Below are 111,520 nucleotides of genomic sequence, written 5' to 3' on the forward strand. Positions count from 1 at the left end.
GTATGGCCTGCCGCTTGATCTGACGGCCCTGGTCATTACCGGCTACATGCTGTTTGGTGCGGCCGGGATGGTGGTGGGGGGCTTCCTGGTCTCGCGTGTCGAGCGTCTGGAGCGCACCATCGCCGTCGCCATGTGCGCCGGTGCAGTGTTGCTGGCGCTGGTGGGCACGGGCTGGTTGCCGGGCGTGGCGGCGCTGTGGGTGGCCGCCATCGCGGGCGCCGGCACGGGCGTTGCCGGGCCGTCGCGCGACATGTTGATCAAGCGCGCTGCGCCGCCGGGTGCCACGGGGCGTGTCTACGGCACGGTGTACTCCGGCCTGGATTTGGGTTTTTCCGTGGCGGCGCCGGTCTTCGGCGCGCTGCTCGACCGGGGCATGACCAGCGCTGTGTTCTATGGCGCGGCGCTCGCGCTGGTGCTGGGCGTGTCGTCTGCAGGCATGGTGGGGGTGGGGGTGGCGGCGCGCTCGGCGCGCAGGCCTGTGGCCGCGTGAGGCGGTCCGATTTCCCGTCCTAAGTTTGTGAGCACGTTCTAAACCGCTATACCGGGTGTGCTGCGCGCCAGGTGCGGGTCCACTCGGGCACGGCAGATGCAGGCATGGGCCGGGCAATGCCATAGCCTTGGGCCAGTTCGCAACCCAGCGACAGGAGCACGTCGCCGTGCTCCATGGTTTCCACGCCCTCGGCGATCACCTCACGGCGGAAGGCTTTGGCCAGACCGATGACGCCTTGCACGATGTAGATGTCGTCAGCATCTCCCAGGATGCCGCGCACGAAGCTCTGGTCGATCTTGATGACCTGCGCGGGCAGGCGGCGCATGTAGGTGAGCGAGGAAAACCCGGTGCCGAAGTCGTCGAGCGCAAAGCGCACACCCATGGCCTGGCAGCGGCGCATCAAGTGGGATATTTTCGCCATATCGGCCAGGGCGCTGCTTTCCAGGATTTCAAGCTCCAGGCACTCGGGCGCCACATCGGGCTGGGTGTGCAGCAATTGCTCCAGCCGTTCTGCGAAGCCATCTCCCAGCAACTGGTAGGCGCCGACGTTGACGCTCACCTTGAGCCTCAATCCCTCTGCATGCCAGCGTGACATTTGCGCCAGGGCCGTCGCAATCACCCATTCGCCCACGAAGGTGTCCAGTATGTGGTTTTCAATAGCGGGCAGAAAAAGCGCGGGAGCAAGAAGACCGCGTTCCGGGTGTTGCCAGCGTATCAGCGCCTCGGCGCCCACCACTTCACCTGTACGCAGGTTGACCTTCGGCTGGTAATGCAGCTCGAATTCGTTGCGTTCCAGGGCGGTGCGGATGTCCTGCAGGTTCTGGCGCTGGCTTGCCTGGGCGGCATCGTGGGCCACGTCGAAAATGGCCAGACGGTTCTTGCCCGCCTGTTTCGCCTGGTACATGGCGTGGTCGGCGTGGCGCAGCAGTTGTTCGGCGTCCACCGCATCGCGTGGGTACAGCGTGACACCAATGCTGGCCGAGACCTGCAAGGTGTCGCGGCCCAGCGGCACGGGCTCGCTGGCGGCGTGCAGCAGGCGCTCCACCACCGGGCTGAAATCTTGTGGCTGCTCGAGATCGGCCATCACCACGACGAATTCGTCGCCGCCAATGCGCGCCAGGGTATCGCCTTCGCGCAGGGCTTCCGCCATGCGGCGGGCCAGGGCGATGAGCAGCTGGTCGCCGGTTGCATGGCCATACCGGTCGTTGATGGCCTTGAAGCCGTCGAGATCGAGAAGCGCCACGGCCAGGTACGACGAGCGGCGCTGGCACCGCGCCATGCATTGGCGCAAGCGGTCAAACATGAGCACGCGGTTGGGCAGCTCCGTGAGCACGTCAAAATGGGCAAGGCCTTCGAGCCGCTGCTCGGTCTCGCGCGCCTGCGTGACATCGCTGAACACGGCGACGTAATGCTGCAGCCGTTTGTTGTCATCGCGCACGGCACTGATGGTCACGACCTCCAGGAACAGCGAACCGTCCTTGCGCCGGTTCCACATCTCCCCTGACCAGTGGCCTTGCTGGGTGATGGCTTTCCACATGGCGGCGTAAAACTCGGGCGATTGCCGGCCCGACTGAAGGATGCGCGGGTTCTGGCCGATGATCTCTTCGCGCGGGTAGCCCGTAATGCGGGTGAACGCGTGGTTCACGTCAATGATCGTGCCCTTGGGGTCGGTGATGCTGATGCCCTCGCGCGCATGCGTGAACACGGTGGCCGCCACCTGCAAATTTTCGCGACGGTGCAGGCTTGAGCAGCATTCCTGGTACGAACCCACCAGCCGCTGCGCCAGACCTTGGGGGGAGCGTCCCTGCACTGTGGCGCGAAAGGCGCACTCGAGCCAACTGCCATCCCGCCGCTGCAGGCGGTGCTCGATTTCATAGCGCTCACGCCCGCCGCGCAGGCATTGGTCCCACAGGTCGTGTTGGCGGGTTGCGTCGTCTGGGTGCACCAGCGCCTGCCAGCCGGACACCGGCAGGCAGAGGCTGTCATCCTGGCTGGCGCCGAGGAGCTCCAGAAACAGGCGGTCGAACAGGACCTCGCCGCGCTCGAAATCCACCATCCATGCCCCGAGCCGTGCCGATCGCAGCACGTCACCCAGGCGTTCGGTGAGTGCTCGCAGCTCGGACATTTCTGAGGGAGTGGGGGTGGACATGGCGGCTGAATGCGAACTACTCCATAGTTACATACCTTCACATGCCTGTAAAGCGCACCCTCAGTCATGCGTCAGCCCACGCAGCATGCAAACAGCGCCAGGCGCCAAAGGCAAAGCCATCCGCAGAAAGCGGGGAACGGGAAGATTCGGGCCTGTTGTCCTTTGTCGGGCCGCGCGCGGCCTGGCGCTGTAGGGACTGGCGGGGAAATGCGGCACACTCATGCCAGACCGAATTCTTGCAGGAGCCGATTCGTGAAAACAACTACCGCAAGCACTGCAGGGAGCGTGGCATGGATCTGAAACCGCTGGTCACGCTGCTGGCCATTGTGAACCCGCTGGCCATCGTGCCCTTCTTCATTCACTACACGCAGGGCTTTTCCGAGGCCCAGCGCAAACGCACCATCCGCACTGCGGCGTTTAGCGCCTTTTGCGTGATTGCCGCCTGTGCCCTGCTGGGCTTGCAGATTCTGGAGTTCTTCAACATCTCGCTGCCAAGCTTTCAGGTCGGCGGCGGCATGCTGCTGCTCATCAGCTCCATGAACATGCTCAACGCCCAGCCGGCCGAGGCCAAGCCGGCGACCAATGAGCTGGAAGAGGGCGCCGAGAAGGCGGCCGCGGGCGCCAGCATCGCCGTGGTTCCGTTGACCATTCCGCTGCTCACCGGGCCGGCCTCCATGTCTACAGTGGTGATTTATGCCAACAACGCGCAGACGTTCTGGCAGCAAGTGGCGCTGGTGGGGTACGGCCTGGTGATTGGTCTTGCCACCTGGGTTTGCTTTTCGCTGGCGGACCCCATTGCGCGTGTGCTGGGTAAAACCGGCATCAACGTCATGACGCGGCTGATGGGGCTGATATTGGCGGCGCTGGCCGTCGAGGTGATGGCTGGCGGTTTGGCGAAGATTTTCCCGGTGCTGCTGGGCCACTGATTCCCTATGGTGGCGCGCGTACTGCTGCTGGAAGACGATCCGGCCATCGCCAGGACCGTCGCCTACGCGCTGGAGCGGGCCGGCCTGCAAGTGGCGCACAGCCTGCTGCTGCACGACGCGCGCAGCCTGTGGAGCGCTGGCGGCTTTGACTTGCTGGTGCTCGACGTCGGCCTGCCCGACGGCAGCGGCCTGGACCTGTGCCGCGAAGTGCGCGCCGCCGGCCATACCCCGGTGCTGATGCTGAGCGCGCAGGGCGAGGAGCTCGACCGCGTGCTCGGGCTGGAGTTGGGTGCCGACGACTACCTGGCCAAACCCTTCAGTCCGCGCGAACTCGCAGCGCGCGCCCGCGCCTTGCTGCGCCGAGCGGCCGCGCCCCCTGCCGCGCCGTTCTCGGCGTCCCAGCCTCCTGCGCCAAGCGCGCCATTGCACGACGACGCCCAGGGCCAGCGCGTGCAGCTGCATGGCCAACCGCTGGCGCTCACGCGGCGCGAGTACCGATTGCTGTCTTGCCTGCTGGCAGGCGCAGGCCGTATCCACAGCCGCGCGGCGCTGCTCAACGCCGCCTGGGGCGACGACAGCGAGAGCACCGACCGCACGGTGGACACCCACATCAAGACGCTGCGCGCCAAGCTGCGCGAGGCCGACCCAGGGCGCGAATACATCAGCACGCACCGGGGCATGGGCTACAGTCTTGATCTCTAGTTTTTTGAAGAAAATAGGCCTCTAGGGCATATGAATAAAGCGCTTACAGCTATATTTTTAATAGTTTTTGTCCCACGCCGCTGACCCATGCGCTTAGGCATCCGCCTGCTGTTTGCCTTCTTCCTCATCAACGGCATTGCTGCGTTCTTCGTGCTGCGCGTCTTTGTGGCCGAAATCAAGCCCAGCGTGCGCGAGGTGATGGAAGACATGATGGTGGACACGGCCCACATCCTGGCCGAGCTGGCCAGCGACGACTTGGCTGCTGGGCGCCTGCAGGCCGGGGACAGCGCCTTCGCCCGGCACGTGCAGCACTACGCCAGCCGGCCGGTTGATGCCGCCATCTGGGGCTTTTCCAAGCAGTCGCTGGATTACCGCGTGTACGTCACGGGTGCCACCGGCCGGGTGCTGTTTGACTCGCAATCGGAGGCGGTTGGTCAGGATTTCTCGCAGTGGCGCGACGTGGCGCTCACCCTGCGCGGCGAGTACGGCGCCCGCATGAGCCGTGACACCCCAGGCGACGCCACCAGCGGCGTGATGCACGTGTCTGCGCCTATCTTCGTGGACGGCCGCATCGCCGGGGTGCTCACCGTGGCCAAGCCCACGCGCACCGTGCAGCGCTTCATCGACCGGGCCGAGCACAAAGTGCTGATGGGCGGCCTGCTGTTGCTGGCGCTGTCGGCCGCCGTCGGCGTGGCCGTGACGCTGTGGATGGTATGGAACGTGCGGCGCCTGCGCGACTATGCCCTGAGCGTGCAGGGCCCCGAGGCTGGCGCGCCTGCCACTGCGGCCACCCCGGCGCTGGCGGTGCCGCAAGTGCCGGGGGAGTTGGGCGATCTCGCGCGCGCCATGGAGCGCATGCGCCTGCGGCTGGAGGGGCATGGCTATATCGAAGCGTACGTACGTGCGCTGACGCACGAGCTCAAAAGCCCGGTGGCGGCCATTCGCGGCGCAGGCGAGTTGCTGCAGGAGGACCTGCCGGCCAGCGACCGCGCGGCATTTGCCGGCCAGGTGGTGCAGCAGAGCGAGCGCCTGCAGCGCCTTATCGACCGGCTGCTGGAGCTGAGCAAATTGGAGCAGCGCCAGCAGGTAGACGCGCAAGGCTGGGTGGCGCTGCACGACTGTGCGCGCGCCGCCATCGCCCACACCCAGGCGCGTGCTGGCCAGCGCGGTGTGGCGCTCACGCTCGCAGGCGATGGCGCGAGCGGTCCGTGGGAGGCCGAGCTCATCGCCCTGGCCATCGGCAACCTGCTGGACAACGCCATCGATTTTTCGCCGGCCGGCAGCACCGTGGCGGTGGAACTGCAGGGCAGCACCATCGCCGTGCAAGACAGCGGCCCCGGCGTGCCCGACTACGCCTTGCACCGCCTCGGTGAGCGCTTCTTCACCACCGCCCGCCCCAACGGCGAGCGCAGCGGCTCGGGCCTGGGGCTGGCCATCGTGCAGCGGGTGGTGGCGCTCCATGGTGGGCGCATGGCGGTGCGCAATGCCGCGTCCGGCCTGCGGGTGGAGTTGATCTTGCCTGCTTGACCCTTGCGCTTTGCGCTTTGTGGGCGGACTTCACACCGCCCTCACACACTTCATCCTGCCCTCACGGCGGCGTTTCAGACTGCCTTCACATTGACTGTGAAGGACTCCCTTGAAACACCCCTGGTTCACCAAACTGGCCGCATTGGCCGCCGTGGTTCTGTTGCTGCTTTTCGGCCTGGGCCAGATTGAAGACGTGGTGCAGGGCCGCCAGCACTACCGCAGCGCGGCCGCGCAAAGCGTGGCCAGCAGCCTGGCCGGACCGCAGACCTTGGTAGGCCCCCTCATCCACAGCGCCTGTGTGGAAAGCTGGGACATCGAAACGGGTACGGGTGATGCGCGCCACAGCGAAGAGCGGCGCCGAGAGTTCCTGCTGACCGCCATGCCCGACCAGCTTGATGTGCGGTCGGGCGCGGCCATGGAAGAGCGTGCGCGCGGCCTGCACAAGGTCAATGCCTATACGCTCAAGACGCACCTGCAAGCGCACTGGGCCTCGCTGGCCAGCTTGCAGCCGCAGACGACGGTGCGCGGCTCGCGCATGCAGTGCGGGGCGCCCATCTTGATGCTGGGCGTGGGGGATGCGCGCGGCATCCGCACCGCGCAGCTTGCGCTGGACGGCGGCGCAGCGCTGGCATTGAAGCCGGGCACCTTCCATCCCGTCTACAGCCGGGGATTGCACGCGCTGCTGCCGCCAGCAGTGCTGGGCCAGGCGGCGGGCTTTTCCGCCGTGCTGGACCTGGAGCTCGTGGGCACCGAGCGCCTGTCCATCGTGCCGCTGGGCAACCACACCGCGGTGATGCTGGACAGCGGCTGGCCGCACCCGTCGTTTGGCGGTCGCTTTTTGCCGTCCGAGCGTGAAGTGCGCAGCGATGGTTTTAGCGCGCGCTGGCGCTTGTCGTCGCTCGCCACCACGGCGCAGCAGGACGTCGCGGCGGGCAAGCCAGTGTGCACGGCCGCCGCCGCCGACGACGAGGGCCCGCAAGTGGTCCCGGCAGGCAGCAAAGGCTGTGCCGACAGCTTCAGCGTGGCCTTCATCGACCCGGTGAACCCGTATTCGCTTGCCGACCGCGCCACCAAGTACGGGCTGCTGTTCATCGCCCTCACGTTTGTCGCCGTGGGCTTGTTCGAACTGATGGGCAATACCCTCCAAGCCCCACCGCGCAGCGGGTCGCTCCCCTCCGAGGGGGCCGCTTTTCTATTTTGGGGCGGCCAGGCGATGGAAACCCTGCGCGTGCATCCGGTGCAGTACCTGCTGGTGGGCAGCGCGCTGAGCAGCTTCTTCCTGCTGCTGCTCAGCCTGTCGGAGCACCTGCCCTTTGGCGCCGCCTACGCGCTGGCAGCCAGTGCCTGCGTGCTGCTGCTCGGCTACTACGCCTGCCACATGCTGGGCAGCGTGCGCCGGGGCCTGCCGTTTGGTGCAGGCATGGGGCTGCTCTACGCCCTGCTGTACGTGCTGCTGCAACTGGAACAAACGGCGCTGGTCGTGGGCTCGGTGGCGCTGTTCGCCGTGCTCGCCCTGGTGATGGTGCTGACGCGCCGGGTGAACTGGTACGGCCTGGCATCGGGCCGCGCCCTGCCACCGCTGCCACCCGTGCCGGACAGGTCATGAGCGCGCAAGACATGTTCTTGGCGCCTGTGAGCGCCTGGGCGCAGCACCTGATGGCCCCGGTGGTGGCCGAGCAGAGGCAATTGCCTCCCGGGGAGGCGCAACGCGTGCAGCGCCTGCACGACCAGTTGCTTGCCGCCCTTCAGGCGCGCGACCGGAGGGCCTTGCGCAGCGCGCGCCAAGCTGTGCTGGAAGCGGCGCTCGTGCAGCCTGGCAGCCCGGCGGAGCGCTCTGCGCTGCGGGCCCTTGCATGGCGCATGGCGGCCTTGCTGCCGGCAGCCATCCGCAGAGGCCAGAATGGGTAGCCAGATTGGCTCAGCCGCGGCGTTGGCAGGGGGCGCCTGCACCCCGGCATAGCGGGCCTGAGTACCGCCGAAAATAGGAATGAAATTGGCTGCTTGCGCTTGCTGCATAAGCGCAAGCAGCTTCTTTATTGATAGCGTCAGTGTGTGTGCGTGGCCCTGCCGCCCAGGCGCTGCACCAGCGCCGCATCGATGCCAGCAAAGGCCCGCACCTCGCCACCGCGCTGCGCGGCAAAGGCACGCGCCGCCTGCTCGGAAGCAAACGCGGGCAGGTTGCCCGCGCGCATCGGCCCGTGGGCAGAGGAGCCGACGACGTAGAACGCGTTGGTGGCGTTGAGCATCTGCAGGCTGCCAAAATCGGTCACGTAGCGCGCCACGATGTCGTCCGCGCTGCGTCCTGGGGTGTAGCGGCCAACGTTGTTCAGGTACATGAACAGGCTCAGAGGCGAATCAAAAAACTGCGCATCGCCGTTGGCAAAGATGATCTGCGCCGCCCAATTGGGCGCGCGTGCGGGGTACATGCCGCAGACCGGGCAGCGCACGCCTGCGGGCACCGGCCGGGCGGCGGCCAGGGGCAAACCCGAGGCCGGGTCATAGGGCGTGGGCGGCGCCACCAGACAGACATCGCTCTCCGGCACGGGCACGGCCTTGCCGGTGATCCAGCGGCTGGCGCCTGGCAAGAACGCCAGCGCCGGCCCTGCCAGCAACACGGCGGCCAGGGCGCGCCGCGTCGGGCGCGCGAGCGGCAAGATGTGCGAGGCGTGCATGGTGGGGGTGCCTACATGCGGGAGTCGTGTTGCGCGCCGCCGCTCAGGTCCACCATGTCTGGCTTGATGGCGGCGAACGCCAGCACTTTGCCGCCGTTTTCAGCAGCAAAGTGCTGCGCATCGGCCTCCAGCGCAAAACTTCCTACCGTGGGTCCCATGGAGCCTGTGCGCTTGCTGCCGAACACATAGAAAGCGCTGCGTGCATCGATCCAGTGGCCCTCTGGGTGGTCCCAGTCGGCCTTGGCCATGTCTTGCACGAAGACTGCCCGGACCGCCCGGACCTGCTCGCCTGCGAGCAGGGTGCTCAGCACTTCCATGGTGTCGCAGAAGAAGGCGGGCTTTTCCTGGTCGGCATAGAAGATCTGCGCCTTGGGGCCAGGGTAGTCGGACAGCAGCATGCCATCGAGATCGCAGCTCGTGCTGCGGTCAATCTCTACCGGCACAATGCTCGCGCTGTCGGTGGCCTTGTGGCAGCCGGCCAAGCCGAGCGTGGCGCCCAGGACGGCTACGGCGAGCAGCGAGCGAAGGGAAAAAGCAAAGTCGGGTTTGAGGTTCATCGAAATCTCCAGCGTGCCACCAGAAGCGGCAGAACAATCCATAGCACCATGACGCCGCCGAGCAGCCCCTGGCTGCCCAGCGAGGCCGGCACGATGGTCGAGAGGCCATAGAGCGTGCGCACGTCGTCAAGCGAAAACACATTCAGGATGCGAAACACGTCGGCCGGGTTGAGCAGCAGCAGCCAGGCAAAGACGTCACCGCCAAAGTGCCCCCCCGTGGCCACCAGCACGCCGAGCAGCAGCAGGTCAAACACCAGCACGAAGAAGAACCACAAGGCAATCGCCATGCCCGATGCACGCGTGCGTTCGCGCGCCACCACCGACAGCAGCACGGCCAGGCTCAGGAACGCCAGCCCCAGCAGCACGGAACTGATCATGAAGCCGAAGTAGTGGTACAGCCCGGCCCAGCTCAACTGTTGGTAGAGCAGCACCGCCACCAGGCCAAAGCCTGCCAGTGTCGAGAGCGTCAGCGCCGCAGCCAGGCCCAGGTACTTGCCCAGCAAGAGTTCCAGCCGCGTAATGGGCAGCGCCAGCAGCAGATCGAGCGAGCCCCGCTCGCGCTCACCGACGATGGCGTCAAACCCCAGGAGCAGTGCGATCAGCGGGATCAAATAAATGACCAGGCTGACCAGGCTGGCGATCGTGACTTCGATGGAGCGAAAGCCGACCGCGCCCTGCTGCGCACCGCCGAAATAGGCAATGACCAGCGAGAACACGGTGAACACCAGCGCCACGGCCAGCACCCAGCGGTTGCGCATGCGGTCGCGGAATTCCTTCGCGGCCAGGGTGAAGATTTGCGTCAATTCCATGCGGGTCAATCTGAAAAACCGAAGAACAGGTCTTCAAGCGAGGGTTCGCGCAGCGCCAGGTCCCGCACCTGGGTGCCAAAAGGGGCGAGGGCTGCCAGTACCGCCATCTTGTGCTCGCGTGGGCAGGCCAGGCGCAGGCCGCCCGTGATGGGGTCGGCGGCGGCGCCCGTTGCGCCGTGCAGGGCGGTGCCCACCGCTTGCACGCAACCGGGTTCGAGTGCCAGGTCGAACACCAGCGGCATCTGTGTCTGGTCGCGCAGTGCTTGCACACTGCCCAGCGCCTGAATGCGGCCATTGGCCATGATGGCAAGCCGGTCCACGCGCTCTTGCAATTCGGCCAGGATGTGCGAGGTGATGACGACAGTCACGCCGCCGGTCTGCAGCGTGCGCAGCGTGGCGTAGAAATCGCGTATCGCCTGCGGGTCGAGACCATTGGTCGGCTCGTCGAGAAACAGCACCTGCGGGGCGCCCAACAGGGCCTGTGCAAAGCCCAGGCGCTGGCGCATGCCCTTGGAATACTCGCGCACTGGCCGTTTAAGCGCGTGTGCCAGGCCCACGCGTTCCAGCAGACCAGGACATTGGTCCAGCGGCGCATGCTTGAGGCGGGCGAAGAAGTGCAGCGTTTCCAGGCCGCTCAGGTTGTCGTAGAGCACGACGTTTTCGGGCAGGTAGCCGATGTGTCTCCGTGCGGCGCGAAAGCCCCGGCCGCGTACCGGTGCGCCGCCGAGCACGATGCTGCCGCTGCTTGCCGCTTCCAGCCCGAGCATCATTTTGAACAGGGTGCTCTTGCCAGCGCCGTTGTGGCCAATGAGGCCAAAAATCTCGCCGCGCGCGATGTCGAGGTCTACGCCATCGACCGCGTGCACCGCACCGTAATATTTGGTGACGCCGCGCAGCGAAACCGCCGCTTGTGCGTCAACCGGGGAAGTACTTGCCACGCCAGAGGCTCCAGTTCGTGTGTTCAGGGTGCATGCGCGGGTGCGCGTCGACGATCGAGGGGACGCGCAGCACAGGAAATTGTTGGCCAACAAGTCGCAGCGCCTGCACTGCGGGGCTGGCCAGCAGCAGCTTCATGCCCGGGTAGCGCCAAGTCAGGCGGTCCACCATATCGTTGGCTGTGTAGGGGACGTCGCCAATGCCATTGCCGTCGCGGTCCCAGCCAATGTAGTTGCTCCAGTAGTTGCCTATTTTTCCGCCCCAGGCTTCGTCTTTGGTGCCGATGTAGCGGATCTGCTGGCGGTTGTCGATGAAGTCGTTTTTCTCGACGACGTTGTTCTTCACGCCGGCCGAGAGATGGGCGCCGACGAAGTTGTCGACGATGAGGTTGTGGCGCAGGGTCACGTACTCGACGTCGTAGATGAAAAAGCCACGCTGGTTGCCGGCGACGATGTTGTTTTCAACCACCGAGTCCTGTACCGAGCGCAGCATGATGCCGTGGTCGGCATTGCCCCAGGCGCGGTTGCCGCGCACGGTCTGATTGTGCACTTCCATCAGCGCCAGGCCGCCGCGGTTGTAGTAGCTATCGTTGTCTTCCCACAGGTTGTAGTAGGACGACATGTAGTGCGCGCCGTAGCGGCTGTGGTGCAGTTTGTTGCCCCGGAACACCGCGTGGTGCGAGACATCGACATACAGTGCATCGCGCACAAAGCTGATGTTGTTGCCGATGATCTGGGCGCGCTGGGAATTGTAGAGCTCGATACCGTTGCCGCGCCGCCCCGAGTCGTAGTCGCGCTTGCCAGTGATGGTGTTGCCTTCGATCCGCACGTCGTTCGCCTTCTCGATCCACAGCCCGAACAGGTTGTAGGTGAGGTCGCAGTGCTGCACCACGGCACGGTCTGAACCGGGGTAGAGGTAAATACCGGCGTTCTGGCCTTGCAGGCTGCTGCCCGAGTCGCGCACGATCAGGCCTTCGATCGTGACATCGGTCGCGGTGACGCGGATGGTGTCGCCCTGGTTGCCGCCGCTGATGGTGGGGCGGTCGATGCCGCGCAGGATCAAAGGCTTGTTGATCAGCAGGTTGGCGCGGTACTGGCCGCGCGCCACTTCCACGGTGTCGCCCGGCGCCGCAGCGCGCACGGCGGCGGCCAGGTCCTGGCCCGGCTGCACCTGCAGGGTGGCCGCATGCGCGGCCCCCGCCAGCAGCAGCGCCGTGCACAGGGCCGGAAGCAGACGCAGGTTCATGGGATCAGCAAACCGAAGGACTTGAGCGCCAGGAAGAGCGCTGCGCCGATCAGCAGGTTCTTGAAGCCCACGTAGCTGAGCATGTCCATGACGCCCGCCACACGGTAGTGGTCGCGCCACCATGGGCCGTCCTTGACGTAGCGCCGGCCCGAGAGGCGGATCAGCACTTCGTACACGCTCCAGCCAAACCACCAGCCAATGATGGCGCCCGACGACAAGGTGCCCATGGCCGTCATGATCCAGGCGACGGTGGCAGCAATGGCCAGCGAGAAGCCTGCCACCTGCAGCGCGCGCTGGCTGTGCCAGCCTTCGCTGCTCCAGGGCCAGAGGTGGTCGCGCAGTTCCAGCCACAACCATTCGAGCTTGCCGATGTCCACCTTGTGGGCGGGCAGTGTTGGATCGGTCGGCATACGCGGATCGGGACCGCCTACCGCCTTGGCGCTGATCTGTTCAGTGAAACTGGTGGCCGGGTAGATCGGGAAGAAGTAGCCATTGTCGCCAATCGGGGTCATCTCCAGACCGTCCTTCTCCCGGCGCTTGCGCTCTTTGGCCAGCGGTGGGCAGCCCTTGGTGTCGGTGTAGAGAATCATGCAATCCAGGCAGTGCAGGCACTCACGGTGGTCGATGCGGCCATCGGCGTCAATCGCCTGCGCGCCGCAGCCCACGGCGCAGGCTTTGCAACTGTTGCAGTCCTGCTTGCGCTTGAGGCCGAACCAGCGGAAGGTGCTGGGCATGGCAAGCGACGCGCCCAGCGGGCAAATGTACTTGCAGTACGGCCGCTCAATGAAGATCGACACGCCCAGAATAGCTGCCACAAACAGGCCGTAGGGCCAGGCACGGTTCATCACGCCGACCAGAAAAGTGGTTTTGAAAGGCTCGACCTCGGAGAGTTTTTCCGCCAGGCCCATGGAGAACATGGACACGGTCAGCAGGAAGAAGAAGATGGCGTACTTGAGCCACTTCAGGCGGTCGTGCCATTTTTGCGGCAGCTTGGTCTGAAAGCGTCCCAGGCCGACGAAACGGGCGATCTTGTAGAGGGCCTCTTGCAGCGAGCCAAACGGACACATCCAACCGCAGAACAGGCCGCGTCCAAACAGGAACACGGTGGCGATGATGAAGATCCAGAACAGGAAAATGAACGGGTCGGAGAGGAACAGCGACCAGGTCCACTGGAACAGCAGCGCGTGGAACCAGGTCAGCACCTGGGTGATGGAGGGCTGCGCCATGGCACCAAAGCCGACGAAACCAATGGACAGTGCCCATGCCGTGTATTTGAAGGCATTCACCGGCCACTTGTTCTTGTGCGTGGACAGGCGTGTCAGCCGCTCGCGCAGCGCATAGACCACGGTCACGGCCACCAGCAGCACGACAAAAAGAATGATTTCAACGCCACGTGCCTTCCAGATGCGCACCCAAGGCGCCTGAGGCACATCCACCTTGGGGCGGCCGCCTTCGAGCATGGAGGCGGGCAGCCAGTAGGGCGAGTCGAAGCTGGTGAAGCTCTTGGCGCCGGTAGCACGATCAACGCGGTTGCCCAGAAGGCTCAGCTTCCAGGGATAGGCATCCGAAAACGCCTTCGAGCGGATGATGAAAATGGCCGATTCGTTGAACCGGGGTGCGCCCGCGGCTTCCACACCATACAGGTTGAGGTAATCGAGGTCGCGGAAGGTAAACGAATCGGCGTCCTGCTTGACCTGCACGCGGTCGTACAGCCCGCCGCGCACGAAACCCGAGCCTTTGAACGATTCGCGCCCCGCAGTGCGGATGATGAAGATGGCGTGCTCGCCTTCCTTGAGCTGGAGTTTTAAGCTGTCCCAACTGGTGGCGCCCAGCACGCTCTTGCCGATATCGGGCTGGCTCAGATCGCCAAACCACAGTTCGATGAAAGGGTCGGCGCTGCGGTCCAGGCCCAGTTGCTCGGGCATGACACGCAGATGCTGAACCGCACCGCGCCCCACCAGCTCGTCCCAGGTGAGGGCCTCGCCCGTCACCTTGTAATGTGCCGGCTCGCGTACCGTTGGCGCAATGATGCCGACCTCGCGCGCCACGGTCGACCCCGAGGTCATCATGACCTGGTTTTGCGCGATCACCGTCACCGTGGCGCCAGAAATGGCGTCCAGGCCCACGACGCCTTCGTCGGGGCGGGACTGGCCGATTTCAAGTTTTTCGGCAACCGATTTGCCGATGTACTGGTTGTTGAAATTGATCAGGGCAGATTCTGGAATGCCCAGCAACAAGATGGGCTCTGAGTGCTTGAGCACCTTCACACCAACGAAGTGGCCTATCTTGTCCATCCCGATCAGCGTGACCACGGGCTTGCCTGAATAGGCGGGTGTGTCGGTGATGTCGGTCGAGAGCATCACATAGCCGAGCAGCTTCCCGTCTTTGCCGGCCTTGTCGTAGGCCTCGACATAGGGCGGCTGGCCCTTGCGCTCAGAAAAATAGGTGGCGCCCGGGAATACGTCCTTGCAAGGCAGCAGGGCGCACATATCTTTCGCGGTGGCAAGTCCAGCGGGCAATTCGGCCTCGTAGGTCCCTGATGCCGCCCGCGCGCCTGGTGCAAATGCACTCAGCAGCAGGGCCAGCGCGAGCCAAAGGGTCGCCATGAAACGGGGTTTGGGCAGAAGCATCAGGAGTCCAGAGAAAAAAAAGGGGCAGCGCATTCCAGGGACCGCGCTGCCCCCTACGGGGCCGGTCAGGCCTCAACCATCATGCGCGAACGCATTTCGAGGTGCAGTGCGTGGCAGAAGTTGGTGCAATAGCACCAGTACACGCCTGGCTTGTCCGCAATGAAGGTGACCGATTTGGTCTCTTGCGGATTGACGATGAAGTTGATGTCGTACTTCGGAATAGCGAAACCGTGCGTCAAATCTTCCACCTTGTCGAGGTTGGTCAGGATGATGGTCACCTCATCGCCGCGCTTGACGGTCCACTCGCGCAGACCGAAGGTGGGTGCCTGGGACGTCAGGTACACGGTGACCTTCTTGCCCTTGCGTTCCACGCGGCAGTCCTTCGCATCCTTGGTGGCGTTCGGGAACTCGTTGATGTCATACACCTGGCGCGTGCGGATCAGGTTGCGCGGGATGATGATGGAGTCGTGCGGCTCGGAATACACCGAGTGGTCGGCCACCAGCTTCATCTTGTCGCCACTGATATCGATCAATTGCGCCGTCTCGGGGTGCAGCGGGCCCACGGGCAGGAAGCGGTCCTTGGAGAACTTGTTGTCCGACAGGAAGTACTTGCCGTCGGCGTCCTTGGTTTCCCCCATGGAGGTGAAACCGTGGCCAGGCTGGTACTGCACGTCCAGGCGGTCGACCACCGGTTTGGCCGACTTGTCGCCAGCGTAGGATTTGATGGCGGCCTCCACGTTCCACTTGACGATCTGGCTGTCCAGGAACAGCGTGGTGTAGGCATTGCCGCGACCGTCAAAGCCGGTGTGCAGTGGGCCCAGGCCGATTTCAGGCTCGGCCACCACGGTCTCGCGCTCGGTCTTGAGTTCGCCATCGAACCACTTGAGCACACGCTCGTGCTCGATCAGCGTGGCGGTGGGCGAGAGCTTGCCCGAGCAGGCGTAGTACTTGCCGTCGGGGCTGGCGTTCACGCCGTGCGGGTTCTTGGGCACGGGCACATAGCAGGTCAGCGCCGTCTTGGGGTCGGCATTGCTGGCCTTGCTGCCATCGACCACCGGCACCTTGGAGCCGCCGTAGGTCTTGAACTTGCCGGCCTTGATGGCAGCTTCGATGCGGGCAATGTTGAAAAAGAGGCACGCATCCATTTCGGCGGACATCATGTCTTCGTAGTGCACGCCGTTCTCAGTGTTGTACTGGTTCGTGCAGGCCAGCTTGCCGTCGTAGGACGTGGCCACGAGGTCGCAGTTGCCGTCGACCACCACTTGCCAGCGCACTTCCATGGATTCGGAATCCACGCAGGTGAAAACCGAGCGGTAGGTGTCGATGGCATCCATGTGCTTGCCGTTGTTCTCCAGGGGAATGCCGAATTCGCCGCCACAGAACACGCGCGTCGTGTGGTTGATGGCTGGGTCGACCGGGTCGCGCTTGTCGGGGAAGGTGCCGTGGAAACCCTGCACCAGCGGCAGTTCGGTGATCTTGTCGGTTTCCATCGTATCCATGCGGATGCGCGCCAGGCGGCCGTGAATCTTGTCGTTGACGAAGAGGTACTTGCCGTCGTAGGTGCCATCCTTGTACGAGGGGTGCACGTGGTGCGTGTCGCCCGTGTGGTACTTCAGGCTGCCATCGGGCTTGGTGCCGATGATTTTCTTCGACTCATTGGTGATGCCCCAGCCCACCAGGCAATCGACGTTGAAGACGGGAATGCGCTTGAACAGGCGGCCGGACGGCAAGCCGTAGATGCGGCACTCACCCGAGTGACCGCCAGAGGAAAAAGAGTAGTACTCATCAAGCTGGCCGGGGGCCACTTCGTACTTGCCCACCTCGGACGCAGCGTGTGCGGCAGGTGCCGCAGGTGCCGCGGTTGGGGCTGCTGGTGCTGCAGCACCGGTGGCAGGCTTGTCATTGCAGGCGGCTACGCCTGCTGTTAAGCCGGCCAGAGCGGCTGTATTGAGGAACTTGCGCCGGCCGATGCCTGCAATTTCGGGTTGGGTCACTTTTTTGTCGGTCATGATTCAGCTTTCTTTCAGGGTTGCCTCGGTAAAAAAAGGAGGGCCGCGACCGGGTGGGGGCGCGGCGGATTGGGTGATCGCGCTTCTCGGGCGCGGTGCGGCTGGCTGTTCGCTCACCAGGGTGGGCGTCGGTAGAGAGGCGATGGATGCGGGAGCAGGGCCGGCGGCGGGCAGGCACAAAGGGCAGTGGAGTGACGCCGCCGTAACGGGAAGGCCGTCGTCGCCCAGCACCAACAGCGTGACCCCGCCAGTGCCAGTACACACCAACTGCGTGCGGGTGGGATGAATGAGCGGGGCGGCCGTGGCTGCGCCCAGGGCGCAGAAGAAGCTGGCGAGCAGAACCTGGCGCAGCCAAGTCAGTGCCCTTAATGTTTTCATGGGTAAAAAGTTTAGGCGTTTACCCTGGGTATCTATTGATTGATGTCAAGAGAATGCCGGAGTACTCTGGATTGTCACGTCTTGAGAGCGTTAAAGTCGGGGCTCTAGGAGAGCTTCGCGGCGCACGACGCCGGACGCGAACGGTATCCCGTATCAGGTATCAGTACTGGGGATTCCGAAATGGCTTAAAAGAAGCCTCCGTCGTTTTCACACAAGGACCCCCCCATGAATTCCGCCTCCCGCTTTGCCGCTGTCGCCCTCTTATCCGTTTTCCTTGCCGCGTGCGGCGACAAGAAGCCTGAAGCCCCGGCCGCCGAGCCAGCCCCTGCGGCGGCACCGGCTCCTGCTCCCGCGGCAGAACCTGCACCCGCCGCAGCACCGGCGCCTGCCGCCGCCGCTGCACCTGACGCCGCCGCCGCTCCCGTGGCCGATGCGGCTCTGGGCAAGAGTGTTTTCAACAAGACTTGCTCCCTGTGCCATGCTTCAGGTGCCGGTGGCGCGCCCATCCCTGGCAAAAAGGATGAATGGGGCCCACGCGTTGCCCAAGGCAAGGACACGCTCTACAAACACGCCATGGAAGGCTTTACCGGCGCCAAGGGCACGATGCCTCCGCGCGGTGGCAATCCCAAGCTGACGGACGACGAAATCAAGGCCGCCGTCAATTACATGGCCGACCAGTCGGTCTGAGGCTGCTGGCCATGGACGACGCGCGCAAACCCGTGACCATGACGCGGCGGCGCGTCGTTATGGCCTTGCCTTTGCTTGGCGCCGCACAACTGGCGGGAGCCGGGGTGCTCCCGACTGCTGCACCGGCACTGCAGCGCAGCGCACGCGCCCTGATGGGCACACGCGTGGACATGGCGGTGGCATCTGCGGGCGCAGGCTCGCAGGATATTGACCGCGCCATGGATGCCGCCTGGGTCGAAATGGAGCGTCTGTCGCGCATGATGACGCGCTACGACGAGACCAGTGTGGTGAGCGCCATTACCCGCGCGGCGGGCAAGCATGCGGTTGCGGTACCGCCCGAAATGATGGCGATATTGCGCGATGCGCAGGCGCTGTCGGTTGATACGCACGGTGCCTTCGACATCACCGTGGGCGCCTTGCGCGCCTGGAAGTTTGGTGAGCAGGCACAGTTGCCTGATCCTGCGCTTATCGAAGCCGAGCGCCGGTTGGTCGGATACCGGGGCCTGAGCCTGGACGCCAGGGCTGGTACCGCGCAGCTGGCGCGCGCTGGCATGGCGCTCGATCTGGGAGGCATTGCCAAACTGCCCATTCTTTCCGCCGGCATGCAAGTGCTGCACGCGCACGGCGTGGACAACGCGCTGATCAATGGGGGCGGCGACGTACTGCTTGCGGGCACGCACCATGGCAAACCCTGGCGTGTCGGCTTGCGTGATCCGCTCGCGCCCGAACGCATGCTGGGCGTGCTGGCGCTGCAAGGCCAAACCATCGTCGCATCCTCGGGTGACTACGAACGCTTCTTCATGGCCCAGGGCGAACGCCAGCACCACATTCTCGACCCGGCAACCGGGCGGCCTACCCACGGGCCCCATGGCATCAGCCTTCTGGCGCGCGATGTCTCCAGCGTCAACGGCCTGGGTGCTGCCATGATGGTGCTGGGCGGTGAACGTGCGCAGGCCTTGATTCAGCAGCGTCCGTTGGTGCAGGCCCTGATCATGCGCCACGACGGCTCGGTCTGGCGCACGCCAGGCATGGCGACTGCATTGCAAGCGGCCTGAGTGGCGCCGCTAGCGACCCTGGCGCTTCGTGCGGTGCCAGGTGTCTGAACTCGTGGACACGTCTCAGACTTGCTGCACCAGAGCGACGTATTCCTGAACAGGGACTTCTTCGGCCCGGCGCTGCACGTCAAAGCTGCCGGAAAAGCCGCGTGCATCGAGCCAGCGGCCCAAGGTGTGGCGCAGCAGTTTGCGCCGCTGGCTGAACGCAACTTGCACGCATTCTTCGAACACATCCAGAGGGAGTGCTGCCACGTCCTGCCGCGGCAGCATGCGCACCACGGCGCTGTTGACGCGCGGTGGCGGATCAAAGCTCTCCGGCGGAACGAACAGCACATCCTCCATGGCATAACGCCATTGCAACACCACCGACAGACGGCCATAGGCACTGGTGGCCGGTGCCGCCACCATGCGGTCGATGACCTCCTTTTGCAGCATGAAGTGCTGGTCGGCAATGACGTCCACGTACTTGAGCAGGTGGAACAAAATGGGCGTGGAAATGTTGTAGGGCAGGTTGCCGACGACTCTCAATTTCGTAGCGTTAAGCGCTTGCGTCACCTGCGAAAAGTCCACTTTTAATACATCAGATTCAATGACCTGCAACTGGCCGTGCTGGCGCAGCCGCGCCGCCAGGTCGCGGTCCAGTTCGATGACAGTGAGCCGTCCGAGGCGCTCGACCAGCGGCTGCGTCAAGGCCGCCAGGCCTGGCCCGATCTCGACCATCGGGTCGCCTGGATGTGGGGCGATGGCCGCGACGATGGCGTCGATGATTCCGCCGTCGGTCAGAAAGTGCTGGCCAAAGCGTTTGCGGGGGAGGTGCTTCACTGGGGCACGTCGCGGTATTCAACGTAGGCGCGTGCACGTTGCTCGCGCGCCCAGGTCGCATAGGCCTCTTCCATCTTCTTTTGGCGCACCGCCTCGCGTGCCGCTTCGCGCTGTTCGCGCGGTGTCAGCCGTTCTTCGCGGCGCTCGACCAGCTCAATCAGGTGCACGCCAAAGCGCGAGACCACCGGTTGGCTGATTTCGCCTGGCTTAAGGGCGTCGAGCGCGGCTTCAAACTCGGGCACATAGCGCCCAGGGGTGGACCAGCCAAGGTCGCCGCCCTGCTGCGCACTGCCATCCTGCGAATGCTCGCGTGCCAGCGACTCGAAGGTGGCGAGGCCAGCGACGATGCGCTTGCGGTAATCCGCCAGCTGTGCGGCGGCGGCGGCTTCGCTCAGTTGCGGGCCGGTACGCAACAGGATATGGCGTGCGTGGTTTTGCACCACGGTGGCTGTGGCGCTGGCACGGGTCTTCTCGATCACCTTGAGGATGTGAAATCCGGCGCCTGAGCGCACCGGGCCTGCAATGCCGCCGACGGGAAGTGCTGCTGCGGCTTTCAGGAACAGTTCGGGGTAGCGCTCGGCAGGGCGCAGGCCCATTTGCCCGCCTTGCGCCGCTTCCGGGGCGGCGGAGAACTCTTTGGCAAGAGCGGAAAAATCGTCCCCCTTGCGTGCGCGTTCGGCCACGCTGCGGGCACGCTCTTCGCGCTCGCTCACCACGGCGGAGCTGGCCCCCTCGGGAACGGCGATCAGGATGTTGGCGAGGTTGAGCTCCAGCCCGGCGGTCCCATTCTTGGGCTGCTGCTCGCGCAGGTACTGGTCGATGTCGAATTCACTTACCTTGATGCCTGAATTCACCTCACGCTCGCGCAGGCGCTGCAGCACCAGCTGGGTGCGCAGTTCGCTGCGAAATTGTGCCGGTGAAATGCCGTCGCCAGCGAGCTGGCGGTACATGGCATCTTTGGAGACATCGTTTTGCCGTGCCACGCTGGCTTCGGCCTGGTTGACGGCGAGATCGTCCACCGTAATGCCCGCCTCGCGTGCCAGTTGCAGTTGCACTTTCTCGAAGATCAGGCGTTCGAGCACTTCACGGTTCATGACACCGGCTGCTGGCACAGATGCGCCTTCGCTGATCAGCTGCTTGCGCAGGCGCTCGGTGCGATTGGCAAGCTCGTTGCGGGTGATCGGCTCGGAGTTGACCACGGCCACGATGTAGTCTGCCGCCTGCGGCTCATTGGCCTGGCGGTTGGCGGGAGGCGCTGTCGTGGCTGCTTGCGGCTTGGGAATGCGCACGCCCTGGGCGATGGCGGGTACGGCGAGCGCGGTGGCAAGGAGGGCCAGACCGGCAACGAGGACACGAGGATGCATGGGGCGGGCCTTAAACACGGGCTTAGTCGTAATTGCTGAAGCGGCTGGGCACCGTCGGGGTATCGCCCAAGGTGCGGTAGCCGGGGATATTCTGGCGCAGACTGGTAAGTGGGTTGGAGCCCAGGCTCAGGCGCGAGAAGCCGACGAACTCTATCTGGAACAGCAAGCGGGTGTTGGACGTGACCAGGCTGTTTTGCAGGCGTTCAAGCACCACACGACCGATCCAGCAGCAGCTGTCGTACTCCAAGCCGACCACCGTATCGACCAGCTTGCGGTCGTGCAGGCTGTAGTTGAGTCGGCCCACACCATACCAGCGTCCTTCACGTAACGCCCCCGCGTGGGTCTCTGATGGCGGTTGCGTCTGCGCTGCCAGGCCCCACAGGTCAGCGAGCGGCCATTGCCAGCCGATGTCCACCTGCTCGCTGCTGTCGCGCTGGAACCGGTACGCGGCGCTGACGACGTGGAAGGGGGCAGGCTGGTAGCGCGCGCCTACCGTAGAGCGGATGGAGCGGCGCGTCTTGGGATTGAACTGCACCGTGGAGTTGAAGCCCCACTGCGGCGTCCAGTTCAGCGCGGCGCCCACCATCAGATCTGACAGGCGGTCCTGCACCACAGGTTCGCCCGGAAGCGTCACGTCCTGGTTGGAAAAGCGCACCCGCTGCGCCACGCCAAAACGCGCTGCCTCGGCGCCGGTATCAGGGTCGAGAAGACGTGTCGTCAGGCCCAGCGTCAGCAGGTTGTTGTCGGCGATGCGGTCCTGGCCGCCGTAGGCGTTCTCGGTGTAGATGGTTGCGAAATTAAAGTCGTTCGCCGCCGTGTCGTACACCGGCAGCAGGTGCTGATCGCGGTAGGGCGTATAGGTGTAGAAGGCACGTGGCTCAAGCGTCTGTACGAAATCGCGGCTGAAGAAGCGGGCGTCGCGCTCGAACACCAGACCACTGTCGATGCTGAAAGTCGGCAGCGCCCGGCTGGCCGAGCGCGCGCCGTTGGCAATGGGGGTATCGAACTGGTAGTCGGTGGCGTGCAATTGCAGGCGCGGTGTGACGAAACCCGCGGGCCACAGGAAGGGGCGGCTGATTTGCGCCAGTGCGTAGCTGCGCTGGGCGTTGGGCTGCAGCGTGAGGCTGCGGTCGCTGTGAAAGTGCGTGGTATCGAGTTCGACACTGGCGTCCAACCCCAGACCCAGCTGGCTCGGTACGTAGCGGTATTGCAACTGGGGCAGCCGGTCGTAGGGCGGCACGATGGGGGCCAGAGGGTCTTGCAGCGTCTGCCACTTGAGTGTGCGCAGCATTACATGCTGGTCGCCGCTACCCCAGGTGACCAGGGCATCGGCTGGCAGCAGGCGCTGGGTGTCGCTTTGCGTGCCGCGGCCCAGGTCGCGCCAGTAGTTGTCGTCGCTGACGCGGCGGATGTTCAGGCCGATACCGATGCCCCCCAGGGGGCTGTCAAAATTCGTGTTGTGCTCCAGCGTGTAGCTCCAGCGGGTGCGATCGCGCAGCCGGTCGGATGGCAGGACGTCGCCCAGGATACGGCCTCGGTACGTCGGCTCCAGGTAGCGAAACTCCCCCCCCGCGCGTACGCCGCGCTTGGCGATCAGCGCCGCCTCCAGCGTCGCGTCGCGGTTGGGGGCAATGTTCCAGTAATACGGCTGCGAGTACTCGAAACCGTTGACGCTGTCGAGCCCAACGGTGGGGGGCAGCAGGCCTGACTTGCGCTTGTCCGAGAGCGGGAAGCTGATGTAGGGCACCGGCAGGATGGGCACGCCCTTGAACTCCAGCACGCCGTTGTGCGCAGTGCCGACCTCCTCGACCTGGTCGATGTCGATGCGTTCGGCACGGATGATCCAGTCAGGCTGCCAGCCCGCGAAGTCCTCGCGCGTGCACGTGGTGTAAGTCGCATCGTGCACCACCGCGCGGTCTCGGTCGAGGAAGTCCACGCGCGTGGCTTCGCCATGTGCGCCGTTGGCCAGGAACTGGTAGCGCGCGTCGTTGAAGAAGCCGTCGAAGGCGTCCACGTGCAGCTGCAACTCGCTGCCTTCGTACACATTGCCTGCGCGGTTGATGCGTACCTGGCCCGTGGCATGGGCCAGATCGTCGGGAGCGGTGTATTCCAGCCGATCGGCGTGGATCACGGTGTCGCCACGGCGCAATTGGGCGGCACCCTCGACCACCGTGCGCTCGTCCGTTTCCCCCCACATGTGCTCGCCAGAAACGAAGATCGGCAAGTGCGCGCGTGCCGCGGCCGGAATCGTTTCGCTCAGTTGTGGGCTGGCGCGCAGTGGCACCGGTGTGCTGGGTGCCTCCTGTGCCCAGGCGGCCAACGGCGCGCCATACAGCGCCAGCGCCACTACGCGCGACCAGGCTGCCGTCGCGCGCAGGCGCGAACGCGGCATCGGGCGGGAAAGGGTGAATCGCGGGTAGAACGGCAAAAGCTTTGGGTCCATCGGGGTGCGGCTGCCTTGCAGCCGCAGCACTGGCAAAGGCCCGCGCTGCGCGGGCCGGGTTTGTAGAATCGGATTATCCATGAGCCACTCCACCAACACGCCGGGCGCGGGCGCCGTTACCTGGCCTGACATCCTTCGCCAGGCGCAATTCACCCAGTGGCTCGCCCCGCTGGTCGAGCGCCACGGCCTGCGCCCCGAGACGCTGCGCCCGGCCTCGGCCGACGCCAGCTTTCGCCGCTACCTGCGCCTGGACACCCGCGTCCCCGGCGAGAGCCGCATTGTCATGGACGCGCCGCCCGATCGGGAAGACTGCGCGCCCTTCGTCCACGTGCAGGGCTTGATGCAGCGCGCCGGCTTGAACGTGCCGGACATCCTGGAATGGGACAAAGCACATGGTTTCCTGCTGCTCTCCGACCTGGGCCAGCACACCGTCATCGAACGCCTCGATGCTGCCGACCCGCAAGCGGCAAACGCCTGGTACCGGCAGGCGACGGACGTGCTGCTGCAGTGGCAATTGGCTTCGCGCCCTGGCGTGCTGCCGCCTTACGACGCGGCCTTGCTGCGCCGCGAGCTGGCGCTGTTTCCCGATTGGTACGTGGCGCAGCACCGCCAGGTGGCGCTCAGCGAGGCGCAGCAGCAAGTGTTGTCCACTGCGTTTGACCGCATCGTGGCGGAAAACCTGAGCGTGCCCAGCGTGTACGTCCACCGCGACTTCATGATGCGGAACCTGATGGCCCCTGTGGGTGAGGGCGGCCCGTTGGGCGTGCTTGATTTTCAGGATGCGGTCTATGGCCCCATCACCTACGACATTGCCAGCCTGCTGCGCGACGCCTTCATCAGTTGGGACGAAGAGTTCGTGCTCGACATCACCGTGCGCTACTGGGAGCTGGCCCGCAAGGCGGGCCTTTTGGGCCGCGCCAGCGCCAGCGGCTGGGGCGACGATTTTGGCGCGTTCTACCGCAGCGTTGAGTGGATGGGCCTGCAGCGCCACCTGAAAGTAGCTGGCATCTTTGCCCGCCTGACCCTGCGCGACGGCAAGCCCAAATACTTGGCGGATGCGCCGCGCTTCATCGGTTACCTCCGTGCCACGGCCCGCCGCTACCGGGAGCTGGGGCCTTTGGCGCGGCTACTGGACCAGATCGAAGGCGATGCGGCCCCGGTCGGTTACGCCTACGGGCGGATGTAGATTTCATACAAAATAGGCCTCTAGCGCTTATCCAGTAAGCGCTAGCAGCTATTTATTTAGAAGCAATGCCCCGTTTTTATTGCCCAGTCGACATGGTCAGCGGCGCTGAACTGGAGCTGCCTGCAGGCGCCGCGCGCCACGTACAAGTGCTGCGCCTGCAGCCGGGTGATGCCATCACGCTGTTTCACGGTGGCCTGGAGGCGGCTGGCCCAAGGGGCGAGTTCGAGGCGCGCATCACCCACATGGGTCGCAGCAGCGTGCGCGCCGAAGTGGGCGCCCACCAAGCGATTGAGCGCGAGGCGGCGTGGGAGGTGCATCTGGTGGCCGGTATCACGGCGAACGAGCGCATGGACTGGCTGGTGGAAAAGGCCGCCGAGCTGGGCGCCGCCAGCATCACCCCGCTGCTGGCCGAGCGCAGCGTGCTCAAGCTCAAGGGTGAGCGCGCCGACAAAAAGCGTGCCCACTGGCAGGCCATCGCCATCGCCGCCTGTGAACAGTGCGGGCGCAACCGCGTGCCGCTGGTCGCGCAGGCGCTGGATTTGAGCGACTGGCTGGCGGGACCTGCCGGGGCTGCACCCGCGCAGCGCCTGCTGCTGTCGCTGCGCGCAGGCAGTGTGCCTTTGAAAACCCGCCTTGCAGAGGCGGGCCCTGCGGTGTTCCTGTCAGGTCCGGAAGGCGGGCTAAGCCCCTTTGAAGAAGAGGCTGCGCTGGCGCAGGGCTTTGTTCCCGTCGGTCTTGGCCCGCGCGTGCTGCGCGCCGAGACGGCGGCGCTGGCGGCGTTGGCGCTGATGGCCTGAGCTGCCCCTGCCGGTACGGCCGGGGCGCGCCGCGCCCCATACCTTGCAAGTGTCAGAGGTTGGTCGCGGCCAGCACTTCGCTGATATCGGTCAGGCCTTGCAGCACCTTGTCGATGCCGTCCTGGCGCAGCGTGCGCATGCCGGCGACCAGCGCCGAATGGCGGATTTCGCTGGCCGACGCACGGTGGCGGATGTGCTGGCGGATGGTGTCGTCGCTCAGCATGAGTTCGTGAATTCCCAGGCGGCCGTGGTAACCACTCTGTTCGCACTTGTCGCAGCCGACGCAGCGCCACAGGGAAATGCTGCCGTCCGCCTTGCCGTAGGCTGAACGCCAGCGCGCGATTTGCGTGGCGCGTGCCTCGGGGCCACTGTCGGAGGTGCTGGCAAGGTACTGCTCGGCAAGCTCGTCCAGCCTCGCCATGTCCGCCGGTACGGCCTGGCGACAGGCGGTGCACAGGCGCCGCACCAGGCGCTGGGCCAGGATGGCGAGCAGCGAATCGGAAAAATTGAACGGATCGATCCCGATTTCCAGCAAGCGCGCGATGCTCTCGGGCGCCGAGTTGGTGTGCAGGGTGGAGAGCACCAGGTGCCCGGTGAGCGAGGCCTCGACGGCGATGCGCGCGGTTTCCTCGTCGCGCATTTCGCCAATCATGATGACGTCGGGGTCGGCGCGCAGAAAGGTGCGCATGGCCGCGGCAAAGGTCCAGCCGATGCGCGGGTTCATTTGCACCTGGCGCAGCCCGCTCTGGGTGATCTCAATCGGGTCTTCGGCGGTCCAGATCTTGCGACCGGCGGTGTTGATGTCGCTGATCACCGAATGCAAGGTCGTTGTCTTGCCGCAGCCCGTGGGGCCGCACACCAGCACCAGGCCATAGCTTTTCTGCACCATGCGGCGCAGGGCCGTCAGGTTGGCAGGGCTCAGGCCGATGCCGTCGATCGGCAGCGGCTTGGCGCCGGCCAGCAGGCGCAGCACCACGTCTTCGAGGCCGCGCGAAGTTGGCACGGTGACCACGCGCAGTTCTACCGGTGGGCCGCCAAAGCGCGAGAAATCGATTTTCCCGTCCTGCGGCTTCCGGTGCTCGGAGATGTCCATGCTGGCCATGATCTTGAGGCGCGCCACCATGGCGAACCGATAGCGCGCGGGCAGTTCGAGATAAGGCCGCAGCTCGCCGTCCACACGCAGGCGTATGCGCAGGGGCCGGGGTGGCATTTCGGTTTCGATGTGGATGTCGGAGGCGCGCTGGGCAATGGCCTCGGTGATCAGCGAATTGATCAAGCGCACCAGGGTGTTGTCCGATTCGTTCACCACGTCGGCGGCTTCGCCTGCGCTGTCGGGCGTCGCGCTATCCAGGGTGCTGGCCAGGTCCCGTGCGCTGGCGCGGGCAGCGTTGTTGGCTGCCGCACTGTCGGGGCGCGGCGCGATTTTTGGGTTGTCTCCTGGGTGAATGGCATACGCCTTGGCAATGGCGGGCGCCAGCGTGCCTGGCGCCGCGCGCAGGGCGATCAGGCGGCGCTGCGTCAAAAATCGAAGCTCGTCGAGCAGCACGCGGTCCAGCGGGTCCACCACCAGCACCACCAGTGCATCGTCCCGCGCCAGCAGCGGCAGCACCGATTCGCGTTCAGCTACCGGGCGCGGCACCAGTGCCAACGCGGCCGTATCGGGATGGAGCTGCCCAGGGTTGACCACGTAGTCACCCAGCCAGGCGGCAATGACCTGGCGCAACTGGTCTTGTGTGAGTTCGCCGCCGCCGATGAGAATTTGCCCGATCAGGCGGTGAACACCCTGCGCGCGCTCCTGGCGCTGCAACTGCAAGGCCTCGGCCAGCGCCGCCGCGCGCACCATGCCGGCATTGACCAAAGCCTCGCCCAGATGCTTGGCCGTGCCCACCACCGGATGCGGGGAGTTGATCAGCTGCCAAAGCGCGTCGGAATCGTGCGGCTCGAAATGCGGGCTGGGCGGCAGCGTTTCGTGCTGAGTCGCGGCAGACAGAGAATCCATGGCAGTGCTTTTCATCCAGGGCAGTGGGCCGCATCACAGCGGCTTCGGTTACAGGGCCAACGCGTAGTCGATGGTGAGCGGTGCGTGGTCGGAAAAGCGCTGCGTTTTGTAGATGCTGGCCGAACGTGCCAGCTGGGCCATTGCGGGGCTCGCCAGATGGTAGTCGAGCCGCCAGCCCACGTTGTTGGCCCAGGCCTGGCCGCGATTGCTCCACCAGGTGTAGGCCTCGTCCGTCGTTTCGGGGTGCAGCAGGCGGTAGACATCCACCAGGCCTTCGCTTGGGTCAGTTGTGTGCAACAGTTTTGTCATCCAGGCGCGTTCTTCGGGCAGAAAACCGCTGTTCTTCTGGTTGCTGCGCCAGTTTTTGAGATCGATTTGCTGGTGCGCGATGTTGATGTCGCCGCACAAAATGAACTCACGCTCGCCCCGGCATTGCACCAGGTGCGGGTGGAACTGTTCCAGAAAGCGGAACTTGGCCTGCTGGCGCTCTTCGCCTGACGATCCGCTGGGAAAGTAGGCGCTGATGATGGAGAGCTTGCGCGCAGGGGTGTCGAAGCGCAGCTCGACATAGCGCCCCTCGGCGTCGAATTCTTCCGAACCGTAGCCGGTGCGCACGTCGCTGGGTTCGTGGCGGGTGTAGACGCCGACGCCGGAGTAGCCCTTTTTCTGCGCGAAGTGAAAATGCCCGTCCAGACCCGCAAGTTGCTCGAAGCGGCCTGCCACGTCAGATTGTTGTGCCTTGACCTCTTGTACACAAATACAATCCGGTCGCAGCGTGTGCAGCCACTGTTCAAGCCCCTTGGTAGTGGCTGAGCGGATGCCGTTAAGGTTGAGGCTGGTGAGCTTGAACAAGGAGTTTCCCATGTCGGATGTGGATGCAGCGCAGGCACCTGCCTGTGCGATGGCGCAAGAATTTGTGCGCTTTGCCGTCGAGGCCGGCGTGCTTGGATTCGGCGAATTCAAGACCAAGGCGGGCCGCATGAGCCCGTATTTTTTCAACGCCGGCCTGTTCAACGACGGCGCCACGCTGGGGCGCCTTGCCCAATTCTATGCAAATGCCCTGATCGCCAGCGGCATCGAGTTCGACATGGTGTTCGGCCCGGCGTACAAGGGCATTCCCCTGGCGGCCACGTTGGCTGTCGAGTTGGCGCGGCGCGGGCGCAACGTCCCCTTTGCCTACAACCGCAAGGAAGCCAAGGACCACGGCGAAGGCGGAACCCTGGTGGGGGCGCCGCTCGCCGGGCGCGTGCTGATCGTGGACGATGTGATGTCCGCAGGCACCGCGGCGCGCGAGTCGATCAAACTGATCGTGAAGGCGGGCGCCACCCCGCACGCCATGGTGGTCGCACTTGACCGCCAGGAAAAGGCAACCGAGGACGGCCGCGACGTGGACTACAGCGCGGTGCAGTACGTACGCCGTGCGTTGGGACTTGAAGTCTGTGCCATTGCCTGCCTGGCAGACTTATTGCTGTATCTTTCGGAAACGCGGGGTACTGACATGTTGCAGCACCGCGAGCGGGTGCTGGCGTACCGCCAGCGGTACGGAGTTGCTGAAGGGTGACGCATTGAACGCATTGGTCTGGAGCGCAGGAATCGCAATCGCCTTGCTGGTGCAGGCGGGCGCGCACGCGGAAGAGGCTTCCACGGGCGGCATCTACACCTGCGTCGATGCCAGCGGCCGACGCATCACGTCAGATCGGCCCATTGCCGCCTGCATCGACCGTGAGCAGCGCGAACTGGGGCCGACCGGCACCGTGCGGCGCGTGATTGGCCCCAGTCTCACGGAACATGAAAAAGCTGTCCAGGCCGCGCAGTTGCGCAAGCAACAAGACGAAGCCAACCGGGTTGCCGATGAGAAGCGCCGCGAACGTGTGCTGGTGGCGCGCTACCCGAACCGTGCCGCCCATGATGCAGAGCGGGCCGCGGCGCTTGAAACCGTTGATTCCGTCACGGCAGTGGCCGTGAAGCGGATTCAAGCGCTGAAAGAGGCCCGCAAGGCAATCGATGCCGAAATGGAGTTCTACAAGAAGGACCCCGCCAAAGCCCCCATGAAGCTGCAGCGCGAGGTGGCCGCCAACGATGCGGAAATCCAGGAGCAGCAGCGGTTCATTCTCAGCCAGGGGCAGGAGAAGCAGCGCGTCAACAAGCGGTTTGACGTCGAACTGGCGCAGCTGCGCCAGTTGTGGGGGACTCGGGCCACCGAGCCGTCCGTGCCTGCGGGGACGGCGGCGCAGTAGTTTCGCCCGCAGGCGGCGGCGTTCAGGCGAGGCGTTGGCGCAGCAAATCGTTGACCTGCTGCGGGTTGGCCTTGCCTTTGCTGGCCTTCATCACTTGGCCCACCAGCGCGTTGAAGGCCTTGTCCTTGCCGGCGCGGAACTGTGCCACGTTGTCGGCGTTGGCGGCAATGACGTCGTCGATGATTTTTTCTAGCGCGCCGCTGTCGTTCATCTGGCGCAGGCCGAGAGAATCGATGAGCGCGTCCACCTCGCTGCCCGCGCCGCTCCACAGCGCTTCAAACACCTGGCGGGCGGCGTTGTTGGAGATGGTGGCATCGACGATGCGCTTGATCAGTTGCGCCAGTTGCTGTGCGCTCACGGGCGACTGGTGGATGTCCTGCTCTTGGGCATTGAGGCGCCGGGCCAGTTCGCCCATCACCCAATTGCTGGCAAGTTTGGGCTGCTCGCTGGCCTTGGCAGCCTCCTCGAAATACGCCGCCATGGCCTTGCTTTGCGTCAGGATGGCTGCGTCGTACTCGGGCAGGCCATAGCCACCAACGAAGCGCGCCGCCATGGCCCGCGGCAACTCGCCCATGGTGGTGCGGGTGGCCTCTATCCACTCCGGCGCAATCACCAGCGGCGGCAGATCGGGGTCGGGGAAGTAGCGGTAGTCCGCCGAATCTTCCTTGCTGCGCATGGCGCGCGTCTCGCCGGTGTCAGGGTTGAACAGCACGGTGGCCTGCTCGATGGCGCGGCCGTCTTCCAGCTCTTCGATCTGCCAGCGAATCTCATAGTCCATCGCCTGCTGCATGTTGCGAAAGCTGTTGAGATTCTTGATCTCGCGCCGCGTACCCAGGGGCGCACCGGGCTTGCGCACGGACACGTTGGCATCGCAGCGGAACGACCCTTCCTGCATGTTGCCGTCGCAAATGCCGATCCAGGTGACGAGCTTGTGCAGCTCGCGCGCATAGGCCACCGCTTCGGCGGATGAACGCATATCGGGCTCGGTGACGATCTCCAAGAGCGGCGTGCCGGCGCGGTTCAGGTCGATGCCCGACTGGCCAATGAAGTCTTCGTGCAGCGATTTGCCGGCGTCTTCTTCCAGGTGCGCGCGCACCAGGCGGACGGTTTTCTGCTCATCGCCAAGCAGGAAGGACACCTCGCCGCCCTGCACAACGGGAATCTCGAACTGGCTGATCTGGTAGCCCTTGGGCAAGTCCGGGTAGAAGTAGTTTTTTCTGGCAAAAATGCTCTCTAGGGCAATGTGGGAGCCAAGAGCAAGTCCTAATTTAATAGCGCACTGCACCGCTTCGCGGTTCATCACCGGCAGCGTACCGGGAAGGGCCAGGTCGACCGCGCAGGCCTGCGTGTTGGGTTCGGCGCCGAAAGCGGTCGAGGCGCGGCTGAAGATTTTGCTGCGCGTGGCCAGTTGCGTGTGCGTTTCGAAGCCGATGACGACCTCGTAGCCGTGAATCAAGGGGGCGCTCATGTCAGAAGCCTGTGGGGGTGCGCAGGTGGAAATCGGTGGCTTGCTGCAAACGGTGTGCGGCGTTCAGCAACAGCGCTTCCTGGAAGTAATTGCCAATGAGCTGCAGGCCGACCGGCATGCCGTGCTCGCCAAACCCAGCCGGCACGCTCACGCCGGGGAGCCCCGCGAGCGAGGCGGGCAGGGTGAAGATGTCGGCCAGGTAGTCGGCCAGCGGGTCGCTGCCGTGTTCGCCAATTTTCCAGGCCACGCTGGGGGCCACGGGCCCGGCAATCACGTCGCATGCCTTGAAGGCCTGCTGGAAGTCGTCGGCAATCATGCGGCGAATCTTTTGCGCCTGCAGATAGTAGGCGTCGTAGTAGCCGTGTGAGAGCACGTAGGTGCCGATCATGATCCGGCGCTTGACCTCGTCGCCAAAGCCCTCGGCGCGCGTCTTCTTGTACATGTCCATCAGGTCGGTGTAGTTCTTGGCGCGGTGGCCGAACTTCACGCCGTCGAAACGGCTGAGGTTGGAGCTCGCCTCGGCCGGGGCAATGATGTAGTACACCGGGATGGCCAGCTCGGTGCGCGGCAGCGAGATGGGGACCAGGTGGGCGCCCAGTTTCTCGTATTCCTTGAGCGCAGCGTCGAGGGCGGCGCGCACGCCTGGCGCAACGCCGTCGGCAAAGAACTCCTTCGGCATACCGATGCGCAGGCCGTCGAGCGAGTCGTTCAGTTGGCGACTGAAGTCTTCGGCAGGGCGGTCGAGCGAGGTCGAATCCCGGTCCGGGTCCGGCCCGCACATGGCGGACAGCAGCAGCGCACAATCTTCTGCCGTGCGCGCCAGAGGCCCCGCCTGGTCCAGGCTGGAGGCAAAGGCCACCATGCCGTAGCGCGATGCCCGGCCATAAGTGGGTTTGATGCCCGTGATGCCGCAAAACCCTGCCGGCTGGCGGATCGAGCCGCCGGTATCGGTGCCCGTGGTGGCTGGTACCAACCGTGCTGCCACCGCTACGGCACTGCCGCCGGACGAGCCACCGGGAATGCGCGTGCTGTCCCAGGGGTTGCGCACTGGCTGCGCGCTGTCAAAACCCACGGGAACAGCGGCAGAGTTCTCGTTGGCCGAGCCCATGGCGAATTCGTCGCAGTTGAGCTTGCCCAGCGTGACAGCGCCGGCTTCAGCGAGCTTGCGCACCACGGTGGCGTCGAACGGCGAGCGGTACCCGGCCAGCATGCGCGAGCCGGCGGTGGTCGGGAAATCGCGCGTGACAAAGATGTCCTTGTGCGCCAGCGGCACGCCTTCCAACGCTGCCGTGCTGCCTGCGGCCAGCCGCTCGTCGGCCAGGCGGGCCTGGGCGCGGCTGGCGTCTTCGTCCACGGCGAGAAACGCGCCCAGGCTCTGGTGCTGGCGCATGCGCGCGAGGAAATGCTCGGTGGCTTCCAGCGCGCTGACCTGGCGTGAGCGCAGGGCCTGCGCCAGCGTGGACAGCGGCATCTCGTGGAGGGCAAGTCCGTGGGAACTCATGGCGGCGCTCATTCGATCACCCGCGGCACGAGGAACAGGCCGCGCTCGACTGCAGGGGCGTTTTGTTGGTTGGCGGTGCGCTGATCGGGCTCACTGGCGATGTCGTCCCGCAAGCGCAGGACCACCGGCGCAATGGCCGCCACCGGGTGGGTCAGCGGCGCGATGCCGGAAGTGTCTACCGCGCGAATCTGCTCGACGATGTCGAAAAAACCGTTCAATTGGGTGAGCATGTGCCCACTCTCATCGTCGCTGAGTTCAAGTCGGGCCAGATGGGCGATGCGGCCGATCTCCTGGTGGGTGAGTGCCATGGGAATGAGGGGTTCGAAACCGGATGTAAAGCTCCTGCGAAGGGCGCGCAGGGAAGAGTTATTCACAGGGGATGCGGTATTATCCCGCCTTTGTCGAAAAGCCCTGGAAACTGACGCTACTTGTGCGCAAAGTCCCACTAAAACTTTTGCTTATGGGTTCCTCCGGCGTCAGGATGGCACCTTCTTGTCGGCATTTCAGGCACGATTTTTACCCATGTAACACGGCGATGGCAGGCCGACGCGCGTGCCGTGCCCGAGAGGATTCTTGAATGTTTGGAGTTTTTCGTCGGTATTTTTCTACCGACCTCGCGATTGACCTCGGCACCGCGAACACCCTGATTTTTGCCCGCGACAAGGGCATCGTGCTGGATGAGCCTTCGGTCGTCGCCATCCGCCATGAAAGTGGGCCGCACGGCAAGAAGGTGATTCAGGCGGTCGGCCGCGAAGCCAAGGCCATGCTCGGGAAGGTGCCCGGCAACATCGAAGCCATTCGTCCGATGAAGGATGGCGTGATTGCCGATTTCGTCATCACCGAGCAGATGATCAAGCAGTTCATCAAGATGGTGCACCCGCGCACCTTGCTCACGCCCAGCCCGCGCATCATCATCTGCGTGCCCTGTGGCTCCACGCAGGTCGAGCGCCGCGCCATCAAGGACGCGGCAGAGGCGGCGGGTGCCACGTCGGTCTACCTCATTGAAGAGCCCATGGCTGCGGGCATCGGCGCCGGCCTGCCGGTGTCCGAGGCCTCGGGCTCCATGGTGGTGGACATTGGCGGCGGCACCACGGAGGTGGGCGTGATCTCGCTCGGCGGCATGGTTTACAAAGGCAGTGTGCGCGTCGGCGGCGACAAGTTCGACGAAGCCATCATCAGCTACATCCGGCGCAACTACGGCATGCTCATCGGGGAGCCGACGGCGGAAGCGATCAAGAAGAAAATCGGTTCGGCCTTTCCCGGCTCGGAAGTGCGCGAGATGGAAGTGCGGGGTCGCAACCTCAGCGAGGGTGTGCCGCGCAGCTTCACCATTTCCAGCAACGAGGTGCTGGAAGCCCTGACCGAACCCCTCAACCAGATTGTTTCGGCGGTGAAGAATGCGCTGGAGCAAACTCCGCCCGAACTCGGTGCCGACATTGCCGAGCGCGGCATGATGCTGACCGGGGGTGGCGCGCTCTTGCGCGACCTGGACCGCCTGCTGGCCGAAGAAACCGGCCTGCCGGTGCTGGTGGCGGAAGACCCGCTGACCTGTGTGGTACGCGGCTGCGGTATAGCCTTAGAGCGCATGGACCGTGCAGGAAGTATCTTTACCAGTGAATGAGCCCTGCGCACGGCGGTTCGTCGCTGTGAAAGGGAGGCGCCATGCCGCACGGTACCCTTGAACGGAGCGCCCCATCCTTCATGCGCCCGGGACCAACGCCTCGGGCGCAATTGATTCTCTACAGCGCCTTGGCGCTGTTTTTGATGGTGGCAGATGCCCGCCTTCATGTGACGGAGCCACTGCGCAATGTGGTGGCCACCGTGCTCTATCCTGTGCAGTGGCTGATGCTGCAGCCGGCGAACCTTCTGGGGCGCAGCAGCACTTATATGGAGTCGCTGGAGACGGCGCAGGCCGAGGCCAGGGAGGCGCGTCAGAAATGGCTCGCGTCGTCGCTGCGCGCCAACCAACTGGACCAGCTGGAACTGGAGAATGAGCGCTTGCGCCAGTTGCTCGATCTGCGTACCCGCACCAAGGTTTCGGCGCGGGCGGCGCAAATTCTCTACGACACCGCCGATCCCTACAGCCGCCGCGTGGTGGTGGACGCAGGCCAGACGTCAGGCGTGGAGCCAGGCTCTCCCGTGGTGGATGCGCTCGGTGTACTGGGCCAGATCACGCGCGTGCATCCTTTCTACAGCGAAGCGACCCTGCTCATCGACAAGGATCAGGCCATTCCCGTGCTCAACGTGCGCACCGGACAACGCGGTGTGGCCTATGGTGACCCGGTGCTCAGTCACGGTGGAGGCATGGAGCTGCGCTTCATGCAGGCCAATGCCGATATTCAGGAAGGGGACCTGCTGACCACCAGCGGCATGGACCGTGTATACCCACCAGGCCTGCCGGTCGCCCGCGTGGTGCGTGTGGAGCGTCGGGCGGACCTTGCCTTTGCGCGCGTGTACTGCGCGCCGCTTGCGCGCGTGCAAGGTGCCCAGCATGTGCTGCTGCTCTCGCCTGCGACGAATGACCTGCCGCAAGCGCTGCCGTCGCCCGAGGCTCCTGCATCAACACCAAAGAAGAAGCCACGCAAATGATGGTTCAGTGCATCGATGTGCGTGATGGGGTGTGCCCAGCGCTGCAAGGAGGTGCCGCATGATCATGCCGCGCGGACAGTTGCTGCTGATGCCGGTCAGGCCGGCTTTTATCGTGGTCAGCTTGTTGGCTGCGCTGGCGCTCAACATGCTGCCGCTGGGGCCAATGCCCTGGATGCCTGATGCACTCATCTTGCTGCTGGCATTCTGGGGCATGCACCAGCCCCTGCGCGTCGGTATGGGGGTGGCGTTTGCCTTGGGCCTGTGCATGGATGTGCAGCAGTCTTCTTTGCTCGGCCAGCACGCGTTGGCCTATGCGGTGTTGATGTACGGGGTGGCGCTCGCACACCGCCGGCTGTTGTGGTATTCGGCGGTTTCTCAAGCACCCCAAATGGCGGGGTTTTTTGCTTTGGCGCATGCCGTCTTGGTGGTCGTTGGCCTATTGGCAGGGGGCGGCCTGCCTAGCTGGGGCGTTGCGCTCGCACCCGTGCTCGAAGCCTTGCTCTGGGCCCCCGCAAGCTGGCTGTTGCTCGCACCCCAGCGGCGGGCACCGGATCGCGACGAGAAGCGCCATCCATGACGGAGTTGCGCAATGTCGAGGCCGACGCCTCGCGTTTTCGCACGCGGATCTGGATTGTCGGCGCCGTGGTGCTGCTGGCGTTTTGCTTGCTGGTGGCACGGCTGGTCTTTTTGCAGGTGGTGCGGCACGAAGATTTGGCCGAGCAGGCCGAGAGCAACCGCACCGCCATCGTCCCCATCGTGCCCAATCGTGGGCTTATCAAGGATCGGAACGGGGTCGTGCTCGCCAGCAACTATGCTGCGTACACGCTCGAAATCACGCCTTCCAAGGCGGGGGTTCTGGAGGACACGATCAACAGTCTGGCGCAGATTGTCGAGATCACGCCGCGCGACCGCCGGCGCTTCAAGCGCTTGATGGAAGAGTCGCGCAACTTTGAGTCGCTTCCCCTGCGCACCCGGCTCACCGACGCCGAGGTGGCACGTTTTGCTGCGCAAAACTACCGGTTTCCAGGCGTGGAGGTGAAGGCCAGGCTGTTTCGCAACTACCCGTTTGGCGAAACTGCGAGCCACGCCATTGGGTACATCGGGCGCATCAATGAAGCCGAGAAGGCACGCATCCAGGACTCTGACGACGAAGCCAACTACCGTGGTACCGACTACATTGGCAAGCTGGGCGTTGAGCAGAGCTTTGAGTCGCAGCTCCATGGCGAAACTGGGGTAGAGCAAATGGAGACCTCTGCCGGCGGCCGGGCGGTGCGCAAACTGCAGAGCTTTCCCGCCACGCCCGGCAACACCGTGACGCTGACGCTGGACATCAAGTTGCAGCGCATGATCGAAGACCTGTTTGGCGACCGACGTGGTGCCCTGGTGGCGATTGATCCGCGCAACGGTGAAGTGCTGGCCATGGTCAGCAAGCCCACCTTCGATCCGAACCTGTTTGTCGAAGGGATTGACTTCGAGAACTGGACGGCGCTCAACGAGTCGCTCGACAAGCCCCTGCTCAACCGCGCGCTGCGTGGCACCTACCCAGTCGGCTCGACCTACAAACCCTTCATGGGACTGGCAGCGCTGGAGACGGGGAAGCGAACTCCCGGAGCCATTACACAGGACAATGCCTCCTGGACCTTTGGTGGGCACACCTTCCGCAGTCATGGCGACCATGCTCTGGGGCCGGTGGATATGTACCGTGCCATCATGCTATCGAGCAACGTGTACTTCTACCAGGTGGCCAATGACATGGGCGTGGACGCGATCCATGATTTCATGGCGCCATTGGGGTTTGGCCAGATTACGGGGATCGACCTGCCGGGCGAAGTGCGTGGCGTGCTGCCCAGCCAGGCCTGGAAGCGCAGTGCCTACAAGCGACCCGAGCAGCGGCGCTGGTACGCTGGCGAGACGATTTCGCTTGGTATCGGGCAGGGCTACAACAACTTCACCATTTTGCAACTGGCGCATGCAACAGCCACGCTGGCCAATGGCGGCATTGCCTATACCCCCCACCTGGGGATGTTTACCACCGACGTGATGACACGTGAAAAGCACCCTGTGGAGCGCCCAGAGCCTGTCAATCTGGGGTTTAAAAAGGCCAATGTGGATGTGATCAAGCGCGCCATGGTCGGCGTCACGCAGGGTGGCACCGGGAGCCATGTATTTGCGGGTGCGAGCTACGTTTCAGGAGGCAAGACGGGGACGGCGCAGGCCGTCACCATCGGGCAGAAAGACAAGTACAACGCCAAGAAGCTCGAAGAGCACCAACGCGACCACGCGCTCTATATCGCATTTGCCCCGGCCGAAGAGCCGCGCATCGCCCTGGCCGTCATTGTCGAGAACGCGGGCTGGGGCGCTGGTGTTGCGGCCCCCATCGCACGGCGGGTGTTTGACTACTGGCTTAACGGCCAATACCCCAGCGTGGAAGACATCGCTGCAGTGCGCAAGGGCCTGGCGACGGCGCCTATCGGTACGCCGCGCCGGGTGGAAGATATTCCACTCTTGCCCTGAAGGGTGTTGGAGCGCTAGGCACCAGGGCTTGACGGTGTGGGCTGCCACTGGCTCCATACCAGTGCCAGCACGACCAGGGCTGCTCCCGTGAGTGCCACCAGTCCCATGTGTTCGCCTATCAAGGCCCAGGCCGTGAGGGCCGCAAATACCGGTTCCAGTCCGAAAATGATGGCGCTGCGCAGCGCATCGACCCGCTGCTGCCCCCAGGCCTGCAGCGTGACGACGATCACACTGGCAAGCAGGCCTAGGTAGATCAGCGCCGCCCAGGCAGGGGCAGTGAGTACCTGCATGCCTGTGCTCCATTCGCTGCCGTGGCGCCCTAATAGCAGTGCGAACGCGGCGATGCACATGACAGTGGCCTGTGCGGCCGCCATGCGCGTCGCGCGAAGTGGCGCTCCCGTGTGCCGCCGTGCGGATTCTTCAAGCATGAGGATGTAGACGGCATAGAAGAACGTGCTGCAAAGGGTGAGCGTATCGCCGAGGTTCCAGGGCGCATCTTCGTGAAACATCAGCGCCATGCCAGCGCACGCCAGCGCACACGCGGCCCACAGACGCCAGCCGTAGCGCCGTCCGAGGGTGAGCATGGCCAGGAGGGGCACCACCAGCACGTTGAGACCGGTAACGAAGGCGTTGCGGTTGCTGCTGGTGCGCACCAGCCCCTCGATCTGCAGCCAGAACGCGCAAAACAGCAGCGCACCCAGAAGCAGGCCCCAGCGCCGCTCGCTGGCCCGCATACCGCGCCAGAGCGGTGCCAGAACCACAAGGGCAATGGCAAAACGCAGCCAGATGATCTGCAGGGCATCCAGCTGGCCAGAGAGCAACTTCATGGCCGGAAACGTCGTGCCCCATACGGCAGTGACCAGCAGGAGGGCGGCTAGTCCACGTTTTTCTGATTGCATAAAAAAAGCCGGCCACTTGCGCGGCCAGCTTCTGTGAAATGTAAGAACAGATCAGTTGAAGATGTAGCGAGCCTGCAGGTTCAGGCGGCTCAGACTGCCGGTATCCCCGCCGTACGTCGTGCGGCGGCCACCAATCAATTCAGTGCCCAGCTCCACATTCTTGATGGGCAGGTAATAGAAGCCCAGATGCCACTGCGTCAGGCGTTCGTTCCCGTCCAGGCCGTAGGCGTTTACGTACGCATCGCCGACATTTCGCGTGGAGCGCACCGTGCCTACCGACACCGTGGCACGCAGGTGCTCGCTGAATGTGTTGGTCAGCCCGAGCACCACACCACGCGCGCGATCCAGGCGGAGGGTCCCGCCGTCGAGCACTGGGTAGTTGGCACCGACCAGATAGGCGCCGTCGCCGTCGCCGTCCACCTGGGTGTACTGTGCCATCAGCGTGGCCGTTCCGGTCAGCTTGTAGCTGCCGCCCAGGCCGAAGCCGAAGCCCCGCTTGCTGGCGTTGCCCACCCGCTGCTCGTGCGAGAGGATGCGGGCATTGAGTGTGCCCCAATCAAAGCCCTTGTCCACGCGCGCCACCAGGTTGGGCGAATGCGCGCCGTCGCTGGGTTCCTCCAGTGCAAATTGGAACTTGGCCAGATTGGGGTTGTTCCAGGTGTAGCGCGCCTGCACCGGGCGGCGGAAGGTGGCGCCGGGCGGGCCGTTGAAGTCCACGGTTTCCGGCATGTCGTCCAGGTCCATGAATGTGGACCAGGTCTGGCCGATCAGCCAACCGGCGTACTCGCCGTAGGCATGGCGCAGGCGCAGGCGATTGCGGTTGCATTCGTTGCCGCAGTAGCCATAAAAATCAGCCTCAATCTTGGTGTTGAACGCGCCGTTCGACATGGGCGTAGAAGTCTCAAAGCCAAAGCGGGAGGTCTGGCCGGTGAGCACGGTTTTGCCGGTTGCCGGGTGGCCTGAGTTGAGTGGCTGTTCGGCGAGGTTGGTGAAATTGTCGCCAGGCGCGGTGCTCTTGAAGTCCTTGATGGCGTTGGCTTCGGCAAAACCATAGACGCGGATCGAGGTTTCGCTGCCGGGCAAACGGAAGCTGCCCGGGATGTCGCCCAGCACGACAGCGTCTTTCTGGCGCAGCTCGACGTTGTCGAGGCGGTCGTTCCAGTTCGACGCGCTGGCGGCGGGCGCCACGGGCGCCTGTGCTTGTTGCGCCTTGAGCTGGTTGATCTCGGTGCGCAAGGCTTTGATCTCGGCGCGCAGGTCGTTGAAGTCCTGCGCAGATTGCGCAAAGACCTGGGGCGAGAGGCTGCACAGGCCGGCGGCCATCAAGGCAAGAAAAAGAGAACTGCGTTTCATGGTGACTCCGGGGGTAGAAAGGGTGGAGGATTCAGGCGCCCATGCGGCCTATGAATGCACGGATGCGGTCGTTGGCGGGGTTACCAAAGAAGGCGTCCGGCGGTGCGTCGTGCGCGATGCGGCCTTGGTCGAAAAACAGCACGCGGTCGGCCACTTCGCGTGCAAAGCCCATTTCGTGCGTGACCACGATCATGGTCATGCCACCGCGAGCGAGCTCGCGCATCACGTCCAGCACCTCCTGCACCATTTCAGGGTCCAGCGCCGAGGTGGGTTCGTCAAACAGCATGACCTTGGGGTTCATGGCCAGAGCGCGGGCAATGGCCACGCGCTGCTGCTGGCCGCCCGAGAGCTGCCACGGATACTTGTGCGCATGCTCATGCAGGCCGACGCGGCGCAGCAGCACCATGGCCTCGGCGTTGGCCTGCGCGCGGGCCGTGTGGCGCACGCGCCGTGGTGCCAGGGTGATGTTGTCCAGCACCGAGAGGTGGCCAAACAGGTTGAACTGCTGGAACACCATGCCGACATCGCAGCGCTGCTTTTGCAGCGTCGCGATGTCGTCCGAGACCGGCACGCCCTCGATGGTGATGGAGCCGCTGTCGTGCGGCTCCAGCCGGTTGATGGCGCGCAGCAGGGTGCTCTTGCCAGAACCCGAGGCGCCAATGATGACCGTCACCTCGCCGGTATTGAAGTGGGTGGAGACGTCGCACAGCACCTGGTGCGCCCCAAAGGATTTGCACACGTGGTCTGCCACGATGAAGGCTTGTGGCGTGCTCATTTGACACGTCCCTCGACGTCAAAGCGGTACTCGATGGCGTTCGAGATCTGCGTCACCAGGGTGGTCAGCAGCAGGTAGGTCACGGCCACGGTCGAAAGGGTTGCAATCGGCTGGAACGTGGCCGACTGGATGCGGTTGCCCACGTTGGTGAGTTCGACTACGCCAATCGCATACGCCAGGGACGAATCCTTGAGCAGCGCAACGAAATTGCTCACCAAGGGTGGCAGTGCAATCTTGAAGGCTTGCGGAAACACCACGTCAAAAAATACGTGCAAGCGGCCCAGGCCCAGCGCACGCGCCGCTTCCGTCTGACCGCGTGGAACGGCCAGCAGGCCCGCGCGCACGGACTCCGAGTTGTAGGCGCCCACGTTGAGCGACAAAGCCACCACCGCTGCAGCGAAATCAGGCAGGTTCAGGCCGGGCACCAGCGCCGGCAGGGCAAAGTAGACGAACAGTATCTGCACCAGCAGCGGCGTACCCCGAATGGCCCAGATATAGAAACTGGCCACCCAGCGCAGTGCGCGCCAGCGGGCGGTGCGCGCCAACGCGGCGCAGGTGCCCAGCAGCAGACCCAGGGTGCCGCTCACCAGGGTGAGCCACAGCGTGGTGCGCGCGCCGGCGGCAAACGCCTGCGCGTTAGAGCCAATCGGCTCGGGCAGAAAAGAAAGCAACTGGCCGAGCACGGACAGCGCCAGCACCATCAGCACCAAGGCGCTGACGAGCGTGGCGTTGCTGCGCTGCTGGCGGCTCCAGCGCTCTGGCCAAAGGGCAACGAGCATGCGGGGGAAGACCTGGCGGGGCGCCTGCTCTGCCTTAGTGGCAGCGCACGTCTTCGTTGAAGTATTTCTTGGACAGTGCCGTGTAGCTGCCGTCGGCCATGATCTCGGACAGTCCCTTGGACCAGGCGTCGGCCAGCGGCTGGTTGCCCTTGGCCACGGCCGCGGCGATGCGCTCGATGAACAGCATGTCACCTAGTTTGAAGCCGGCATTCGGGTTCTTGTCCACCACGGCCTTGGCGACGAAGCGGTCGGTCACCCAGGCGTCCACGCGGCGTGAGTTGAGGGCGCTGCGGGCATCGACGTCGGTGGGAAAGTTTTTCATTTCCTTGATGGAAGCGACCTTTTGCACGTTCTCCAGGTAGCTGGTGCCGGTCTGCACCGCCACGACCTTGCCGGCCAGATCCTTGGCGGTGCGGATGGCTGGGTCCATGGCAATGATCATGCCGCCCGAGCAGTAGTGCGGCGCCGTGAAGGTGACGGCCTTGGCGCGTTCGTCGGTGATGCCGTGCGAGGCGATGACCAGGTCCCAGCGGTCCTGGCGCAGGCCGGTGAGCAGCGCGTCAAAGCCCAGCGTCTTCCACTGAATTTTCAACCCCATTTTCTTGGCCACCAGCTCGGCCAATTCCACTTCGAAACCGGTCAGGGTGGTGCCATTGAAATAGTTGAAGGGGGCGAACTGGCCTTCGGTGGCAACGATCAGTGTGCCGCTCTTCTTGACCTCGTCAAGGGGCCTGGCGTGAGCGGAAAAGACGGTGAACAAGGCCAGTGCAGTGCAGGCCAGTGTTTTGAGCAACTTCATCTTGTGTCCTGTCTGGGGTGATTTCAGGTACAAAAAATCCGGCCTGCGGTAGCGAAGCCGGAGCTTGGTAAATCGCCTGACCGATCGCTGCGTCTCACAGGCCTCGGTGCGAACAAGGGCGCGATTATAGGTTCCTGAAATGCATCTTTAGCTCAGGTCTTTCCCTCAGCGCAGATAGGCGTCGTGGCCGGTTTTGAGGATCAGGATGCCCACGACGAAGATGAAGATCGCGCGCACGAAGCCGGTACCGTGCTTGAGCGCCATGTGCGTGCCCAGCACACTGCCGGCCACATTGGCGACTGCCAGCGGCAGGGCGAAGTGCCACCAGACATGGCCTTTGGCAGTAAAGAGAATCAGCGCGGCAATGTTGGTTGAGACGTTCAGCAGCTTGGCCGAGGCCGAGGCATTGAGGAAGTCGTAGCCCAGCCAGCGCACGAACAGAAAGACAAAAAAACTGCCGGTTCCGGGCCCAAAAAATCCGTCATAGAAACCAATCGACAGGCCAATGGCGCTTGCCGCCAGCCATTCGGCGCGGCCCGAGAAACGTGGACGGTGGTGCTTGCCCAGCTCCTTTTTGGCAATCGTGTACAGCAGCACGGCGAAAAGCACCCAAGGGAGCATGCGGCGCAGGAAGTCGGGCGAGAGCACCGTCACGGCCCAGGCGCCGGCAAACGCACCGACGAAACCTGCCAGCGCGGCCGGCATCAGCGCACGCCAGCGCACTTGCACGCGCCGGCTGTACTGCCAGGTTGCCATGGCAGTGCCCCAGATGGACGCGCTCTTGTTGGTGCCGAGCAAGGTAGCCGGCGGTGCGTTGGGGAAAGTGGCAAACAGGGCCGGAAGCAGCACCAAGCCGCCGCCGCCCACGATTGCGTCGATAAAACCGGCCAGCAACGAGGCCAGCGTCACGATGAACCATTCCATCATGGAATTGTCTCAGGCCAGATGAAAGCTTGCCGGAGAGCGTCGCAGGCAAAAAAAACGCCGGCATGGCCGGCGTCTGAAAAAGAGTGACGTCTCGCTGGACGCTATTCAATCGTTGGTGTTTTGCAGTGTTGTCTCCTCTGGCCCCCCCGTGTTGGCGGCCTGAGCACGCCATCGAGTGGGTGCAAATGTAGGGCAGGATCAGGTGACTGGGTATAGGGAATTTCCCGTGGAAGACGGCGCGGTCTCAGCGGCTGTTGTCCTGCGCAATCCATTGCGCCGCCTTCTCGGCCATCATCAAGGTGGGCGAATTGGTGTTCCCGCTGGTGATGGTGGGCATGGCACCGGCGTCCACCACGCGCAGGCCTTGGACGCCGCGCACGCGCAGGCGTGGGTCCAGCACCGCCTGGGGGTCGTCGGCACGGCCCATGGCGGTGGTGCCCACGGGGTGGAAGATGGTGCTGGCGATGTCGCCGGCCAAACGGGCGAGTTCCTCATCGCTCTGGTACTGCACGCCGGGCTTGAATTCCTCGGGCTGGTAGCGTGCCAGCGCCGGCTGGGCGACGATGCGCCGCGTCAGGCGCAGGCTGTCGGCGGCGACCTGGCGGTCCTCCGGCGTGCTGAGGTAGTGCGGGGCGATGGCGGGTGCGTCTTGAAAGCGCGGGCTCCTGATCTGCACGCTGCCGCGGCTGGTCGGGTTGAGGTTGCAGACACTGGCAGTGAACGCCGGGAAGGCATGCAAGGGGTCGCCAAAGGCATCGAGCGAGAGCGGCTGCACGTGAAACTCCAGATTCGCGTGCGCCTGCTCGGGTGAGCTGCGCGTGAAGGCGCCCAGCTGCGAGGGCGACATGCTCATGGGGCCGCTGCGCAGCGCCGCGTATTCGAGCGCGATGCGCGCCTTGCCCAGCAACGAGCTGGCCAGCGTATTGAGCGTGGTCACGCCCTGCACCTTGAAGACCGAACGGATCTGCAGGTGGTCCTGCAAGTTGGCCCCCACACCCGGCAGGTCGCGTACGACCGGAATGCCGTGTGCCGCCAGCAGCGCCGCCGGGCCGATGCCCGAGAGCTGCAGCAACTGCGGCGAGTTGATGGAGCCGGCCGCCAGCACGACCTCGCAGCGGGCGTGCACCTGCACCATCTGTTGGCCCGTCCACACCTCCACGCCCGTGCAGCGCTGCGTGCCGTCGGGCAACTGGGTGAGCAGCAAGCGAGCGGCCTGGGCGCCCGTCCAGAGCTCGAAGTTCGGCCGCTGCATGCAGGCCGGTCGCAAGAAGGCCTTGGCGGTGTTCCAGCGCCAGCCTTTTTTCTGGTTGACCTCGAAGTAGCCCACGCCTTCGTTGTTGCCGCCGTTGAAATCCTGGGTGGCGGGGATGCCGGCCTGCTGCGCAGCCAGGGAGAACGCGTCGAGCACGTCCCAGCGCAAGCGCTGCTTTTCCACCCGCCACTCGCCGCTGCCGCCCTGGCTGGCATTGCCGTGGAGCTGCGCAAAGGCAGCGTCGTCCGCGCCGGGCTGATCGAGCCGCCAGTGGCTCTCATGCCGGCGAAAGTCTGGCAGCACATTGTCCCAGCGCCATGCGTCTTCGCCCGTGATCGCCGCCCACTGGTTGTAGTCGCGCGCCTGACCGCGGATATAGAGCATGCCGTTGATGCTGCTGCAGCCGCCCAGCGTCTTGCCGCGCGGGTAGCGCAGGCGCCGGCCGTTGAGCCCCGGGTCAGGCTCGGTCTGGTAGAGCCAGTCGGTGCGTGGGTTGCCGATGCAGTACAAGTAGCCGACCGGGATGTGAATCCAGTGGTAGTTGTCCTTGCCGCCTGCTTCGAGCAGCAGCACGCGGCGCTTGGGGTCGGCGCTGAGCCGATTGGCCAGCAGGGCGCCCGCAGTGCCTGCGCCAATGACGATGTAGTCGTAGGAGGTGTCGCTCATGAGATTCAGCCGTTCGCCCAATGGCCTTTGCATTCAAGGGTGGTGAGCTATGAAAAAGATAGCATAAAGCGCAAATATAACAAGCGCCGACCAGCATTTTGATACCAATTCCCGCGCCGCGTAGCTGCGGGTTCCCGTTGGCGCACGCTGCCGCTACCATGCAGCATCCTGCGACTGCCTTGCCGCATGCTCTGATTTGCCTTGTTCTTTTGATGCCCGATTCCGCTCCCCGACTGTCCCGCGACGACACGCCCCAAGGGCCGTGGATGCGCTTGCATGGGCGCTGGGGTGCGGCCGACATCGGTGCGCGCAGGCGCTGGCGAGCGCTGGCCGCCGCGCTGGTTGCGGCACCGCCTGAGACGCAGCTTGGCTGGGACCTGAGCGGTATGGCCTGGCTCGACCACGTCGGCGCACAGCTCTTGTGGAACCACTGGGGCCGCGCCTGGCCCGAGCATCTGGTGCTGGATGACACGCAGCGCTCGTTGCTGGAGCGCGTGGCCTCGCTGTCCACTGCGCCGCCACCGCCCGAGCGCTGGTCGTTGGCCAAGCAGGTAGACGGCCTCGGTGTGCTGGTGCTGCACGCCGTCGACCATGGCAAGCGCTTGCTGATGCTGATCGGCCAGTTGCTGCTCGACAGCCTGCGTGTGCTGCGTGCGCCGCTGCGCGCGCCTTGGCGTGACGTATCGGGGCATCTGTACCGCATGGGCGCGACGGCGCTGCCCATTACCGCACTGGTCGGTTTTTTGATTGGCGTCGTGCTGGCCTACCTGATGAGTTTGCAGCTGCGCCAATTCGGCGCCGAGGCCTTCATCGTCAACATCCTGGGGATCTCGCTGATCCGCGAGCTCGGGCCCATGCTGGCGGCCATTCTCGTCGCCGGGCGCTCCGGCTCGGCCATCACCGCGCAGATTGGCGTCATGCGCGTGACCGAGGAGCTCGACGCGATGCGTGTCATGGGCATCCCGCAAGGCTTTCGCCTGGTGCTGCCGCGTGCGCTGGCGCTGGCGATTGCCATGCCGTTGCTGAGCGTGTGGACGACGCTGGCGGCACTTGCCGGCGGCATGCTGGCGGCAGACGCGGCCATGGATGTCTCGCCCGCGTACTTCTTCCAGGCGCTGCCCAATGCGGTCGGCAGCGGTAACCTGACGCTGGCCTTGTCGAAATCGGTGGTCTTTGGCATCTTGATCGCGTTGGTGGGCTGCCACTGGGGCTTACGGGTCAAGCCCAACACGCAGAGTCTGGGTGAGGGGACGACGGCCTCGGTGGTCTCGTCGATTACCGTTGTCATCATCGTGGACGCCCTGTTTGCCGTGGCGTTCAAGAACGTGGGGTTTTAGGTGGCATCCCCCTGTGCGGCTACGCCGCTTCCCCCTTCTCTCGCATCACTGCGTGCTGCGGGAAGGGGGACGACGCCGGCGCGGCGGGGCGGCCCTTGCGCGGCGTCCGCTGGTCTGGAGCGCGCCGGTTGCAGAGCGTGCAGGAAGACGTCCGCGGAGTCCCGGTTGCGGCGGGTATGCGGCGCGAAGGATGGATATGTCTGAGCCAACACCCGTTTCGCCCGCCGCCGCTTCCGCCGAGCCGGTGGTGCGCATCGAAGGCCTGGAAACCACCTTTGGCAAGGGGAGCGAGGCCTACACGGTGCACCGGAACCTCTCGCTTGACGTGCGGCGTGGCGAAATCCTTGCGCTGGTGGGCGGCTCGGGGACGGGCAAGACGGTGCTTTTGCGCCAGATGCTGGGGCTTTTGCAACCCACTGCGGGTCGGGTCACGGTGCTGGGCCGGCCAGCGTCCGAAATGGGCGGCGAGGGTGCGGCGAGCCGTGTCGGCATGCTGTTCCAGCACGGCGCGCTGTTCTCGGCCTTCAATGTGCTCGACAACGTGGCCTTTGCGCTGCGCGAGCAGGGTGCATTGCCAGCCGCGCTGGTGCGCGACGCGGCGCTGGTCAAACTGCAGATGGTGGGGCTGGAGCCCGAGCACGCCACGCGCATGCCAGCCGACCTGTCGGGCGGCATGATCAAGCGCGTGGCGCTGGCGCGCGCGCTCATCATGGACCCGCCGCTGTTGCTGCTCGACGAGCCCACCGCCGGGCTGGACCCGAATGGGGCCGACGAATTCTGCGCGCTGGTGCGTGAATTGCACGCCGCGTTGGGGACCACCATGGTGATGGTCACGCACGATCTCGACACGCTGTTTGCGCTCGCCACGCGCGTGGCCGTGCTGGCCGACCGCAAGGTCATCGTGACCGGAGCGCCGGCCGAGGTGGCGCGATTTCCGCACCCCTTCGTCGAGCATTATTTTTTGGGTGAGCGCGGGCGCCGCGCCATGGCGCCGGTGCAAGCCGGCAAGGAGACCTGATGGAAAACAAGTCCCACGCACTCGCTGCCGGGCTGTTCGTGCTGGTGGTCAGCGCCCTGGTGGTGGCTCTGGCCATGTGGCTCACGCGCGACAACGGCAACTACAAACTCTACGAGCTCACCACCCGCGACGGCGTCAGCGGCCTGCAGCCCCAAGCCGCCGTGCGCTACAAGGGCGTGGCGGTGGGCAAGGTCATGCACATCGGCTTTGACCCGCAGGTCAGCGGCAATGTGCTGGTCCGCATCGCCGTGGACGACGACGCGCCCATCACCCCCACGACCTTTGCTACCCTGGGCTACCAGGGCGTTACGGGGCTGTCGTACATCCTGCTCGACGACGCCGGCAAGGCCCATCCGCCCCTTCCCCCTGGCCCGAGCGGCCTGCCGCGCCTGCCGCTGCATTCATCGCCCTTTGCACAGCTTTCCGAGCAAGGCCCGGTCATCCTGGGCCAGGTGCAGGAGATGACCCAGCGCGTCAACCAATTGCTGTCCGACGACAACCAGAAGCGCTTCTCCGATGCCCTGATCCACATTGGCGCGGCGGCGGCCAGTGTCGATGCGCTCACACGCCGGATCGACCGCAGCGTGACCGAGGGCCTCGACCCCGCCCTGGCCGCGCTGCCCACGCTGGCCAAGGACGCCAGCGGCGCCGTGCAGTCGCTGAAAAAGGCCGGCGATCAGGTTTCGGTGATGGCCGGTGCGTTCGGCCAGACCGCGCAGCGCCTCAATGCCCCCGGCGGCCCCATCGAGCAGGCCTCGCGCGGGGTGGAAACTTTCTCGCAAGCGGCCGACCGGCTCAAGACCAGTACGCTGCCCAGCCTGGAGCGTGCTGCCGACGATACCGGCCGCGCGGCGCGCCAGGTGGCGCGCACGGCCGCAGACGTCAGCGCCAACCCCCAGGCCTTTATTTACGGTTCCGGGCCGGCCAGTCCGGGGCCGGGGGAACCGGGTTTTGTCGCCCCTGCCCACAACCCGCAGTGAGTGTGCCATGAATACTATTAAATCGATAGCTGTCAGCGCAGTACGTATAAGCGCTGGAGCCATTTTTTTCTTGAATTTCCTGGCCGCTTGCTCGGCCTTGCCGGCGCCGCCCGTGCATCCCGTGGTGTACGACTTCGGCCCGGGCGCCAGCCGGGTGGCGGCGCAGGGTGCGGCACTGGCACCCCAGCGCGCGCCGCTGGTGCTGGCCGATGTGGAGAGCCCCGGTCTGCCAGAGGGCAGCACCGCCCTGAACTACCGCCTGGGCTATGACGATGCCCAGCAACTGCGCGCCTACCAGCGTGCCCGCTGGAGCCAGCCGCCGGGCCAGCTGGTGCAGCAAAGTGTGGCCGTCGAACTGAGCGCCGAGCGCGCCGTGCTTGGGTACCGTGCGGCGCGCGAAGCCGCGCGCGAAGGCAACGGCGGCCTGCTGGTGCTGCGGCTGGAGCTGGAAGAATTCAGCCAGGTCTTCAGCTCCGCCAGCCAAAGCGAGGGCGTGCTGCGCCTGCGTGCCACGCTCGCCGAGCCCACACCCCAGGGCGAGCGCCTGCGGGCCCAGCGCGTCTTCGAAGCGCGCCAGCCGGCCCCCAGCGCCGACGCGGCGGGCGGCAGCGCTGCCTTGGCGCAGGCGGCGCGCCAGGTGGCGCGCGACGTGCGTGCCTGGGTGAATCAGACAGCGCCCTGAGCCTGGTGCAGGGCGCGGATCACGGCAACCCTTTTTTTCGCCGACGGTCCGGTGCGCCTTCGTCTGACAGTGCCAACCGCCACCCGACTACCGCCAGCGCGGCGCGGTGTTTCTACAGTGACCCCATCGAGTCAGGCATTGGTTTTCGCTGTTTCGGCGAAAGGCCTGATCCGTGACACGAAGAGGATCACCCAATGAACGAAGACCGCATCAAGGGCAACTGGAAACAATTCACCGGCAAGGTGAAAGAGCAGTGGGGCAAGCTCACCAACGACGATCTGGACGTGATTGATGGCAAGCGCGAGCAGTTCATCGGCAAGCTCCAGGAGCGCGAAGGCGTGGTGCGTGAAGTGGCCGAGAAGCAGCTCAAGGAGTGGCACACCCGCAACCCCGATTTCCGCTTCAACGACTGACCCCCCCACAGCCTTCCCAAGGACACACCATGAACTTCACCCGCAATCTCATCGCTCTGGCGCTCACCGGCCTGGTCGCCACCACCGGCATGGCCATGGACAAGGCCGAGCACGCCACTGCCAAGGACCGCATTTCGGCCGACTACAAAATGGCCAAGCAACACTGCGACACGCTCAAGGCCAATGCCAAGGACGTGTGCATGAAGGAAGCCAAGGGCAACGAAAACATTGCCAAGGCCGAACTCGAAGCCCAGTACAAACCCAACGACAAGTCGGCCTACAAGGTGGCCAAGGCACGCGCCGATGCCAACTACGCAGTCGCCAAGGAAAAGTGCGACGACGCCACCGGCAACGCCAAGGACGTCTGCAAGAAAGACGCCAAGGCCGCCCACGTAAGGGCGCTTGAAAACGCCAAGGTGGCCCGCGCCGAAGCCAAGCCCGCCGACAACATGAGCGAGAAGCGCGCCGACGTGGCCGAAGCCAAGCAGGACGCTGCGCACCAAAAGAGCGAAGCCGACTACCAAGCCGCCAAGGAACGCTGCGACGCCCTCAAGGGCGCTGAACAGGACACCTGCGTGGCCGATGCCAAGCGCAAGTACGGCATGTAAACTGCCTGAACGAAGGAATCCCTCCCCTGGGACTGCGCCGGGGCCGTACCGCCGGCCCGCCAGTCCCCTTTACACCCCGCCGTGGTTCGTCCGCTGCGGGGTTTTTTTGTGGGGTTAGCGAGAAGCTGCCTCCTGCATCAGCGCCTCAATCGCCTCGGCCTGCACCGGCACGCCGCGCGTCAGCAGTTCGCAGCCGCCTTGCGTCACCACGGCGTCGTCCTCGATGCGGATGCCCAGGTGGTGGAAGGCCTCGGGCACGCCAGGGGCGGGCCGGATGTACAGGCCGGGCTCCACGGTCAGCGCCATGCCGGCGCGCAAGATGCGGCTGGGCCTGTCGACGAGGGTCTCGCCGGAGAGCGCGTCGCGCCGCTCGCGGGTCTGGCCTTGCTCGGCGGGCTCCCCATAGCCGCCGCAGTCGTGCACGTCCATGCCGATCCAGTGGCCGGTGCGGTGCATGTAGAAGGGGAAGTAGGCACGCGTCGCCACCACGTCCTGCGCGCTGGCGTGCTTGGTTTTGTCGAGCAGGCCCAGGTCGAGCAGGCCTTGCGCCAGCACCGCCACCGCGGCGTCGTGCGGGTCGGTAAAGCGCGCGCCGGGGCGGGTGGCGGCAATGGCCGCTTCCTGGCTGGCCAGCACCACGTCGTAGAGCGCGCGCTGCGGGCCGGTGAACTTGCCGTTGGCGGGGAAGGTGCGCGTGATGTCGCTCGCATAGCCGTGCAGTTCGCAGGCCGCGTCGATCAGCACCAGGTCGCCGCTTTTCACCGGCGCGCGGTCGGCGCGGTAGTGCAGCACGCAGGCGTTGGCGCCGGCGGCGACGATGGAGCCGTAGGCGGGCGACTCGGCGCCGCTTTGGCGGAACTCGTGCAGCAGTTCGGCTTCGAGGTGGAATTCGCGCAGGTCTTCGCCAGCGGCCAGCATGCGCGCCGAGCGCTGCATGGCGCGGACGTGGGCGCGCGCGCTGATGGCACCGGCGTCCCGCATCAGGCCAATTTCGTGCGCGTCTTTCACCAGGCGCATTTCGTCGAGCAGCAGGCACAGGTCGCCCTGCTGTTGCGGGCACAGCGCGCCGTAGCGCACGCGCTCGCGCACCTTGGCCAGCCAGCCTTCGACGCGCGCGGCCAGGCCGTCGTGCGTGGCGAACGGGAACCACACGCGCTCGCGGTTTTCCAGCAAACGGGGCAGGCGCGCATCAAGCTCGCCCACGGGCAGCGCTGCATCCACCCCCAGGGCGGCCACGGCAGCGTCGGGGCCCAGGCGGTAGCCGTCCCAGATTTCGCGTTCCAGGTCTTTGGGCTGGCAGAACAGGGTGCTCTGGCCCTCGGCGGTCAGCACCAGCCAGGCATGGGGTTCGGTAAAGCCCGTGAGGTAATAAAAGTAGCTGTCGTGCCGGTAGGGGAAGTCGCTGTCGCGGTTGCGCTGGCGCTCGGGCGCGGTGGGCACGATGGCCACGCCGCCAGGGCCGAGCTGGGCCGCCAGGCGCGCGCGGCGCTCGGCATACAAAGAGGGGGGCGGGGTGAGGGTCATGGTGAAAAGGTTTCGGCGTTGAGGTCGGCCAGGCGCTGCGGTGTGCCTACATCGACCCAGCGGCCAGTGTGAAGTTCAGCCTGTACCCGGCCATTGTCCATAGCCCGGCGCAGCAGTGGCGCCAGCGCTGCGCGCACCCCTTGCGGGTTGCCGGGCGCGATGTCGCACCACGGCGGGGCCAACAGATCGCGGTGCAGCAAGGCGACGGTGCTGTAGGTGTAGCGGGGCTGCGGGTTGCCGTCCGGCAGGCTCAAAGCCAAGCCGGTGTCCGACAGACCAAAATCGCCGCGCGGATTGTGCGCCGGGTTGGGTACCAGCCACAGGCGCGCCAGTGCGCCGCTGGTGCGAAAGGTGCGCACGGCCGCGGCGTCGAAGCGGAACCCGGGCATGAACACATCGCCCGCCGCCAGCCAGAACACGTCGGCGTCCAGCAGCGGCAGGGCGCGCGCAATGCCGCCTGCGGTTTCCAGCGCACCGCCGAAATCACGGCCTTCCTCGGAATATAAAATTGATAGCTGCTTGCGCTTATCTGCATTGCCTTGGCGGCCGAAAACACTTCCAAATTGCTGCGCAATCTTCTCGCCCAGCCAGGCGGTGTTGATGACCACGCGCGGCACCCCGGCACGCGCCAGCGCCTGCAGGTGCCAGGCCAGCAGCGGCTGGCCGTGGACCGGCAGCAGGGGCTTGGGTGTGGTGTCGGTCAGCGGGCGCATGCGCTCGCCGCGGCCGGCCGCCAGCAGCAGGGCAGGGGCTTGTTCGGCACCGTGGCCGCGTGCCGCCGCCGCGCCTGCGGACGAAGGAAATGAGGGGGGCAAGAGGAGGGTCACGCCTGGCACTCTAGTGCATCGCGCGGCAGTGCAGAGGCCGCTGTGGGGAGCCCATTCAAGGCGGGCCGTTAAAATCTGGGGTTTCCCCTCATGACCGTCCTGACCGGACCCGCCCCGATGGCCAATTCTGAACAAATGGCGAATGCGATCCGCGCACTCGCAATGGATGCTGTGCAACAAGCCAATTCCGGCCACCCCGGCGCGCCCATGGGCATGGCCGATATGGCGGTTGCGTTGTGGGGCCGGCACCTGCGCCACAACCCGCAAGACCCGCACTGGGCCGACCGGGACCGCTTCGTGCTCTCGAACGGCCACGGGTCCATGCTGCTCTATGCGCTGTTGCACCTCACAGGCTACGACCTGCCGATCCAGGAGCTCAAGAACTTCCGCCAGTTGCACAGCAAAACGGCAGGCCACCCCGAAGTCGGCGTGACGCCGGGCGTGGAAACGACCACCGGCCCACTGGGCCAGGGCCTGACCAACGCCGTGGGCATGGCGCTGGCCGAAAAGCTCCTGGCAGCCGAATTCAACCAGGCCGGCCACACCGTCGTCGACCACCACACCTACGTGATGCTGGGCGACGGCTGCCTGATGGAAGGCATCAGCCACGAGGCCGTGGCACTGGCCGGCGCCTGGCGCTTGTCCAAGCTGGTGGCGCTGTACGACGACAACGGCATTTCGATTGATGGCCAGGTGGCGCCCTGGTTCATCGACAACACGCCCAAGCGTTTCGAGGCCTGTGGCTGGAACGTGATTGGCCCGGTCGATGGCCACGACGCCGACGCCGTGGACAAAGCGATTGCCAAGGCCCGTGCGCAAAGCGCCAAACCCACGCTCATCGTCTGCAAGACGCACATCGGCAAGGGCTCGCCCAACCGCGCCAACACGTCCAAGGCACACGGCGAGCCATTGGGTGCCGAAGAAATTGCCCTCACCCGCGCCGCGCTCAACTGGCCCTATGCGCCGTTCGAGGTCCCTGCCGAGGTTTATGCCGACTGGAACGCCAAGGAGGCCGGCGCCCAGGCGCAGGCCGAATGGAACCAGCGCTTTGCCGCCTACCGCGCCGCCTTCCCCGAGCTGGCGGCCGAGTTCGAGCGCCGCATGGCCGGCGACCTGCCCAAGCACTTCGCGCAAACCGCCGTCGATGCGGTGGTCGAGGCCCACACCAAGGGCGACACCGTCGCCAGCCGCAAGGCCAGCCAGATCGCGCTCGAAGCCTTCACCGCCAAGCTGCCCGAGCTGCTGGGCGGCAGCGCCGACCTGACAGGCTCCAACCTGACCAACACCAAATCCACGCCAGCGCTGCGTATGGACGCCAAGGGTGCTGTCGCCAAGACCGAAGACGGCCAGATCGGTCGCCACATCAACTATGGCGTGCGCGAATTCGGCATGGCGGCGGTGATGAACGGCATTGCGCTGCATGGCGGTTTTATCCCCTACGGCGGCACCTTCCTCACCTTCAGCGACTACAGCCGCAACGCCATCCGCATGGCGGCGCTGATGAAGCAGCGCGTGATCCACGTGTTCACGCACGATTCCATCGGCCTGGGCGAGGATGGGCCCACGCACCAGTCCATCGAGCACGCTGCCAGCCTGCGGCTGATTCCCAACCTCGACGTGTGGCGCCCGGCCGATACCGCAGAAACCACCGTGGCCTGGAGCGTGGCGCTGTCCAACCGCGACAAGCCGACGGCGCTGCTGCTCTCCCGCCAGAACCTGCAACACCTTTCCGCTTTGGCGCCCAAGCGCAACCTGGGCGACATCTCGCGCGGCGCCTATGTGCTCTCCGAGCCGGCCGACGTGGGCCTGAAGAAAAAGGCCAAGGCGGTCATCATTGCCACCGGCTCCGAAGTGCAGCTCGCGCTCAAGGCGCAGCGCCTGCTGGCTGCCAAGAAGATCCCGGTGCGCGTGGTCTCCATGCCCAGCACCACCGCCTTCGACCGCGAAGACGTGAAGTACAAGAAAGCCGTGTTGCCCACGGGCGTGCCGCGCATCGCGGTGGAAATGGGCGTCACCAGCGGCTGGTGGAAGTACGGCTGCGCAGCAGTGATCGGCATCGACACCTATGGTGAATCGGCTCCCGCCCCGGTGCTGTTCAAGCACTTCGGTTTCACCGAAGAGAACGTCGCCGCGACGGTGCTGGCGGCCCTCAAACGCAAATAATTTTTGGCAATCCAACCCTGGAGAGACTGAGCTATGGCGATCAAGATTGGTATCAATGGTTTCGGCCGCATCGGCCGCATGGTGTTCCGCGCTGCGGTGCAGAATTTTTCCGACATCGAAGTGGTGGGCATCAACGACCTGCTGGAGCCTGACTACCTCGCCTACATGCTCAAGTACGACAGCGTGCACGGCCCCTTCAAGGGCGAGGTGTCGGTGGAAGGCAAGCACCTCGTCGTCAACGGCAAGACGATCCGCCTGACGCAGGAGCGCGACCCGGCCAACCTGAAGTGGAACGAAGTTGGCGCCGACGTCGTCATCGAAGCCACCGGCCTGTTCCTGACCAAGGAAGCCGCGCAGAAGCACCTGGATGCAGGCGCCAAAAAGGTCATGATGTCGGCACCCTCCAAGGACGACACGCCCATGTTCGTGTTCGGCGTGAACCATGGCACTTACGCGGGCCAGACCATCGTCTCCAACGCCTCGTGCACCACCAACTGCCTGGCCCCCGTGGCCAAGGTGCTGCACGACAAGTGGGGCATCAAGCGCGGTTTGATGACGACGGTACATGCTGCCACCGCCACGCAGAAAACCGTGGACGGCCCGAGCAACAAGGACTGGCGCGGCGGCCGCGGCATTCTGGAAAACATCATCCCCAGCAGCACCGGCGCGGCCAAGGCGGTGGGCGTGGTGATTCCCGCGCTCAACAAGAAGCTCACCGGCATGTCGTTCCGCGTGCCCACCTCGGATGTGTCGGTGGTGGACCTGACCGTGGAGCTGGAAAAGCCCGCCACGTACAAGGAAATCTGCGCCGAGATGAAGGCCCAGGCCGAAGGCCCCTTGAAGGGCATCCTGCGCTACACCGAAGACAAGGTGGTCGCCACCGACTTCCGCGGTGAATCGTGCACCAGCGTGTTCGACGCCGACGCCGGCATTGCGCTGGACGACACCTTCCTCAAAGTGGTCGCCTGGTACGACAACGAATGGGGCTATTCGAACAAGTGCCTGGACATGGTCCGCGTGGTGGCCGCCAAATAAGCGCTCGTCCCGTTGCACCACAAACCCGCCTTCGCGCGGGTTTTTTTGCGGTGCACCCGGCAGGGCGGACCCACTCGATCCTGGTACGCGTGCTGCCCAAGGGGGCTTGTCGGCTGCGTTACAGAAGAATCGGCAGGGACGCAATAGCATGGCAGGTTCCAATCCCCGTTTCTCTTCCTGCAAGCGGCCCCTACCATGCTCAATTTCAACTTCTACAACCCCACCCGCATCCTTTTTGGTGCCGGAAAGATTGCCGAAATCGGCCCATTCGTCCCCCAGGACGCGCGCGTGCTGGTGCTCTACGGCGGCGGCAGCGCGCGCAGCACCGGAACGCTCGCTGAAGTGCTGGCGGCGCTGGGCGAGCGCACGGTGTTCGAGTTTGGCGGCATCGAGCCCAACCCCAGCTACGAGACGCTCTCGCGCGCCGTGGACCTGGCCCGTGCCGAGCGCATCGATTTCCTGCTTGCCGTGGGCGGCGGCTCGGTGCTCGACGGCAGCAAGTTCGTTGCCGCCGCCGTGCCGTTCGAGGGCGACACGTGGAGCATCCTGGAAAAGCGCGGCAGCAACATTGCCCGCGCGCTGCCCATGGGCGCGGTGCTCACGCTGCCCGCCACCGGATCGGAAATGAACAACGGCGGCGTGGTGACGCGTAAGGCGACGCATGCCAAGCTCTCGTTTTCGAGCCCGCATTGCTTTCCACGGTTCTCGGTGCTCGACCCGACCAAGACCTACACCCTGCCCGTGCGGCAGATCGCCAATGGACTGGTGGACGCCTTTGTGCACACCATGGAGCAGTACCTCACCTACCCCGTGAACGCCCCGGCGCAGGACCGCTTTGCCGAGGGCCTGCTGCAGACCCTGGTCGAGCTGGCGCCGCGCGCCATGCAGGAAGGCGAGCCCGACTACGACAACCGCGCCAACCTGATGTGGACGGCCACGCTGGCCCTCAACGGCCTGATCGGCGCCGGTGTGCCGCAGGACTGGGCCACCCACATGATCGGCCACGAGCTGACCGCGCTCTACGGCATCGACCACGCGCGCACGCTGGCCATCGTGCTGCCGCAGGTGATGCAGGCACGGCGTGAGGCCAAGCGCGAGAAGCTGCTGCAGTACGCCGCGCGCGTCTGGCAGATCACCGAGGGCAGCGACGACGAGCGCATCGACGCGGCCATTGCCCGCACGGCGCAGTTCTTTGAAAGCGTGGGCATTCCTACCCGGCTATCGGCCTACCAATTGGGCGGTGAGGCGGTGGATGCGGTAGTGAAGGCCCTGACCGAGCACGGCATGGTCAAGCTGGGCGAGCAGCGCGCCATCACGCCAGAAATCAGCCGGGCGATTCTCGAAGCCGCACTCTGAAACGGGTGGGCCACCCAGGGCGGCGGGGCGCGCGCCGCTCGATGGCTACCCTTGCTCCGGGTGTCGGTAGCTGCCCGGTGGTACGCCGGTCCATCCCTTGAACGCGCGCTGGAAGGCGGCGCTGTCGGAAAACCCCAGTTCGCCTGCCAGCACCGCCAATGGAACCTGGCTGCTGTTGAGCCGCGCAATGGCCATGTCGCGCCGCAGGCTGTCCTTGACGGCGCGAAACGAGGTGTGCTCTTCGGCCAGGCGGCGCTGCAAGGTGGAGACGGCCATGTTCAATGCCGCAGCGCACGATGCGAGGCTGGACCAATGGGGCTGCTCCCGCAGCAGGTGGGCGCGCACCCGTGCGGGCAGGGAGCCTTCACCGCGGCGGGGAATGATGATCTGGGTCTGGGCTTCGGCCAGGAAGCTTCGCAGCGCCGCCTCGTCGCGCCGCACGGGCGTTTGCAGGCGTCGGCTGTCGAACCAGAATGCGCAGCAGGGTTGGTCGAACACCACGTTCCCTGGAAACAGCTGCGCGTAACTGCTGGCGTGGGGCGGGCGCGGGAAGGCGAAGTCAAAGCGATGCACCGGCAGGCGTCCACCGGCCAGCCAGGCCAGCAGGCGCCAGAACACGCGCAGCATCAGTTCGTGCAAAAAGACCGGGTAGGCCGCTGTGGGGTTGGCAGGACGCAGCGCTACCGCGCTCAGGCTCCCTTCGTGCAGGAGGTCCATGCACAGGTCATCCTGCACCAGTCCAAAGGCGCGCACCAGTCGCCGCAGCGCCACGCCCAGGGTGCCCGCGCCCAGCGTGCTGCGAGCCAGCAAGGCCAGTGTGCCCGGCCGCAGAGGACGGGAAAGAAACCCCAGGGCTTCATCCCCCGATCGTTCCATCAGCACCTGCAGCAGGCGCGCGTACTGATCGGCCGTGACGCGGGCAGACGGGTGGTCCAGCAAAGCCGGCGCAATGCCAGCCGCAGCCAGCCACTCCTGCGTCGGCTGCTTCGCCGCTGCCAAGCCGGCCAGCATGCTGTGCACGAAAACGATGGGAATGCTCGATGGAGGAGAAAGCATGCACGGACACTCGCCTACCGAGGGGATTGTGAGGTGTTCTGCCATCAGAACGGTGCCTGTTGCCATCGCCCGAAAGGCACCTGGTTTGTACCATGGGCCGAGAAGAAAAGCGTTGCTGATGCCCTTCCACTTTAGGAGACAAACCCCATGTACCTGACCCAAAGCCTGCACCGCTCGGTGCAACAGCACCCCCACCGCATCGCTGTGCGCTGGGGCGAGCAGACACGCACTTTTGGCGAGTTTGCCGATCGTGTGGCGCGTTTTGCCGGAGCGCTGCAAAAGCTCGGCGTGCAGAGCGGCGACCGCGTGGCCATGCTGTCGCTCAACTCCGAGCGCTACCTGGAATACCAGATGGCCGTGCCCTGGGCGGGGGCGGTACTCAATCCTTGCAACATCCGCTGGTCGCCCGCAGAAATCCTGTATTCACTGGAAGATTCGGGCTCGACCGTTCTGCTGGTGGATGAAACCTTCAAGGGCATGGTGGCACAGTTCCGGCGTGAATCGACCACGCTGCGCGAGTTCATCTACTGTGGCGATGGCGAAACGCCCGAGGGCATGCACGGCTACGAAGCATTGGTGGCGCAGACTGCACCAGTGGCTGACGCGCTGCGCCGGGGGAATGACCTGGCGGGCATTTTTTATACCGGCGGCACCACGGGCTTCCCCAAGGGCGTGATGCTGAGCCACAACAACCTGTGCAGCTCGGGCCTGGCGGTGCGGGCCGAAGGCCTGGCGCGCCCGGGGGGCACCTACCTGCACGCTGCGCCCATGTTCCACCTGGCCGACATGGGCCTGGCGTTCCCGCACTGGGTGGAAGGCAATACGCATTCCATCATCCCGGCGTTTGACCCGGCCAAGGTGCTCGACACCATCGAGCAGCACCGCGTGACCAACCTGTGCCTGGTGCCCACCATGATCCAGATGATGCTGGACCATCCCAGCATGGGCCCGCACCGCGACCTGAGCTCCCTGCGCACCGTGTTCTACGGCGCCTCGGCGCTGCCCGATGCCTTGCTGCTGCGTGCTCAAAAAGCGATTCCCCAGGCCGAGGTGTTCCAGGGCTTCGGCATGACCGAGCTCTCGCCTGTGGGCACCATCTTGCCGTCGACTTACCTGGCAGAAGAAAACCGGCACCTGGGCAAGCTGGGTTGCTCTGGCCGCGCCACGTTTTGCACCGAAGCCAAGATCGTCGATGGCGAAGGAAACGAAGTGCCGCGCGGCACGGTGGGCGAGATCATCGTGCGCGGCCCCAACGTGATGATGGGCTACTGGAATCAGCCTGAACTCACGGCTGCTGCGCTGCGCGACGGCTGGATGCACACCGGCGACGGAGGTCGCATGGACGAGGACGGTTTCGTCACCGTGGTCGATCGCATCAAGGACATGATCAAGACCGGTGGCGAGAACGTCTTCTCGGCCGAGGTCGAAAACGCCCTGGCCAAACACCCGGCGGTGGTGATGAGCGCGGTGATTGCCATTCCCGAACCGCAGTGGGGCGAGGCCGTGCATGCGGTGGTGGTGCTCGCGCCTGGGCAGCAGGTGACCGCCGAAGAAATCATTGCGCACTGCAAGATCTTGATCGCTGGTTACAAGAGCCCGCGCAGCGTTGCGTTCGTGGATGCGCTGCCGATGACGGGAGCCGGAAAAATTCTCAAAACCAAACTGCGCGAGCCCTTCTGGAAAGGCCGCGAGCGCGGTGTCGCATAACCACTTTCCCTTGTGATCCAGGAGACTTTCATGAGCCGTGATGTATTCGTATGCGGGGTCGGCATGATCCCATGCACCAAGCCGGGCGCCAACGAGCCCTACCCCCAGATGGCGGCGCATGCCACCCGCGCGGCCCTGCAAGATGCAGGGGTCCGCTACGACCAAGTGCAGCAGGCCTATGTCGGCTATGTGTATGGCGACTCCACCTCCGGCCAGCGCGCGCTGTACGAGGTGGGCATGACCGGCATTCCCGTGGTCAACGTCAACAACAACTGTTCTACCGGTTCGACCGCGTTGTTCCTGGCGCGCCAGGCCGTGGCCAGTGGCGCCGCCGACTGCGTGCTGGCGCTGGGTTTCGAACACATGAACCCGGGGGCCCTGGGCGCCGTGTTCAATGACCGCCCCAGCCCGTTCGAGCGGTTCGACGCTGCCACCGACGAACTCGTGCAGTCCGATCTGCCACTGGCACTGCGCTACTTTGCTGGCGCAGGAAAAGCGCACATGGACGAGTTCGGTACGCCGCTTTCCACCTTTGCCAAGATCCGCGCCAAAGCCAGCCGCCACGCCGCCAACAACCCGCTGGCGGTGTTTCGCACCGTGGTCACCGAGCAGGAGGTGATGGACGCCAAGATGCTGTGGCCCGGCGTGCTGACCCGCCTGATGGCCTGCCCGCCCACCTGCGGCGCAGCCGCTGCCATCGTGTGCTCGGCCGCCTTCGCCCAGAAGCATGGCCTGGACCAGCGCGTACGTATCAAGGCGCAGGCGATGACGACCGACAAGCCCGTCACCTTCGAAGCCCGCGACATGCGCGAAGTGGTCGGTTTCAGCATGGCCCGCGACGCCGTCCAGCAGGTATACGAGGCGGCAGGCATCGGCCCGCAGGACATCGACGTGGTCGAGCTGCACGACTGCTTTGCGCAGAACGAACTGCTCAGCTACGAGGCCCTGGGCCTGTGCCCCGTGGGCGGTGCTGAAAAGTTTGTCCACGACGGCGACAACACCTACGGCGGCAAGGTCGTCACCAACCCTTCGGGCGGCTTGCTGAGCAAAGGCCACCCACTGGGCGCCACGGGTCTGGCGCAGTGCTTTGAGCTCACGCACCAGCTGCGCGGCACAGCCGAGCAACGCCAGGTGGATGGTGCGCGCCTGGCGCTGCAGCACAACCTGGGTCTGGGCGGCGCCTGCGTCGTCACCCTGTATGAAAGAGTTTGAAGCGGAGCGCTGACATGATTGACAAGAAATGGATTGGCCATGCACTGCCACCGTCCGAAATGGCGCTGGACCGCAGCCGCCTGCGCTTTTTTGCCAAGGCCATTGGCGAAACCGCGCCCGAGTACACCGACGTGCAGGCCGCGCAATCGGCGGGCTACGCCGACCTGCCGGCTCCGCCCACCTTCCTCTTTGGCGCGGAACTCGATTCGGGGGCCACCGACACGCTGTTGACCCTGCTGGACGTGCCCATCGCCAAACTGCTGCACGGTGAACAGAGCTTCACCTACCACCGCAGCGCCTGCGCGGGCGACACCATCACGGTGCGCTCCGAAATCGGCGATATCTATGACAAGAAAAATGGCGCCCTGGAATTTGTCGTCAAGACCTCCCGCGCCACCAATCAGAAGAACGAACTCGTGGCCGAGATGCGCACGGTGCTCGTGGTTCGCCACTGACAGGAGAACGCCATGACATTCAAGACACCTACGTTCGCGCAGATCCAGGTCGGCGACACCCTGCCCGACCTGCAACCGCCACCGGTCGACCGCACCACGCTGGCGCTGTTTGCCGGGGCGTCGGGCGACCACAACCCCATGCACATCGATATCGATGTCGCCCGCCGCGCCGGCATGCCCGATGTGTTTGCCCAAGGCATGTTGGGCATGGCCTGGCTGGGCCGCGTGGTCACCGCGTGGGCGCCGCAAAGCCAGTTGCGCACATTCAATGCACGTTTTCAGGGCATCACGCACCTGGGCAACGCCATGCGCTGCAGCGGCCGCATCGTCGAGAAGCTCGAGCACAACGGCGAGCACTGCGTGCGCATTGAACTCACCAGTGCCAACCAGTTTGGCCAAACCAAAATCGTCGGCGAGGCCCTCGTGGCGCTGGCCTGAACCCACACAAGGAACCCCATGACAAAGAAACTCGAAGGCAAGGTCGCCCTCATCACCGGCTCGGGCCGCGGCATCGGCCGCTCCATCGCGCTCAAGCTCGCCAGCGAAGGCGCGCATGTCGTCGTCAATGACCTCGACGAAGCCCCCGCGCAAGAAGTCGTCGCGGCCATCCGCGCTGCCGGTGGGCAGGCCGTGGCCTGCATTGGCAGCGTGACCGCGCCCGATTTTGCCGAGCGCTTCATCGGCACGGCGGTGAGCGCATTCAAGGGCCTGGACATCATCGTCAACAACGCGGGCTACACCTGGGACAACGTGGTGCAGAAGATGACCGACGAGCAGTGGTACGCCATGCTCGATGTGCACCTGACGGCGCCGTTTCGCATCCTGCGCGCCGCGCAGCCCGTCATCCGTGCGCTCTCCAAGCAGGAAAAGGAAGCCGGTAAGAGCGTGGTGCGCAAGGTGGTCAACATCTCGTCGGTGGCCGGCCTGTTCGGCAACGCCGGCCAGACCAACTACTCCACGGCCAAGGCCGGCATTGTCGGCATGACGCAGACGCTGGCCAAGGAATGGGGCCGCATGAACGTGACCGTCAACTGCGTGGCCTACGGCTTCATCAAGACGCGCTTGACGGTGAGCGCGGACAGCGACGCCACCGAGAACATCGATGGCCGCGAGATCAAGGTGGGCGTCAATCCCGACCTGATGGCGGCCATGGAACGCTCGATTCCGCTGGGCCGTGGCGGCACGCCCGACGAGGCAGCGGGGGCCGTGTACCTGCTGTGCATCCCCGAATCCGACTATGTGAGCGGCCAGACGCTGATGTGCAGCGGTGGCCTGACGGGGATTTGATGCCATGAGCCTGCTGCCCCAACTGCATCGCCACGCCTGGATGGATGAAGACATCGAGGCGTTCAGAGAACAGGCCAGGCGTTTCATCGCCAACGAGCTGGTGCCGCACCTGGACGGCTGGCGCCGCCAGGGCTTCATCCCGCGCGAGGTCTGGCGCCCGTTTGGCGAGCTGGGTTTTCTGCTGCCCGAGATGCCCGAGGCGTATGGCGGCGCAGGCGCCAACCTGGCCTACCAGCTGGTGGTGCAGGACGAACTGGCCCGCGCCGAAGTGCCCGCCAACACGGCCGTGCACACCATTGCCGCGCATTACATCCTGGACTACGGCACCGAGGAACAAAAGCAGCGCTGGCTGCCGCGCCTGGCCAGCGGAGAGATGCTCGCGGGTATCGCACTGACCGAGCCCGGCTGTGGCTCCGATCTGAAAGCGCTGCGCACCAAGGCCAGCAAAGACGGTGGCCACTATGTGATCGACGGTGCCAAAACCTTCATCACCAACGGCTTCACTGCCAACTTGCTGGTGGTCGCCGTGCGCACCGGCGGGCCGGGCAGCAGCGGTGTCTCGCTGGTGGTGCTGGAGACCGAAAACCTGCCCGGCTTTCGTGTCGGCAGGCGGCTGGAGAAGCTGGGCCAGCATGCGTCGGACACCGCCGAGCTGTTCTTTGACGGCGTGCGCCTGAAAGCGGACCAGTTGCTCGGCGGGCAGGAAGGCCAAGGCTTTCGCCAGCTGATGAGCCAGCTGCCCTACGAGCGCCTGCTGCTGGCCGTGCCCGCTGCGGCGGTGATCGAGCGGGCCGTCGAATTGACGGTGGAGTACACCAAGGGCCGCAAAGCCTTTGGACAGAGCGTGTTCGACTTCCAGAACACCCGCTTCAAGCTGGCCGAATGCGCCACCCTGGCCCATGTGGTGCGCAGTTTCGTGAACGACTGCATCCAGCGCCTGCTCGACGGCACGTTGGACGACGAAGCCGCCTACATGGCCAAGTGGTGGTGCACCGAGCAGCAGGGCAAGGTGACCGACGAATGCCTTCAGCTCTTCGGCGGCTATGGCTACATGGCCGAGTACCCGATTGCCCGCCTGTATGCTGATGCCCGCATTCAACGCATTTATGGAGGCACGACGGAAATCATGAAAGACTTGATTGCAAGGAGACTGGGCACATGAGCGGGCCGCTGGCTTCCCCCCTCGCCGGCATCCGCATCGTCGAATTCGAAGGCATTGGCCCCGGCCCGCTGGCCGGGCGCATGCTGGCCGACATGGGCGCCGAGGTCACGGTGATTGCCCGCCCGCAACAGGGCGCCGTGGCGGCGCAGCTCGGCGGCAGTGGCGACAACCCCCTGCGGCGCGGCAAAACCGTGGTGCTGCTCGACCTCAAGCAGGGCGCCGCCCGCGCCGAGGCCCTGGCCCTGGTGGCCCAGGCCGATGCGCTGATCGAAGGCAACCGCCCCGGCGTGATGGAGCGCCTGGGCCTGGGCCCGGCGGACTGCGCCAAGGCCAACCCGCGTATCGTCTACGGCCGCATGACCGGCTGGGGCCAGAGCGGCCCGCTGGCGCAGGCGGCCGGGCACGACCTGAACTACGTGGCGCTGACCGGCATGCTCTCGCTCTCGGCGCACCGCGGCGAGCGGCCCATCGTGCCGCCCACGGTGGTGGGCGACGCGGGCGGAGCGCTGGGCCTGGCGTTTGGCATGGTCTGCGCCATCCTGGAAGCCAGGACCAGTGGCCAGGGCCGCGTGGTGGATGCCGCCATTGTCGACATCGTGGCCATGCTGGGCGGCATTGCGCAATGGATTCGCGGCAGCGGCCAATTGGACGGCCCGCAACCGAGCCCGTTCCACGATTCGCCCTTCTACGACGTGTACCGCTGCGCCGACGGCGGCTGCATCACGCTGGGCGCGCTGGAGCCGCAGTTCTACGCACTGCTCCTGCAAAAGCTCGGGCTCGATGATGTGGACCGGGGGCGCCAGTTCGACCCGCGCACCTGGCCTGCCCTCAAAGACCGCCTGACGGCCCTCTTTGCCAGCCAGCCGCGCGCGCACTGGGATGCCTTGCTGGAAGGCACGGACGTGTGCTTTGCGCCGGTACTGAGCGTGGCGCAGGCGGCCGAGCACCCGCACAACGTGGCCCGGGGGACCTATGTGCATACGGCGGGCGCGGGCCTGGACGTAGCGCCCGCGCCGCGCTTTCTGCCGCTCCAGGACACTAGAGCGCCTTGAAAATCGCACTGCACATCGCTTTGTCCATGATCGCTAGACTATCCGCATGATGGCCGCCTTACTTGTCTTTCCTTGCCTGCTGCGCTGTGTGAAAGGGGCTCTGCCATGAAAATCGCCGTGATGGGTGCAGGTGCCGTCGGCTGCTACTACGGCGGCATGCTCGCGCGCGCCGGACATGAGGTGGTGCTGGTGGCGCGCGCGGCCCATGTGCAGGCGGTGCGCGAGCACGGCCTGTGGCTGGATACCCTGCATTTTCAGGAGCACGTGCGGCTGCAGGCCGACACCGAGGCCGCTGCGGTGCGCGGCGCCCAGTGCGTGCTGTTCTGCGTCAAGTCCACCGACACCGAAAGCGCGGGCCGGGCCATGGCGCCCTATCTGGCGGGTGGCGCCACCGTGCTGAGCCTGCAAAACGGCGTGGACAACGCCGAGCGCTTGCAGGCGACGCTGCAGCGCCCGGTGCTGCCTGCGGTGGTCTATGTGGCGGCCGCGATGGCGGGGCCTGGGCATGTGCAGCACTTTGGCCGTGGTGAACTGGTGTTGGCGGCTTCGCCGACCAGCGAGCAACTGGCGACTACTTTTGCTGCCGCGGGCATTCCGGTCCAGATGTCGGACAACGTGGCCGGTGCCCTCTGGGCCAAGCTGGTGCTGAACTGCGTTTACAACCCGCTGTCCGCCATCACCGGCCAGCCTTACGGTCAGATCGTCAACCGTCCCGACCTGGATGTGCCCCGGATGATGGACGACATCGTGCAGGAGTGCCTGGCCGTGGCACATGCCAGCGGCATCGTTCTGCCCGAGGGAACGGCCGAGGCAGTGCTGCCGCTTGCCGCGTCCATGCCAGGCCAGGTATCGTCCACCGCGCAGGACCTGGCGCGGGGTCGGCACACCGAGATCGACCACATCAATGGATTCATCGTGCGCCGGGGCGAGGCCCTGGGCATCGCCACGCCCGCCAATCGCCTGCTGCACATCCTGGTGCACCTGCTGGAGAAGCGCCCGCCCGCACCGGGCGATTCCTGTTAATTTTCGACTTGCGCGCTCTCCACAAACACCAGTTCGCAGGAGCCCGCTCCGGAGTCCGAGCGCGTGAGCGAGCTGGTCCAGCGCCAGCCGCCAGCGTTGGTGGCCTGGACCAGGAACCCCGTGAGACGGACGGAGGCCCCCTCGCGCGCTTTGCCGAGCGTCTTCTCGACGGCGGCGTTGGCCGGAATCAGGTGCATGTTGGCCGAGGATTCGACGATTTCCTGCACCGGAATCGGCGGTGCGCCCTGCCAGCGGTAGAAGTACCAGCGCCGCCCCTGGCTGATGTCGAGCTGGCGGTATACCGCCGGGTCGGCCATGCGTTTCCAGCCCAGTGCCAGGTCTATTGGCGCAAGCTCGGCCTCCCGGTCCAGGTAATAGTCTTCGCGCGAGAGCACCTTGGCGTCGATGGCAAAGCGCGCCAGTGGCTTGATCTGAAAGCCCTTGAAGGCAAATGCCGGCTTGTCGGTGGGGCCCTGCGCCGGGACTTCCAGGGCCACCTGCGTTGCCAGCGCCGGAGCGCTGGCGTGCTGGGGCGAATAGCTGGTGCGGATGGACTCGATGGCGAAGAACGCCACCAGCATCACCACGCCGGCTGTGAAGACCGTCTTGAGCTGCATAGCGGCGCTCAGTGTTCAGTGCAACGCCGGGTGGCTGTCCAAGCGGAGCGCGCGCTCAATGGTGGTGGCCGTGGTCGCCGTGGACGTGGCGGTGCTGGATCTCCTCGGCGCTCGCAGCGCGCACGCCGGTCACCTTGCAGCCAAACCGCAGCGCCTGGCCGGCCAGCGGGTGGTTGCCATCGAGATGCACCTCGGGGCCCTTGATCTTGACCACGTTGAACATCTGCGGCTGGCCGTCGGGGCCTGGGCCTTGCAGCTGGCCGCCGACCTTCACGCCGGGCGGGAATTCGGATTTCGGAATGCTGCGCACCAGCGATTCGTCGCGCGCGCCAAAGGCGTCTTCCACCGCCAGATCAAGCGTTGTCGCAAACCCCACGGCCTGGCCGTCCAGCGCGGCTTCCACCTTGGGGAAGATGTTTTCATAGCCACCGTGCAGGTACGACAGGTTGCCCTTGTCGAGCGGCTTGCCCGCGGGCGTGGTGAGCTGGTAGCTGAGGGTGACGGCGGTGTCCTTGGCGATGTTCATGGGGTCTCTTGCGGAGGGAGATGGAAAAAGGGAAAAAAGCGCGCGCCGTACAGCGCGCGCGGTGGTGCGGACCAGGATTGTCCCTGAACCCCACGGCAGGGTTGTGCCGCGCCTTCAGGCAGCAGCCGGCGCCTCGGGCCGATCGTCCGGCAGCTCGTCCTGCGCCGCACCCGGGTAGCGCGCAAAGCGCCTGGCCTCGCTGCCGTGCACAGGGTCACTCGACTCCCAGGGCCAGCCGCCGAACTGGGTGCGGCGGTAGTCCTGCATGGCCTGCATGATTTCCTGCTGCGTGTTCATCACAAACGGGCCGTACTGCGCCACGGGCTCGCCAATCGGCCGGCCTTGCAGCAGCAGGCATTCCACGGTGTCGGCACCGGTGTTCTCCAGCAGCCAGTCCTGACCGGCCACGACTTCCAGCGCGGCGTGGCTGCGCTGCTCTGCTTCGCCGATGCGCAGGCTGGCGCCGGCAAAGAAGTACAGCATGCGCCGCGTGCCAGCGCCGGCTGCGGCGGGCAGTGTCCAGCGCGCGCCGGGTTCCAGCTTGAGCGTCCAGATGGCCACGTCGCCATTCGCTTGTGCTGCCCAGGATTCGGGCGGTGGCGGCAGGGGGGCGCCCGCACCGGGGAGCGCTCCGGCCACGACGGTCACGGTCGTTGCGCGGCCGGCGTCGTCGCGGTGCACCAGGCGCGGGATCGATTCGCGCCACAGCATGGTGAAGTGCGGCGCCACCATCTTGCTCTGCGCGGGCAGGTTCAGCCAGATCTGGAACAGTTCCAGCGGGTTGGGCTGGGTGGTGTCCAGCAGCGGGAACATCTCGGAATGCTGGATGCCGCGCCCGGCGGTCACCCACTGCACGTCGCCGCCGCCAAAGCGCGCTGCCGCGCCCAGCGAATCGGCGTGGTCGATCAGGCCCTTGCGCACCAGGGTCACGGTCTCGAAGCCCCGGTGCGGGTGGCCGGGGAAGCCCGGCACCACGTCGCCGTGGTACATGCTCCAGCCGTCCTTGCGGCTGAAGTCGCTGCCAATTTGGCGGCCTTCGAGCGGCACCGCCGGACCGCGCTCGGCGTTGCCGGCAGGGTAAGCGTCGTCGTGGTGGGCGCAGAACAGGAACGGGTCCAGCGTGGGCCACAGCGGACCGAGCGGCTGGCTTTGCAGGATGGGGGAGGCGGTGACAGGGGCAGTAGGGGAAGACATGGCGAACTCCTGGTTGGGCGCCACCCATGCGCAGGTGGCCACGCTGCGCAGATGGGGTGCCTTGCGTGCAAGAAAAGGCGCAGTGTGTGGAACGCTGCAGTGCGCGGGCCAGGACAGCACGGCGCAGCGCAGGACGCTGCAGGCAGCGAAATTTTATAGAAAATAAGACGATAGCGCTTTATACATAAGCGCATACAGCTATATAAACAATAGCAAAATAATTCAATGGGCCAGCGGCGCGCCGCCCAGCGTGGCCGGGGGCGCGGCTGCTGGCCGCAGTGCAAAGCTTCCCAGTGCCGCAGCCACCAGTGCTGCGCATGCCGCTGCGGCAAAGGCCAGCCGGTAACCGCCATGCAGTGCGTCCGCGAGGGTGCGGCCGCTGGCGAGCAAGGCACCGGTGCGTGCGTCGGCAAGGCTCGCGAGCACGGCCAGCCCCAGCGCCCCGCCCATCATGAAGGCGGTATTGACCACACCCGAGGCAAGCCCGGAATCTTCCGGGTTCACCTCGCCCATCGCGGCGAGCAGCAACGGGTTGAGGGCGATGCCCGCGCCCACCCCCAGCAGCAGCATGCCCGGCAGCACATGCGGGATGAACTGTCCTTGCACGGGTGCCAGGGCGAACCAGGCGAGGCCGAGTGCCGCCATCAACAGGCCGGCCCCCAAGGTCGGGCGTATGCCAAAGCGCAGCACCACCCAGGCCGACAGCCCGAGCGAGCACGTCGCCATGATGAGGTTCGCAGGCAGGAAAGCGAGTCCGACCTGCATGGGGCTGTAACCGAGCACCCGCTGCAGGTACAAAGCCGACAGAAAGAACCACGCGAACATGGCGGCCGCCCAGAGCACGCCAATGGCGCTTGAAAGCGACAAGTTGCGCAGACGCAGGAGCGCCAGAGGCACCAGCGGCGCGGGCACCCGCGCCTGCAGCCACACAAAGAGGGCCAACAGCGCGGCGGCACTGGCCAGCAGCACCAGCGAGCGCGCGGAGGTCCAGCCGGCCTGGTTGCCGTTGACGATGGCGTACACCGCGAGCATCAGCGCCATGGTGACCGTGGCGGCCCCGGCGACATCCAGCGCTTGCCCGTGGGCTTGGCCGGGGGTATCGGGCAGCATCGCGCGGCAGGCGAGGTAAATGGCGGCGCCGACCGGAAGGTTCACCAGAAATACCCAATGCCAGCTGAGTAGGCTCGTCAGCACACCTCCCAGGAGCACCCCCACACTGCCGCCGCCCGCGCAGACAAAGCCATACACGCCCATGGCGCGTGCGCGCTCCGCCGGTTCGGAAAATAACGTCATGATGAGCGACAGCGCCACGGCCGACACCACCGCGCCGCCCACGCCCTGGAGCGCACGCGCGGCCACCAGTAGCGCCTGCGTTTGCGCCAGCCCGCAGGCCAGCGACGCCAACGTAAACCCCGCGATGCCAAGCAGGAACAGCCTGCGCTGGCCGTACAAATCGCCCAGGCGCCCCCCCAGCAAGAGAAAGCCGCCGAAAGTCAGCATGTAGGCGTTGACCACCCAGACAAGCGAGGTCTCGGTAAAGCCCAAATCTGCGCGAATGCTGGGCAAGGCGACGTTGACGATGGTGGTGTCGAGCACGATCATCAACTCGCCCAGGCACAGCAGAATGAGGGCGCTCCAGCGCTGGCGCGGGGTGAGTGGGATAGGGATGGAGGTCATGCGGCGGGCGAATGCTATGGGAAATCGTTGCGGCGTACCTGCTGCCAACGCCCCAATGGGGCCGCCCCCTGCGCGGGACGACCTGCAATCTCCATCAAAGCTCCGCCCTTTTGCAGCGCTTTGTCATGTGCGTGGGCTGCAGTCACGCACGCACATAGCGCAGGTGGGTCGCCTCTGGAGTGCTGAGTACCCTGTCGATTTGAAACAGCGGTCCCGGGTCGCGCAGGTTCTCGAAGAGACGCCGCCCCCCGCCGAAGAACACGGGGGCCAGGGCGATTTCCAACTCGTCGACGAGACCTAGATTGAGGTACTGCTGGATGACGTCTGCACCACCCGAGATGCGAATATCGCGATCGCCTGCAGATTGTTGGGCCTGCTCCAGAGCCCGCTCCGGGCCATCGTGAACGAAGTAGAACGTCGTTCCCCCCGGCCGGGCCCACGGTTCGCGTCTTTCGTGGGTGAGCACGTAGACCGGCGTATGAAAAGGAGCCTCCTCAGGCCATGCCACTTCACCTTGCTCGAACATTTTCTTGCCCATGATATTGGCGCCAGTGCGCTCCATGGTGTGGCGAACCATGTCATTCACCGGACCAGTCTCTCCGCCTGATCCGAATTGCAGGGTCTCTCGGAAGTACTGCTGCTTGAGAAGCCAAGCCATCATCGCACCCCACTTTGCGCCCCAGTTCTTGTAATCAGGCTGGTCCATGGTCATCCCTTCGGGCGCCATGTAGCCATCGAGGCTAAGTCCAATGTTGACAAATATTTTGCTCATGATTTCCTATGCAAATATCCGCATGGCGGTCTGATTGGCGGCGTTTCTCAGCGCGCCTTCGACTTCGAACGATGCCGCGCCGCAGGCCGGGGCAAGGGGTGCGTAATGCCGGGCCCCATCACCTGCCGGGCATCCGATTGCGGCACCAGCAAAGGGATCATGGCCGCGCGCCTTTCTGGCGTTTCGCTTATTGCGGCACCATCACCATCCAGTGCACGCCAAAGCGGTCGTGCACCATGCCAAAAGCGGGCGAGAAAAACGTTTTCGCCATGGGCATGGTCACTTGCCCGCCCTCGGCCAGTGCGTCGAACCAGCGCCGCGCCTGTGACTCGTCGGCAGTGGTGAGCGAGAGCGCGATGCCGGCAAACGAGGGCTGGCCCGACGCCATGCCGTCGGAAGCCATCAGCTGCGTGCTGCCCACGGTGAAGTCGGCGTGCATGACCTTGTCGCCCGCCGGAGCGGCACAGCCGGGCGGCGGCGTTTGCGGGTCGGGGTTGTCGCTGTAGCGCATCAGCATGCCGCGTTTGGCGCCCAGCGCCTTCTCGTAAAAAGCCAGGGCCTCCTCGCAGCGGCCTTCGAAGAACAGATAGGGTTGCACCTGGATGGTCATGGAAAAACTCCTCATCAATAGGGGGACATGCGCCACAGCCACCATTTGTGGACGGCGTACACAAATGGTGGCAGAGAAAATGGACGCTGTCTACAATCAAGCGTCCCCATGAGTGAAAAAATGCGTAACCCGGCTCCCCGCAGCACCTACCGCCATGGCGATTTGCGCCGTGCGCTGCTGGAAGCCGGCGTCGCCCTGGCGCGGGGTGGCGGCCCCACAGCGGTGGTGCTGCGCGAAGCCACGCGGCGCGCCGGAGTGGCGCCCAACGCCGCCTACCGGCACTTCGCCAACCGGGAGGATTTGCTCGGCGCGGTGCGCGCGGAAGCGGTGGCCGCCGTCGGCCGCGCGATGGAGGCCGAATACCGCGCCGTGCCTGCCGAAGGCAGTGCGGCAGTGCAAGCCCATGCGCGGGTGCGCGCCGTAGGCCGGGGCTACCTGCGTTTCGCATTCGCCGAAACCGGATTGTTCCGTACCGCATTCGGCGGCCCGTTCACGGTGGCGCCCGATGCCGCCGCGTCGGGCGCCAGCGGCCACAACCCTTTTGGGCATCTGAACGCCGCGCTGGATGCCTTGGTGGCTGCCGGTGCGATGCCGCCAGAGCGCCGCCCAGGCGCGGAATTCTTGGCGTGGTCCACCGTGCACGGGCTGGCCCTGCTGGCGCTCGACGGCCCGCTGCAAGGCATGCCACCGCAGGCGCTCGATGCGCTGAGCGAGCGTCTGCTCGACATGGTGGAGCGTGGCTTGTAGAGGTGTAGCGCCCGTTCGTGCATCCAGCGCGCGATGGCGCCTTTAGCTTTCAGCGTCTGCGCACCAGCAAGGCCACGCCGGCAGCCGTCATCGCCGTGCCGACCACGGTGGCCGTGGTGATGCTTTCGCCAAAGAGCAGCCAGGCCATCAGCGCAGTGCAGGGCGGCACCAGGTACATCAGGCTGGTGACGGCGGTGGCCGCGCCGCGCTGGATCAGCAGATACAAGAGCGAGCTGCCTCCCAGCGTCAGCACCAGCACCGACCAGGCCAGCGCGCCGACCAACTCGGCGTTCCAGCGCACGGTCTCAACCTCCAGCAGCGCCAAGGGCAAGGTGGCGAGCAGCGCAGCCGCAAGCTGCACCGTGCTCGCGGTGCGCACGTCGCACGGCGCCACATGGCGCTTCTGGTACAGCGTGCCGCAGGTGATGGAGGCGAGCGCCAGAATACCCAGCGCCAGGCTCCCCAGCGACGCTTCATGGCCCGTTTCCAGCTTGTGCGACACCACCAGCACCAGCCCACCCAGGCCCAGCGCGAGCCCGACCCACTGCAGCCGGGTCACATAGCCGCCTCGCGCCGAGATCCAGGTGGCGGTGAGCAGCGGCTGCAGGCCGACGACGAGCGCAATCAGCCCCGCACCCATGCCCCCCTTCACGGCCGCCCAGACACCCCCGAGGTAGCCGCCCTGCATCAGCAGGCCCGTGACGGTCAGGTGCGCGAACGCCAGGCGCCCCTTCGGCCACGGCACGCGTGCCAGCACAATCCATGGCAAAAAACAGGCGATGGAGAGCGCATAGCGCATTGCCAGAAACGTCATTGGCGGCGCATGGGGCATGCCATAGCGCGCGACGATGAAGCCGGTGCTCCACACGGCCACGAACACTGCCGGCATGGCGCGCACCCACGCGCTGGAGCCGTGCTTCATTTCACCGGTTCAGGCGCGCGTCGCACGAAGGCAATGGCGAGCCCTTGTTCGGTCACCGTGATGGGGCCCGGCTGCAGGCCGAGGCCGTCGAGCAGCGCCAGATCCTTGGGCTCCAGACGGTGCAGCACCACTTCGCCCAGTGCGCGCCGCGCCAGCCGCGGTGCCCAGGCGTGCAACAGGGCGGCGACGGCAGGGTCCAGGCCTTCGATCTCCAGGCTTTGCAGGGCGATGTCGTGGGCGCGCAGCGTGTGGTCGCGCGGCTCGTAGCGCAGGCCGAATTCGACTTCCAGCATGCCCTGGCCGGGCGTGTCCACTGCGGGACCGCTGAGCACGGCGGGCACCCGTGCGCGCAGGCGGTTGGCTTCAGGCCGCAGCACCAACAGGGGCGCCTGCAGTTCCAGCGTCGCGAGCCCGGCGAGCGGAAAGCGACGCGGAAAGCGCTCGCTGAGCATCGCCTGCAACGCGACCAGCGGCACCGTGTAGCTCGAAATCCCCATGCCGGCACAGGCAGGGCGCAGCCCGGTCAGTACCAGCACAGCCGCAGCTCCTGCCTGGATGAGCCAGCGCCGCCGGCTCGGGCCGGTGGGCCCGCAGAGGGCGTGGCGCATTGTGGCCTTCAGCGCCCCACCACGGCCCAGCCGGCGCGCTGGTCGCGCTTGTCGTTGGTGTATTCCCAGGCGGTGCCGCAGCGCTCGCAGACATGGCGCGTCACGGTCACCACGTGGCCGCCGTGCTCCTCGCGGCGGTGGCCGCCTTGCACCAGCTCGGCGTGACCGGGCGCGCGGCGCCAGTTGCGCTGGATGCCGGCGCAGGCTTCGCACAGCTCCATTTTCTTGAGTTCGCTCTCGCGGGCGGGGTCTTTGCCGGGCGTCATAGGGGTCTTTCTCTGGGTGGGCGGGAGCAGGGTGGCGGGATGGCACTGTACGCCAGAGCGCGGCAGGCGGCAGGAATATGAATGAAAATGCTGCCTGGCGCTTATCCAATAAGCGCGTGCAGCTATATTTTAAGGAGCATTATGGCAACGCCGGACCCCCTGGAGCCTGCCGACATCGACTTCGGCGCTGATTCAAGCGAGGTCGCGCGGCGGCTGATTGGCGTGACGCTGCTGGTCGATGGCGTCGGTGGCCGCATTGTCGAAACTGAAGCCTATGACCAGCAAGACCCGGCCTCGCACACCTACACCGGCCCCTCGGCGCGCAACGCCGCCATGTTTGGGCCGCCTGGGCATGTCTATGTGTACCGCTCCTACGGCCTGCACTGGTGCATGAACCTGGTCTGCCGTGAGGCCGGCCATGGCGCGGGGGTGCTGCTGCGTGCCTTGGAGCCTACGCAGGGGCTGGAGGTGATGCGTGCGCGCCGCGGCCTGCAAGACCCGCGCCTGCTCTGCGCCGGCCCAGGGCGCCTGGCGCAGGCCCTGGGCGTGGACCACAGCTGGAACCATCGCCCCGTGCAGCCGCCCACCTTCGCCTTGCGGTGGGATGGGCAGCCTGCGGACGTGCTGGCCGGGCCGCGCATCGGCATCAGCAAGGCGGTGGAGACGCCCTGGCGCTTTGGCGAGCGCGGCTCGCGCTACCTGAGCCGGGGGTTTGGGCGCGGTGCGTAGGAGGCGCGCCCCGACGCCTATGTCGCCTGGTCAGCCGCGCACAGCGCCTGCAAGCGCAGGTGCGGCTCGCAGGCAGCATCCACCGGCAACTGGTGTTTGGCCTGCAGGTAGTGGTGGGTGAACACCTCCAGCCAAGCCTCCAGCACCGCGCCGGCCTGTTCGTCGCCCGCCAGCGCCAGGCACAGCGCGGCGACTTCGGCGGTGCAGAAATGGTCGGCCCGGGTAGAGCGGCGCAACTGGTAGCGGGAGAGCTGATCGGGTTGCAGGCTGAGCACTGGCAGCGCGTCGAGGTACGGGCTCTTGCGGAACATCTTGCGCGCCTCGGGCCAGGTGGCGTCGAGCAGGACGAAGAGTGGGCGCCGTGCAAGCGTACCGCCGCCCGCTTGCGGTGCTTGCCGTACCTGCGTCACCACCCGCTCAGGCGCCACGAACTCGCCGGGGAACACCACAAAAGGCTGCCACTGCGGGTCGGCCAGCAGCGCCAGCAAGGCCGGGTCCACCTCGGTGCGCGTCCAGCCGAAGGCAAAGGTGTCGGCCACCACGTCGGCGATCAGCCAGCCGGTGTTGCTGGGTTTGAGGGGCTCGATGTCCGCCATCAGCAGGCAGACGCCGGCGCGCGTCGGCGTCTGCGGGCGCAGCGCGCACAGGCAGTGGCTGGGCACCAGGCGGCAGCCGGGGCAGCGCTCGCCCTTGGGGCCGCCGCGCGCCAGAAACGGCTTGGCGCTGCGCGCCAGGCGGGCGGTTCTCAGCCTAGAAACGGCGTGCGGCACGGCAGGTGTGCTTGGCGCGCTCGTGCCTTCAGCCACTGCTCAGGCTCTCCAGCGCAAACAGCGGCACCTCGGCCTCGCGGCTCAGCCAAAGGCCGCCGCCCAAGGCGGTATAGCCGCTCTCCAGCCCGCGCCGGTAGAGCGCGGCGCGGTGGCGGAACATGCGCGGGTCGGTCAGGTCCTCGTCCAGAATGCCCTGCTCCCAGTCCTCGCGCGCGACGGCTTCGAGGTACAGCGCGCCGTGCGAGAGCTGGCCCAGGGTGTGCAGGGCGCGCTTCAAATCGGGTGCGTCCAGATAGGGCAGCACGCCCTGGCAGACCACCAGGTCGTACGGCGCGCTGGCGCGGTAGTCGACCACCGAGCCGCGCTCCCAGCCAAAGCGCTCGCACAGGTAGGGGCTGAATTCGACGCCGTGGTATGCCGCGTGCGGAAAGTGCCGCGCCACCACGTCACGCCACAGGCCAATGCCGCAGCCCATGTCCAGCACCCGGTGCACCGGCACGCGCAGGTACTGCAGGTAGCTGCAGACGAAAGCACCCAGGCGCTCGACGTGGCCGGGGTCGACGACGCTGGTTTTCTTGTCGAAATAGAAGCGCTGGTAATACGCTTCGTCGAACACCCCGGCTTGGGCAGATTTCACGTGCGCGCGGCGCCGGCGCCGGCTTCGGGTTTGGGCGGGCGGTGCAGCGCGCAGAGCTTGTTGCCGTCGGGGTCCCGCAGGTAGGCCAGATACATCTGCCCTACCGCGCCATTGCGCATCCCTGGCGGGTCTTCGCAGGTGGTGCCGCCGTTGGCCAGGCCGGCCGCATGAAAGGCATCGGCCTGCTCGGGCGACGCCATGGTAAAGCCGATGGTGCTGCCGTTGCCATGGCATGCGGGTTCGCCGTTGATGGGCGTGGTGATGCCAAAGCTGCCGGTGGGGCTGCGGTAGAAGTAGCGGCCCACGACCCCGTTGTGGTTGTAAATGCCGGGCCCAATGCCGATGGCGCCCAACACCGCGTCGTAGAACCGCTTGGACGCTTCGAGATCGCTCACACCCACCATCACATGACTGAACATCGTTGTCTCCGATTGCCCCCGCACAGGGGGGTTGATTAAAAAACGCCGTTGCCGACACCAGCCATGGCTGGCTTGCGGCGCGCCCGGGGATCGTAAACAGGTTCGCGGCAGCGTGCAGGGCGGCGTATTTATTATTGAAATAGGCCGTTAGCGCAGGTGCAGATTACGGAGCCAGCTATCAATACAGAAGCAAGAGCCGAGAACTGCTTTACCCCGCCGCCGTCGCCATGCGCAGCCGGCGTGCCGCGTATTCGTCCCGGGCGTCGTCGATCTCGCGCAGCACGGCCTGCATGTCCACATTGGCGTGGCTGCGCTCGTAGCGGCCGGTCAGGGGCGTCTCGTTGCCGAGCATGCCGCTTTGGTACAGGCCCCAGATTTCAGCGCCGTACTCGGTTGCCAGCAGCGCCGGCGCGAACTGGCCAAAGAAGTTGCGCAGGTTGGCCACATCGCGCAGCAGCATGCGCTGGGCGTGGTGGTTGCCGGCGGCGTCCACCGCCTGCGGCAGGTCGATGATGACGGGGAAGTCCACGCCCTCAGCGGTACCTTCCACTGCCCCATGGGCCAGCAGGATGTTGAACTCCGACAAGTCCCCATGCACCACCCCCGCGCACAGCATGCGCACCACCTCGGCAATCAGCGCGCTATGGTGCTGCAAGGCCTGCTCGGGGGTGAACGACACATCGTTCAGGCGCGGCGCGGCGTCGCCGTGGGCGTCGGTCACCAGCTCCATCAGCAGCACGCCATCGTGAAAGTTGTAGGGCTGCGGCACGCGCACGCCCGCCGCAGCCAGGCGGTACAGCGCGTCGACCTCGGCGTTTTGCCAGGCGGCCTCTTGCTCTTGCCGGCCAAACTTGCTGCCTTTTGCCATCGCGCGGCCAGTGCGCGAGTTCTTGGTTCTGCGGTTCTCGGTGTAGTCCACTGCTTGGCGAAAGCTCCGGTGGGTGGCCTCTTTGTAGATCTTGGCGCAGAGGGTTTGCTCGCCATGGCGCACCACAAACACCATGGCCTCCTTGCCGCTCATGAGCTGGCGCACCACGGTGTCGATCAGGCCTTCGTCGATGAGGGATTGGAGTCGGGGGGGTGCTTTCATTCGGGCCATTGTGCGCGATACAAGCGCATGGGGCTTGCAGGCGGGTGGGGGCAGGCACCGATGGGATCGGACGCCAAGAGGTGTGGATGTTGCCGTGGAGGCAGAGAAGAAAAACTACCAAAACCATAGCTGCTAACGCTTTATGGATAAGCGCTAGCACCTGTTTTGGTCACAATTTTCTGCTCTGCGCGGCTCAGCCCTCCAGCATCTCCGCCCGCAGCGCCACCACCGGGCCTGCCACGGCGGGGTGGGCCGCCAGTGCCTGCACGGCGAGGTCCACCGTAGCCTGGGCCGCCGCCCCGGTCAGCACCAGCACCTGGGGGGGCGTTCCGGGTGGCAAGGCTTGGTCGCGGGCCAGTTGCACCTGCAACACCGGCACCTGCTGCGTGGCCAGCCAGGCGCCTACGGCGTCGATCTGCTGGGCGCTGTGCACGGGCACACGCAGGTAATGGCGGGTGTGCACGGCGGCGCGTGGCAGCACCGCCAGGGCGCTGTCCACCGCGTGGGCATGAAAGCCCAAATGCGGCACGCGCTGGGCCGCAGGGGTGCCGCCCAGCCGCGCCACGTCCACCAGGTCGGCAATCACAGCCGATGCGGTGGGCTCGGAGCCCGCGCCCGCGCCGTAGTACATCGTCACGCCCGAGGCGTCGCCCTTGACCATGATGCCGTTCATCGAGCCGTTGACCTGCGCCATCAGGTGCGTGGCGGGCACCAGCGCGGGCTGCACGCGCAGCTCGATACCCGGCACGCCGTGGTCCTCGCGGCGCCTGGCCACGCCCAGCAGCTTGATGCGAAAGCCCAGTTGCTCGGCGCAGGCCACATCCAGCCCCTGCAGGCGGGTGATGCCCTCCACCTGCGCATCGGCAAAACGCACCGGCATGCCAAACGCATTGGCCGCCAGCAGCGCCATCTTGTGCGCGGCGTCCACGCCCTCGATGTCGAAGGTGGGGTCGGCTTCGGCGTAGCCCAGCGCCTGCGCCTGCTGCAGCGCCTCTGCAAAACCCAGGCCCTCATCACGCATCTTGCTCAGGATGAAATTGGTGGTGCCGTTGACGATGCCCGCCACCCATTCGATGCGGTTGGCCGTGAGGCCCTCGCGCAGCGCCTTGACGATGGGGATGCTCACCGCCACCGCGCCCTCGTAGGCCACGGCCACGCCGTGTTGGCGGGCGGCGGCAAAGATCTCGCTGCCGTGCACCGCCAGCAGCGCCTTGTTGGCTGTGACCACATGTTTGCCCGCCGCGATGGCCGCCAGCACCCATCCGCGCGCGGGGCCCGTGCCACCGGCCACTTCCACCACCACCTCCACGTCGGGGTGCGTGGCCACCTGCATCGGGTCGTTCGTCAGCGCCACATCGGTGCCCACAACCCCCACGGCGCGCGCCAGATTGCGCGCGGCCACCACCACCACTTCAATGCCGCGCCCGGCGCGCCCGGCAATCAGCGCCTGGTTGCGCGCCAGCACCCGGAAGGTGCCTGCGCCCACGGTGCCCATGCCAATCATGCCCACGCGCAGGGGGCGCATGGCGCCGACGGAAGGACGGGGCTGGGGCTCTAGGGACTGGACGGGATCGCGGAACATGGGTATCTCCTGGCAACTAACGAACAAACAAAAAAACCCAGCTGCCAGAGCTGGGTTTCATTCATTCGTCTTGGGGAGAAGAGAGCGATCACCAGGTGGCTGCCGAAACGGCCACCTGCGCGTGCTCAGGTGGCCGCGGGGGTAATGGTGGTAATCATTCGTGCACCCATCGCCCGCGAGAATGCGGGCAGCATCATGCACATGCCATGGCTGGCAGCGGCAGGTGCGGTGAAGTGGTGGAAGGTGTACGGCATGAGGAGGGGCAGTGTACCTGCGGCCCCTGGGGCGCCGTCAAGCCTTTGCCTGGGCGAGCGTTGCGCGCGCGCCATGGATGGCGCGTGGCGGGGCGCGCTCTTTGGCGCCGTTGATGAAGTACACGAACACCTCGCGCGACCGCTTGCCGCTCGTCCAGGCGCGCACGCCCTGGGCCCACGCGGCAATGGCCTCGGGGCTGTAGCACGTGTGCGGTGCTTGCCATGGCGGTCCCTGGGTTGCATCCACGGGAAATCACGGGGCCCGCCATCGCCACGCCTGGCGTGCGTCAGTACGCGCCCAGAAAATCGCGCTTGCCAATCGGCAAACCGTTGTGGCGCAGGATGTCGTAGGCCGTCGTCACATGAAAGAAGAACTGCGGCAAACCATAGTTCACGAGATACGCCTGCCCAGTGAGCTTTTTCTCTTTCGGCGTGCCGGGGCGCAGGACGATCTCGGCGCCTTCCTTGCCCTCGAACTGCGCGGCCTGAACGCTGTCCAAAAAGGCCAGGGTCCGCGTCAGCAGCGCATCCAGATCGGCAAAGCTCTTCTCTTGCCCTTCAAACTTCGGCACCTCCACCCCCGCCAGCCGCGCCGAAATACCGCGCGAAAAATCGGCGGCAATCTGCACCTGCTTGAGCAGCGGAAACATGTCGGGTGCCAGCCGCGCCTGCAAGAACGCATCGGGCTCGATCGACTTGGCCGCCGCGTATTCGCTCGCCTGCGCAAGAATGGCTTTCAAAGCCGTCAGCATCTGCTTGAAAACGGGAACCGAGTGGGTGTACATGGCAGTGGTCATGGGGTGTTCCATTGGGTGTTGTGAGGAGGGAGTTCGGCAAGGCGCCGTTAGAGGAATCTTTCATCTGCCTCTAGGCAGGAACTACGCCTCAGATTGTGATCCGTATCTTTGGAATGCCGCGTGGCGACTTCAAAGCCATGCTCGGCATGAGCGAGCGCCACGGGGCGCACGGGTCACGCGCGGCCTGCCCAAGTCCGACTCGCCACAAGGCAAGGCGCGCTTTGGCTTGCCGCAGCACGCGCTGCCCTTCATGTTTGCGCCGCTGTGGCCCGAGGCGGAAACTGATTCAGCCAATGTTTGAGGTCAAATTGGCCTCTAGCGCAATAAAAATAAGCGCTGGAAGCTATCAAAAGTGCAGCAAAATGGGTTTACGCATCCGCATTTGCGCCGTTTTGCGGCGCTATTCACCGCACAAAATGCGGTGAATACTCCGCATAATCGCCGCATGCGCCACCACCGCCCCACCCGCACGCCCCGCTACATCTGGCAGCTGCCCGATTGGCCGCACCTGACTTTTGACGCCGCCGCCCTGGCCGCGCCACTGGCGCAGGTGCACCGCGCACAGGGCATGCTGGCGGGGCGCATGGCAGAGCTGGGGCTGGCGCAGCGCGACCAGGCCACCCTGCAAGTGTTAACGCAAGAAGTCATCACCACCAGCGCCATTGAGGGCGAGCGGCTGGACCTGGACGCCGTGCGCTCTTCCGTGGCCCGCAAGCTGGGCCTCGACATTGGGGCCCTGGCACCCAGCGACCGGCATGTGGACGGCGTGGTGGACGTGGTGCTGGACGCCACCCGCAACTATGTCCTGCCCCTCACGCCCGAGCGCCTGTTTGGCTGGCATGCGGCGCTGTTCCCCACCGGCTACAGCGGGCGCATGCGCATCACCGTGGCCGCGTGGCGCACCGATGCCAGCGGCCCCATGCAAGTGGTGTCCGGCCCCGTGGGGCGGGAGAAAGTGCACTTTGAAGCCCCGCCCGCCGCCACCCTGCCCGCGCAAACCCAAGCCTTTTTTGACTGGTTCGAAGCCGCCCCGGTGGGCGACGCCCTCATCAAAGCCGGGCTGACCCACCTGTGGCTGGTTACCCTGCACCCGTTTGACGACGGCAATGGCCGCCTGAGCCGCGCCGTGGGCGACATGGCATTGGCCAGAGCGGAGGGAACGCATCAACGCTTCTACAGCTTCAGCGCCCAAATACAGCGCGAGCGCAAAGACTATTACGACCGGCTGGAAGCCACCCAAAAAGGCCTGCTGGACGTGACCCCGTGGCTGCATTGGTTTCTGGGCTGCCTGCTGCGCGCCGTGCAGGGCGCAGACGCCACGCTGGCGGGCGTACTGGACAAGGCCCAGTTCTGGCAGCGCTGGGCAGGCACACCCATGAACGCCCGCCAAACCCTGGTGCTGAATCGCGTGCTGGACGGCATGGAAGGAAAACTGACCAACGCCAAGTGGGCGGCGATGGGCAAATGTTCTGCGGACACGGCGCTGCGCGATATCAACGACTTGCTGGAGCGAGGCGTGCTGCGCAGGCTGGAGGGCGGGGGGCGGAGCATAGGGTACGAGTTATGTGCCAAATAGGTCACTAGCGCCTGTGGAATAAGCGCAAGCAGCTATCAATACATGAGCGACACCGCCCACCACACCTTTGAAACGCCAGAACACCTCCACGCATGGCTGCAGGCCAACCACGCCAGCGAGACGGAGCTGTGGGTGCGCATCTTCAAAAAGGCCACCGGTCAGCCCAGCGTGACGTGGGACGACTGCGTGGTGGCCGCCATCGCCTGGGGCTGGATCGATGGGATACGCAAGAGCTTGGACGACAGCTCGTTTCTGCAACGCCTCACACCACGCCGCGCGTGCTCTAACTGGTCGCAGAATAATGCGCAACGGGTTTTGATCAATCGTCAAATGGCGACCGCTTTGACTCGCGATCGGCCTGCCTGTTGTAATCGTCGGCCAGTTCCCTGAGCGTGGTTGCAAGTCGATAGAACCCCGCAGTCTCAACTTCGTCGGCCTGAGTACGGTATCTGGCCGCAATGTTTCTCTCCGCCACCCCTGATGTGAAACCATGCACGCCGCGCGAATTGAATAGTTCTGTTCTGAACCCATCGCGCATGTCCGCCGCCTCTTTTTGATTGAGGGCTGATGCTGCTGCGCGATGAATCCACAGTCCGTCTGGATCGGCAGGCACATGAATCAAGGAATGTCCAAGCATCGTCATGGCAATTTCGTAGTGCCCGGTTGCCTTGCATTCGGTCTTTACCGCGTCTAGCCACAGATTCAGAGCAGCGCCATCGTAACTTCCATCGGATTGATGGCCAGGCGGTTTTCTCCAATGGCTGAGCAGACGATAAGCATTGGTTGTAATTCCTTTTTTGTCTTCTGTTGCTTCTTCAGGTATTTGATCTTTGTGCTTTGATCGAAAAACGAACCGAATTACCTCGCAGAAAAAGGCTGGATCAGTCGCCAAACGATGCCAAAGGTGCTTGGGTGATGCTCCGCTATGGCGATCTAACAATGGCAAATACGCCCACTCGACTCGGAATAGATCATCGGCGTTTATACTGGAATCAGATTGAAGGGCCTTGATGACTTCAGTTGTTTCATAGGCATTAATCGAATGCGTGCTCTCTGATGACGCAAGCGCCGCGAGCAACGCCTGTACCGCCAGCGTTGCATTGAATGGCAGCGCTCCATGCAACATTCTGGCCACACATCGCAACGCCGCGTGTGGGCGACCATATTGAATTAGGGATGTCGCCGCACGATCTAGGCCAATCTCCGTTTCGTACGCATTTGCGGTTGTTTTGCTCCAGTACGTCGCCTCGTTCGCTCCTAGAAGCGTAGTGGATCGGTCCCACGTACTAGGTGAAAAAGGGAGGTAAGCCAAGAATTGCCCGATTTGCGAAGGTGTCCAACTATGCGTATCAAAACTATCTACCCAGTGCCAGTTCAGGCGGGAAAATTTGCTCCAAACGAATCCACTCGCCAACTGCACTAGGTGTTTTTGCTCGGCCTCAAGTAACGACGGCAGCACTACGCGATCCACGTCAGTGCCTGCGATTGCACCGAAAGCCAAACCAACACGCCAGGGAGATTGCACGCTCGATGAGAAGGCAAAAACAGCGGGAGCCCCACCATGAGCAGCCACTTCCGCCAATGCGTGTTGACGACGAATCTCAAGACTATTGCGCTGCTCCTCGTAGTTACCTTTCTCCTCGTAGAGATCAAAATCTCGCTCGCTGAAAAGGCGTTGATGGCGGAACGCGGGAGCACTTGGTGCGAGCTGATCAGCTAGTGCCGCAATTTCGTCAATCGTCTCCTTTTCCATTGACCAGTCAGCATCTGGGTATTTTCTGTGTTTCGCCACCAAATCCACTAGGGATGTCCATATCGTCAGCCGGTCGGCTTCCGACATCGCCAACACAACGTCAGAAGCGATGTGAGCTAGCAGTTGGTCAAAAGCAGATCTCGGAAGGTCATCAATTCGATCAATTAACGCAACGAGCTTTTTGTGATCACTCTTAGCTGCTGCAACCGCGATCTGTGAGTAATAGTCAACTTGCTCCCAATATTCGCTCTGTGTGACACCTTTTTTCCAATCATCCGGAATCGTTTGACGCCAAGCGGGTCTGCGGCAGCCAGACGAAATTGAATGCGAACTGGGAAGAAGGCTCAGCAGCAGTTTCCAACCTATTTCTGGAAGATCCCTGATTAACGAGGAAACTGCAGAGCACCGCTTGGATATTGGCGCGCATGTTTGTGGCATCCACGGCAACAGAATTGTGCTGAGCGAATTGGCCGGGCGGTTAGAGTACTTTCCACCTGGGTCACGCGAAGCAAGCTCGCCAAGGCACATTGCCACTCGGTTCAGATGCTCGGCAGACCAAGCGAGTGTTTCTAGCGACCAGAGAACGCCGCTGATGTAGGTGCGCCCCATGAAATCACCACTTTCTTGGGCAAACACTTTGTCGAAAGGGCAGGGATCGGTAACCAGGGCTCTTTCAACAGCGTCAAGAAATTCGTTGGGTGCAGCTTCAGCCAGCAGCGGAAGCAAATCGTTTAGCCCAGCCCAACGTTCCCAGTCAGCATCTGAAAGAACTGCGCGGACAGTTAACGCTGTGGTCACCTCAGCTTTGCCAACAGAAGTAGAACTAAGTGCACTGGGAAAGCTACCCAATAGAGCCAGTGTTTCAGCGAGACCATTTCGCAAGGTCTGTGAATGCTTCATCACTTTCCCGTGCATGCGAGATGCATATCGCTCGTCGGTCGGCAGATCAAATTGCGGGTCTCTTTCTACCAATACGGCTGTAGTCAGCGCTTGCAACTTTTCTAGGTGTTCGTCAAATATTCTCGGTCCAAGTGCGTGCCACCCCTCATACCGGGAAACGAACCGCCAACTGCCGTCACGTTGAGTTAGGGGAGTGCCCGGGCGATGGGTGATTTCACGCATCCTCCCGATCCACTCCCCGTACCCGTTTCCCGACAAACCCTCCACAACCACGCGGTCTGCTTCAGAGCCATCCATCCACGACCCCAGAATTACCGCAATTGCCAATTCCGCCGCTGCTGTGCTTTCTGCCCATTCGGGCATCACCGACAGGTTTTGAAGACACCTCAGCAGAGTTCCAAGGTTGCCCCCGCTTTTCTGTGCCAAAGTTCGGGCTCGCTCCTCGCCGTAGCCGCACTTCTCCAGGGCTTCTTTGACATGGTGGCTTCGTGGAGCCGATAAAGCCACACTGGTTGGATCTGGGATTCCACCAGTGGGGCCGCCAAAGACTATTGCGTGGTTCGCTCGCCGTGCCTTTTGAATGAGCTTGGTGCCAGCACCCCCCGTCAAGTCAAGTGTTGCATCAGCTACAAGCACCAACTTCTCAGGTTGCTTAACCATGTCATTCCATGCATCAATGCTAGAGATGATCACGCAGCGACCGGCGGCATCGATTCGGCTCACATCGTCAAGGTTTTGCAAAGCGGCTGCGACAAAGTCAGCGACTTGATCCGGGAAATGTGTATTGAGCTTAAGTTGAATGCTTGTGCCAGCGAAGACTTCATTGATCTTGGTTGTTGCCTCTTCGCGATTCGCAAGGAACAAGTCGGGAGCAAGTGAAGGCGGTTCACCGTAGCTACGAAGCAGGCTCCATCGTTGCTCGGGCGTTTCAATATTCTCTTTTGAGTGGCCGAGAACGATATTGGTGAGCCAAACTTCAACGGGCGGAAATTGGAGTACCCAATCAATCAGCTTGGTCCCGTCGATGACTCGAATGTCCAGCCATTCATTCGCTTCTTGTCGCTTCTTAAGCCAAGATGCCTGTGCCTTTTCTTTCCACGTATGGGGAAAACTACCTCGCCCAGAAATGGGGGTGACGAACACGAAAGTTGACCGGACTCTTTCCTCTCTGGGCATTCCCGAAACAAGGCCGTTGTAGTCTTCTGTTGCCTTGTCCCCCGGTTTTTCCCCTGTGCCTATCTCCCAATATGAGCGCCCTTCAGGTACGAAAGGATCAAATGAATAGTCCACATCCAAAACGCCATCAGGGCCGTGTTGACCAATGCTGTCACCCAGAGGAAATCGGCGCTCTTTGGGTCGAGGGGAAGATGCAGCGACCAATCGCCAGACAAGCTCAACAATCACGCCCTGTGCTTCGCGCGCATTTCCTCTAACCCAAGTATCGAGTTGGTTTTCTGTCAAAAGCATTTATTTTCCTTGCCGTGTTGCTGCTGTATTCGTAGTTGTGAAACGGTACTACTTAGAGATGTAGTCTTTTCGCAAAGCTTCCTTCTCCGCACATCCCCAACATCAGCTTTTGCGTAGCCCTTGTCGCAGCCACATAAAACACCCGCGCCGCTTCCTTCTCATCCTCCCCCACCGCAGGCATATGCCCCACGCCGGGCAGCGCCACCACGGGGAATTCCAAGCCTTTGCTGACCTTCATGGTCATCACCTGAATCGCATCCGCCCCAGGCCGGTATTCGCCACTCCTCTTGCGCACACGATGCGGCAGCTTGCGTTGGGCCAGGGCGCTGGCGCACAGGTCCATGGTTTTCCAGTCGGCGCACAGCGCGGCCATGTCGCCCCAGGCAAGGCCCTCTTTGTGGGCGCTGGCCAGGTGGTCGGCGATGGCAAAGGCTTCGTCGCGCAGGGTGGGCAGTTTGATGATGACGGGGGCTTGCCCCTCGCGCCCGCAGCTCACGGGCTTGAGCAACGGGATGCCGTCGTCGTCTTTGTCGTCCGCCGTCAGCAGGTTTGCGGCGACCAGGCTGGCGGTGTGAAGAATCTGCCGCGTGTTGCGGTAGTGGGTCTTGGGGCCGGTGGTGCGGCGAAGGCGTCTGGCTGCATGAATCGGCAGGGGATCGCCGCCCTGCGTTGGCTCCAGCCGCTCGGCCAGGCGGCGCTCACCCGAAGTCATGCGCGCCGTACAACGGCCCAAGGCTGGAATCAAAGTTGCCATCCCCTCGCGCGCCCCATTTGTGTAATTTTGTGAATGCACTGTAAGGGGCGGGGGCTGTGGGCGCAATGAATAAGCTGCGTCGCAGCAAGGGCTAGCGGGCGAAAGCTTGGGCTGGCTGGGCGTTCTGTGCCGGGACGTGGGGTGTTTGAGGGTGTGCTTGAGGGGGCGCTTCGCCTTGGTTGGCGGTGTGCAGGTGGTGGGGTTCCGGGATTGGGGTCGGAGCACGAGTTTCGCTGCGCGAAATCGTGATCCGACCCCAATGCCTGCGCGGCGTGCGTGCGACTTCAGACCCGCCAGCGCCCCATGGCCGCCCACAAGATAATCGTGGCCACACACGACCGGGCAGTCCGGTAGTCGGAGCAAGCGTTGAAACCTGACATTCGCGACCTTGTCGCTGGCATCGCGATGATTTCGCTAGGCCTCTTTGTAGCCCTGTATGCGTCCACCCATTACCAGGTCGGCTCCGCCTCCCGCATGGGGCCAGGCTATTTCCCGACGGTGCTCGGCTACATCCTCGCCGCGCTGGGCCTGGTGATTGCGCTGCTCTCGCTGCGCAAGACGGTCCACGTGGTGCAGCCGCCCCCTTTTACTTTGCGACCTTTTCTGGCGGTGATGGCGGCGGTGGCGCTTTTCGCTTTGCTGATTTCGCATGTCGGGCTGGTCCCCACCACGATTTTGATGGTGGTGGTGACCTCTGCCGGAAGCAACAGCTTTCAGTTGCGCCGGGCCGTCCTGCTCGGTGTCTCCCTCTCGGTCATTGCCTGGCTGATCTTCTCGCTGGGTCTGCAAATGACCCTGCCGGCCTTTGCCTGGGAGTTCTGAGCCATGGACTTCCTTTCAATCTTCGCGGCCAACCTCTCCATCGGCATCCATGAGGCGGTCACGCTCAGCAACCTTTGGTACTGCTTTGTTGGGGTGTTCCTGGGAACGCTCGTTGGCGTGCTGCCGGGCTTGGGCTCGCTGATCGCCATCTCGCTGCTGCTGCCCATCACCTACCACCTGCCCGCCACCGGCGCGCTCATCATGTTGGCGGGGGTGTACTTTGGCGCCGATTACGGCGGCGGCACCTGCTCCATCCTGCTGGGGGTGCCAGGGCACGCGGCAGCAGCAGTCGATGTGCTCGATGGCTACCCCATGGCCAAGCAGGGGCGTGGCGGTATCGCCTTGTTCATGAAGTGCGTGGCCTCGTTCTGGGGCTCCGCCGTGGGCATCGTGCTGCTGATGATGTTTGCCCCCGTTCTCTCGGGTTGGGCCCTCAGTTTCGGCCCCTCGGAGTACTGCGCGTTGATGCTGCTGGGCCTGATTGCGGCTTCCACCGTGGGCCAGGGCTCGCCCCTCAAGGGTGTGGCGATGGTGTTCTTTGGTTTGATCCTGGGCGTGATCGGAACGGACGTGAACAGCGGTGTCTCGCGCTTTGCCTTCGATATCCCGGAGCTGACCGACGGCATCAGCCTGATCGCCATGGCCATGGGGCTGTTTGCCATTACCGAGGTGATCAAGAGCGCCAACACTTCGCGCGTGACGCCCGAGGAGCAACGCTTCTCGCTGCGCGACCAGATGCCGACCAAGGAAGACTGGCGCCGCTCCTTTGGCCCCATGCTGCGCGGCTCGGGCCTGGGCGCCTTTTTTGGCGCGCTGCCCGGCACCAGCGGGGGCATGGCGACGTTTCTGTCGTACTCGATGGAAAAGCGCATTTCCAAGCACCCGGAGGAATTCGGCAAGGGGGCCATCGAGGGCATCGCCGGGCCCGAGGCCTGCAACAACGCGGGCGTGGGCACGGCGTTCATCCCGACATTGACGCTGGGCATTCCGGGCGACGCCATCATGGCGCTGATGCTGGGGGCGCTGACCATCCAGGGCATTCAGCCGGGCCCGCAGGTGATTACGGCCCACCCGGACCTGTTCTGGGGGCTGATCGTGAGCTTCTGGATCGGCAATATCTTTCTGGTGATTCTCAACATCCCGCTGATCGGCATGTGGGTGAAGTTGCTCTCCATCCCCTACCACCTGATGTTCCCGGCCATCGTGCTGTTCACCTGCATCGGGGTCTACAGCACCAGCAACAGCACCTTTGACGTCTGGGTGCTGCTGGCCTTTGGCATCGTGGGCTACCTGATGGCGCTGCTGCGGCTGGAGGTGGTGCCGGTACTGCTGGGCCTGATCCTGGGGCCGATGCTGGAAGAAAACTTCCGCAGAACGCTGCTGCTCTCGCGCGGCAGTTTCAGCGTGTTCGTGGAGCGGCCCATTACGGCGGTGGCGCTGGGCGTTTGCGCATTTTTGCTGCTCTGGACGGTGTGGGGCTCGCTGCGCAGGCGCGTCACCGCATAAGGGGAAGCAGGCCGGCGCCGCGCGCTGGCCTGTGGCTTGCCTCAGGCGTGCGGTGCTTGCAGGTAGCGCCCTGCCAGTTCCCGCTGCGCGGGGCCGTCCACGCCCAAGACGTCCACCAAGTACGTCTGCAGGCCGCCATAGTCCTGGTCCACCTTGTGCAGCGCTGCGTCGAGAAACTCGGCCTGCACACGCCACAGCACCGCCAGCACTTCTTCCGGTGCGTGGCCCTCGGCCATGGCGGGGCGGCGGTAGAGATCGTTGGTGAGCAAATAATCGCGCATCACCACATCGCGCGGCACGCCCAGCGTCAGCAGGATGAGCGCGGCGGCGAAGCCGGTGCGGTCCTTGCCGGCGGTGCAGTGGAAGACCAGCGGCGTGTCCTTGGCGAGCAGGATGCGAAAGAACTCGGCAAAGCGTGGCGCGTTCTCGTGCACGAAGCCGCGGTAGGTTTCCTGCATCAGCGCCACCGCATCTTGCGCGGTCAGTGCCCGGCCATCCCGCTGTAGTTCGATGGCGCGCTGCACCACCGTGGGCTCAATGGCCAGTTGGTAGTGCTCGACCGCGGGCAGCAGGTAGGCGAGCTGGGCGCGTTCGCGTTCGCCGCGGAAATCCACCGTGCGCGCAATGCCCAGCGCGGCCAGGCGTGCCTGGTCGTCGGGCGTCAAGCTGGCCAGGTGGTCGGAGCGGAAGATGCGCCGCCATGCGACCTGCCGGCCGCCGTGGCCGGTGTAGCCGCCCAGGTCGCGGAAGTTGCTGGCGCCGGCCAGCGGCAGGGAGCGGGTGGGAGTTTCGGATCGCGGAGCGTCCGCGGAGAGGTCGGGTGTTGGCATGGCGCTGAGCGTAGCGCAAGCGGCCGGTTTTGGCCGTCCCCCGCGGGCAGCGCTCCCGGGCGGGCCGTTCACTGCGGCAGCACGCTCAACGCGGGGTCCAGCGGGCGCTCCTGGCTGCCCGGTGGGCATGGCTGGTCGGTGTACACCGTGCGGCTTCCTTGTACGCACTTGCGTGGTGGCGCGGCCGGGGCCGAGGCCGATGCGCCCGCTTTGGCAGGCTGCGCGCTTGCCGACGCCCTGGCGTGGCCAGGCGGTGGGCTGGGGCGGGTGATGGTCCGCCAGGTTTGCCTGGCCCAGGGGCCGGCGAGCGGCGTCCAGCGCTCGGCGGTCCACCACGCGGCCACGCTAGCTGCGACCAGAACCACGGCCAGGGTGGTCCAGACAGCGCGCTCCCTGGGGCCGAGCATGGCGCACCCCGTTCCAGGTCAGCCCAGGTGCGGGCCGAGCAGGCCGGCGAGCTCGAACATGCCGGCGCTGTCCTTGCCGAACACGGCGCGCAGCTTGTCGTCGGCAACGATGGTGCGCTTGTCCTTGGGGTCTTGCAGGTTTTGCGCCTTGATGTACTCCCACAGCTTCTTCACGGCGGCCGGGCGCGCCACCGGCTCGTTGCCGATGACGGCGGCGAGCGCGGCGCTGGGCGCTTTGCCGGCTGCGGCCTTGCGCGGTGCGGCCGCTTTCGCCACCGCTTTTTTGGCTGGGGCTTTCTTGGCAGCGGCTGGTTTTTTAAGGTCTTTCAGGCCTCCAGCGCTTGTCCTGCTTGCGCCAGAAGCTATTGTTTTGATAGTTCCACCAGCAGCCGGCTTGCGCGGCGGGAACTTGCTCGGGGCAAATTCAAAGTTCACTTTGCCGGCTTCAGCGTCCCAGGCCAGGTGCGCCTTGAAGGCGCGGCGGGTGCGCATGCTGACGAACTTGTCGAGCAGGTCGGTCTTGCCCGTCTGCAGGAGCTTTTCCATCTGCGCGCGCTCCACCGGCTGCTGCAGGATGATCTTGCCGCTCTTGAACGTGCAACTGGGCACGGGCTGCGCGGCGGTGGGCACGGCTTTGCTGCACACGTAGTTGCTGCCGTGCTCGTGCACTTCGGCGCCGCAAATGGGGCAGGCGCCGAGCGCCGGGTCGGTGAATTCGACCAGCTCGCCGGTTTCCTCGGCCTTGTCGTCGCCAAAGTCGAATTCGAGCTTGTAGTTGTGCGCTTCGTCGTCGTACTTGAGCACGATCTCGGACGTGAACGGCCAGCCGGCCTTGGAGCGAAAGCCGTCGAGCGGGCCGATCTTGCGCTCGCTCAGCAATTGCTCGGCCTCTTGCGGCTCGAAGGTGCGGCCCGCGGGCGATTTGCCGAAGGAGAAGCCGCAGGGCTCGGCCCCGGGCTTGCCCACGCAGGCGTACCTGCGGTAGTTTTCCTTCACCACGCCGCCGCAGTTGGGGCAGGGCGCCACCAGCGTGGCGTAGTCGCCGGGGATGGTGTCGCGGTCGTATTCCTTGGCCTTCTTCACCATGCGCTCGGTCATGGCGGCGATTTCCTGCATGAAGGTGGCGCGCGGCAGCAGGCCCTTTTCCATTTGCGCGAGCTTGTATTCCCACTCGCCGGTCAGGTCGGCGCGCGCCAGCTCCTTCACGTCCAGGCCGCGCAGCAGCGTCATGAGCTGGAAGGCCTTGGCGGTGGGGATCAGCTCGCGGCCGTCGCGCAGCATGTACTTTTCCGCCAGCAGGCCTTCGATGGTGGCCGCGCGCGTGGCCGGCGTGCCCAGGCCTTTTTCCTGCATGGCCTCGCGCATGTCTTCGTCTTCCACCTGCTTGCCGGCGCTTTCCATGGCGCCCAGCAGCGTGGCTTCCGAATACCGCGCTGGCGGCTTGGTCTTGAGGCCCTTGGCGTCGACTTCGTTTGCCAGGGGCTTCTCGCCCGGCTGCACCGGGACCAGGTTCTGGCCCTTGTCGCCTTCCTTGGCGTCCTGCACCTCGTCGGCGGCTTCCTTGCCGTAGATGGCGAGCCAGCCGGGTTTCACCAGCACCTTGCCTTCGGTCTTGAAGTGGTTGGTTTGGCCCGCTTGCTCCACTTTGCTGATGCGGGTGGTCACCAGGTATTCCGCGCTGGGGAAAAACACCGCCAGGAAGCGGCGCACCACCAGGTCGTAGAGCTTTTGCTCGGCTTCTGACAGCCCGCTGGGCGCTTGCAGCGTGGGGATGATGGCGAAGTGGTCGCTCACCTTGGCGTTGTCGAAGATGCGCTTGTTCGGCCGCACGTAGTGGCCTTCGATGGCGGTGCGGGCATGCGGCGCCAGGTGCGCCATGCCGCTGCCCGCCAGCATTTCCAGCGTTTGTTTGGCTACCGGCACGTAGTCTTCGGGCAGCGCGCGCGAATCGGTACGCGGGTAGGTCAGGGCCTTGTGGCGCTCGTAGAGCGACTGCGCCAGGGAGAGCGTGGTCTTGGCCGAGAAGCCGAATTTGCCGTTGGCCTCGCGCTGCAGGCTGGTCAGGTCGAACAATTGGCCCGGCGCCTGTGTGGTGGGGCGGCTCTCTTCGGTCACCGTAGCAGCCTGCCCGCGCGAGGCATCGGCAATGGCGCGTGCCTGGGCTTCGGACCACACGCGGTCGGCGCGCTGCTCGGCATCGTTGGGGTTTTTCTTCCACGCCGGGTCGAACCACTTGCCGGGGTACTGGCCGGCCTGGGCGGCAAACGACGCATGGATTTCCCAGTAGTCGCGGCTGATGAATTTGCGGATTTTCTCTTCGCGCTCCACCACCAGCGAGAGCGTGGGCGTCTGCACCCGGCCCACGGTGGTCAGAAAGAAGCCGCCGCCCTGCGAGTTGAAGGCCGTCATGGCGCGGGTGCCGTTGATGCCGACCAGCCAGTCGGCCTCCGAGCGGCTGCGGGCGGCGTCCGCCAAGCCCTGCATCTGCTCTTCGGTGCGCAGTTGGTCAAAGCCGTCGCGAATCGCCTGCGGCGTCATGGACTGCAGCCACAGGCGCTTGACGGGTTTTCCGAGGGGCTTGGCGCCCCCGGCGTACTGCTCTATCAGGCGAAAGATCAGCTCGCCCTCGCGGCCCGCGTCGCAGGCGTTGATGAGCTGCGTCACGTCCTTGCGCTTGGCTAGTCTGACGACGGCGTTCAGGCGCGTCTTGGTCTTGTCCACGGGTTTGAGGTCAAAGCGCGGCGGAATCACCGGCAGGTTGGCAAAGCTCCACTTGCCGCGCTTGACGTCGAATTCTTCCGGCGCCTGGATCTCGACCAGGTGGCCGACGGCGCTGGTGACGACGTACTGGTCGTTCTCGAAATGCTCTTCGTGCTTGTCGAACTTGCCCGCCATGGGCGTGAGTGCGCGCACGATGTCTTGTGCGACCGAAGGTTTTTCTGCGATGACGAGGGTTTTGCTCATGGGGTTTCGTACTGGGGCGCCGCGGCCGGACAGGGCCGCGCGCGCTTCTACAATCGGGCTTCCTCGCGCGTACACGCGCACGCGCAGGTGTGCATATTCAAAGTAACAGAAGTTTTGCCATGCCTTCAAGCACCGTGCCCGCCTCCCACGCCGGACGCCGGCTCCAGACCCGCCGCTCCGGCGTACACGGCAAGGGCGTCTTCGCCGTGCAGGATATCGCCGAGGGCGAGGTGCTGATCGAATACACCGGCGAGGTCATCAGCTGGCAGGCCGCGCAGGACCGGCACCCGCACGATCCGCTGCAGCCCAACCACACGTTTTATTTTCATGTCGATGAAGACCGCGTGATCGACGCCAAGGTCAAAGGCAATTCCTCGCGCTGGATCAACCACAGCTGCGATCCCAACTGCTTTGCCGACGAGCAGGAGGGCCGCATCTTCATCACCGCGCTGCGCAACATCGCAGCGGGCGAAGAGCTGAACTACGACTATGGCCTGATCATCGAAGAGCGCTACACGCCCAAGCTGAAGGCCGAATACCCCTGCTGGTGCGGCGCGGCGAACTGCCGCGGCACCTTGCTCGCCCCCAAGCGCGGCCCGCGGGCGCCGGCGCCGCTGGCCAAAAAAGCCCCCTCCAAACCACGCAAGGCGCGGGCCGGCGCATGAGCGCGGCGCCAGGCCTTGCGCCAACCCCCGAGCCGACTGGAGGTGCGCCAGTGAACGAACCCCTTCGCTGGCCGCTGGAAGACTTGTGGCAGGCGCTGGCGCCGCGCCTGCCCGGCTTTACCGCCGAGCTTCTGGCAACGGTCGATTCGACCAACACCGAGTGCATGCGCCGCCTGCGCAGCGGGCAGAGCGAGCCGCTCTTGCTGGTCGCGCTGGCGCAAACCGCAGGGCGCGGGCGCATGGGGCGGGCCTGGCAGAGCGTGGGCGCGGAGCCGGGCGCGGCACTCACCTTTTCACTGGCGCTGCCGCTGGCGCCGCGCAGTTGGTCGGGCTTGTCGCTGGCCGTGGGCCTGTGCGTGGCGCAAAGCCTGCAGGCCGAGTTGCCGGCGGCGGGCGGCCGCGAGCCGCGCATCGCGCTCAAGTGGCCCAACGATTTGTGGCTGCAGGGCGCGGGTGGCCCGGAGCGCAAGCTCGGCGGCATTCTGGTCGAGACGGCCAGCTTGCTGGCGCCCAACACGGCCGGCCCTGCCGCGCGCTGGGTGGTGGTCGGTGTCGGGCTGAACGTGGCGCCGCGCAGCAGCGAGGGGCTGAGCATGCCCGCCGGCTGCCTGCACGAGCTCGATGCGCGCTGGGACGCCCCCACCGCCTTGGGCCGCGTCGTCCCGCATCTGGTGGATGCCCTTGAGACCTTCGCAACGCAGGGCTTTGCGCCCCTGGTGGCGCCCTTTGCCGCGCGCGACGCGCTGGCCGGCCGGGCCGTGCGCCTGTCGGACGGCCGTGAAGGCGTGGCCGCCGGCGTGGGGCCAGACGGCGCGCTGCACCTGCAGAGCGCGGCAGGCCTGGTGCAGGTCAGCAGCGCCGAGGTGTCGGTGCGGCCCGTTGTGGCAAGCTAGGCGACCATGCTGCGCGCGCTCGTCCTCCTGCTTTTGCTCGCCAACGGGGGCTACTACGCCTGGTCGCAGGGGCTGCTGCGCGATTGGGGCCTGGCGCCGCACGAGCAGGCCGAGCCGCAGCGCCTGGCCAACGAAATCCACCCTGAGCTGCTGCGCGTGTTGCCGCAGCCCGGCACCCAACCGGCGTCTCCCGCCGCTGTGTCGGGGCAGCCGGCGCCCACCGCGCCCGCAGCCCCTGCCGCCCCTGCAACTGCGCCCGGTACGCCGGCGCAAAGCACGCCCGAGGCCGCCGCTGCCTCTGCACCGCAAGGCGAATGCCTGCAGGCTGGCATCTTCGACGCCGCGCAAGCCGACGTGCTGCGCCGCGCCGCCAGCGCGCTGCCCGAGGGCAGTTGGCGTCTGGAGCCGGCGACGCTGCCGGGCCGCTGGATGGTCTACATGGGCCGTTTTTCCGACCCCGACCAGCTCGCCAAGAAGCGTGCCGAACTGCGCGCGCTGAGCATCCCTTACGACCGGCCGAACGGGACTCTGGAGCCGGGCCTGTCGCTGGGGCGCTTTTCCACCGAAGAGGCGGCGCAGCGCGGCCTCGCCACCCTTGCCGCCAAGGGCGTGCGCTCGGCGCGTGTGGTGCAGGAGCGCGTGGACATGCCTGGCTTCATGCTGCGCCTGCCCGAGGCCGACGCGCGCCTGCGCGCCCAGGCGGAAGACTTGCGCGCCGCGCTGGCCGGCAAGGCGCTGCGGCCCTGCAGCTAAAGTTTTAGTAAAAAAAGGCTCTAGCGCTTATACCCATTGCGCTAGCAGCTATCGAAACAGAAGCTAACACCGGCTGCAAGAACTCAGGCTTCCGAAGCATCCAGCGCCGCGAAGCGCACGCTGAAGCACGCGCCTGGCGGGGTGGCGCCGGGGCGCACGTCTTCCACCACGATGCGCGCGCCGTGCTGGCGGGCGATTTCCTGCACGATGGGCAGGCCCAGGCCGGAGCCGTCAGCGTCGTTCCCCAGTGCCCGGTAGAAGGGCCGGAAGATCAGCTCGCGCTCGGGCTCGGGCACGCCGGGGCCGGAGTCTTCCACCTGCACCACCAGCACGCGGCCAAAGGTGTCGGCCAGCACGCGCGCCGTGACCACGCCGGGGCGCTCGGGGGTCGAGGGGGTGTAGTTGATGGCGTTGTCCACCAGGTTGCGCACCAGTTCGTGCAGCAGCGTGGGGTTGCCCAGCATGCGCACGCCGGGGGCGCCGGGCAGGGCGCCGTCGTAGCCCAGGTCAATGCCTTTGTCGAGCGCGCGCGAGATCGCGTCGTGCACCACGTCCACGGTGATCTGCGCCAGGTCGCAGGGGATCAGCGCCATCTGCGCGCTGCTGCTCTCGGCCCGCGCCAGCGCCAGCAATTGGTTGACGCTGTGGGTGGCGCGGATGCTCGAGCGCCCGATCTGCTCCAGTGAGCGCTTGATCTCTTCGGGGCTGGTGCCTGCGCGTTGCGCCAGGTCGGCCTGCATGCGCAGGCCTGCCAGGGGCGTTTTGAGCTGGTGGGCGGCATCGGCCAGGAAGCGTTTTTGTGTCGCCAGCGAGTCGTTCAACCGGGTGAGCAAGTCGTTCACCGAGGCCACCAGCGGCGCCACTTCCAGGGGCACGGTCCGGTCGTCGAGTGGCGAGAGGTCGTCGGGCTTGCGCGCGCGGATGCGCTCTTCGAGCTGGTGCAGCGGCTGGATGCCGCGCGCCAGCGCCAGCCACACCAGCAGCACGGCCAGCGGCAGGATGATGAACTGGGGCAGCATGACGCCCTTGATGATCTCGGTGGCCAGCACGCTGCGCTTCTCGCGCGTCTCGGCCACCTGCACCAGCGCCAGCGGCGCATTGGGCAAGGACAAGCGCACCCAGATATAGGCCATGCGAATGTCCAGCCCGCGCAGCTCGGCGTCGCGCAGGTGCACGTCGCCGGTGCTGGGGGCTTCGTCGGCTGGCGGTGGCGGCAGTTCGCGCTCGCCCGAGAGCAATTCGCCGCGCGGCCCCAGGACTTGGTAGTAGACCGTGTCGGAGTCGTCGGCGCGCAGGATTTCGCTGGCGGGCTGCGGCAGGTTGAACTGCGCCCTGCCGTGGCTGACCGAGACCAGCTGCGCCAGCGCCTGGGCGTTGTATTCCAGCGCGCGGTCAAACGGTTTGTTGGCAATGCCCTGCGCCACCAGCCAGGTCAGCGCCAGGCTCACGGGCCAGAGCAAGAGCAGCGGCGTGAGCATCCAGTCGAGGATCTCGCCAAACAGGGAGCGCTGCTCGCGCTGGAAGAGCTTCAAGATTGTCGCCCTGATTTTGAGTGAAAAGTGGCTCTGGCGCAGAATGGATAAGCGCCATAAGCTATATTATTAGTAGCGAAAAACGCCTGTTTTCCAGGCTGCATCGCAGCGTCCCCGACGCCAGATACTGGCGCGACCCAAGCCAGCGGCCACCGTGCAAGGGCCGCCCCGCCGCACCGGTGGCGTCCCCCCTCCCGCAGCGCGCAGCGGTGCGAGAGAGGGGGGAAGGAGCGAAGCGACACAGGGGGGTGTTTCCTGCTTCAACTCGGGATCTTTTCCAGGCAATACCCCAGGCCGCGCACGGTGGCGATGCGGATCGGGCCCTTTTCAATCTTTTTCCGCAGGCGGTGGATATAGACCTCGATGGCGTTGTTGCTCACCTCTTCGCCCCATTCGCACAGGCGCTCGACGAGCTGGTCCTTGCTCACCAGGCGTCCAGCGCGCTGCAGCAGCACTTCGAGCAGGCCGAGCTCGCGCGCCGAGAGCTCCACCATCTTGCCGTCGATGGTGGCCACGCGCCCGGCCTGGTCGTACACCAGAGGCCCGTGCTTGATGGCGCTGCTGGCGCCGCCCATGCCGCGGCGTGCCAGGGCGCGTACGCGCGCTTCAAGCTCCTGGAGCGAAAACGGCTTGGCCATGTAATCGTCGGCGCCCAGGTCCAGGCCCTTGACGCGCTCATCCACGCTGTCGGCGGCGGTGAGGATCAGCACCGGCAGCGCCGAGCCGCGCGAGCGCAGGCGCTTGAGCACCTCCAGCCCGTGCATGCGGGGCAGGCCCAGGTCGAGGATCAGCAGGTCGAACTCGTTGTTCGTCATCAGCGCGGCGTCGGCTTCGCTGCCGCTGGCCACGTGGTCCACCACCGCGCCCGAGCTGCGCAGTGTGCGCAAGAGGCCATCGGCCAGCACTTGGTCGTCTTCAGCAATGAGGATGCGCATGGGGGGTCTCCCGGATTCGACTTATGACCGGGCAAGAGTGCCCTTGCCTGCGATTCTAGGAGCGCCATTGGCCCGATGGTGCGCCGCTGCCATAGGTTTCCAGGCCAATGGCGACCACGGTGGCCACCGCATCGCCCACCTCGGCACGAAACTCGGCCTCGGCCTGCGCCACGGCATCTTGAAACGCCTGCAGCCAATCCAGACCCGTGGGCGTGAAGCATATGCGGCGTGCGCGGGCATCCAACGGGTCCGCCTCGCGGCGCACCAAGCCCCAGGCAGTGCACTGGTCCACCAGACTGGCCATGGCCTGCTTGGACATGCCGGCACGCACTGCCAGGTCGGTCAGCCGATCGCCGGCGAGCGACAAATGCCGCGTGATGTGGATGTGCGCGGCCCCCACCTGGTCGCGCGCCGCCAGGTTGGACAGCGCCAGCGGCACCTCGACATTGCGCGCCATGAGCTGCAGCACGCGCGCGTCAAAGCGGCGCAGCGCGTCGCCCATCAAGCGGCCCAGGTGGGTCTGGCGCCAGGCGTCGGAGGGTGGGGAGACGTGCATGGAGGCGGGCATGGTTTATTGTCATGCAAACTGACCATAAATCGTCTTTACGGGAGAATACTTCGGCCCTACATTACTGGTCAAGCATCCAGTGTTTTCCACGGGGTGCAGACAGAAACCTCGTCAACGCATTGAATTTCCAGGAGATTTCCATGAGCACACCGACCAACCACAGCATGCCCGCCGACGGCGAAAAAGCACGTGCCCTGCAAGCTGCGCTGGCGCAGATCGAGAAGCAGTTTGGCAAGGGCACCATCATGCGGCTCGGCGAAGGCGAGGTGATCGAGGACATCCAGGTGGTGTCCACCGGCTCGCTGGGGCTCGATGTGGCGCTCGGCGTCGGCGGCCTGCCACGCGGCCGCGTGGTGGAAATCTACGGCCCGGAATCCTCGGGCAAGACCACGCTGACGCTGCAAGTCATTGCGGAAATGCAAAAGCAGGGCGGCCAGTGTGCTTTTGTCGATGCGGAGCACGCGCTCGACATCCAGTACGCGCAAAAGCTGGGCGTGAACCTGCAAGACCTGCTGATCAGCCAGCCCGACACCGGCGAACAGGCGCTGGAGATCGTCGACAGCCTGGTGCGTTCGGGCGCGGTGGACCTGATCGTCATCGACTCGGTCGCGGCGCTCACGCCCAAGGCCGAAATCGAGGGCGACATGGGCGACAGCCTGCCCGGCCTGCAGGCGCGCCTCATGAGCCAGGCGCTGCGCAAGCTGACCTCGACCATCAAGAAAACCAACTGCATGGTCATCTTCATCAACCAGATTCGGATGAAGATCGGCGTCATGTTCGGCAGCCCCGAGACCACCACCGGTGGCAACGCGCTCAAGTTCTACGCCTCGGTGCGGCTCGACATCCGCCGCATCGGCTCCATCAAGAAGGGCGAGGAAGTCATTGGCAACGAAACCCGCGTCAAGGTGGTGAAGAACAAGGTATCGCCCCCGTTCAAGACGGCCGAGTTCGACATCCTGTTTGGCGAAGGCATCTCGCGCGAGGGCGAAATCATCGACATGGGGGTAACCGCGCGCATCGTTGAAAAATCGGGTGCCTGGTACGCCTACAACGGCGAGAAGATCGGCCAGGGCCGTGACAACGCGCGCGAATTCCTGCGCGAGAACCCGCAACTGGCGCGCGAGATCGAGAACAAGGTGCGCGACAGCCTGGGCGTCGCCCTGCTGCCGGCTGGCGCGCCGGTGCTTGCGGCACCCAGCGACGATGCCGCCGATGGCGTGGTGCCGGCACCAGTGTCTGCGCGGGGCAAGAAATCAGAAGAAAAAGTGGCTTGAGCGCTTACCCAGTAAGCGCTAGCAGCTACAGATTCAGGAGTCTCTAGGCAGTGCGCACCCCGCCGCCTTCGCTCAAGGGCCGGGCGCTGCGCCTGCTCTCGCAGCGCGAGCACTCGCGCGCCGAGCTGGCACGCAAGCTGGCGCGGCATGTGCAGGACGGCGACGACCTCGCGGCCGTGCTGGACGACCTTCAGGCCAAGGATTTCATCAGCGAGCAGCGGGTGGCCGAGTCCGTGGTGCACCAGCGGGCGGGCCGCATGGGGCTCATGCGCATCCGCCAGGAACTGCAGGCCAAGGGGCTCTCGGGCGAGGCGGTGGAGCAAGCCCTGGCGCCCTTGCAGGGCACCGAGCTGGAACGTGCCGGCGAACTGTGGCGCCGCAAGTTCGCCGAGCCGCCCGCGGACGCTGCGGCGCGTGCCAGGCAGATGCGTTTTTTGATGGCGCGCGGCTTCTCGGGGGAGGTGGCCTCGCGCGTGCTGCGCATGGCAGACCGGGAGGGCGCCTAGCGCCGTTTCGCGGCCTCCGCCGCTTGGAACAGGTCTCTTAGAGACCGAACATCAGCCGCAGGTTTTGCACCGCCGCGCCGCTGGCGCCCTTGCCCAGGTTGTCCAGGCGCGCCACCAGCACCGCGTGCCGGTAGGTCTCGTTGGCGTACACGCGCAGTTCCAGTGCGTTGGTGTCGGCCAGCGCGGGCGCGTCGAGCTTGCCGTTGTCCGTGGGCGGCAGTACGCGCACCCACTGCTCAGGCGTGTTGCTGCGGGCGTAATGCGCGGCCAGCGCGTCGTGCAGATCGGCTGCCTTGGGCTGGCCGGGCAGCAGGTCCAGATGCAGCGGCAGCTCCACCAGCATGCCCTGGCGGAAATTGCCGACGGCGGGAATGAAAATAGGCCGGCGCGTGAGGCCCGTGAACTGCATGATTTCCGGCAAATGCTTGTGCGTCAGGCCCAGCGCATACAGCTCGAAGGCGGGCGCTGCGCCCGCCTCGTAGGCTTCAATCATGCTGCGCCCTCCGCCCGAGTAGCCGCTCACCGAGGGCAGGCACAGCGGGTGGTCGGCAGCCACCAGGCCCGCATCGACCAGGGGGCGCAGCAGCGCAATGGCGCCGGTGGCGTAGCAGCCGGGGTTGGAGACGCGCGCCGCCGCTTGCACCGCCTGCGCCTGGCCGGCGCACAGCTCCGGAAAGCCGAACACCCAGCCCGGTGCTGTGCGGTGCGCGGTGCTCGCGTCGATGATCTTGGTGCGGCGCCCTCCCGCGGCTTCAATGGAATCGACCAGCGCCACCGTCTCGCGCGCGGCGTCGTCGTGCAGGCACAGGATGACCAGGTCCACCTGCGCCAACAGGGCCCGTTTGGCAGCCGGGTTCTTGCGCTCTTCGGGGGCAATGCTGATCAGGTCAATGGCGTCCATGCCCTGCAGGCGCTCGCGAATTTGCAGCCCCGTGGTGCCAGCTTCGCCGTCGATGAATACCTTGACCATGCGTGTTCCTCGGTGTGTACGGATGCAGCAGCAGCGCCGCGTGTAAGCTCCCAACAAGATTGGTGCGTTGCAACATGATACAGTCGCTGGCTGCCATGTCCACCGCCCGCCGCCAGACATGCATTCATGGCAGACGGGTGAAATTCCTTTCCTGAGAAAGTCCTCATGAAGATTCACGAATACCAAGCCAAGGAAATCTTGCGCCAATTTGGTGTGCCCGTTCCGCGCGGCATTCCCGCATTCACCGTTCAGGAAGCCGTCGAAGCTGCACAAAAGCTCGGCGGGCCGGTCTGGGTCGTCAAGGCGCAGATTCATGCCGGCGGTCGCGGCAAGGGTGGCGGCGTGAAGGTCGCCAAGAGCATTGACGACGTCAAGCGCCTGGCCGGCGAAATCCTGGGCATGCAGCTCAAGACGCACCAGACCGGGCCCGAAGGCCAGAAAGTGCGCCGCCTGTACATCGAAGACGGCGCCGACATCCAGAAGGAATACTACGTCTCGCTGGTCACCGACCGCGCTACGCAAAGCGTTGCCTTCATCGCATCGAGCGAAGGGGGCATGGACATCGAAGAAGTGGCCCATTCCACGCCCGAGAAAATCATCACCGAGTACATCAACCCGCTCAAGGGCCTGGGTGACGAGCAGGCGCGCAAGATTGGACGCGGCATCGGCTTGCCCGAAGCTTCGATGGACCAGGCGGTAGACCTGTTCCAGAAGCTCTACAAGTGCTACATGGACACCGACGCCTCGCTGGTCGAGATCAACCCCCTCAACCGCGACAGCCAGAACAAGCTCACGGCGCTGGACGCCAAGTTCAACTTTGACGCCAACGCGCTGTTCCGCCACCCCGAAATCGTGGCGCTGCGCGATCTGGACGAAGAAGATCCGGCCGAAGTCGAGGCTTCCAAGTTCGACCTGGCCTACATCAGCCTGGACGGCAACATTGGCTGCCTGGTCAACGGCGCGGGCCTGGCCATGGCCACCATGGACACCATCAAGCTGTTTGGCGGCGAGCCGGCCAACTTCCTCGACGTGGGCGGTGGCGCCACCGCCGAGAAGGTGACCGAGGCCTTCAAGATCATGTTGGCGAACAAAAATGTCAAAGGCATTCTGGTCAACATCTTCGGCGGCATCATGAAGTGCGACACCATCGCCACCGGCGTGATCACCGCCTGCAAAGCGGTGAACCTGTCCGTGCCGCTGGTGGTGCGCATGAAGGGCACGAACGAAGAGCTGGGCAAGAAGCTGCTGGCCGAGTCCGGCCTGCCGATCATCGCGGCCGACACCATGGCCGAAGCTGCTACAAAAATTGTAGCTGCCGTCAAGTAATGACCTTGGGGACAGATCTTTAGCGCTGTCCCAAACTGACTAGGACAAGAAACATGTCGATCTACATCAACAAAGACACCAAGGTCATCACCCAGGGCATCACGGGCAAGACCGGCCAGTTCCACACGGAAAAGTGCCAGGAATACGCGAACGGCAAGAACTGCTTCGTCGCTGGCGTGAACCCGAAGAAGGCCGGCGAGTCGATCTTCAACATCCCGATTTACGCCTCCGTCAAGGAAGCCGCACACCAGACGGGCGCCACCGTCTCGGTGATCTACGTGCCGCCCGCGGGCGCCGCTGCCGCCATCTGGGAAGCTGTGGAAGCCGATCTGGACATGGCGATCTGCATCACCGAAGGTATTCCGGTGCGCGACATGCTGGAAGTGCGCAACAAAATGCGCGCCAAGGAAGCCGCCGGCGGCAAGAAGACGCTGCTGCTGGGCCCCAACTGCCCCGGCATCATCACGCCCGATGAAATCAAGATCGGCATCATGCCCGGCCACATCCACCGCAAGGGCCGCATCGGCGTGGTCAGCCGCTCGGGCACGCTGACGTACGAAGCCGTGGCCATGCTGACCGAAGTCGGCCTGGGCCAGTCCACTGCCGTGGGCATCGGCGGCGACCCGATCAATGGTTTGAAGCACATCGACGTGATGCAGGCGTTCAACAACGACCCGGACACGGACGCCGTCATCATGATTGGCGAAATCGGCGGCCCCGACGAAGCCGAAGCCGCGCGCTGGTGCAAGGCCAACATGAAGAAACCCATCGTCGGTTTCATCGCCGGTGTCACAGCCCCCGCAGGCAAGCGCATGGGCCACGCTGGCGCGCTGATCTCCGGTGGCGCCGATACCGCGGATGCCAAGCTGGCCATCATGGAAGAGTGCGGCTTTATCGTGACCCGCAACCCGTCCGAACTGGGCCATTTGCTCAAGGCTCAGTTGTAAGCGCCGCGCCACCCTCCGAAAACCCGCTGCGTGCGGGTTTTTTTGTTGTCGAGACCGACAGTACCGTCCTGCACGTACAACGGGCGCAAAAATTGCTTGTCTTTTGGCCAAGATCGATGGTTGGCAACGCGTTCGGAGGGAGCACCACTGTGGCAAGCAAGCAAAACGCGCACCGGGTTCGTCCGGCGCCACGGTACGGTGCGCCGGACGCGGCATCGTGGCGGCGCGATGCGCTCTGGCCTGTGGCGTCTGCCGCACTGGCGGTGCTGGTCTGCGTCGGTACAGGCTTGGTGCCGCTGCCGCCATCGCTGCTGGTTCTGGCGGCATTGCTGGTGGTGCTGGCCTGCCTCGCCCTGCTGCCGCTGCTGCGCGTCTGGCCGGGCGTTCTGGCAGGCGCCGGGGTGGCGGGTATTTGCGTCGCGGTGGGATGGAGCCAGGGCCGGATGCTGGCCTTGCCGCTGCTGGCGCTCTTTACCGGGCACTACACCTACCTCGCGCGGCGTGCGGCCAAGGGTGAGGTTGCCGCAGCGCGCAATGGCGGCACGGCGCTGCAAGACGAGGTGCGCCGTCTGGCGAGCGACTTGAAAAATCAAGGCAAGCTCGACGCCGCATTCGACAAACTTGTGCAGTTGCCGGTGCGCGGCGAGGTGCTGCGCGATCTGTACCACCTGGGCAAAGCTTTTGAGCGCAACCGCTCATTTGAAGGGGCGCGTGGCGTTTTTGCCCACCTGGTCGCACACGCCCCGCTGTACCGCGATGCCGGTGCTCGCCTCGGGCGCGCGGAGCGTCTGGCGGAAGTAGAACGCCAGGCAAAAGGCCCGTCCAGCGCACGGCCGCAGGCAGCCGGAGCCTTCGCTGCACCCCAACACCTGGGCCGCTATGAGATCGACGGTGAACTGGGGCGCGGTTCCATGGGCCGGGTGTATGCCGCGCACGATCCGGTGATTGGCCGGGCCGTCGCCCTCAAGACGCTCGCGTTGGGCAGCGAATTCGAGGGCGCAGCCCTGGTGGATGCCCGCGCCCGGTTTTTTCGCGAGGCCGAGTCCGCCGGCCGTCTGCAGCATCCCCAGATCGTGGCGATCTACGACGCAGGCGACGAACAAGGCCTTAGCTGGATTGCCATGGAGCGGCTGCGTGGCAAGGATTTGTCACACGCAGTCCAGCCAGAGCATTGGCTTGCGGTGCCCATCCTGCTGTCCATCGCTGCGCGTGTTGCCGACGCGCTCGACTATGCCCACCAGCACCAGGTGGTGCACCGCGACATCAAGCCCTCCAATATCCTGTACGACGCTGGGACGGACACCGTCAAGGTGACCGACTTCGGGATTGCGCGCATTACGGACAACAGCAAGACCCGTACGGGCCTGGTATTGGGAACGCCAAGCTTCATGGCGCCAGAGCAGATCGTGGGAACCAAGGCAGATGGCCGCTGCGATATCTATGCGCTGGGCGTGACGCTGTACCAGCTCCTTACGGGCAGCCTGCCGCTGCGCGGCGAATCCATGAGCGCTCTGATGCACGCCATTGCGAACGAGGTGCCGGCTGACGTGCGCACGCTGCGCGCGGACCTTCCGGAATCGGTCGCCATGGTGGTAGCGCGCGCCTTGCACAAGAACCCCGGCGCTCGCTTTCAGACCGGGGCGCAAATGGCGGCCGCCCTGCGCGAGGCCAGCTCGGGAATGCGCCCGTCTGCGGATGCGCATTTCGGCGCCCCACTCGACTATGATGCGCGGACAGATTTTCACAAATACCCCATGGCGGACTTTCCAGACACAGTGTTCGACAGCGCGGCCGCGCCGGCAGCACCCCACGCCACGCGTTCGAGGATCTGATGAGTGCGGTGTCGCTGAGCTACGAGTTTTGTGCGCGTACCGATACGGGTCGTGTACGGGCCAACAACGAAGACGCGGTAGGCGTCGATTCGCAGGCCCAACTGGCGATGCTCGCCGACGGCATGGGTGGCTACAACGCGGGTGAAGTGGCCAGCCGCATGGCCATCGACTTCATTCAGAGGGAAATGGCGCGCTGGCTTGCCCAGGCGGGCCCGCGGGCCAAATCGTTCGATCTGCGCCGGGCCATGGAAATATGCGTGGACAACGCCAACCAGGCCATCCTGGAGGCTGCCGAGTCCAATATGCAGTACACCGGCATGGGCACTACCTTGGTGGTTGGTGTTTTTCAAGGCCCGCGTCTCATGCTGGGGCATATTGGCGACTCCCGTTGCTACCGCCTGCGCGAAGGCGTGCTGGAGCAGATCACGCGTGACCACTCCTGGCTCCAGGAGCAGATAGACGCTGGCCTGATCACGCCGCAACAGGCGGCGGTGTCTGCAAGTCGCAATCTCGTCACCCGTGCGTTGGGGGTCGAAGAACTGGTTTTGCTCGAAGTGAATGAATTCGAGGTGCAGCCGGGCGACTTGTATCTGCTGTGCTCCGATGGGCTGAGCGAAATGCTGCGCCACGCAGAGCTTGCCGCCCTGCTGGCGCCGCGCAGCTCGCTCGAAGAGAAGACCGAGCGGTTGATTGCGGCCGCCAACAGCCAAGGCGGGCGCGACAATATCAGTGTGGTCTTGGTGAAAGCGAGCATGGGCCCGCGCAAACAAGGCTTGATGTCCCGCTTGCTGCGCGCCTGATCACCTGTGCCGGAACCAATCAAACACGTAAGCCAATACATCGGGAGTGGGACATGCCAAGAATGGTTGTTTCGATTGACGGGGTCGTCATCAAGGAAGTGGAACTCACCAAAGAGCGGACCACGTTGGGGCGGCGCCCTTACAACGACATCGTGATCGACAACCTGGCCGTGAGTGGCGAGCATGCGGCCTTTCACATGGCGGGCAACGACGTCGCCATTGAAGACCTGCACAGCACCAACGGCACCTACGTCAACGGCAAGGCCGTGACGCGGCACGAATTGCGCAACGGCGACACGCTCGAAGTCGGCAAGTACAAAATCCGCTTCTTCAACGAGGCGGAAGACCCCCAGTTTGAGAAAACCATGGTATTCAAGCCCGGCATGGTGCCGCCGCCCGTCGCTGCGCGCAGTGCTGCTCCCACCACCGGCCCGGCGCCGCTGTCCGGGTTTGGAAGTGCAGGGGGTACGGCCATTACTGCCGTCATCCGGGTGCTGTCCGGCCCTGCGACAGGCCGTGAGGTGGCGCTCACCAAGGTGGTCACCACCATTGGCAAACCCGGCGTAGCCGTGGCATCGGTGACCCGGCGCCACCATGGCTTCGTCTTGGCGCATGTCGAAGGCCCCGAGCCTCCTGAACTCAACGGAGCGCGTATTGGCAACGACCCCGTTCCCCTGAAAGATGGCGACCGTCTGGCGCTGGCAGGGACGGAAATGCAATTCGTTCACGTGTGAGCCAGAGCGGCTGACGCACGCAGCCTGCCTGCACCGTGGCACCGCGATGGGCCAGCCTCCTGCAGCGGCGCTGGCGCCGGATGGTGTGGGTGCTCGCGCCCGTTGTGCTGGGCGTGCTGCATGCGTCAGGCGGCGTATCGTTCCAGTTTCTCGAGCGGCTTGAGCACCTGCTGTACGACGTTCGCCTGCGTGCGACGCTGCCGCATACGCCCGACGGGCGCATCGTCATTGTCGACATTGACGAAGCCAGCCTGCAGCGCGTCGGTCAATGGCCCTGGGGCCGGGACAAGATGGCGGCGTTCGCCAACGAGCTGTTCGAGCGCCAAGGGGTCGCGGTGCTGGGCTTCGACGTGGTCTTTGCCGAGGCCGATACCAGCTCCGGCCTCGCGCGCCTGAACGCGCTGGCACAAGGCCCGCTCAAGAGCCAGCCGGGCTTCGCCCAGGCCTTGGAGCGCCTTGCGCCCACGCTCGACTACGACGCGCGCTTTGCCGGTGCGCTGGACACGCAAAATGCCGTGCTCGGCTACTACTTCACCAGCGACCGTGATGGCCAGGGGCGTGGCGCCTTGCCGTCCCCGGCGCTCACGCTGCGGCAGATGGGTGGGAGTCTGCTCAATGCCACCGTCTGGAACGGTTTTGGCAGCAACCTTGCCGTCCTGGCGCAGGCGGCTCCAGCAGCAGGGTTCTTCAATACCATGAGCGATGAGGATGGTGTCGTGCGCTCCTTGCCTCTGCTGGCGGAGTACCAGGGGGCTTACTACGAATCGTTGGCGCTGGCCGTCTACCGCAGCTTCCTGGGGGGCGCCAATGTGGTGCCGGCATTCGCCACAGAACCGGTGCCGGGTGAGCGCAACCTGCTGCGCGGCGTCGAACTGCACGCAAGTGGCGGGCGCAAATTCCTCCCGGTGGACGAGCAATTGGCAACGCTCGTGCCCTACCGCGGGCCGGGTGGGCCCAGCGGTGGCTCGTTCCGCTACCTCTCGGCCGCCGACGTGCTGCAAGGCAGGCTGCCCGCCGGCAGCCTGCGCGGCAAGATTGTGCTGATGGGCTCCACGGCGCCGGGCCTGCAGGACCTGCGTGCGACACCCGTCGGGCGCGCGTACCCCGGCGTGGAAGTGCACGCCAATGTGCTCTCGGGCTTCCTGAGCGGAAAGGCGATCTATCGGCCCGACTACGCCACCGCCTTTGACGTATTGCAAATCGCCGTTGCTGGCGTGCTGCTGGCGCTGGTACTGCCTTTGCTCAGCGCCGCGCGCGCGCTGCTGCTGGCCGCCGCTGTACTGGTGGCCTTGGCAGGCCTCAATGCACAGCTGTATCTGGTCCACGGCTTGGCCTTGCCATTGGCGAGTGCGCTGGCCGTGGTGGTGGTGGCCACCGCGCTCGACATGGCCCATGGCTACCTGACAGAGAGCCGTACCAAACGCAACCTGGCGCACTTGTTTGGCACTTACGTGCCCCCTGAACTCGTGGACCAAATGCTGCTCGCGCCCGAGCGCTACACCATGCAGGCCGCCAGCCGCGAGCTCACCGTGATGTTTTGCGACATGCGCGGCTTTACCGCCATGTCCGAGCGCATGGAGCCCGTGCAACTCCAGGCCTTGCTCAACGACATCTTCAGTCGCCTCACGCAGGCCATTCGCGCGCATCTGGGCACGATCGACAAGTACATGGGGGACTGCGTCATGGCCTTCTGGGGCGCGCCCGTGCCCACGCAGCAGCACGCCGCGCTGGCCGTGCAGGCGGCGCTGGACATGGTGGCCGCCGTCCAATCGCTCAACGCCCGCCACAGCGCCACCGGTCTGCCCGAGATCGGCATCGGCATAGGGCTCAATACCGGCCCCATGTGCGTGGGAGACATGGGCTCGGACATTCGCCGCAGCTATACCGTGATTGGCGACGCCGTCAACCTTGGCTCGCGCCTCGAAGGCTTGTGCAAAGTCTACGGCGTGGACATTGTGGCGAGCGAGGTAACCCGCCAGCAGGCAAGCGGTTTCGTCTGGCAGGAGCTCGATCGTGTGCGCGTCAAGGGCAAGGAAGACGCCGTCGCCATTTTTTACCCCCTGGGTCGGTTGGGAGAGGTCGCGCCGGCTCAGATGCACAGGCTGGCGCAATGGAACGAGGCACTCGCCAGCTTGCGCGCGCAGGATTGGGCGGCGTGCGATCGCCATGCAGACACCCTGCGCCGCGCCGACCCAGGCAGCGCGCTGTATGCCTGGTACGCCGAACGTGTGGCCATGCTGCGGGTGTTACCCTACCAGCCCGACTGGGACGGGGCGACCCGTTTCGATACCAAATAGCCGCAGCCTCATGAAAATCCGTGTGCTTGGTTGTTCCGGCGCCATCTCGCAAGGCTGCCGCACCACCTCGTTTCTGGTCAACCGCAACATCCTGATCGATGCGGGCACCGGCGTGGGCGACCTGACGCTGGACGAAATGGCGGCCATCGACCATGTGTTCCTCACCCACTCGCATCTGGACCACATCGCCGCCCTGCCACTGATGATCGATTCGGTGGCCGCCATGCGCAGCGCCCCGCTGCAGGTGCATGCGCTGCCGGAAACCATTGCCGCCCTGCGCGCCCATGTGTTCAACGGCACCATCTGGCCCGACTTCAGCCGCATCCCCAGCAGCGACAGACCCTTTTTGCGTTGCGTCCCTCTGGCCACTGGCGAAGTGTTGAGCGTGGCGGATGCTGTCCTTGAAGTACTGCCCGCGCTGCACACCGTGCCGGCCGTGGGCTATGCCGTGCAGGGCGAACGCGGCTGGTGGGTGTTCAGCGGCGACACCGGGCGCAACCCGGCGTTCTGGCAGCGCGTGAATGCCTTGCCTGTTGCCATGCTGGTGATCGAGACCGCGTTCAGCCGGCGCGAACACCTGCTGGCCGAGCGCAGCCGGCATCTGTCGTCGGACACCCTGGCGCTGGAGCTGGCGCAGTTCCAGGGCGCGGCGAACTGCCCCATCTGCATCACCCACACCAAGCCGTCGGAAACGGCGCTCATCTATGAAGAAGTGTGCCGGTTTGACGCGCATGCGGCAGCGGGGGCGCCGGCCAGGCACGACATTCGGTGGCTGGAGGCGGGGCAGGAGTTTGAGCTGTAGGGGGGCAGCGCAAGGCACCACAAAAGACGGGCCGGGGCAAAGCGGCAGACTGAAGGTGACAAAAATGTGCAATTTGTGCGCAAACGTGTCACGTTGAGAGACTGCCAATTTGAAATGTCTCACCTCACGTGCCGTAAAAATCCTGGCACAGGATTTGCTGCATACCCTGTGCATTTGCAACTTTCCCTAGGGGGTTTTCATGAAGCGTTCTCTCCAACAAGGTTTTACCTTGATCGAATTGATGATCGTTGTGGCGATCATCGGTATCTTGGCCGCTATCGCCTTGCCTGCCTATCAGGATTACACGGTTCGGGCAAAGATTTCTGAAGCAATTATTGCGGCCTCGTCTGCAAAGGGATTGATGAGCGAGGCATTTCAGACGGACGGTACTGTTGGCATGACCGCCGCAGCTACTGCATTCAACGCAATACCTGTCGCACAAAAGCAGTCCAAGTATGTTAGTAATATAGTAATTGGTACTGCCACTCCGTGGAGTATTACAGCCACGATTTTGGCCACGGTCGCCAGCGGCAATGGTATTCCCACCACGCTGAATGGTCAAACTTTGGTGTTTACGCCCAACGTTCAAAAAGCTGCTCCTACAACGGCATCCGTTGGCGCAGTTGATTGGGCTTGTACTTCCGCAACGGCTGCGACCGCTACGGCGCGAGGTCTTGCCAGCCGCCCTCTGGGGACCTTGCTTGCAAAATATGCGCCTTCTGAGTGCCGTTGATTCTCCGGCGCGGTAAACGCCTGGTGAGAAACAAAACGCCCGCAAAAGCGCCAATGCCAGTCAGTTAAGACGGCAGCTTGCCCCGGGCAGGTAAAAAGGGAGCATGTTCGTCATGCTCCCTTTTTCGTTTGACTTCCGTACTGCAAAAATCCCTGGATGAGACCTTGGCGGCGTTGCCCGCCAACGCCATGACCGAGTTGGGCACGCTGATTGATCCACAGTGGATCGAGCAAGCGCTGCATGCCAGCGGCAAAGCATCTATACGTCGTCGCAAGCTGCCCGCAGATCACGCCATCTGGCTGGTCATTGGTCTGGCCTTGTTTCGTCACATGCCCATGTGGCAGGTGGTGCAGGAGATGGCCTTGACCCTTGAGGGGCAAGAGTTACCGGCTCCCAGCAGCAGCGTGCAGGCTCGCCAGCGGCTGGGCTCGCAACCCTTGGAGCACTTGTTTGCACTGCTCACGCAGGCCTGGGCAAGATCGCATCCCGTGCATGAAGATCGCTTGCGTGTGCTGGCCGTCGATGGGGTGGTCTGGTCTGCGCCCGACAGTGCAGACAACCGCCAGGTGCTGGGAAGCGGCAAGACACAGTACGGCCCCCAGCCCTGGCCCATGGTTCGGGCCGTATGCCTGCTGGACACAGATAGCCACGAACTTCTGGATGCGCAACTGGGTGACTACACCCAAGGAGAATTGACACTGGCCGCCCGATTGCGCGG

105 protein-coding genes and 1 pseudogene (2 of these 106 running past the window's edge) are annotated in these 111,520 nt (G+C 65.0%); 53 read left to right on the forward strand and 53 right to left on the reverse strand.

Annotated elements, in window-relative coordinates; translation table 11 throughout:
• Positions 1 to 490: the 3' end of an MFS transporter gene (locus tag D3F03_RS12290; protein ID WP_119109720.1), read on the forward strand. 773 nt of this gene lie to the left of the window's left edge; 490 of the gene's 1,263 nt are visible here — the last part of the coding sequence; its start codon lies off the left edge, out of view; it ends in the stop codon at positions 488 to 490.
• Between the two features lie 46 nt (positions 491 to 536).
• On the opposite strand, the gene D3F03_RS12295 is transcribed toward D3F03_RS12290, so the two are convergent.
• On the reverse strand, positions 537 to 2,639 hold the full coding sequence (locus tag D3F03_RS12295) for a putative bifunctional diguanylate cyclase/phosphodiesterase (protein ID WP_245960604.1): 2,103 nt from the start codon (positions 2,637 to 2,639) through the stop codon (positions 537 to 539).
• Positions 2,640 to 2,929: 290 nt separating this feature from the next.
• Here D3F03_RS12295 and D3F03_RS12300 point away from each other — a divergent pair, with 290 nt between their 5' ends.
• The 5 genes from D3F03_RS12300 (at position 2,930) to D3F03_RS12320 (ending at position 7,702) form a co-directional block, all read left to right on the forward strand.
• Positions 2,930 to 3,565: a MarC family protein gene (locus D3F03_RS12300; RefSeq protein ID WP_119109721.1), complete on the forward strand. Its 636-nt coding sequence runs from the start codon at positions 2,930 to 2,932 to the stop codon at positions 3,563 to 3,565.
• Positions 3,566 to 3,571: 6 nt separating this feature from the next.
• Complete coding sequence (locus D3F03_RS12305; RefSeq protein ID WP_119109722.1) at positions 3,572 to 4,267, forward strand: winged helix-turn-helix domain-containing protein; 696 nt, start codon at positions 3,572 to 3,574, stop codon at positions 4,265 to 4,267.
• An 87-nt stretch (positions 4,268 to 4,354) separates the two neighbouring features.
• The gene (gene creC, locus D3F03_RS12310) at positions 4,355 to 5,794 is read left to right on the forward strand and encodes a two-component system sensor histidine kinase CreC (protein ID WP_119109723.1); all 1,440 of its coding nucleotides are present in this window, start codon (positions 4,355 to 4,357) and stop codon (positions 5,792 to 5,794) included.
• A 109-nt stretch (positions 5,795 to 5,903) separates the two neighbouring features.
• Positions 5,904 to 7,400 carry a cell envelope integrity protein CreD gene (locus D3F03_RS12315; protein ID WP_119109724.1) on the forward strand — a complete coding sequence of 499 codons (1,497 nt, stop codon included), beginning with the start codon at positions 5,904 to 5,906 and terminating at the stop codon, positions 7,398 to 7,400.
• Positions 7,397 to 7,702, forward strand: coding sequence for a hypothetical protein (locus tag D3F03_RS12320; protein ID WP_245960605.1), 306 nt, complete (start codon positions 7,397 to 7,399; stop codon positions 7,700 to 7,702). The genes D3F03_RS12315 and D3F03_RS12320 overlap by 4 nt, the downstream gene beginning before the upstream one ends.
• A 137-nt stretch (positions 7,703 to 7,839) precedes the next feature.
• On the opposite strand, the gene D3F03_RS12325 is transcribed toward D3F03_RS12320, so the two are convergent.
• From D3F03_RS12325 to D3F03_RS17170, 8 genes are all read right to left on the reverse strand, one after another.
• A complete protein-coding gene (locus D3F03_RS12325; RefSeq protein WP_119109725.1) occupies positions 7,840 to 8,466 on the reverse strand; it encodes a nitrous oxide reductase accessory protein NosL in 627 nt (208 codons plus the stop codon).
• Positions 8,467 to 8,477: 11 nt separating this feature from the next.
• Complete coding sequence (locus tag D3F03_RS12330) at positions 8,478 to 9,023, reverse strand: nitrous oxide reductase accessory protein NosL (RefSeq protein WP_119109726.1); 546 nt, start codon at positions 9,021 to 9,023, stop codon at positions 8,478 to 8,480.
• The gene (locus D3F03_RS12335) at positions 9,020 to 9,832 is read right to left on the reverse strand and encodes an ABC transporter permease (RefSeq protein ID WP_119109727.1); all 813 of its coding nucleotides are present in this window, start codon (positions 9,830 to 9,832) and stop codon (positions 9,020 to 9,022) included. Before D3F03_RS12335 ends, D3F03_RS12330 begins: the two co-directional genes overlap by 4 nt.
• Before the next feature lie 5 nt (positions 9,833 to 9,837).
• On the reverse strand, positions 9,838 to 10,770 hold the full coding sequence (locus tag D3F03_RS12340; RefSeq protein ID WP_119109728.1) for an ABC transporter ATP-binding protein: 933 nt from the start codon (positions 10,768 to 10,770) through the stop codon (positions 9,838 to 9,840).
• Positions 10,748 to 12,007, reverse strand: coding sequence for a nitrous oxide reductase family maturation protein NosD (locus tag D3F03_RS12345; protein WP_425453131.1), 1,260 nt, complete (start codon positions 12,005 to 12,007; stop codon positions 10,748 to 10,750). Before D3F03_RS12345 ends, D3F03_RS12340 begins: the two co-directional genes overlap by 23 nt.
• A 2-nt stretch (positions 12,008 to 12,009) precedes the next feature.
• Entirely contained in the window at positions 12,010 to 14,643 is a 2,634-nt protein-coding gene (locus D3F03_RS12350; RefSeq protein ID WP_199665463.1) for a 4Fe-4S binding protein, read from the reverse strand.
• Between the two features lie 65 nt (positions 14,644 to 14,708).
• Positions 14,709 to 16,652 (reverse strand): TAT-dependent nitrous-oxide reductase, encoded by a 1,944-nt coding sequence (nosZ, locus tag D3F03_RS12355; protein WP_119109730.1) that lies wholly within the window; start codon positions 16,650 to 16,652, stop codon positions 14,709 to 14,711.
• A 3-nt stretch (positions 16,653 to 16,655) separates the two neighbouring features.
• Positions 16,656 to 17,030: a DUF2946 domain-containing protein gene (locus D3F03_RS17170; protein ID WP_147414725.1), complete on the reverse strand. Its 375-nt coding sequence runs from the start codon at positions 17,028 to 17,030 to the stop codon at positions 16,656 to 16,658.
• 225 nt (positions 17,031 to 17,255) lie between these two features.
• Here D3F03_RS17170 and D3F03_RS12360 point away from each other — a divergent pair, with 225 nt between their 5' ends.
• Both D3F03_RS12360 and D3F03_RS12365 read left to right on the forward strand, forming a co-directional pair.
• Positions 17,256 to 17,717, forward strand: coding sequence for a c-type cytochrome (locus D3F03_RS12360; protein ID WP_119109731.1), 462 nt, complete (start codon positions 17,256 to 17,258; stop codon positions 17,715 to 17,717).
• A gap of 11 nt (positions 17,718 to 17,728) precedes the next feature.
• Positions 17,729 to 18,772 carry an FAD:protein FMN transferase gene (locus tag D3F03_RS12365; protein ID WP_119109732.1) on the forward strand — a complete coding sequence of 348 codons (1,044 nt, stop codon included), beginning with the start codon at positions 17,729 to 17,731 and terminating at the stop codon, positions 18,770 to 18,772.
• A 63-nt stretch (positions 18,773 to 18,835) separates the two neighbouring features.
• Here the strand turns inward: D3F03_RS12365 and rsmA are convergent, their stop codons facing one another.
• From rsmA to D3F03_RS12380, 3 genes are read right to left on the reverse strand one after another with little or no spacing between them, the layout of a single operon-like run.
• On the reverse strand, positions 18,836 to 19,594 hold the full coding sequence (gene rsmA, locus D3F03_RS12370; protein WP_119109733.1) for a 16S rRNA (adenine(1518)-N(6)/adenine(1519)-N(6))-dimethyltransferase RsmA: 759 nt from the start codon (positions 19,592 to 19,594) through the stop codon (positions 18,836 to 18,838).
• Positions 19,591 to 20,958 (reverse strand): peptidylprolyl isomerase, encoded by a 1,368-nt coding sequence (locus D3F03_RS12375; protein ID WP_119109734.1) that lies wholly within the window; start codon positions 20,956 to 20,958, stop codon positions 19,591 to 19,593. The genes rsmA and D3F03_RS12375 overlap by 4 nt, the downstream gene beginning before the upstream one ends.
• A 22-nt stretch (positions 20,959 to 20,980) precedes the next feature.
• Complete coding sequence (locus tag D3F03_RS12380; protein ID WP_119109893.1) at positions 20,981 to 23,401, reverse strand: LPS-assembly protein LptD; 2,421 nt, start codon at positions 23,399 to 23,401, stop codon at positions 20,981 to 20,983.
• A 79-nt stretch (positions 23,402 to 23,480) separates the two neighbouring features.
• Here D3F03_RS12380 and D3F03_RS12385 point away from each other — a divergent pair, with 79 nt between their 5' ends.
• Complete coding sequence (locus tag D3F03_RS12385; protein ID WP_119109735.1) at positions 23,481 to 24,587, forward strand: aminoglycoside phosphotransferase family protein; 1,107 nt, start codon at positions 23,481 to 23,483, stop codon at positions 24,585 to 24,587.
• 65 nt (positions 24,588 to 24,652) lie between these two features.
• Complete coding sequence (locus tag D3F03_RS12390) at positions 24,653 to 25,384, forward strand: 16S rRNA (uracil(1498)-N(3))-methyltransferase (RefSeq protein WP_119109736.1); 732 nt, start codon at positions 24,653 to 24,655, stop codon at positions 25,382 to 25,384.
• A gap of 52 nt (positions 25,385 to 25,436) precedes the next feature.
• Here D3F03_RS12390 and D3F03_RS12395 read toward each other — a convergent pair whose 3' ends face one another.
• Positions 25,437 to 27,383 carry a GspE/PulE family protein gene (locus tag D3F03_RS12395; RefSeq protein ID WP_119109894.1) on the reverse strand — a complete coding sequence of 649 codons (1,947 nt, stop codon included), beginning with the start codon at positions 27,381 to 27,383 and terminating at the stop codon, positions 25,437 to 25,439.
• 48 nt (positions 27,384 to 27,431) lie between these two features.
• Positions 27,432 to 28,235 (reverse strand): exodeoxyribonuclease III, encoded by an 804-nt coding sequence (locus tag D3F03_RS12400; RefSeq protein WP_119109895.1) that lies wholly within the window; start codon positions 28,233 to 28,235, stop codon positions 27,432 to 27,434.
• Between the two features lie 10 nt (positions 28,236 to 28,245).
• Between D3F03_RS12400 and pyrE the strand changes: the two genes are divergently transcribed.
• The gene (gene pyrE, locus D3F03_RS12405) at positions 28,246 to 28,944 is read left to right on the forward strand and encodes an orotate phosphoribosyltransferase (RefSeq protein WP_119109737.1); all 699 of its coding nucleotides are present in this window, start codon (positions 28,246 to 28,248) and stop codon (positions 28,942 to 28,944) included.
• Positions 28,945 to 28,948: 4 nt separating this feature from the next.
• Complete coding sequence (locus tag D3F03_RS12410) at positions 28,949 to 29,620, forward strand: DUF4124 domain-containing protein (protein ID WP_425453126.1); 672 nt, start codon at positions 28,949 to 28,951, stop codon at positions 29,618 to 29,620.
• Between the two features lie 22 nt (positions 29,621 to 29,642).
• Here D3F03_RS12410 and gatB read toward each other — a convergent pair whose 3' ends face one another.
• Genes gatB through gatC form a run of 3 tightly spaced genes read right to left on the reverse strand, consistent with a single transcriptional unit; the run spans position 29,643 to position 32,897 of the window.
• Positions 29,643 to 31,088: an Asp-tRNA(Asn)/Glu-tRNA(Gln) amidotransferase subunit GatB gene (gatB, locus tag D3F03_RS12415; protein WP_119109738.1), complete on the reverse strand. Its 1,446-nt coding sequence runs from the start codon at positions 31,086 to 31,088 to the stop codon at positions 29,643 to 29,645.
• 1 nt (position 31,089) lies between these two features.
• A complete protein-coding gene (gatA, locus tag D3F03_RS12420; protein WP_119109897.1) occupies positions 31,090 to 32,589 on the reverse strand; it encodes an Asp-tRNA(Asn)/Glu-tRNA(Gln) amidotransferase subunit GatA in 1,500 nt (499 codons plus the stop codon).
• 8 nt (positions 32,590 to 32,597) lie between these two features.
• Positions 32,598 to 32,897 carry an Asp-tRNA(Asn)/Glu-tRNA(Gln) amidotransferase subunit GatC gene (gene gatC / locus D3F03_RS12425; RefSeq protein ID WP_119109739.1) on the reverse strand — a complete coding sequence of 100 codons (300 nt, stop codon included), beginning with the start codon at positions 32,895 to 32,897 and terminating at the stop codon, positions 32,598 to 32,600.
• A 269-nt stretch (positions 32,898 to 33,166) separates the two neighbouring features.
• On the opposite strand from gatC, the gene D3F03_RS12430 reads away from it, so the two are divergent.
• The 4 genes from D3F03_RS12430 to mrdA are packed head-to-tail and all read left to right on the forward strand — an operon-like array spanning position 33,167 to position 37,692.
• On the forward strand, positions 33,167 to 34,210 hold the full coding sequence (locus D3F03_RS12430) for a rod shape-determining protein (RefSeq protein ID WP_119109740.1): 1,044 nt from the start codon (positions 33,167 to 33,169) through the stop codon (positions 34,208 to 34,210).
• 41 nt (positions 34,211 to 34,251) lie between these two features.
• A complete protein-coding gene (gene mreC, locus D3F03_RS12435; RefSeq protein ID WP_119109741.1) occupies positions 34,252 to 35,178 on the forward strand; it encodes a rod shape-determining protein MreC in 927 nt (308 codons plus the stop codon).
• Positions 35,179 to 35,236: 58 nt separating this feature from the next.
• Positions 35,237 to 35,755: a rod shape-determining protein MreD gene (mreD, locus tag D3F03_RS12440; protein ID WP_119109742.1), complete on the forward strand. Its 519-nt coding sequence runs from the start codon at positions 35,237 to 35,239 to the stop codon at positions 35,753 to 35,755.
• Positions 35,752 to 37,692, forward strand: coding sequence for a penicillin-binding protein 2 (gene mrdA, locus D3F03_RS12445; RefSeq protein WP_119109743.1), 1,941 nt, complete (start codon positions 35,752 to 35,754; stop codon positions 37,690 to 37,692). The genes mreD and mrdA overlap by 4 nt, the downstream gene beginning before the upstream one ends.
• 14 nt (positions 37,693 to 37,706) lie before the next feature.
• Here mrdA and D3F03_RS12450 read toward each other — a convergent pair whose 3' ends face one another.
• The 7 genes from D3F03_RS12450 to D3F03_RS12480 all read right to left on the reverse strand — a co-directional run bounded on the left by D3F03_RS12450 (position 37,707) and on the right by D3F03_RS12480 (position 45,142).
• Positions 37,707 to 38,591: a DMT family transporter gene (locus tag D3F03_RS12450; RefSeq protein WP_119109744.1), complete on the reverse strand. Its 885-nt coding sequence runs from the start codon at positions 38,589 to 38,591 to the stop codon at positions 37,707 to 37,709.
• Between the two features lie 51 nt (positions 38,592 to 38,642).
• Positions 38,643 to 39,944: a DcaP family trimeric outer membrane transporter gene (locus tag D3F03_RS12455; RefSeq protein WP_119109745.1), complete on the reverse strand. Its 1,302-nt coding sequence runs from the start codon at positions 39,942 to 39,944 to the stop codon at positions 38,643 to 38,645.
• Between the two features lie 31 nt (positions 39,945 to 39,975).
• Entirely contained in the window at positions 39,976 to 40,719 is a 744-nt protein-coding gene (locus D3F03_RS12460; RefSeq protein ID WP_119109746.1) for an amino acid ABC transporter ATP-binding protein, read from the reverse strand.
• Positions 40,716 to 41,498 (reverse strand): amino acid ABC transporter permease, encoded by a 783-nt coding sequence (locus tag D3F03_RS12465; RefSeq protein WP_119109747.1) that lies wholly within the window; start codon positions 41,496 to 41,498, stop codon positions 40,716 to 40,718. The genes D3F03_RS12460 and D3F03_RS12465 overlap by 4 nt, the downstream gene beginning before the upstream one ends.
• Positions 41,499 to 41,532: 34 nt before the next feature.
• A complete protein-coding gene (locus tag D3F03_RS12470; RefSeq protein WP_119109748.1) occupies positions 41,533 to 42,297 on the reverse strand; it encodes an ABC transporter substrate-binding protein in 765 nt (254 codons plus the stop codon).
• Positions 42,298 to 42,462: 165 nt separating this feature from the next.
• On the reverse strand, positions 42,463 to 43,221 hold the full coding sequence (locus D3F03_RS12475; RefSeq protein WP_119109898.1) for a sulfite exporter TauE/SafE family protein: 759 nt from the start codon (positions 43,219 to 43,221) through the stop codon (positions 42,463 to 42,465).
• A gap of 247 nt (positions 43,222 to 43,468) precedes the next feature.
• Complete coding sequence (locus tag D3F03_RS12480) at positions 43,469 to 45,142, reverse strand: GMC family oxidoreductase (protein WP_119109899.1); 1,674 nt, start codon at positions 45,140 to 45,142, stop codon at positions 43,469 to 43,471.
• A gap of 212 nt (positions 45,143 to 45,354) precedes the next feature.
• Between D3F03_RS12480 and D3F03_RS12485 the strand changes: the two genes are divergently transcribed.
• The 6 genes from D3F03_RS12485 (at position 45,355) to D3F03_RS12510 (ending at position 50,180) form a co-directional block, all read left to right on the forward strand.
• The gene (locus D3F03_RS12485) at positions 45,355 to 46,479 is read left to right on the forward strand and encodes an MlaE family ABC transporter permease (RefSeq protein ID WP_119109749.1); all 1,125 of its coding nucleotides are present in this window, start codon (positions 45,355 to 45,357) and stop codon (positions 46,477 to 46,479) included.
• Between the two features lie 196 nt (positions 46,480 to 46,675).
• A complete protein-coding gene (locus D3F03_RS12490) occupies positions 46,676 to 47,497 on the forward strand; it encodes an ABC transporter ATP-binding protein (protein ID WP_119109750.1) in 822 nt (273 codons plus the stop codon).
• Complete coding sequence (locus D3F03_RS12495) at positions 47,497 to 48,477, forward strand: MlaD family protein (RefSeq protein WP_119109751.1); 981 nt, start codon at positions 47,497 to 47,499, stop codon at positions 48,475 to 48,477. Before D3F03_RS12490 ends, D3F03_RS12495 begins: the two co-directional genes overlap by 1 nt.
• A gap of 7 nt (positions 48,478 to 48,484) precedes the next feature.
• Complete coding sequence (locus D3F03_RS12500) at positions 48,485 to 49,159, forward strand: ABC-type transport auxiliary lipoprotein family protein (RefSeq protein ID WP_119109752.1); 675 nt, start codon at positions 48,485 to 48,487, stop codon at positions 49,157 to 49,159.
• Positions 49,160 to 49,353: 194 nt separating this feature from the next.
• Positions 49,354 to 49,572: a CsbD family protein gene (locus D3F03_RS12505; RefSeq protein WP_119109753.1), complete on the forward strand. Its 219-nt coding sequence runs from the start codon at positions 49,354 to 49,356 to the stop codon at positions 49,570 to 49,572.
• A 29-nt stretch (positions 49,573 to 49,601) separates the two neighbouring features.
• Entirely contained in the window at positions 49,602 to 50,180 is a 579-nt protein-coding gene (locus D3F03_RS12510) for a hypothetical protein (protein WP_119109754.1), read from the forward strand.
• A 114-nt stretch (positions 50,181 to 50,294) separates the two neighbouring features.
• Here D3F03_RS12510 and D3F03_RS12515 read toward each other — a convergent pair whose 3' ends face one another.
• The gene (locus D3F03_RS12515; RefSeq protein ID WP_119109755.1) at positions 50,295 to 51,704 is read right to left on the reverse strand and encodes an aminopeptidase P N-terminal domain-containing protein; all 1,410 of its coding nucleotides are present in this window, start codon (positions 51,702 to 51,704) and stop codon (positions 50,295 to 50,297) included.
• Positions 51,701 to 52,447 carry a nucleotidyltransferase family protein gene (locus D3F03_RS12520; RefSeq protein ID WP_281271435.1) on the reverse strand — a complete coding sequence of 249 codons (747 nt, stop codon included), beginning with the start codon at positions 52,445 to 52,447 and terminating at the stop codon, positions 51,701 to 51,703. Before D3F03_RS12520 ends, D3F03_RS12515 begins: the two co-directional genes overlap by 4 nt.
• A 201-nt stretch (positions 52,448 to 52,648) precedes the next feature.
• On the opposite strand from D3F03_RS12520, the gene tkt reads away from it, so the two are divergent.
• The 3 genes from tkt (at position 52,649) to D3F03_RS12535 (ending at position 57,085) form a co-directional block, all read left to right on the forward strand.
• A complete protein-coding gene (tkt, locus tag D3F03_RS12525; protein ID WP_119109757.1) occupies positions 52,649 to 54,694 on the forward strand; it encodes a transketolase in 2,046 nt (681 codons plus the stop codon).
• A gap of 33 nt (positions 54,695 to 54,727) precedes the next feature.
• Complete coding sequence (gene gap / locus D3F03_RS12530) at positions 54,728 to 55,729, forward strand: type I glyceraldehyde-3-phosphate dehydrogenase (protein WP_119109758.1); 1,002 nt, start codon at positions 54,728 to 54,730, stop codon at positions 55,727 to 55,729.
• Between the two features lie 195 nt (positions 55,730 to 55,924).
• A complete protein-coding gene (locus D3F03_RS12535; protein ID WP_119109759.1) occupies positions 55,925 to 57,085 on the forward strand; it encodes an iron-containing alcohol dehydrogenase in 1,161 nt (386 codons plus the stop codon).
• A gap of 45 nt (positions 57,086 to 57,130) precedes the next feature.
• On the opposite strand, the gene D3F03_RS12540 is transcribed toward D3F03_RS12535, so the two are convergent.
• Entirely contained in the window at positions 57,131 to 58,141 is a 1,011-nt protein-coding gene (locus tag D3F03_RS12540) for an AraC family transcriptional regulator (protein ID WP_119109760.1), read from the reverse strand.
• A gap of 147 nt (positions 58,142 to 58,288) precedes the next feature.
• Here D3F03_RS12540 and D3F03_RS12545 point away from each other — a divergent pair, with 147 nt between their 5' ends.
• The 8 genes from D3F03_RS12545 to D3F03_RS12580 all read left to right on the forward strand — a co-directional run bounded on the left by D3F03_RS12545 (position 58,289) and on the right by D3F03_RS12580 (position 66,039).
• Complete coding sequence (locus D3F03_RS12545) at positions 58,289 to 59,848, forward strand: long-chain-fatty-acid--CoA ligase (protein WP_119109761.1); 1,560 nt, start codon at positions 58,289 to 58,291, stop codon at positions 59,846 to 59,848.
• Positions 59,849 to 59,878: 30 nt separating this feature from the next.
• Complete coding sequence (locus D3F03_RS12550) at positions 59,879 to 61,060, forward strand: lipid-transfer protein (protein ID WP_119109762.1); 1,182 nt, start codon at positions 59,879 to 59,881, stop codon at positions 61,058 to 61,060.
• A 14-nt stretch (positions 61,061 to 61,074) separates the two neighbouring features.
• Positions 61,075 to 61,515, forward strand: coding sequence for a MaoC family dehydratase N-terminal domain-containing protein (locus D3F03_RS12555; RefSeq protein WP_119109763.1), 441 nt, complete (start codon positions 61,075 to 61,077; stop codon positions 61,513 to 61,515).
• A gap of 12 nt (positions 61,516 to 61,527) precedes the next feature.
• Entirely contained in the window at positions 61,528 to 61,953 is a 426-nt protein-coding gene (locus tag D3F03_RS12560) for a MaoC/PaaZ C-terminal domain-containing protein (RefSeq protein WP_119109764.1), read from the forward strand.
• An 18-nt stretch (positions 61,954 to 61,971) separates the two neighbouring features.
• Positions 61,972 to 62,802 (forward strand): SDR family NAD(P)-dependent oxidoreductase, encoded by an 831-nt coding sequence (locus D3F03_RS12565; protein ID WP_119109765.1) that lies wholly within the window; start codon positions 61,972 to 61,974, stop codon positions 62,800 to 62,802.
• A gap of 10 nt (positions 62,803 to 62,812) precedes the next feature.
• Complete coding sequence (locus D3F03_RS12570; RefSeq protein ID WP_119109900.1) at positions 62,813 to 63,964, forward strand: acyl-CoA dehydrogenase family protein; 1,152 nt, start codon at positions 62,813 to 62,815, stop codon at positions 63,962 to 63,964.
• Entirely contained in the window at positions 63,961 to 65,016 is a 1,056-nt protein-coding gene (locus tag D3F03_RS12575) for a CaiB/BaiF CoA transferase family protein (protein WP_119109766.1), read from the forward strand. The genes D3F03_RS12570 and D3F03_RS12575 overlap by 4 nt, the downstream gene beginning before the upstream one ends.
• Before the next feature lie 105 nt (positions 65,017 to 65,121).
• Positions 65,122 to 66,039: a ketopantoate reductase family protein gene (locus tag D3F03_RS12580; protein WP_119109767.1), complete on the forward strand. Its 918-nt coding sequence runs from the start codon at positions 65,122 to 65,124 to the stop codon at positions 66,037 to 66,039.
• Here the strand turns inward: D3F03_RS12580 and D3F03_RS12585 are convergent.
• The 6 genes from D3F03_RS12585 to D3F03_RS12610 form a co-directional block, all read right to left on the reverse strand.
• Positions 66,036 to 66,656, reverse strand: coding sequence for a hypothetical protein (locus tag D3F03_RS12585; protein ID WP_119109768.1), 621 nt, complete (start codon positions 66,654 to 66,656; stop codon positions 66,036 to 66,038). The two genes, D3F03_RS12580 and D3F03_RS12585, sit on opposite strands and share 4 nt — an antisense overlap.
• A 55-nt stretch (positions 66,657 to 66,711) precedes the next feature.
• A complete protein-coding gene (locus tag D3F03_RS12590) occupies positions 66,712 to 67,182 on the reverse strand; it encodes an FKBP-type peptidyl-prolyl cis-trans isomerase (RefSeq protein ID WP_119109769.1) in 471 nt (156 codons plus the stop codon).
• Positions 67,183 to 67,296: 114 nt separating this feature from the next.
• Complete coding sequence (locus tag D3F03_RS12595; protein WP_119109901.1) at positions 67,297 to 68,376, reverse strand: pirin family protein; 1,080 nt, start codon at positions 68,374 to 68,376, stop codon at positions 67,297 to 67,299.
• Between the two features lie 222 nt (positions 68,377 to 68,598).
• Complete coding sequence (locus tag D3F03_RS12600; protein WP_425453133.1) at positions 68,599 to 70,044, reverse strand: MFS transporter; 1,446 nt, start codon at positions 70,042 to 70,044, stop codon at positions 68,599 to 68,601.
• 151 nt (positions 70,045 to 70,195) lie between these two features.
• Positions 70,196 to 70,825, reverse strand: coding sequence for a dihydrofolate reductase family protein (locus D3F03_RS12605; protein WP_119109771.1), 630 nt, complete (start codon positions 70,823 to 70,825; stop codon positions 70,196 to 70,198).
• Between the two features lie 187 nt (positions 70,826 to 71,012).
• Complete coding sequence (locus D3F03_RS12610; protein ID WP_119109902.1) at positions 71,013 to 71,429, reverse strand: VOC family protein; 417 nt, start codon at positions 71,427 to 71,429, stop codon at positions 71,013 to 71,015.
• A gap of 114 nt (positions 71,430 to 71,543) precedes the next feature.
• Between D3F03_RS12610 and D3F03_RS12615 the strand changes: the two genes are divergently transcribed.
• Entirely contained in the window at positions 71,544 to 72,182 is a 639-nt protein-coding gene (locus D3F03_RS12615) for a TetR/AcrR family transcriptional regulator (protein ID WP_119109772.1), read from the forward strand.
• A 49-nt stretch (positions 72,183 to 72,231) separates the two neighbouring features.
• On the opposite strand, the gene D3F03_RS12620 is transcribed toward D3F03_RS12615, so the two are convergent.
• The 3 genes from D3F03_RS12620 to D3F03_RS12630 are packed head-to-tail and all read right to left on the reverse strand — an operon-like array spanning position 72,232 to position 73,978.
• Positions 72,232 to 73,104 (reverse strand): DMT family transporter, encoded by an 873-nt coding sequence (locus D3F03_RS12620; RefSeq protein WP_245960606.1) that lies wholly within the window; start codon positions 73,102 to 73,104, stop codon positions 72,232 to 72,234.
• Entirely contained in the window at positions 73,101 to 73,712 is a 612-nt protein-coding gene (locus D3F03_RS12625; protein WP_119109773.1) for a DUF1439 domain-containing protein, read from the reverse strand. The genes D3F03_RS12620 and D3F03_RS12625 overlap by 4 nt, the downstream gene beginning before the upstream one ends.
• Before the next feature lie 8 nt (positions 73,713 to 73,720).
• Entirely contained in the window at positions 73,721 to 73,978 is a 258-nt protein-coding gene (locus tag D3F03_RS12630; protein ID WP_119109774.1) for a hypothetical protein, read from the reverse strand.
• 141 nt (positions 73,979 to 74,119) lie between these two features.
• Here D3F03_RS12630 and D3F03_RS12635 point away from each other — a divergent pair, with 141 nt between their 5' ends.
• Positions 74,120 to 74,707 (forward strand): DNA-3-methyladenine glycosylase, encoded by a 588-nt coding sequence (locus tag D3F03_RS12635; RefSeq protein ID WP_119109775.1) that lies wholly within the window; start codon positions 74,120 to 74,122, stop codon positions 74,705 to 74,707.
• 17 nt (positions 74,708 to 74,724) lie between these two features.
• Here the strand turns inward: D3F03_RS12635 and D3F03_RS12640 are convergent, their stop codons facing one another.
• The 8 genes from D3F03_RS12640 to D3F03_RS12670 form a co-directional block, all read right to left on the reverse strand.
• Complete coding sequence (locus tag D3F03_RS12640; RefSeq protein ID WP_119109904.1) at positions 74,725 to 75,477, reverse strand: tRNA-uridine aminocarboxypropyltransferase; 753 nt, start codon at positions 75,475 to 75,477, stop codon at positions 74,725 to 74,727.
• A gap of 28 nt (positions 75,478 to 75,505) precedes the next feature.
• A complete protein-coding gene (locus D3F03_RS12645) occupies positions 75,506 to 76,114 on the reverse strand; it encodes a class I SAM-dependent methyltransferase (RefSeq protein ID WP_119109776.1) in 609 nt (202 codons plus the stop codon).
• Positions 76,111 to 76,533 carry a VOC family protein gene (locus D3F03_RS12650; RefSeq protein WP_119109777.1) on the reverse strand — a complete coding sequence of 141 codons (423 nt, stop codon included), beginning with the start codon at positions 76,531 to 76,533 and terminating at the stop codon, positions 76,111 to 76,113. Before D3F03_RS12650 ends, D3F03_RS12645 begins: the two co-directional genes overlap by 4 nt.
• A 208-nt stretch (positions 76,534 to 76,741) precedes the next feature.
• Positions 76,742 to 77,623 (reverse strand): PA4780 family RIO1-like protein kinase, encoded by an 882-nt coding sequence (locus D3F03_RS12655; RefSeq protein ID WP_119109778.1) that lies wholly within the window; start codon positions 77,621 to 77,623, stop codon positions 76,742 to 76,744.
• A 193-nt stretch (positions 77,624 to 77,816) separates the two neighbouring features.
• Positions 77,817 to 79,205, reverse strand: coding sequence for a homoserine dehydrogenase (locus D3F03_RS12660; protein ID WP_119109779.1), 1,389 nt, complete (start codon positions 79,203 to 79,205; stop codon positions 77,817 to 77,819).
• Positions 79,206 to 79,330: 125 nt separating this feature from the next.
• The gene (locus tag D3F03_RS17510; protein WP_281271432.1) at positions 79,331 to 79,459 is read right to left on the reverse strand and encodes a hypothetical protein; all 129 of its coding nucleotides are present in this window, start codon (positions 79,457 to 79,459) and stop codon (positions 79,331 to 79,333) included.
• 37 nt (positions 79,460 to 79,496) lie between these two features.
• Complete coding sequence (locus D3F03_RS12665) at positions 79,497 to 79,706, reverse strand: DUF72 domain-containing protein (protein ID WP_119109780.1); 210 nt, start codon at positions 79,704 to 79,706, stop codon at positions 79,497 to 79,499.
• A 40-nt stretch (positions 79,707 to 79,746) separates the two neighbouring features.
• A complete protein-coding gene (locus tag D3F03_RS12670; RefSeq protein WP_119109781.1) occupies positions 79,747 to 80,256 on the reverse strand; it encodes a DUF1993 domain-containing protein in 510 nt (169 codons plus the stop codon).
• Between the two features lie 445 nt (positions 80,257 to 80,701).
• Between D3F03_RS12670 and D3F03_RS12680 the strand changes: the two genes are divergently transcribed.
• A complete protein-coding gene (locus tag D3F03_RS12680) occupies positions 80,702 to 81,832 on the forward strand; it encodes a Fic family protein (RefSeq protein ID WP_119109782.1) in 1,131 nt (376 codons plus the stop codon).
• A 42-nt stretch (positions 81,833 to 81,874) separates the two neighbouring features.
• Positions 81,875 to 82,222, forward strand: coding sequence for a YdeI/OmpD-associated family protein (locus D3F03_RS12685; protein WP_245960607.1), 348 nt, complete (start codon positions 81,875 to 81,877; stop codon positions 82,220 to 82,222).
• Here the strand turns inward: D3F03_RS12685 and D3F03_RS12690 are convergent.
• Both D3F03_RS12690 and D3F03_RS12695 read right to left on the reverse strand, forming a co-directional pair.
• On the reverse strand, positions 82,152 to 85,952 hold the full coding sequence (locus D3F03_RS12690; RefSeq protein WP_119109783.1) for a hypothetical protein: 3,801 nt from the start codon (positions 85,950 to 85,952) through the stop codon (positions 82,152 to 82,154). The two genes, D3F03_RS12685 and D3F03_RS12690, sit on opposite strands and share 71 nt — an antisense overlap.
• Positions 85,953 to 86,004: 52 nt before the next feature.
• Positions 86,005 to 86,574, reverse strand: a pseudogene (locus tag D3F03_RS12695) (3'-5' exonuclease); the annotation flags it as partial.
• A gap of 498 nt (positions 86,575 to 87,072) precedes the next feature.
• On the opposite strand from D3F03_RS12695, the gene D3F03_RS12700 reads away from it, so the two are divergent.
• Both D3F03_RS12700 and D3F03_RS12705 read left to right on the forward strand, forming a co-directional pair.
• On the forward strand, positions 87,073 to 87,528 hold the full coding sequence (locus D3F03_RS12700; RefSeq protein WP_147414726.1) for a tripartite tricarboxylate transporter TctB family protein: 456 nt from the start codon (positions 87,073 to 87,075) through the stop codon (positions 87,526 to 87,528).
• Between the two features lie 3 nt (positions 87,529 to 87,531).
• The gene (locus tag D3F03_RS12705) at positions 87,532 to 89,034 is read left to right on the forward strand and encodes a tripartite tricarboxylate transporter permease (RefSeq protein WP_119109785.1); all 1,503 of its coding nucleotides are present in this window, start codon (positions 87,532 to 87,534) and stop codon (positions 89,032 to 89,034) included.
• A gap of 41 nt (positions 89,035 to 89,075) precedes the next feature.
• On the opposite strand, the gene D3F03_RS12710 is transcribed toward D3F03_RS12705, so the two are convergent.
• The 3 genes from D3F03_RS12710 to D3F03_RS12720 form a co-directional block, all read right to left on the reverse strand.
• The gene (locus D3F03_RS12710) at positions 89,076 to 89,864 is read right to left on the reverse strand and encodes a tyrosine-protein phosphatase (protein WP_119109786.1); all 789 of its coding nucleotides are present in this window, start codon (positions 89,862 to 89,864) and stop codon (positions 89,076 to 89,078) included.
• A 68-nt stretch (positions 89,865 to 89,932) separates the two neighbouring features.
• Positions 89,933 to 90,271 carry a DUF4124 domain-containing protein gene (locus D3F03_RS12715; RefSeq protein ID WP_119109787.1) on the reverse strand — a complete coding sequence of 113 codons (339 nt, stop codon included), beginning with the start codon at positions 90,269 to 90,271 and terminating at the stop codon, positions 89,933 to 89,935.
• 18 nt (positions 90,272 to 90,289) lie between these two features.
• Positions 90,290 to 93,235 (reverse strand): DNA topoisomerase III, encoded by a 2,946-nt coding sequence (locus D3F03_RS12720; RefSeq protein WP_119109788.1) that lies wholly within the window; start codon positions 93,233 to 93,235, stop codon positions 90,290 to 90,292.
• A gap of 119 nt (positions 93,236 to 93,354) precedes the next feature.
• Here D3F03_RS12720 and D3F03_RS12725 point away from each other — a divergent pair, with 119 nt between their 5' ends.
• The 3 genes from D3F03_RS12725 to D3F03_RS12735 are packed head-to-tail and all read left to right on the forward strand — an operon-like array spanning position 93,355 to position 95,546.
• Positions 93,355 to 93,900, forward strand: a complete 546-nt coding sequence (locus D3F03_RS12725; RefSeq protein ID WP_119109789.1) for an SET domain-containing protein — start codon at positions 93,355 to 93,357, stop codon at positions 93,898 to 93,900.
• Positions 93,897 to 94,793: a biotin--[acetyl-CoA-carboxylase] ligase gene (locus tag D3F03_RS12730; RefSeq protein WP_119109790.1), complete on the forward strand. Its 897-nt coding sequence runs from the start codon at positions 93,897 to 93,899 to the stop codon at positions 94,791 to 94,793. Before D3F03_RS12725 ends, D3F03_RS12730 begins: the two co-directional genes overlap by 4 nt.
• 6 nt (positions 94,794 to 94,799) lie before the next feature.
• Entirely contained in the window at positions 94,800 to 95,546 is a 747-nt protein-coding gene (locus D3F03_RS12735; protein ID WP_119109791.1) for an SPOR domain-containing protein, read from the forward strand.
• Positions 95,547 to 95,629: 83 nt separating this feature from the next.
• Here the strand turns inward: D3F03_RS12735 and D3F03_RS12740 are convergent, their stop codons facing one another.
• The 3 genes from D3F03_RS12740 to D3F03_RS12755 all read right to left on the reverse strand — a co-directional run bounded on the left by D3F03_RS12740 (position 95,630) and on the right by D3F03_RS12755 (position 98,581).
• Entirely contained in the window at positions 95,630 to 97,078 is a 1,449-nt protein-coding gene (locus D3F03_RS12740; protein ID WP_119109792.1) for a sensor histidine kinase, read from the reverse strand.
• 260 nt (positions 97,079 to 97,338) lie between these two features.
• The gene (locus tag D3F03_RS12750; protein ID WP_119109793.1) at positions 97,339 to 98,013 is read right to left on the reverse strand and encodes a response regulator; all 675 of its coding nucleotides are present in this window, start codon (positions 98,011 to 98,013) and stop codon (positions 97,339 to 97,341) included.
• Positions 98,014 to 98,068: 55 nt separating this feature from the next.
• Positions 98,069 to 98,581 carry a MarR family winged helix-turn-helix transcriptional regulator gene (locus tag D3F03_RS12755; protein ID WP_119109794.1) on the reverse strand — a complete coding sequence of 171 codons (513 nt, stop codon included), beginning with the start codon at positions 98,579 to 98,581 and terminating at the stop codon, positions 98,069 to 98,071.
• Positions 98,582 to 98,721: 140 nt separating this feature from the next.
• Between D3F03_RS12755 and recA the strand changes: the two genes are divergently transcribed.
• Together recA and recX are read left to right on the forward strand one after the other, a co-directional pair.
• Complete coding sequence (recA, locus tag D3F03_RS12760) at positions 98,722 to 99,855, forward strand: recombinase RecA (protein WP_119109905.1); 1,134 nt, start codon at positions 98,722 to 98,724, stop codon at positions 99,853 to 99,855.
• Positions 99,856 to 99,905: 50 nt separating this feature from the next.
• On the forward strand, positions 99,906 to 100,361 hold the full coding sequence (recX, locus tag D3F03_RS12765; RefSeq protein ID WP_119109795.1) for a recombination regulator RecX: 456 nt from the start codon (positions 99,906 to 99,908) through the stop codon (positions 100,359 to 100,361).
• A gap of 37 nt (positions 100,362 to 100,398) precedes the next feature.
• Here the strand turns inward: recX and argC are convergent, their stop codons facing one another.
• Positions 100,399 to 101,331, reverse strand: coding sequence for an N-acetyl-gamma-glutamyl-phosphate reductase (gene argC, locus D3F03_RS12770; RefSeq protein WP_119109796.1), 933 nt, complete (start codon positions 101,329 to 101,331; stop codon positions 100,399 to 100,401).
• Positions 101,332 to 101,496: 165 nt separating this feature from the next.
• On the opposite strand from argC, the gene sucC reads away from it, so the two are divergent.
• The 9 genes from sucC to D3F03_RS12815 form a co-directional block, all read left to right on the forward strand.
• Entirely contained in the window at positions 101,497 to 102,657 is a 1,161-nt protein-coding gene (gene sucC / locus D3F03_RS12775) for an ADP-forming succinate--CoA ligase subunit beta (RefSeq protein ID WP_119109797.1), read from the forward strand.
• 53 nt (positions 102,658 to 102,710) lie between these two features.
• The gene (gene sucD / locus D3F03_RS12780) at positions 102,711 to 103,604 is read left to right on the forward strand and encodes a succinate--CoA ligase subunit alpha (protein WP_119109798.1); all 894 of its coding nucleotides are present in this window, start codon (positions 102,711 to 102,713) and stop codon (positions 103,602 to 103,604) included.
• 149 nt (positions 103,605 to 103,753) lie between these two features.
• Complete coding sequence (locus D3F03_RS12785; RefSeq protein ID WP_245960609.1) at positions 103,754 to 105,436, forward strand: serine/threonine-protein kinase; 1,683 nt, start codon at positions 103,754 to 103,756, stop codon at positions 105,434 to 105,436.
• The gene (locus D3F03_RS12790; RefSeq protein ID WP_119109800.1) at positions 105,436 to 106,236 is read left to right on the forward strand and encodes a Stp1/IreP family PP2C-type Ser/Thr phosphatase; all 801 of its coding nucleotides are present in this window, start codon (positions 105,436 to 105,438) and stop codon (positions 106,234 to 106,236) included. Before D3F03_RS12785 ends, D3F03_RS12790 begins: the two co-directional genes overlap by 1 nt.
• Positions 106,237 to 106,289: 53 nt before the next feature.
• Complete coding sequence (locus D3F03_RS12795) at positions 106,290 to 106,970, forward strand: FHA domain-containing protein (RefSeq protein WP_119109801.1); 681 nt, start codon at positions 106,290 to 106,292, stop codon at positions 106,968 to 106,970.
• Positions 106,971 to 107,050: 80 nt separating this feature from the next.
• On the forward strand, positions 107,051 to 109,267 hold the full coding sequence (locus D3F03_RS12800) for a CHASE2 domain-containing protein (RefSeq protein WP_119109802.1): 2,217 nt from the start codon (positions 107,051 to 107,053) through the stop codon (positions 109,265 to 109,267).
• 10 nt (positions 109,268 to 109,277) lie between these two features.
• On the forward strand, positions 109,278 to 110,069 hold the full coding sequence (locus D3F03_RS12805) for an MBL fold metallo-hydrolase (protein WP_119109803.1): 792 nt from the start codon (positions 109,278 to 109,280) through the stop codon (positions 110,067 to 110,069).
• Between the two features lie 199 nt (positions 110,070 to 110,268).
• Complete coding sequence (locus D3F03_RS12810) at positions 110,269 to 110,802, forward strand: pilin (protein WP_119109804.1); 534 nt, start codon at positions 110,269 to 110,271, stop codon at positions 110,800 to 110,802.
• A gap of 128 nt (positions 110,803 to 110,930) precedes the next feature.
• On the forward strand, positions 110,931 to 111,520 hold the 5' end (the start) of the coding sequence (locus D3F03_RS12815) for an IS4 family transposase (protein WP_245960610.1). 724 nt of this gene lie beyond the right edge of the window; 590 of the gene's 1,314 nt are visible here — the first part of the coding sequence; its start codon is at positions 110,931 to 110,933; its stop codon lies beyond the right edge, outside the window.

It is taken from the genome of Simplicispira hankyongi (assembly GCF_003570885.1).
GTDB lineage: Bacteria > Pseudomonadota > Gammaproteobacteria > Burkholderiales > Burkholderiaceae_C > Simplicispira > Simplicispira hankyongi.

What these genes read in the sequence shown, in the direction of transcription:
- D3F03_RS12555 (WP_119109763.1), top strand. Translation starts at nt 61,075, where the DNA reads ATGATTGACAAGAAATGGATTGGCCATGCACTGCCACCGTCCGAAATG.
- D3F03_RS17510 (WP_281271432.1), bottom strand. Translation starts at nt 79,459, where the DNA reads ATGCCGTACACCTTCCACCACTTCACCGCACCTGCCGCTGCCAGCCAT.
- D3F03_RS12395 (WP_119109894.1), bottom strand. Translation starts at nt 27,383, where the DNA reads ATGGATTCTCTGTCTGCCGCGACTCAGCACGAAACGCTGCCGCCCAGC.
- D3F03_RS12595 (WP_119109901.1), bottom strand. Translation starts at nt 68,376, where the DNA reads ATGTCTTCCCCTACTGCCCCTGTCACCGCCTCCCCCATCCTGCAAAGC.
- D3F03_RS12565 (WP_119109765.1), top strand. Translation starts at nt 61,972, where the DNA reads ATGACAAAGAAACTCGAAGGCAAGGTCGCCCTCATCACCGGCTCGGGC.
- D3F03_RS12605 (WP_119109771.1), bottom strand. Translation starts at nt 70,825, where the DNA reads ATGAGCAAAATATTTGTCAACATTGGACTTAGCCTCGATGGCTACATG.
- D3F03_RS12455 (WP_119109745.1), bottom strand. Translation starts at nt 39,944, where the DNA reads ATGAAACGCAGTTCTCTTTTTCTTGCCTTGATGGCCGCCGGCCTGTGC.
- D3F03_RS12375 (WP_119109734.1), bottom strand. Translation starts at nt 20,958, where the DNA reads ATGCATCCTCGTGTCCTCGTTGCCGGTCTGGCCCTCCTTGCCACCGCG.
- D3F03_RS12460 (WP_119109746.1), bottom strand. Translation starts at nt 40,719, where the DNA reads ATGAGCACGCCACAAGCCTTCATCGTGGCAGACCACGTGTGCAAATCC.
- mreD (WP_119109742.1), top strand. Translation starts at nt 35,237, where the DNA reads ATGATCATGCCGCGCGGACAGTTGCTGCTGATGCCGGTCAGGCCGGCT.
- D3F03_RS12590 (WP_119109769.1), bottom strand. Translation starts at nt 67,182, where the DNA reads ATGAACATCGCCAAGGACACCGCCGTCACCCTCAGCTACCAGCTCACC.
- D3F03_RS12300 (WP_119109721.1), top strand. Translation starts at nt 2,930, where the DNA reads ATGGATCTGAAACCGCTGGTCACGCTGCTGGCCATTGTGAACCCGCTG.
- D3F03_RS12475 (WP_119109898.1), bottom strand. Translation starts at nt 43,221, where the DNA reads ATGGAATGGTTCATCGTGACGCTGGCCTCGTTGCTGGCCGGTTTTATC.
- D3F03_RS12730 (WP_119109790.1), top strand. Translation starts at nt 93,897, where the DNA reads ATGAGCGCGGCGCCAGGCCTTGCGCCAACCCCCGAGCCGACTGGAGGT.
- D3F03_RS12735 (WP_119109791.1), top strand. Translation starts at nt 94,800, where the DNA reads ATGCTGCGCGCGCTCGTCCTCCTGCTTTTGCTCGCCAACGGGGGCTAC.
- D3F03_RS12690 (WP_119109783.1), bottom strand. Translation starts at nt 85,952, where the DNA reads ATGCTTTTGACAGAAAACCAACTCGATACTTGGGTTAGAGGAAATGCG.
- D3F03_RS12715 (WP_119109787.1), bottom strand. Translation starts at nt 90,271, where the DNA reads ATGCTCGGCCCCAGGGAGCGCGCTGTCTGGACCACCCTGGCCGTGGTT.
- D3F03_RS12650 (WP_119109777.1), bottom strand. Translation starts at nt 76,533, where the DNA reads ATGTTCAGTCATGTGATGGTGGGTGTGAGCGATCTCGAAGCGTCCAAG.
- argC (WP_119109796.1), bottom strand. Translation starts at nt 101,331, where the DNA reads ATGGTCAAGGTATTCATCGACGGCGAAGCTGGCACCACGGGGCTGCAA.
- D3F03_RS12430 (WP_119109740.1), top strand. Translation starts at nt 33,167, where the DNA reads ATGTTTGGAGTTTTTCGTCGGTATTTTTCTACCGACCTCGCGATTGAC.
- D3F03_RS12325 (WP_119109725.1), bottom strand. Translation starts at nt 8,466, where the DNA reads ATGCACGCCTCGCACATCTTGCCGCTCGCGCGCCCGACGCGGCGCGCC.
- D3F03_RS12625 (WP_119109773.1), bottom strand. Translation starts at nt 73,712, where the DNA reads ATGCGCCACGCCCTCTGCGGGCCCACCGGCCCGAGCCGGCGGCGCTGG.
- D3F03_RS12305 (WP_119109722.1), top strand. Translation starts at nt 3,572, where the DNA reads ATGGTGGCGCGCGTACTGCTGCTGGAAGACGATCCGGCCATCGCCAGG.
- D3F03_RS12320 (WP_245960605.1), top strand. Translation starts at nt 7,397, where the DNA reads ATGAGCGCGCAAGACATGTTCTTGGCGCCTGTGAGCGCCTGGGCGCAG.
- D3F03_RS12680 (WP_119109782.1), top strand. Translation starts at nt 80,702, where the DNA reads ATGCGCCACCACCGCCCCACCCGCACGCCCCGCTACATCTGGCAGCTG.
- D3F03_RS12800 (WP_119109802.1), top strand. Translation starts at nt 107,051, where the DNA reads ATGGTGTGGGTGCTCGCGCCCGTTGTGCTGGGCGTGCTGCATGCGTCA.
- gap (WP_119109758.1), top strand. Translation starts at nt 54,728, where the DNA reads ATGGCGATCAAGATTGGTATCAATGGTTTCGGCCGCATCGGCCGCATG.
- D3F03_RS12480 (WP_119109899.1), bottom strand. Translation starts at nt 45,142, where the DNA reads ATGAGCGACACCTCCTACGACTACATCGTCATTGGCGCAGGCACTGCG.
- D3F03_RS12295 (WP_245960604.1), bottom strand. Translation starts at nt 2,639, where the DNA reads ATGTCCACCCCCACTCCCTCAGAAATGTCCGAGCTGCGAGCACTCACC.
- D3F03_RS12515 (WP_119109755.1), bottom strand. Translation starts at nt 51,704, where the DNA reads ATGACCCTCACCCCGCCCCCCTCTTTGTATGCCGAGCGCCGCGCGCGC.
- D3F03_RS12385 (WP_119109735.1), top strand. Translation starts at nt 23,481, where the DNA reads ATGAGCCACTCCACCAACACGCCGGGCGCGGGCGCCGTTACCTGGCCT.
- D3F03_RS12450 (WP_119109744.1), bottom strand. Translation starts at nt 38,591, where the DNA reads ATGCAATCAGAAAAACGTGGACTAGCCGCCCTCCTGCTGGTCACTGCC.
- D3F03_RS12630 (WP_119109774.1), bottom strand. Translation starts at nt 73,978, where the DNA reads ATGACGCCCGGCAAAGACCCCGCCCGCGAGAGCGAACTCAAGAAAATG.
- D3F03_RS12380 (WP_119109893.1), bottom strand. Translation starts at nt 23,401, where the DNA reads ATGGACCCAAAGCTTTTGCCGTTCTACCCGCGATTCACCCTTTCCCGC.
- D3F03_RS12615 (WP_119109772.1), top strand. Translation starts at nt 71,544, where the DNA reads ATGAGTGAAAAAATGCGTAACCCGGCTCCCCGCAGCACCTACCGCCAT.
- D3F03_RS12705 (WP_119109785.1), top strand. Translation starts at nt 87,532, where the DNA reads ATGGACTTCCTTTCAATCTTCGCGGCCAACCTCTCCATCGGCATCCAT.
- gatC (WP_119109739.1), bottom strand. Translation starts at nt 32,897, where the DNA reads ATGGCACTCACCCACCAGGAGATCGGCCGCATCGCCCATCTGGCCCGA.
- D3F03_RS12510 (WP_119109754.1), top strand. Translation starts at nt 49,602, where the DNA reads ATGAACTTCACCCGCAATCTCATCGCTCTGGCGCTCACCGGCCTGGTC.
- D3F03_RS12810 (WP_119109804.1), top strand. Translation starts at nt 110,269, where the DNA reads ATGAAGCGTTCTCTCCAACAAGGTTTTACCTTGATCGAATTGATGATC.
- D3F03_RS12560 (WP_119109764.1), top strand. Translation starts at nt 61,528, where the DNA reads ATGACATTCAAGACACCTACGTTCGCGCAGATCCAGGTCGGCGACACC.
- D3F03_RS12710 (WP_119109786.1), bottom strand. Translation starts at nt 89,864, where the DNA reads ATGCCAACACCCGACCTCTCCGCGGACGCTCCGCGATCCGAAACTCCC.
- D3F03_RS12725 (WP_119109789.1), top strand. Translation starts at nt 93,355, where the DNA reads ATGCCTTCAAGCACCGTGCCCGCCTCCCACGCCGGACGCCGGCTCCAG.
- D3F03_RS12470 (WP_119109748.1), bottom strand. Translation starts at nt 42,297, where the DNA reads ATGAAGTTGCTCAAAACACTGGCCTGCACTGCACTGGCCTTGTTCACC.
- sucC (WP_119109797.1), top strand. Translation starts at nt 101,497, where the DNA reads ATGAAGATTCACGAATACCAAGCCAAGGAAATCTTGCGCCAATTTGGT.
- mreC (WP_119109741.1), top strand. Translation starts at nt 34,252, where the DNA reads ATGCCGCACGGTACCCTTGAACGGAGCGCCCCATCCTTCATGCGCCCG.
- pyrE (WP_119109737.1), top strand. Translation starts at nt 28,246, where the DNA reads ATGTCGGATGTGGATGCAGCGCAGGCACCTGCCTGTGCGATGGCGCAA.
- D3F03_RS12335 (WP_119109727.1), bottom strand. Translation starts at nt 9,832, where the DNA reads ATGGAATTGACGCAAATCTTCACCCTGGCCGCGAAGGAATTCCGCGAC.
- D3F03_RS12540 (WP_119109760.1), bottom strand. Translation starts at nt 58,141, where the DNA reads ATGCTTTCTCCTCCATCGAGCATTCCCATCGTTTTCGTGCACAGCATG.
- D3F03_RS12720 (WP_119109788.1), bottom strand. Translation starts at nt 93,235, where the DNA reads ATGAGCAAAACCCTCGTCATCGCAGAAAAACCTTCGGTCGCACAAGAC.
- D3F03_RS12465 (WP_119109747.1), bottom strand. Translation starts at nt 41,498, where the DNA reads ATGCTCGTTGCCCTTTGGCCAGAGCGCTGGAGCCGCCAGCAGCGCAGC.
- D3F03_RS12390 (WP_119109736.1), top strand. Translation starts at nt 24,653, where the DNA reads ATGCCCCGTTTTTATTGCCCAGTCGACATGGTCAGCGGCGCTGAACTG.
- D3F03_RS12685 (WP_245960607.1), top strand. Translation starts at nt 81,875, where the DNA reads ATGAGCGACACCGCCCACCACACCTTTGAAACGCCAGAACACCTCCAC.
- nosZ (WP_119109730.1), bottom strand. Translation starts at nt 16,652, where the DNA reads ATGACCGACAAAAAAGTGACCCAACCCGAAATTGCAGGCATCGGCCGG.
- D3F03_RS12635 (WP_119109775.1), top strand. Translation starts at nt 74,120, where the DNA reads ATGGCAACGCCGGACCCCCTGGAGCCTGCCGACATCGACTTCGGCGCT.
- D3F03_RS12755 (WP_119109794.1), bottom strand. Translation starts at nt 98,581, where the DNA reads ATGCCCGCCTCCATGCACGTCTCCCCACCCTCCGACGCCTGGCGCCAG.
- D3F03_RS12750 (WP_119109793.1), bottom strand. Translation starts at nt 98,013, where the DNA reads ATGCGCATCCTCATTGCTGAAGACGACCAAGTGCTGGCCGATGGCCTC.
- D3F03_RS12505 (WP_119109753.1), top strand. Translation starts at nt 49,354, where the DNA reads ATGAACGAAGACCGCATCAAGGGCAACTGGAAACAATTCACCGGCAAG.
- D3F03_RS12660 (WP_119109779.1), bottom strand. Translation starts at nt 79,205, where the DNA reads ATGTTCCGCGATCCCGTCCAGTCCCTAGAGCCCCAGCCCCGTCCTTCC.
- D3F03_RS12575 (WP_119109766.1), top strand. Translation starts at nt 63,961, where the DNA reads ATGAGCGGGCCGCTGGCTTCCCCCCTCGCCGGCATCCGCATCGTCGAA.
- sucD (WP_119109798.1), top strand. Translation starts at nt 102,711, where the DNA reads ATGTCGATCTACATCAACAAAGACACCAAGGTCATCACCCAGGGCATC.
- recA (WP_119109905.1), top strand. Translation starts at nt 98,722, where the DNA reads ATGAGCACACCGACCAACCACAGCATGCCCGCCGACGGCGAAAAAGCA.
- D3F03_RS12500 (WP_119109752.1), top strand. Translation starts at nt 48,485, where the DNA reads ATGAATACTATTAAATCGATAGCTGTCAGCGCAGTACGTATAAGCGCT.
- D3F03_RS12495 (WP_119109751.1), top strand. Translation starts at nt 47,497, where the DNA reads ATGGAAAACAAGTCCCACGCACTCGCTGCCGGGCTGTTCGTGCTGGTG.
- D3F03_RS12670 (WP_119109781.1), bottom strand. Translation starts at nt 80,256, where the DNA reads ATGACCACTGCCATGTACACCCACTCGGTTCCCGTTTTCAAGCAGATG.
- D3F03_RS12350 (WP_199665463.1), bottom strand. Translation starts at nt 14,643, where the DNA reads ATGCTTCTGCCCAAACCCCGTTTCATGGCGACCCTTTGGCTCGCGCTG.
- gatA (WP_119109897.1), bottom strand. Translation starts at nt 32,589, where the DNA reads ATGAGTTCCCACGGACTTGCCCTCCACGAGATGCCGCTGTCCACGCTG.
- D3F03_RS12805 (WP_119109803.1), top strand. Translation starts at nt 109,278, where the DNA reads ATGAAAATCCGTGTGCTTGGTTGTTCCGGCGCCATCTCGCAAGGCTGC.
- gatB (WP_119109738.1), bottom strand. Translation starts at nt 31,088, where the DNA reads ATGAGCGCCCCCTTGATTCACGGCTACGAGGTCGTCATCGGCTTCGAA.
- tkt (WP_119109757.1), top strand. Translation starts at nt 52,649, where the DNA reads ATGGCCAATTCTGAACAAATGGCGAATGCGATCCGCGCACTCGCAATG.
- mrdA (WP_119109743.1), top strand. Translation starts at nt 35,752, where the DNA reads ATGACGGAGTTGCGCAATGTCGAGGCCGACGCCTCGCGTTTTCGCACG.
- creC (WP_119109723.1), top strand. Translation starts at nt 4,355, where the DNA reads ATGCGCTTAGGCATCCGCCTGCTGTTTGCCTTCTTCCTCATCAACGGC.
- D3F03_RS12545 (WP_119109761.1), top strand. Translation starts at nt 58,289, where the DNA reads ATGTACCTGACCCAAAGCCTGCACCGCTCGGTGCAACAGCACCCCCAC.
- D3F03_RS12795 (WP_119109801.1), top strand. Translation starts at nt 106,290, where the DNA reads ATGCCAAGAATGGTTGTTTCGATTGACGGGGTCGTCATCAAGGAAGTG.
- D3F03_RS12580 (WP_119109767.1), top strand. Translation starts at nt 65,122, where the DNA reads ATGAAAATCGCCGTGATGGGTGCAGGTGCCGTCGGCTGCTACTACGGC.
- D3F03_RS12490 (WP_119109750.1), top strand. Translation starts at nt 46,676, where the DNA reads ATGTCTGAGCCAACACCCGTTTCGCCCGCCGCCGCTTCCGCCGAGCCG.
- D3F03_RS12535 (WP_119109759.1), top strand. Translation starts at nt 55,925, where the DNA reads ATGCTCAATTTCAACTTCTACAACCCCACCCGCATCCTTTTTGGTGCC.
- D3F03_RS17170 (WP_147414725.1), bottom strand. Translation starts at nt 17,030, where the DNA reads ATGAAAACATTAAGGGCACTGACTTGGCTGCGCCAGGTTCTGCTCGCC.
- D3F03_RS12360 (WP_119109731.1), top strand. Translation starts at nt 17,256, where the DNA reads ATGAATTCCGCCTCCCGCTTTGCCGCTGTCGCCCTCTTATCCGTTTTC.
- D3F03_RS12585 (WP_119109768.1), bottom strand. Translation starts at nt 66,656, where the DNA reads ATGCAGCTCAAGACGGTCTTCACAGCCGGCGTGGTGATGCTGGTGGCG.
- D3F03_RS12655 (WP_119109778.1), bottom strand. Translation starts at nt 77,623, where the DNA reads ATGAAAGCACCCCCCCGACTCCAATCCCTCATCGACGAAGGCCTGATC.
- D3F03_RS12365 (WP_119109732.1), top strand. Translation starts at nt 17,729, where the DNA reads ATGGACGACGCGCGCAAACCCGTGACCATGACGCGGCGGCGCGTCGTT.
- D3F03_RS12485 (WP_119109749.1), top strand. Translation starts at nt 45,355, where the DNA reads ATGCCCGATTCCGCTCCCCGACTGTCCCGCGACGACACGCCCCAAGGG.
- D3F03_RS12550 (WP_119109762.1), top strand. Translation starts at nt 59,879, where the DNA reads ATGAGCCGTGATGTATTCGTATGCGGGGTCGGCATGATCCCATGCACC.
- D3F03_RS12620 (WP_245960606.1), bottom strand. Translation starts at nt 73,104, where the DNA reads ATGAAGCACGGCTCCAGCGCGTGGGTGCGCGCCATGCCGGCAGTGTTC.
- D3F03_RS12330 (WP_119109726.1), bottom strand. Translation starts at nt 9,023, where the DNA reads ATGAACCTCAAACCCGACTTTGCTTTTTCCCTTCGCTCGCTGCTCGCC.
- D3F03_RS12790 (WP_119109800.1), top strand. Translation starts at nt 105,436, where the DNA reads ATGAGTGCGGTGTCGCTGAGCTACGAGTTTTGTGCGCGTACCGATACG.